This is a genomic window from Nonomuraea sp. NPDC047897, from assembly GCF_043204415.1.
Lineage (GTDB): Bacteria > Actinomycetota > Actinomycetes > Streptosporangiales > Streptosporangiaceae > Nonomuraea.
This window is the reverse complement of sequence record NZ_JBIDCC010000004.1, coordinates 220,883-332,293: the sequence shown is the minus strand read 5'-3', so window position 1 is coordinate 332,293 and position 111,411 is coordinate 220,883. Positions and strand designations below refer to the sequence as shown.

The following is a 111,411-nucleotide window of genomic DNA, read 5'->3' as shown; positions in this document are numbered from 1 at the left end:
CGCCGAGCATCCAGGCGGGCAACTCGATGCCGAGCTGCTGGACGAGGAAGCCGAAGTAGCCCGAGATGCCGATGGCGACGACGGCGACGATGGCGGTGTACTCCAGCAGCAGGTCCCAGCCGATGAACCAGCCCACGATCTCGCCCAGCACGGCGTAGCCGTAGGTGTAGGCGGAGCCGGCCTTCGGGATGAGCCCGGCGAACTCGGCGTAGGAGAACGCCGCGGCGGCGCTGGCCACGCCGGCGATGAGGAACGAGATGAGCACCGCCGGGCCAGCCGTCTCGTTGGCGACCGCCCCGGCGAGGGCGAAGATGCCCGCCCCGATGATGCCGCCGACGCCGATGGCGGTGAGCTGCCACAGGCCCAGCGTGCGGGAGAGCTCTCCCTCGTGTTCGGCGGCGATCCGCTCGACCGGTTTACGGCGGAAGACGCTCCGTGAAGTCACCATGACAGCCTCCTCGGGGGAGCCCTTTCCCGGCCGAGGCCCTCCTATGCCCGGTGTTCGCCCAGGTGAGGGCTATGGTTTGACGTGCAGGGCGAGCTGGATGCGGTCGCGCAGGCCGAGCTTGCGCAGCACGCTGGAGACATGGTTCTTGACCGTGCCCTCGGTGATGAACAGCCGGGCGGCGATCTCCCTGTTGGCGGCGCCGGCGGCGACCATCCTGGCCACCTCGATCTCGCGTGCCGACAGCAGCTCCTGGCCGCGGAAGGCGCCGGTGGCCGGCGGCCTGACGTGCCGCAGCTCGGCCACCAGGCGGGCGGCCACCGGGCTGCCCAGCACGGTCTCCCCCCGCGCCACCCGGTGGATGGCCGAGACGAGGTCCTCGGGCGCGCAGTCCTTCAGCAGGTAGCCGGTGGCGCCGCCGCGCAGGGCGCCGAAGATGTAGTCGTCCTCGTCGAACGTGCTCAGCACGATGGCGGCGACCTGCGGCTGCTCGGCGGCCAGCCGGGTGATCAGCTCCACGCCGTCCATCCCGGGCATCCGCATGTCGACCAGCACCACGTCGGGACGCGCCGCGGCCACCACGCGCAGCGCCTCGTGTCCGCCGGCCGCCTCGCCGGCCACCTCGATGCCGTCTTCCAGCTCCAGCAGCTTGCGCAGCCCCTGCCGCATCAGCGCCTGGTCGTCCACGAGGACCACCCGGACCGCGCCCGTGCGCTCTCCCCGGACCGCGCCCGTGCGCTCTCCCCGGCCCGCGCCCATGCCGCCGCCCGCGCCCATGCCGCCGCCCGCGCCCATGCCGCCGCGCGCGCTCACGCCGCCACCCGCGCTCACGCGCCGGCCCGCGCGAGCGGCAGCTCGGCCCGCAGTTCGAACCCGCCGCCCGCCCGGTTGCCGCCGGCCACGCTGCCGCCGAGCGCCCTGGCCCGCTCCGCCAGCGCGCCGAGGCCGAAACCGCCGCCGGACCGCTCGTCGCGGCCCCTGCCGTCGTCGCTCACCACGAGGACGACACTCGTCCGGCCGAAGACGAGCCGGCCGTGCACCCGCTCGGCCTCGGCGTGCCTGAGCGCGTTGGTGAGCCCTTCCTGCAGCACGCGGTACAGGACCAGTTCGGTGTCGGGGGCGAGCCGGCGTTCGTCGCCCTCCACCTGGAAGGTGACCGCGATGCCGGTGCCGTCGAAGGAGGCGGCCAGCCGTTCGAGGGCCGCGCTGCCGACACGGCCGTCGAGGGCGAGGGGGCGCAGCGCGCGCACCCAGCGGCGGGCGTCGGCGAGCGCCTCGACGGTCAGCTCCTTTGCCTGGCGCACCTCGTCCCAGACGGCCTCGGGACGCCGCTCGCGGAACCGCTCGGCGTTCTCCAGGTTCATCTTGATCAGGGTGAGGTGGTGGCCGACGGAGTCGTGCATCTCGGCGGCCATCCTGGCCCGTTCCTCGGCGACGGCCAGCTCCCTGATCCGTTCCAGCAGTCCCTGCGCCTCCTCGCGCCGGCGGCGCGCCTCCAGCGTGGACGAGGCCATGCCGAGCACGAAGGCGGCGAACACCGCCGTCCACCCGGTCTGGGCGAGTCCGTCGAGCACCGTCCCGCCGAACAGCAGCGGGACGCCCGCCCACATGCCGGTCGCGAGGCAGCACAGGATGATCGTCGCGGCCCGCATGCCGAACAGGAAGGCCAGGTTGGCCACCGCGATGAGGGTCAGCGGCAGGTGCGTGGACCGTGATCCGGTGACGCCCAGCAGGATCGTGGCCACCAGGAACAGCGGCCCCACCCAGCGGTGCGGGCGGGACCGGTCCCAGGGCAGGGCGAACCACAGCAGCGCGACGAGGACGAGGTTGACGCCGAACGCCGCGACCACGTACGGCGGGACGCCGTCGGCCGGCACCCCGGCGACCGGGACGCCGGCCAGGCGCATGGCCAGCGGGCCGGTGACCAGGACGGCCATCACGACCCAGAAGACGACGGTGAAGAGGAACGGCCGGTCCTCGTCGCGAAGCCACTCCACGCGCGGCCGGCCCGAACGCACCATGACTCCGACCCTAGAGCGGACAGGCGCCGGTGTGATCCCCCCACGGTCACCATGACCGTGGTCATGCCCTTCTCGTCCTCGCCCGCGCGCCGCCGGGGGGCGGGGAGATCGAACGGAGGAGCAGCGCCGCATCGCCACTCATTCCCGGGAAGCGGACCCGCGCTGTCAGCGCAAGGGGAGAGCCCGGACGCGGATGCCCGCGGGAGCGAACGCCGCGATCGCGCCCGTCCGAAGGTGCTGTTCGAGAACTTCGAGATTGGCCAAGATGATGGTGACCAGGTCGGGCGGACGAAGCTCTACCAGCTCTCGCACATCCGCAACAGCGAGTTGCATGATCGTGCTGTCGGACGCGCTCGTCGCCTGGAGATCGCGTACATGGACGGCGTCGTTGCCGGCCTTGGTCAGCAGCTCAGCGACGCGAGGCGAGAGGTTCTCATCGACCAGGAAGTTCACGCCGGCTCTCGGAGACGGTAGAAGTGGACATTCGTTGACGCCGCTGCGTACTCAAGCGCCTGTTTGATGTCCTCCCGCTCCAAGTCCGGGTAGTCCACGACAATCTCGTCGAAGGTCCAGCCGCCGGCCACAAGCCGTACCACCGTCTCCACCGTGATGCGCAGACCACGGATGGTGGGCTTCCCTTCGAGCTTGTCGGGGTCCAGGATGATCCGATCAAAGTTCATGCGTCTCCCTCCCTTCCTGATACTGCCAGGTAGAGCGCATGGGAGCGACCTGGATCCGCTGAAACGGAGCGGTGAACGAGTTTTCGACGCAGTGGTTCGTCGATCAACCTTGCTTCGAGGAGGAGCAGGGGCGCATCGCCACGAAGTCGTCGTAGTGGTCGCGGTAGGTCTGCGTGTACGTCAGCGGCGGGCACAGGGCCGCGCGGGCGCGCATCGCGGCGGCCTCCTCCCGGGTGACCTGACCGGCGGCGAGCTGGGCCAGCAGCCTGCCGCGGAAGGCCGCTAGGTATCCGGCGTGGCCGGTGAAGCCGAGCTGCCCGATGGTCCTGACCGCGTCGTAGCTCCCCACGAATCCGGTGACGTAGCGGGCCTCGCCCAGCTCGACGTACGGCGGGCGGGGCGCGGGTCGGCCGTGGGCGTGCACGGCGAGCGCGTTGCCGTTCGCGTCGCGGGCGATCACGCCGCCGGCCGCCTTCAGGTGGTAGGAGGCCGGGGGCGAGTCGCCGTGCCGCACCCAGCGGTCGGCCTGCAGGAAGTGGGCGCGCAGAGCGGGCTCCCAGCTCGCCGGGGTGGTGCGCGTCGCGAACGACGGGATCTCCAGGTGGTCGGGCACGTGCGGGCTGCCGGCGACGGCGTAGAAGCGGTAGCGGCCCGGGGCGACGCCGCGGTCGAGGAGGGTGGCCGAGTCCTCGGCCTCGGAGTTGACGATGACGAGCCGGCCGTCGAAGCGCCCGTCCAGCAGCGCGGGCTGCGGGTCCGCCCCCTCGGTGGTGAACGGCAGCGCCAGGTCGAACACGCCCCGGGCCCGGCCCGTCGTGACGAGGTCCAGCACGGGGACGGAGGAGTCGGAGAAGCCAGTGACGTACGTCCGGCCGGTCTCGCCGAGGACCTTGCGGGCGATCGGGTCGCGGGACAGCGCGCGACCGAACTCGGCGACGATCTCCGGGTCGGTGCGGCCGCCGCCCTCGGCCGTGCCGCCCTGGACGAAGGTGCCGGGGGCCTGGGGGTCGAGGATGCGCAGGTTCTGGCCGGGGCCGAAGTCGGCGGTGCTCCACCCGATCCCGGCGTGGGCGAAGCCGCGGCCGAAGAGCAGCCGCGGCCGCAGGTAGACGTCGCGGGCGCCCAGCCCGATGGCGAAGTGCGGCGGCTCGACCAGGACCGTCCCGTTGCCCTGCTCGGCGTCCAGCGGCGCGGTGATCTGGTACGGCACGCGGAACGCGCCGGTGGAGGTGCGGCCGGCGAACAGCCCGTCGTGGCGCAGGTAGGGCGTCCGGCCGTGCCACCCGGCCCAGGTGACGTTCCGCGGGATCAGCCTGCCCTGGGCGGCCGGGTCCGTCCGGGGGTGGTGGGCCGTGCCGCGGGCGGCGCCCGCCGGCAGGGTGGCCGCGACGACGAGGGCGAGGATGAGCGAGCGGCGCAGCCGGGATCGGTTGAGCATGCGTACGGGCCCCTTCGACCGTGGCCGCCCCGCACGGGCGACCTCATCGCGACGCTAGGCCGCAGGTCGGTGGCGGTCACGGGGGCACGCCCCGGCCCGTCGTCAACACCGGGCCAAGTTCGGGTCAGGTAGGGGCGAGGCTCTCGCGGGCCCTCCCGGGCCGGCCGCGCGCGTGCGTGGACGGCCGGCATCCGGGAGGCGCCGCGGGGTGCGGGCTCAGCCGCAGTTCTTGAACTTGCCGCGCCTGGCCTGGGCGATGACTCCGTTGACGCGCGTGTCGGTGGTGAGGCCCTCGAAGTCGACGCACTGACCCTTGCCGTAGCCGATGGCGGCGGCGTAGTAGCGGTACTTCTTCGCGGTCAGCGTGCCGGGGTCGCGGTAGGCGCCGCCACCCTGGACGTGGAGGATCGCCTGGGTGTAGGTGGGGGTGCCGGCGTAGGCGGTCTTGATGACCACGACGCAGTTCTTCTGCAGGCCGCCGTTCCACATCAGGTAGACGTGGCCGTACGTGGAGCCGCCGTTCTTCAGCGTCCGCCGGTTGTCGGACACGTGGGTCCAGCCGCCGCGCCCGGACTCCTTGGCACAGGCGCCTTCCGGGGTGTAGCCGGCGGCCACGGCGGGGGCGGGGTGGACGAGAATCGTGCCGGCTCCGAGGAGCGCGGCCACGGCGAGGGTCTTCGCGTGCTTGCGCAAGTGCGTTCCATCCTTCTCGGGGGTGGACCAGGCCGGCGGGCCTGACCGGAGGTCATGACAACGTGCGGGCATGGTCGCCAACCGTCGTCATGCTCTCATGGAAGAGATCCACAATTGCCTATTTAAGACGCCGAATTCCCTTATCGGGTTGTGTGGCGCTGATCACTCCGAGCGTGTGGATTCCTCCACAGAGGGCGGTTCCCCGGGCAGACCGAGCGTCCGATGGATCATCGTGTGCATGTGGGCGCGGAAGCGCGCCAGCGCGCGTGGATTCTCCGGCCCCTGGCGCTCGCCCGACTTGTCGTACACGCCGCTCTGCACGAAGCTGTGGATGCACCAGATCATCGAGATGACCGTGAAGTCCAGGTCGGCGTCCCCCACGTTGAGCGGCGCGATGGAGTCGATGACGGACTGCGCGAGCGGCTGGACGTACACCGGTTCCAGCCCCGACACGTCGCTGGCGTCGGAGAGCCAGCGGTGCATCCACAGCGCCGGGAACTCGGGATGCGCGGCGCAGAAGTCGATGTAGCGGTCGAGGAGCCGGTGCAGCGCCACCGCCTTCGCCTCGCCGGGAGCGGCCGTCAGCTCTCCCGCGGCGTCCTCCAACTCGTCGGCGAAGGCGCGGAACGCCCGGTCCATGACCGCCAGGTACAGCTCGCGCTTGCTGCCGACGTGGTAGCTGACCGTGGCGACGTTCAGGCCGACGGCCTCCGCGATCTGGCGCGTGGACGTGCCGTCGTAGCCGAGCGCGGCGAACAGCCTGGTGGCGACCTGGAGGATCATCTCCCGCTGGCCGCTCTCCCCTGATTTCACGCGGCCGACCCTAGGCCCGGGCGTGAGGTCGCTCAATCAGTTGATGGACAGGTTTGCGCCAAGTTCTGGCCAACCGCCCGCGCCGCGCGCCATCCACCGATCGGTGGATTTCCGGTTCAGCCGTCCACCCGCCGGAGTGCGGCCGGTAGGTCGATCCGCCGCGTGGCGCCGCGCCGGATGCTTGATCCATGGCAGTCATCGAAGTCAGCGGCCTGACGAAGAGGTACGCGGGACAGACGGTCCTGGACGGGGTGTCGTTCTCCGTGAAGGAGGGCGAGATCTTCGGCATCCTCGGCCCGAACGGCACCGGCAAGACCACGACCGTGGAGTGCGTGGAGGGCCTGCGGCGGCCCGACGGCGGGTCCGTCCGGGTCCTCGGGCTCGACCCCGCGAAGGACGGCCGCCGGCTGCGCGAGGTGATCGGGGTGCAGCTCCAGCACACGCAGCTCCCCGAGAACATCAAGGTCTGGGAGGCGCTCGACCTGTACGCCTCCTTCTACGCCCGCCCCCGCGACTGGCGTGACCTGCTGGAGCAGTGGGGCCTGGCCGACAAGCGCGACGCCCGCTTCGGCAAGCTGTCGGGCGGCCAGAAGCAGCGGCTGTTCATCGCCCTGGCGCTGGTCGGCGGCCCGAAGGTGGCCTTCCTCGACGAGCTGACGACCGGCCTCGACCCGCAGGCGCGCCGCGCCACCTGGGAGGTCATCAAGCAGGTGCGCGACAGCGGCGTCACCGTCGTCCTGGTCAGCCACTTCATGGACGAGGTGGAGGAGCTGTGCGACCGGGTCGCGGTGTTCGACCGCGGCACCGTCGTCGCCGTCGACACCCCGACCGGCCTGATCGACGGGGTGGACGCCGAGCACCAGATGCGCTTCACGCTCATGGCGGGCGACGCCGACCCGGCCGTCCTGCTGGGCGACCTGCCGGGCGTGTCCGGCGTGTCCCGCAGCGGCGACCAGGTGGTCGTCACCGGCCGGGGCGACTTCGCCACCGCCGTCACCGCCGCTCTGGCCCGCCACCAGCTTCTCGTCGCCGACCTGCGCATCGGCAGGCGGACGCTCGACGACGCCTTCATCGCCCTGACCGGCCGCCCCTTCGGAGACCACGCATGAGCGCCCTCGCCAAACTCACCACCGTCGAACTGAAGCTGCTGGCCCGCGAACCCGGCGCGATGTTCACCATCCTCATCCCGCTGTTCATCCTCGTGGTGTTCGGCAGCTCGATCACCCCCGGCGACACCGTGCTGCTGCCGATGTCGCTGGCCATCGCCGTGGGGCTGGTGGGGCTGTACCAGCTCCCCACCACCCTGGCGACCTACCGGGAGCGGGGCATCCTGCGCCGGCTGTCCACCACCCCGGTGCGGCCGGCGAGCCTGCTGACGGTGCAGCTCGCGTTGCAGCTCGTGCTCGCGCTGACCGCCTGCGGCCTGCTCGTGGCCGTCGCGGGCACCGTCCTGCGCGCCCACGTGCCGTCGGGCGTCCTGGCGCTCACGGTGGCGTTCCTGCTGGGCACGGCCGCGATGTTCGCCATCGGGCTGCTGATCGCGGCCCTGGCGCCGAACGGCCGGGCCGCCAACGGGATCGGCGTGCTGCTGTACTTCCCCATGGCCTACCTCGCCGGGCTCATCCAGCCGCCGCACCAGATGCCCACGGCGTTGCGGAACGTGGGGGAATACACTCCTCTGGGCGCCTTCCGGCGGGTGCTCGCGGAGGTCTGGGCGGGCGGGTTCCCCAGCCCCCTCATGATGGCCGTGCTGGCCGCGTACGCGCTGGTCGTCAGCCTGGCGGCGGCCAAGTTCTTCCGGTGGGAGTAGGGACGTGACGAGGACGGCGGCGGACACGCGGCTCGACCGGTGGGAGCGGCTCCTGGAGCGCCTGCTCGCGGCGGTGCCGTACCTGCTGCTGGTGGTGTCCACGGCGCTGTCCTGGCTGACCGGTGACACCGCGTGGCCGTACCGCCTGACCACGCTCGGCCTGGCGGCCCTCACCGCCGCCTGGATCGGGGTGATGGGCAGGACGCCCGGCGCCCGGCGGCACGTCTACGTCGCCGGGCTGGTGGTCCTGATCGCGGTGCTCAACACGCGGGGGATCTGGTTCGCCTCCTTCTTCGCCTTCACCGGCTACCTGCACTCCTGGTGGTACCTGCCGGGCAGGTGGCGGCTCGCCGGGGTGACCGCGACCGCCGCCGTGTGCATCCCGGGCTACACCGGCCGGCTGCCCGAGCCCACCCTCACGGGCATCCTGACCTACCTGTTCTTCGTCGCCGTGGTCGTCTCGCTCGTCTGCCTGTTCAGCTTCGTCGGCGACGTCACCACCGAGCGGAGCGCCGAGCGCAAGCTCATGGTGGCGCGGCTGGAGGAGACGCTGCGGGAGAACGCGGGCCTGCACACCCAGCTCCTCGTGCAGGCCCGCGAGGCCGGGGTGTTCGACGAGCGCCGGCGCATGGCCCGCGAGATCCACGACACCCTCGCCCAGGGGCTGGCGGGCATCATCGCCCAGCTCCAGGCCGCCACCCACGCCCACGAGGCCGGCGAGGAGCCGGCCGTCTGGCGGCGGCACCTCGACACGGCCACCCGCCTGGCCCGCGACAGCCTGGCCGAGGCGCGCCGGTCGGTGCACGCCATGGAGCCGGGGCCGCTGCAGTCCGCCCCCCTGCCGGACGCGCTGGCGCGGGTCGCCGCCGAGTGGTCGGAGCTGCACGGCGTACGCGCCGACGTCACCGCGACGGGCCCGGTCCGTCCGCTGCACCCGGAGGTGGAGGGGACGCTGCTGCGCACCGCTCAGGAGGCGCTGGCCAACGTGGCCAAGCACGCCCGGGCCGGCCGGGTCGCCGTCACCCTGTCGTACATGGAGGACCTCGTCAGTCTGGACGTGCGCGACGACGGCGCCGGGTTCGACGCGGAGCGGGTCCGCGACGGCGGCGGGTACGGTCTGACCTCGATGCGCCAGCGGGTCAGCCGCCTGGCGGGCACCCTGGAGATCGAGAGCGAGCCCGGCTCCGGCACCGCGATCTCCGCGGCCGTCCCCGCGGTGCCCAGGGAACACGCGGAGGAGAGCTTCCTTGCCTGACACCCCCATCCGGCTGCTGATCGCCGACGACCATCCCATCGTCCGCGACGGCATCCGCGGCATGTTCACCGGCGACCCGCGCTTCGAGGTGGCCGGAGAGGCGGGCGACGGCGCGCAGGCCGTCGACCTCGCCCGCGCCCTCGACCCCGACGTCGTGCTCATGGACCTGCGGATGCCCCGCATGGACGGAGTGACAGCCATCAGGGAGCTGGCGCGGCTCGGTGTCCGGGCCCGGGTGCTGGTCCTCACCACGTACGACACCGACAGCGACGTGCTGCCCGCGATCGAGGCCGGAGCCACCGGCTACCTGCTGAAGGACGCCGCACGCGAGGACCTCACGCGCGGCGTCGAGGCGGCGGCGCGCGGCGAGGCCGTCCTGTCCCCGTCCGTCGCCACCCGCCTCATGGGTCAGGTGCGCGCACCCGCCGACCCGCTGAGCGGCCGGGAGCTGGAGATCCTGCGCCTGGTGGCCCAGGGCACCACCAACCGCGAGGCCGCGGCCCGGCTGTTCATCAGCGAGGCGACGGTCAAGACGCACCTGCTGCACGTCTACGCCAAGCTCGGCGTCAACGACCGGGCCGCCGCGGTCGCCGTGGCCTACCAGCGCGGCCTGCTCACCGGGGGGTGACCGCCCGTCGAGGACGGGCCCGGGCACGTCGGCGGCTCCGCCTTGCGCCCCTGCGGGCGCCGGGTTACGTTGATCCGGTCCAACGCGGGAGCCCGGTGTGACCGGGCTGAGAGGACGGCTACCCATCAGCCGCCGACCGCCAGAACCTGCTCCGGGTAATGCCGGCGAAGGGAGTTGCCGCGTGAGTGGCGCGCGTTTTTCCAAGGTCCACCTCGGCGAGCTGCGGGTGCCCGTGCGGGAGGTGCTGCTGTCCAACGGGGAGCGGATCAGCTTGTACGACACGTCCGGGCCGTACACCGACCCGGCGGCCGCCACCGACGTGACCGAGGGGCTGCCGGCCCGGCGCGAGGAGTGGATCCTCGCCCGGGGGGACGTGGCCGACTACGCGGGCCGGCCGGTGCGGCCGATCGACGACGGCCGCCCGAGCGGGGCCGGCCGGGCCGGACACGCCTGGCGCGGCGCGGCGCGGCGGCCGTTGCGGGCCACGGGGGCGCCCGTGACGCAGCTCGCCTACGCCCGGCGGGGGGAGATCACCCGCGAGATGGAGTTCGTCGCGATCCGGGAGGGCGTGACACCGGAGTTCGTCCGGGACGCGGTGGCCGCCGGCCGGGCGATCATCCCCGCGAACGTCAACCACCCGGAGAGCGAGCCGATGATCATCGGTCGCGACTTCCTCGTGAAGATCAACGCCAACATCGGCAACTCGGCCGTCACCTCCTCGATCGAGGAGGAGGTCGAGAAGATGACCTGGGCCACCCGGTGGGGCGCCGACACGATCATGGACCTGTCCACCGGTCGCGACATCCACACCACCCGCGAATGGATCATCCGCAACTCGCCCGTGCCCGTCGGCACCGTGCCGCTCTACCAGGCGCTGGAGAAGGTCGGCGGGGTGGCCGCCGACCTGTCGTGGGAGGTCTACCGCGACACGCTGATCGAGCAGTGCGAGCAGGGCGTCGACTACATGACCGTGCACGCCGGGGTGCGGCTGGCGTACGTGCCGCTGACCGCCCGCCGCAAGACGGGCATCGTGTCCCGGGGCGGCTCGATCATGGCCGCCTGGTGCCTGGCGCACCACCGCGAGAGCTTCCTGTACGAGCACTTCGCCGACATGTGCGAGATCTTCGCCGCGTACGACGTGGCGTTCTCACTGGGCGACGGCCTGCGGCCCGGCTCCATCGCCGACGCCAACGACGAGGCGCAGTTCGCCGAGCTGCGCACGCTGGGCGAGCTGACCGCGATCGCCCGCGAGCACGGCGTCCAGACGATGGTCGAGGGACCCGGCCACGTGCCCATGCACAAGATCAAGGAGAACGTCGACCTGCAGCGCGAGCTGTGCGACGACGCCCCCTTCTACACGCTCGGCCCGCTGGTGACCGACATCGCCCCCGGATACGACCACATCACCTCCGGCATCGGCGCCGCCATGATCGGCTGGTTCGGCACGGCCATGCTCTGCTACGTCACCCCGAAGGAGCACCTGGGCCTGCCCGACCGGGACGACGTCAAGACCGGCGTCATCACGTACAAGATCGCGGCGCACGCCGCCGACCTGGCCAAGGGCCACCCGCTCGCCCAGCGGTGGGACGACGCGCTGTCCGACGCCCGGTTCGAGTTCCGCTGGGAGGACCAGTTCGACCTGTCGCTCGACCCCGACACCGCCCGCTCCTTCCACGACGAGACGCTGCCCGCGGCCCCGGCGAAGACCGCCCACTTCTGCTCCATGTGCGGGCCCAAGTTCTGCTCCATGAAGATCAGCCACGACGTCCGCCGCTACGCCGACGAGCACGGCCTGTCCGACTCCGAGGCGCTCACGGCCGGCATGGCCGACATGTCGGCACGGTTCCGCGACCAGGGCGGCACGGTCTACCTCCCCCTCACCGACGCCTGAGAGGGACGCCCACCCCAGGCGTTTCGCCAGATCATTTCGCCTCGCTCGCTCGGCATTCGCGAACCGGTCCGGCCGGCACAGCAGCGGCCGGACCGGTTCATTACGCCCGGCGGCGGCGGGCCCGATACGCGCGTACCCCGCAAATACGGTTGCGCAGGTCGTCATGATGGTGACATGACGTGGACAGCACCCGACGTAGAGCGGGGACCTCGGACGGACATGGCCTGCGGCGAACGCGAGATGCTGGATAACTGGTTGAAGCTCCGCCGGGTGTTCCTGCTGCGCAAATGCGCCGGCCTCACCGCCGAGCAACTGAAAACCGCCTCCGTGGAGCCGTCCAACCTGACGCTGCTCGGCCTTCTGCGACACATGACTGAAGTCGAGCGCTGGTGGTTCCGGGAGAAGTTCCTGCACGAAGACTTGCCCGAGCTGCACATCACGGAGGAGTACGAAGACGGCGACTTCGACCTGGTGGCCGACGCCGACGCCGAAGCGGACTACGCCGCCTTCCTCGCGGAGACGGCTGCCTGCGACGCCGCGGTTGCGGATATCGACCTCGACGAGCTGGCCGACGACCCTGGGGCGCCGACCGGCAAGGTCAGCCTCCGCTGGATCTACATCCACCTCCTGGAGGAGTACGCGCAGCACACCGGGCACGCCGACCTGATCCGGGAGCGCATTGATGGGGCCACGGGAGCGTAACGGCCCTCCCGGCATCACCCGTATCCCTGTCCCGTCCTCAGCGACCAAATCCTTTGTCAGCAGGCTCTCAGACGATCCCCCGTGCCTACGCCGTCACCTGACGTAGGCACGGGGGCCGACCCGTCGGCCGCCTCGAAGGGTTGCCCACACGCTGTTCCGCCAAAGCTGATCATTTTCCGGCAGGTCCGGGCGCCTGCGACGGCCGCACACCGGGCGTCAAGGGCGAGTGTCACAGGTCCGTCGCGATGATCTGCTCGATGTTCCGCTCGGCGAGCGCGGTGATGGTGACGAACGGGTTCACGGTGGTGTTGCCCGGGATCAGCGCGCCGTCGATGACGTACAGGCCCGGGTAGCCGGCGAGACGGCCGTGGTTGTCGGTGGCCCTGCCGAGGACCGCGCCGCCGAGCGGGTGATAGGTGAGGTGGTCGCCCCAGACCTTGTACACGCCGAAGAGGTCGGTCCGGTAGATCGTCCCCTCCTTGGCGTTGATCTTGTCGAAGATGGTCCTGGCCATGTCGATGGACGGCTGCTTCCAGGCGGCCTGCCAGGTGAGCTCCACCCGGCCGGCCGCCGCGTTCCAGGTGAACTGGGCGCGGTGCGGATTCTTCGTGATCGACAGGTAGAACGAGGCGAACGTCTCGATCCCCGTGGGCAGCGGCGCGACCTCGGCGAACGCGCCACCGGCCGCCCAGTTGTCGATGCCGCAGCACGGGATGGCCGACTGGAGGCTGCCGGTCGGGTCCCACAGGTGGTTGGCGCGGCCGCACATGACGTTGCCGTTGTCGCCCCAGCCCTTGCCGACCTCGCTGTTCAGGTTCGGCAGCACGCCGGTGGCCTTCAGCCTGACCAGCAGCTTGCTGGTGCCGACGCTGCCCGCCGCGAAGAACACCCGGTCGGCGGTCACGGTCTTGGTCGCCGTGACGCCGCCGGTGTCGTCGAGCTGCTCGACGGTCACCGCGTACCCGCCGCCGGCCGGGGCGACCGAGGTGACCCGGTGCAGCGGCGAGACGGCGACCCGGCCGGTGGCCCGGGCGCGGGCCAGGTACGTCTGCTGCAGCGACTTCTTGCCGTGGTTGTTGCCGTAGAGGATCTCGCCGGCCAGCGCCGACCTTGGGACGGTCCCGGCCGCCTCCTGCTTCATGTAGTCCCAGTCGTACACGTCCGGCACGAAGACGAACGGGAAGCCCGACCGCTGGGCGTGCTTGCGGCCGACGCGGCCGTACTGGTAGCAGGCGGTCGTGTCGAACCAGGCCGGGTCGATGAGGCCGACGCCGAGGCCGACGTTGGCGCGCGGGTAGTAGACGTCGTACATCTCCGCGGCGTTCACCGTCGGCAGGATCGCGGCGAAGTTCTCACGCTTCGGGGTCACCGCCATGCCGCCGTTGACGAGCGAGCCGCCGCCGACGCCGCGCCCCTGGTAGACCGTGATGCCACCGAACTCCTCGGCGTCCAGGATGCCGGTGTAGCGGGGGATGTCACGGTCGATCGGGAAGCCGAGGAAGTAGTTGAGCGGCGCCTTGGTCCTGGTGCGCAGCCAGTACGACCGGTAGTCGGGTTCGCGGGTGTTGCAGAAGATCTTGCCGTCGGAGCCGGGAGTGTCCCAGGCCCTGCCCATCTCGATCATGTGCACGTTGACGCCCGCCTGGGCGAGGCGCAGGGCGGCGACGGACCCCCCGTACCCGGTGCCGATCACCAGGGCCGGCACGTGCGCCCCTGACGCGATCGACGCGGTACGGGCCTGGGCCGCGGGGGCGCGGCCGGCGAGGGCCGCGGCTCCGAGGAGGGAGCCGGTTCCGGCGATGAACCCACGGCGCGAGACTCCATGGGACCCGGCACGGACAGCGAAATTGTCACTCATGCGGCATTCCTCACGTGAGGAAGAGAACTGTCTGACGTTCGCTCGCGCCCTGGGTGAAGATGGTGTCCCGTCCGATCGCCTGCCGAGGCCGTCGCTAGGTCATGGCGAGCCCCCTCCCCCGCCGGCCGGCGTGGCGCCGCTGGGCAGCACGCACACCGTGTCGAGGCCCAGCACGTGGTTGAGCCGGCCGAACGCCAGCCAGGAGCCGATCGACATGCTCAGCTCGACGATCTCCACCTGGCTGTAGTGCGCGGTCATCCGGGCCCAGAACTCCTCGTCCAGCCCGTGGTGGTCGAGCGCGTACCGCTCGGCGTACTCGGCGGCCAGCCGGGTGCGCTCGTCGAAGGCGGCGGTGGTGCGCCACGCGCGCACCGCGTCGGCGAAGCCCTCCTCCACCTTCGTCCCGTCCCGTTCGGTACGCCAGTCGAGGCAGAACGCGCACCCGTTGATCTGCGCGATCCGCAGCCGCGCCGCCTCGAACTCGCGCAGCCCGAGGGTCGTGTGGGCGTACACCGCCAGCGAGAAGTTCGCGGCGGCGGCCCCGATGCCGGGGACCATCTCCCCCCACACGTACGCGATGGGGTCCTTGCCGCCTGGGATGTCGATCCTCACCGTCGCCTCCTTCCAAGCCGGCCGGTCGCGGGGCGGAGCGGGACGTCGAGCGCGTCGTACAGGCCCGGTTCGGCCGCCACCAGCCAGTCGATGGCGTTCACCAGTCGGCCGGCGGCGGTGGCGTTCCCGCCGGCGGAGCGGTTGCCGTCCTCGTCCGTCGCCTCGACCGTCACCTCGATCCGGGGCCGGCCCTCGACGATCACCCGGTGCGCCCCGTCCCCGCTGGGCGGTGCCGGCCAGTCCGGCGCGCACGAGGGGTGGATCCGGGTGACGTGTTCGATCACGATGAGCGGCTCACCGCCCACGACGCCCTGCACCTCGAACCGCACCGCCCCCTGGGTGCCCGCCGCGAACTCGCCCATCGCCGCGGTGCTCACACCGCGCTCCAGCGGGCGCCGGTCCACGCTCTCGCGGATCTCGTCCAGTTCGACGCCGAGGGCCCTGGCGATCAGCCGTACCTGTCCGCCCCACACCATGGCCGGGACCGTGGGCGCCAGCATCGGCGGCTCGTAGTCCATCGGTTGCCCCATGCCGACCAGGTAGCGGACCGAGTCCTCCTGGTCGTAGGTGGTGTAGTCGAAGATCTCCTGGCAGCGGACCGCGTCGATGGTGCCGCCGAGTCCGCTGACGAGTGCCGGCAGCACGTCGTTCCCCCAGCCGGGGTCCACGCCGGAGACGAACAGCGACCCGCCGCCCGCCGCCACGGCCTCCAGCACCTTCCGCCGAGTCTCGGGCGGGGCGTTGCGCTGGTCGTACAGCGCGTACAGCGACGGCGTGACGACCACGGCCCCCGCCCGGATCGCCCGGACGACGTCGGCGAGCGCGTCGTCGGGGCGGATGTCGCCGGACGCGGCGTAGACCACGGCGCGTGGGGCGGTGGCGAGCACGGCGTCCACCTCGTCGGTCGCCGCGACGCCCAGCTCGTGGTCGAGGCCGCCCAGCTCGCCCGCGTCCCGGCCGGCTTTAGCGGGGTCGTGGACCAGCACCCCGGTGAGTTTCAGCGCCGGATGGGCCGCCACGGCGCGGATGGCCGCTCGGCCCACGTTTCCGGTACCCCAGACGATCGTGGCCACCATGGCCGGAGCGTAGCAAGCGCTTGGTCGAGCGTATAGGCCCACTTTCGGACCGGCCACCCGGACGCGGGCTAGCCTGGAGGAGTGAGCACCTACGCGCTGGGACCCGAGTCCGGCCGGCTCCTCGTCAACACGACGCGCACCGGACTCGGCGCGAAAGCCGGCCACGACCTCACCATCGAGGTCACCCGATGGCACGGCGACGCCACCATCGACACCGCCGACCCGTCCCGCTCCCGGGTCACCGTCGAGATCGACGCCGCATCACTCGAAGTCCGGGAGGCGACCGGCGGCGTCAAACCCCTCACCGCCGCCGACCGCAGAGACATCGAGAAAGCCATCCGCGACAAGATCCTGCACACCGGGCGGCACCCCACGATCACCTTCCGGTCGACCCGAGTCGCCGGGACCGCGGAGTCGTTCCAGATCGAAGGCGACCTCACCATTGTCGGCGCCACCCGCCCCGTCACACTGCGCGGCTCGCTGGCCGAGGGCCGCGCCCACGGCTCGGCCACCGTCGTGCAGACCCGGTGGGGAATCCGCCCCTACTCGGCGTTGTTCGGCGCGCTCAAACTCAACGACGAAGTGGACGTCCACGTCGACCTCGGCCTCATGAATGACCGGTGACGTTCCCGGCCAAGCAGGCACGCCATTCCGCGGCTGAACCGGAAAAGGCGACGCCCGATTCTGTCGGTGCCGTGTCCTAGCGTTTCCACGCCGGCATCGAACCGGCGAGAGATGTCCTTTCCCTCGAATTCCGCGAGCCGACCGCCTGCGCGACTCGGCCTGATCGAGCGCGGGTCTCGACCGGACTACCGGCTGTGGCGCCTCAGCGCTCTGCGGATCAGCAGGAACGCCCCCAGGGCGATCAACATGATCCCCAACAGGACCAGGATCGCGCCGAGGGCGATCAGTACCGTCCCTAGAACGACGAGGATCGTCCCGAGGACGAGAAGAAAAATCGCGAGGACGGTCACGGCGGCCTCCTGTCACCCTCCCGCCCGACACCCTTCCCCCCTCCGGCGCGAACACTCCGCCCGGCACCTGGGAAGAACCGGCTTCTCAGCCCGCGGCGGACGACGGCCCGCGGTGCGGCCCGCACAGTCCCTCGTGAGTCGTCATCTGCTCCGCGGACGAGTCCTGACACCGTGGAAGAGCTGCTGCGCGTCCCCGCACAGGTCGCCCAGCCCGAGGCCGGCGCCCAGGTCACCCGTCAGCGCGGTCCTCGCCTCGGCGGCGGCGTGCTCAGCCGCGTGGATCGCCTCAAGCACCGCGTCGCCGAGCGTCACGCCGTCATGCCGCCGCATACTCAGCCGGCCGATGTCGACGGCGAGCAGATTTCCCGCGCCGTCCACGGTCGCCGTGATGCCGCCTTTGTCGGCCCGGCCGACGAACTCCCGCGTCATCAGCTGCTCGGCCGCTGCCGCGGCCTCGGCCTGCTTCGCCGACAACCGCTCCAGCCGCTCCAGTTGCTCGGTGATCCTCGCCAGCCGCTCCGGCTCATCCACGATCGGCCTCCCGCAGCATCGCGTCGAGGTAGCGCCCGAGCGGATTGTCGTCCGGGCCGGGTTGCGGCCGGCCGGCGTTCAGCCTGCCCAGGGAGTCGGCCACTCCCTCCGCGGCGGCCTCGCGGGCCGCTCTGACCGCGTCCAACACGGCCTGGCTCAACTCCGTGTGGTCGAGGTCGCGCATCGCCCGGGGGTCGATGCGCAGGTGGAGGAGCCGCGCCGAGCCCGACACCGTGGCCACCACCCGGCCGGCCCCGTCGGCACCGGTCACCCTGCGCCCCTCCGCCTCGCGCAGCTCGTCGGCGAACGCGTCGGTCAGACATCCGATCTCGCGGAACAGCGGCGCGAACCCCTCCTCCCCCTCGCCCGAGCCCGAAGCGTCAATGAGCGGCACGAGGCTCCCTGGTGACCGGCTTCCACAGGCCGGGGTCGCTGCCCGGCGGCTGCAGGTGCAACTTGTCGCCTCCCACGGCGAAGAGGCTGCGCAGCTCGAAGATCTTGTGGCCGAGGGCTTCCAGCTTGAGGTCGAGTGCTTTGATCTTGCCGATGAACTCCTGCATCAGGCTGGCGAGCAGGGAGAGGAACGCGATGCCAGCCACCCCCAGGGTGAGCTTCACCGCCGGGACCGCGCTGAACGGCAGGAGGGCGGTGAAGGCGGTGCCGGCCGACACCAGCAGTGTGACGAGCTTGACGTCGTAGTCGACGACGTCCCAGGCCAGGCTGGTGAGGGTGTTGCTCATCTCCGTGGCGACGCGGCCGAGCTCGTCGAACATGCCGATCAGCTCGAACCGGAGGTAACGCTGCACCGTCTCCGCCGCGTGCCCCACCCAATAGGGCGTGACCAGGCTGAAGAAGCTGATCCATACGTCCCAGGCACTGAGCTTGAGGCCGCTCAGCATCTCGTTCCACCTGCTCCGGGCGTCGAAGAACCTCCGCGGATCGGACACGTTCCCCAGGGCGGCGACGACCATCGTGGTGCCCGCGACGACCAGCCCGGAGGTGGCCAGTCCCGCATAGATCGGCCGGTTGTGGGCCTTGGCCAGGTTCAGCACTCGCCGGAAGAAGTCCGGATCGACCTTGACCTGGTTGAGCCTTGCCTGCTGAGCCGCGAGCCGCTCCATGCGGTTCTTGGCGGACCCGAGGGTGTGGCGGCTGCTGTGGTGCGGCCCGGACGAATGACGCGAGGAGTTCGGCATGGGCACCCTTTCACCGGTTGATCTGGTCGACGGCTGCTCCGGCGTCGTCCGCGGCGTCGCGATACTTGTTCGCCGCGCCGATGAGCTTGGGCGCGTCGTCAGTGAGCACGCGCTGGAGGGTTGTCGCGGCCGCGGTCCATTCCTCGACGTAGCCGTTGAGCCTGCCGAGGAAGGGGCTGATGATGCGAGGGGTGTCGAACCACCCCCAGTCGTCAACCACAGGCGTCTTGGCCGTGATCCGGTTCACGTTTTCCGCGGCCTCCAGCATCACGCCGGCGAATGCGACGATCTTGTCGGTCCGTGCTCCATAGCCGTCCTTCTCGTCCGGGGCGGGTGAAGCGGGCGGCGGGGCCGGAACATGGTCACCGGGACCCGGCTGAAGAGGACCCGGCGGACGGCCCAGTCTGTCCGTCGGCAGGCACGGACGGATGCGGCACGGCGGATCATGCGGGCAGGCCGACGGACTCCACGGACCGGGCGACGCGGAGTCGCCCGGTGAAGGCCGTCCCTCGGACGAGCCGGGGTATGTCGGGCTCGGGGCGTTGCCATCGGGCACTCGGTACGACCTTCCCTAACGGCTTCGATGCAGAGCCACCGATAACGGCCGAGTCCATAATCTAGTGGACGATCATCATCGGCGTCCACGGGCGTGCGCGAGCGGAGAACGCGAGCAGAGACCACGGTAGGGGGAGCCTTTCCGTTGCCTTGCAGTCGAGGTCGGCGGATACTGCGCCTGTGACGGCGACCGAACACCTGCTGCCACGCCCCCACCTCACCCGTTTCCTGGACCAGATCCTGCGGCACCGCCTCACCGTGGTGACGGCCGGACCGGGCGGCGGGAAGACGTCGGCCGTCCGCGCATGGGCGCGGGCGCGGCCGGATGTGCCGGTGACATGGGTTGCCCAGACCGACGACGCGACTCTGGTCGAAGAGGTCTGCCGGGGCTTGGCGGCGCCTGCGGCATGGACCCGATCGATGGGGCCCGCGGCGGACGACCCGGCCCGTACGGCTGCGCTCGCCGCCGAACTCGGTGCCGCGATACCACGCTCCACGGTTCTCGTGATCGACGAGGCGGAGCGGCTCACCCCGCATACGGCCGGCAGCCGCCTGCTCGAAGGGCTGTGCCGGCACGCGGGAGACAAGCTGCATCTGGTGCTGATCTCGCGTTCGGGGGCGCCCTTCCCGATTCAGCGGCTCTGCGGCCTGGGTCACGTGTTCCGGGTCTCGGCCGAACACCTGGCCTTCACGCCCGAGGAGACCGGATCGCTGGCCCGGCTCGTCCTGGAGGAGGACGCCGACGGGCCGGCGAGGGAGGTCCAGCAGCTCACCGCGGGCTGGCCGGTCGCCGTGCGGTTGGCACTGAGCCGGCTCCGCGGCCTGCCGGCCGAAGCCCGGTCGCGGCACCTCGCGGCGCCCACCGGGCCGCTCTTCGACTATCTGGTCGAAGAGGTGCTCAACGACGGTGATGCCCGAAGGGACGAGTTCCTCCGTACGGCCGCGGCCCTGCCCTGGTTCACCCCGGAGCTGTGCACGGCCATCGGCCTCGACGTCTCCCACCACGAGATCAACGCCCTGGCCGCCCAGCACGTCCTGATCACCGGGTGTGAGAACGGCTATGCCGTGACCACCCTGATCCGGGAATGCGTCGGAGGCGCCGACCGCGAGCGCGCGTCGCGGGCAGCCCGCTGGTACGAGGAACACGGGTTCATCAGGGAGGCCTTGGCCGTCTCCAGCGATCCCGTCCACCTCGTCGCACTGATCGAACGCTGGTGGGACACACTGCTGGCTGACGGCCGGTCCGTGGAGGTGGTGCGGGCCTGCCGCGCGGTTCCGGCGAAGCTGCGTACGCCCACCGTCGACCTGGCCGAAGGCCAGGCGCGGCAGGTTCAGGGCGACTGGGCGGGAGCGCTCGACTGTCTACGCCACGCCACGGCCACAGATCCCGCCGTGGCATGGCGGATCGGCATGATCCACTACCATCGCGGCGACTATCGGGCGGCGCTGGAGGCGTTCGAGCGCGGGGTGCTCGCCGAAGGCGTCTCCCCCCACGAGGCCATGCTGCTCGCCTGGACCGCCAGCGCCCGCTGGCTCGTCGGCGACCTCCCGGACGCGGTGCGGCTGGCAGAACGTGCTCTTTCCATCGCGACGGCCTGCGGTGATGAACGGTCGGCGGCGTGCGCGCACACCGCGCTGGCCATGGCCGCCCACGACGAGGGCGACCGAGCCGCGAGCGAACGACACAGCACGCTCGCGCTCGCCGCCGCGGAGAGCTCGGGTGATCTGCTGCTGGCCGTACGTGTCCTGGCCAACCGGGCTTCGCACCGTACCGAGGAGGCGCGCTACGCCGAGGCGCTGACCGACCTGGAGCTCGCGGTACGGCGGGCGGAGCTGGCAGGCGCGCCGGTCAACGCGGCGATCGCCCTGCACAACCGCGCGGAGGCACTCACCGGACTGGGCCGGCTGGACGAGGCCCTGGCCGACTTCGGAGAGGCGTGCGAGATCCTGGGCCGGGTGGGCAGCGACAAGCTCGGCCATCCCTTGGCCGGGCTCGGCAGGGTCTACCTGGAGCGCGGACACCTGTCGCGGGCCAGGACCAGCTACGAGAACGCGCTCAAGCACGCCGAACAGCTCCAGGACGTCCGGCTGGTCCAGTCCGCCCTGGCCGGGCTGGCTCGCATCCACGTCGCCGACGACCCCGAGCGGGCCGTCCGGCTCGCCGAACGCGCGGTGGCCGCTGGCAGCGGATCCAGCCAGGTCGGGGCGCTGCTGGCCGCCGGCTGGGTCTGGGCGGAAGCCGGCGATCGGGCCAAGGCGGCCACCTACGCGCGGTCCGCCCGGTCGGCCGCCGCGAACCGACGAGATCAGGCAGCCCTGGCCGAGGCGCTGGAACTGTCGGCCATCGCAGCCGCCGGTTCGCCCGAGGACCGCGAGGAGTTGCTCACGGCCGCAGGCGAGGTCTGGACGGAGATCGGCAGCCCCCTGGGCCTGGCCCGCAACCGCTTCGCCCGGGCGGCCTTCAGAAACCCCGAGCGTGACGGCGTCCGCGAGGCGGAGCGTGAGCTGCGCCGCGCGGGGATCCATGGTCCACCCGACTCCGGCGCGGGGCTCCTGCGGGCGGTCGCGCTCCTGGACCCCGGCGCGGTGCGCTTCTGCGTGCTCGGCGAGGTACGGCTGAGCCGCTACGGACGTTCCGTCCCCGCAGCCGAGTGGCCCTCACGCAAGGCTCGGGACCTGTTGACGTGGCTGGTCTGCCAGCGGGGGCGGCCCGTTGCCCGGGAGGCGGCGATGGAGGCCCTCTGGCCGGGCGAAGACCCCGCCCGATGCGCCAACCGGCTCTCGGTCGCCCTGTCGACCGTCCGCTCCGTCCTCGATCCGCAGCGGAAGTTCGGCGCCGGAGAGTTCGTTCGGGGGGATAAGTACACCATCCGGCTTGCCTGCCTTCGCGTGGACGTCGAGGAGTTCCTCGCTGCCGCCACCGAGGCGCTCGCCGCGCAGGACGAGGATCTCCTTGCCTTCGCCGAGGCGCGGTACACCGGCGACGTCTGCGCGGACTCCCCCTACTCGGCATGGCTGGAGCCGTTGCGGGAGGAGGCGCGGGCCGTCCACCAGGCGCTGCTGCGGTCACTGGCGTCCCGTGCACAGCAGGTGTCAGACCACGACAGGGCGGTCCGCCATCTCCTGCGGCTGCTCGAAGGCGACGCCTATGACGAGGAGGCGCACCTGGACCTGGTCCGGACCCTGTCCATGGCTCGCCGTCACGGGGAAGCCCGCAGACGGTACCGCGTGTACGTCGAGGCGATGGGCGAGCTGGGTGTCGAACCGGCCCCCCTGCCCGTGGTCGACAGCCGGTCGACCATGTCGGCTCGCGTCTAGGCCGGCTCGCGTCTAGGCCGTGGCGCCGGCCAGCAGGAACACCCTCGGGAATCCACGCCTCAGATCCTGATCGCCGGGAAACACCAGCCGGGCGGTCTCGACGACGCCCCGCTCCCGGAGCATGCCGGAGATCATGTCCGTCGACCATCGGTAGGCCGGCGCGACGGCGTGGTCGTACGCCTCGGCCGGCTGCGCCGGATCGTCAGTCGCCGAGAAGGAGAGCAGCACGTGCCCGCCGGGCGCGAGCACGCGAGCGAACTCGTCGAACACCTCGGGCACCCGCTCGGGCGGGGTGTGGATGATCGAGTGGTGGCTGAAGACGCCACCGACACCGTCGTCCTCCACGTCCAGCGCGAACATGGAGCCGACCTCGAACCGGATGCCGGGATGCTCCTGACGGGCCTGTTCGATCATCCCCGGCGCCAGGTCGATCCCGAACACGGGGAGTCCCCGTGCGTGGAGGTAGGCCGTGTAGTGTCCCGGCCCACACCCGAGATCAGCGATGGGGCCGGCGCCCGTCGCCTCCACCAGGTCGGCGAAGGTGTCGATGAGGGCCCGGTCCAGCGGCTGGTCCACCAGGTACTCGCGGAAGAGCTCGCTGTACTCGGCCGCCCTGGCGTCGTAGGCGCTGCGCGTCGCTTCGAGGAAACCGGCTTCGGTCATGGTCGATCAACGTACCCGACTCCTGGCCCCACCCATCATCGACGCTTTCGCGACTCCCACCATAATGAAACTCAGCCTCACAATATAGTTTGATTCTTTTGAGTCTCTGTCTCTCATGCGACCAAGGTGCGTCCGATGTAGGGTGGTGGTCATGGCAGCCCCGACCCCGACCGGCGACGGCTCACTGCCGCTGCGCGAGCGCAAGAAGCTGCGCACCCGCCGGGCCCTGGCCGACGTCGCGCTGCGCATGTTCACCGAAAAGGGCTTCGACGCGACCACGGTGGACGAGCTGGTCGACGCGGTGGAGGTCTCGAAGAGCACCTTCTTCCGCACCTTCGCCACCAAGGAGGCGGTGGCGATCGAGGCCGAGGTCGAGCTGTGGTCGGCCTACGTGGCCGCGCTGGAGGCGCACACGCTGTCCGGCCTCGTCCTGGTCGAGCTGCGAGACACCCTGTGCCGCGTCGTCACCGAACTCGGACCCGAGTGGGGGGAGCGCTACGTCGCCACCCGCCGCCTGGTGCTGACCGCGCCGTCTCTGCTGGCCTACACGGCACACCACCGCGCCGGGGTCGTGCAGCGGATCAACGAGCAGTTGACCGCCGAACTCGGGCTGCCGTCCGACGACCTCAGGCTCCAGGCCCTGGCGGAGCTCGCCATCACCGGCTGGAGCATCGCCGCCCGTGCCTGGGTCCACACCGGTGGTGGCAGCCTCCAGCTCCTGCTCACCCGCGTCGAACGCGCCTTCGAGGCCATCACCGCCGGCCTGGACCTGTCAGCCGACGCATGACGGCCGTATCGGCGCCGCGCGACCCCGACCACCCGGCGGCCCGGCGGGGGTCACGATCGAAGTGGACCGGCAGCCGTAGCGAGCCGCCCGTCAGGACAGGTCTTCCTCGGCCAGCACCGCCGTCACCCGGCCGATCCCGGGAAAGTCCGCCATGATGCTGTCGCCCGGCGCGACCGCGATGGCCCTGGTGACGGAGCCGGACAGCACGACCTGACCTGGCTCCAGCGACACCCCCAGCGCACCGATGGCGTTCGCCAGCCAGGCCAGAGCGTTGAACGGTGTCCCGAGAACCGCGGCTCCCGTGCCGGTTTCGGTGACCTTTCCGTTCCTGAGCAGCGCGCAGTTCGCGGATCGCAGGTCGACGTCGGCTGGATCGATCGGCGTGCTTCCGAGGATCGCCGCCCCGGACGACGCGTTGTCAGCGATCGTGTCGACGATCGAGATGTTCCAGTCCTGAATCCGCGAGTCGACGATTTCAAGGGCCGGCAGCAGGTATCGCACCGACCTGCGGGCGTCGTCGACCGTCGCGCCGGGTCCCCGGAGAGGGGCGCCCAGGATGAAGGCGATCTCCGGCTCTATCCGGGGCTGGATGAGCCCGCGGGTGGAGATCGGTCGGTGCTCGGGGCGGAACATGCTTGCGGTCAGATGGCCGTAGTCCGGCTCGTGAACACCCATCTGCCGCTGGATCGCGGCTGACACCAGGCCGATCTTGTGGCCGCGTACCTGGTCTCCGGCCTCGGTCCAGAACCGCACCTGCTCCTGCTGGATCCGGTAGGCGTCGGGGATCGTCGCGCCGGGGTAGGTGGTGCTCAGGGGAGGAATCGGCGTTCCCGACCGGTAGGCGTCGAGCAACGCGGCCGCCGCCTCTCGAACCTCGGAATGCCTCATCACTCACACACTTCGCACTCGGCTCGTAAGCTCCGCCGCCACTTCGATGATCATGTCCTCCTGGCCGCCGATGACGTCGCGTCGGCCCAGTTCCACGAGGAGCTCGCGCACCGGGATGCCGTACCTGTCGGCGGCGCGCTTCGCCGGGTGGAAGAAGGTGGAGTAGAGACCGGCGTAACCGAGCAGGAGCGCGGTCTCGTCGACGACCTGCGGTTCGGTCATCAACGGCGCGATGAGGTGTTCGGCGACCTCGATCAGTGCGAAGAGGTCGACTCCCGGGTGGTGACCGGCACGTTCCAGCGCCGCCGCCAGAGCCTCCGTCTGGGCGTTGCCGGCGCTGGCCCCCAGACCTCGGAGCGAACCGTCGATGTAGGTCGCGCCGTTCTCGACCGCGGCGAGCGCGTTGCCGACAGCCACGCCCAGGTTGTTGTGGGCGTGGAACCCGATGTCGGCGTGGACCGCGTCCCGCAGCGCGGCGACACGGGCTGCGGCGGAACCGGGGACGAGCGCCCCGGCGGAGTCGACCACGTAGATCACCTGCGCGCCGTAGGAGTCCAGTTTGGCTGCCTGCTCGGCAAGTGCGGCGGGTTCGAGCTTGTGGCTCATCATCAGGAAGCTCATCACGCGCATGCCGTGGTCACGGGCGTGGCGGATGGGCTGCTCGGCGCAGTCGGCCTCGGTGCAGTGCGTGGCGACCCGCACCGTGGTGGCACCCGCGTCGCGGACGGCGTCGAGGGCTGCGAGCGTCGAGATCCCCGGCACGTACAACACGGCGATGTCAGCTCTGTCCACCGCGGCGACGGCGGCCTGTACGTACTCGACGTCCGTCGCGGCGGCGAACCCGTACTGGACCGAGGAGGCACCGATGCCGATGCCATGGGCGACCTCGATGACCCGGACACCCGCCCGGTCGAGGCCGCTGGCCACCGCGCCCACCTGTGCCGGTGTGAACTTGTGCGAGACGCTGCTCATGCCGTCGCGCAGGCTCGTGTCGACCAGAGTGATCACCGGGCGGCTCCATGGGTCTTCTCCGCGATCCGTTCGGCGACGGCGACCGCGGCGGCGGTGATGATGTCGAGATTGCCCGCGTACGCGGGCAGGAAATCGCCGGCGCCCTGCACCCGCACCATGACGGTGACCAGGTCGCCGTCGACCTCCATGAATCGCAGTTGGTAACCGGGTACGTAGCGCTGGACTTCGGCGACCATGTCTCGCACGGCGTGCTCGATCCGGTCAGCGTCTCTCCGGCGAACCCTCGCGTACACGGTGTCGCGCATGGCCATGGGCGGCTCGGCCGGATTGATCAGTGAGAAGGCCTTGGCCTCGTCTACTCGGGCGACGGCTCTCAGGGCCTGTGCGGTCTTCTCGCTGAACTCGCTGAGATTCCAGCGGGTGCCCGGACCGGCGCCGGCGCTCGCGATGGTGGCGACGATCTCGCCATACGAGACGTCGGCGACCTGGTCGATCGCGTACAGGAGGGGGATGGTGGCTTGTCCCGCGCAGCTGACCATGTTGAGGTTGGGCGCCTGCAGATGATCGTCGAGGTTGACAGCGGGTACGACCCAGGGGCCGACCGACGCGGGTGTCAGATCGATCGCGGTGATCCCCGCGGCTGCGTAGCGTGGCGCGGCCGCGGCGTGCACCTTCGCCGAGGTCGCCTCGAACACCAGCGGGGGTCGGTCCGATCGGCTGAGCAGCCAGTCGACGCCCTCCGCGGAAACCTCGACGCCGAGGTCCTTCGCCCGCCTCAGACCTTCGCTGTCGGGGTCGATGCCGACCATGAAACGCGGATCGACGAGTTCGGATCGGCGCAACTTGTAGAGCAGATCCGTTCCGATGTTGCCTGAACCGACGATCGCCGCCGGGACTTTCACGGGCATGGGGGCGCGCTCCTTGTGACTGAGAATGTTGCCGTCCCCGCAGACCGACGGCGGGGGATCCAGGGGATTCGCGGGCTCAGCCGCTGACCGGCCGGCGAATCTCGACCAGAAGTTCCAGTTCGACGGGTGAGTTCAGCGGCAGCGCCGACACCCCGACCGCCGAGCGCGCATGCCGTCCAGCTTCGCCGAAGATTTCGCAGAGCAGGGCCGATGCCCCGTCGCCGACCTGGGGGAGGCTGGTGAAGTCGGCTGTCGACGCGACGAACACCAACGCCTTGACCACGCGAGCCACCGCCGCCAGATCGCCGATCTCCGCCTTCAGCGCCGCCAGGGCGTTCAGCGCGCACTGGCGCGCGCAGTCGTACGCGAGTTCCACGCCGACCGTGTCACCGAGCCGGCCGGCCGCGATCAGCCGCCCCTCCCGCAGTGGCACCTGGCCCGAGACGTGGACGTGGTCACCGCTGCGTACGGCGGGCACGTAGGTCGCGACCGGGGGGACGACCTCCGGCAACGTCAGCCCGAGCTCCTTGAGGCGCCGTTCGGGATGGGGCATCGTCCGCTCCGTTCGGCGAGGTCCCGGGCTCATCGGGGGCCGCCGCGCCAATCAGGCATCGCCCGCTCGCCGACGGCGACGTCGTAGGCCGCGCGGGCCAGCAGCCGGGTCGAGTCCAACGTCGGCAGGCAGGAGACCTCAGGTGTGATCAGCAACGGGATCTCGGTGCAGACGAGCGCGACCGCGTCACAGCCCCGGTCGGCCAGCCGTTCGATGACGCGGAGATACTCCTGGCGTGAGGAAGCGCTGATCACTCCGTTCACCAGTTCCTTGAAGATGACCTCGTTGACGAGGTCGCGGTCGTCGGCGTCCGGCAGTTCCGCGGCGATCCCACGGGCGGCAAGCGCCCGCGGGTACAGCGGGCCGTCCATCGTGTACCTGGTGCCCAGCACGCCGACCCGGGTGTGTCCCTCGGCCGCGGCCTGGTCCGCGACGACCTCGGCGATGTGGAGACCCGGCAGCGGGAGGTCCGGCCCCGGCGCCTCAAGAGCCATATGGGCGGTGTTGTCCGGGCAGACGAAGAAGTCGGCGCCGGCCCGGGCCAGCCGCTGCGTGCTGGTGGCCAGAGTGGCCCGGACGGTCGCGTGATCTCCACTCTCCCAGGCGGGCATGCTGTATCCGAAGGCGATGTAGTCCAGGGTGACGTCGGGATGCTCGTTGCGACCGGTCCGTCGGAATCCCTCCTCGCAGAAGGTGAGGAAGCACAGGGCAGCCCCTCCCGTGCTGTGAGCGAGAACTCCAAGGTGTTTCACGACAACTCCGGCATTTCAGAAAAAGCAGGGCGCCTTCATTGTTGCCAAAGTATCCCCGCCTGCCTACTTCGAGGCATCGATGGATATAGCATCCATGCCGTGGAGGCATGGCTGGAGCTGCGGTTGCTGGGGTACATAGTCGCGATCGCCGAAGAGGGATCCATCAGCGGAGCCGCGCGCCGCCTACGGCTGACCCAGCCCACCCTGAGCCGGCAGCTCCGTGAACTGGAACGCCGCTTGGGGTCCGAGCTGTTCGCCCGCGCCGGCAGCGGCCTCGTACCCACCGCAGCCGGCGAGGCGCTGCTCCGACGGGCCGTCCACATGCTGGCCGATGCCGAAGCCGCTCTGAACGACGTACGGCTGGCCGCCGAGGGCAAGACCGGTCGCGTGACGGTCGGGTTCGCCGGGTCGGCCATCAACGGCGCGCTGGGAGACGCCCTCGGCCGACTGCGAGCAGAGCTCCCCGACGTCCACCTCTCCTTGGTGGAGCTGTTCGACGACGCCGAGATGTCGGCCGGCATCATGGACGGAAGCCTCGATGTGGCAGTGCAGCGGCTGCCGGTCCGCGACGCCCGTCTCGCCACCCGAGTCTGGGCGCGCGAACCGTTGACCCTCTTCCTGCCGGCCAGGCACCCCCTCTCCACGACCCGCGAGCCGGCACCGGTCTCCGTACTCGGCGAGATCCCCCTGGTGCTGTGGCCACGCGAATCCGCGCCCCATGCGCACGACGAGATCACCTCGTTGTGCCATCACGCCGGGATCGTGCCGCGCGTCGCCGCACGGGGCCGGACCGTCCAGACGATCCTCGCACTGGTCAGCGCCGGTTTCGGCGCGACCGTGATGGCCGACTCCTATCGAGTGCTGCACCGGGAGGGCGTGGCATCTCGACGGCTTGCGGGTACCTCCACCGCCTTGCACCTGGTCTGGCGCGCCGGGGACACGGACCCGCTCCTCACCCGTTTCATGACCGCCCTGAACACCGCGAAGCCCCGGCCTCGCATTGAGAGAACCGGGACTCACGCACCGGACGACGAGCGTTCATGACCTCTTCGTCCCTCCACCTCGCGGCCTGCACCGGGGCCGTCGCAGCGTAAGACGCGTCGCTGTCAGTGTTTCCTTGGGTAGCTTGGCGGCCAGCCGCCAGGCACCGTTGTGCGAGCTCCTGTTCACCCAGGCCGGGATTAGGCTCACGTGATTCCATCCCTGCGGGTTCAGGACCTCCAGCGCAACGAACCCCTTACGCCAGGCGTGGTCATCGGCCGAACCCTGCCAGCGCTCCGCCACCTCCCGGGCACGCGTCTCGAACCCATCCCGCGACGCGCCATACGACCCGCCGGGCGAGGCCACATGGTCCCCGCCGCAGGAGGACAGGAGAAGCACCAAAGACAGGCAGGCGATCATTCTTCGTATGAGGCCTCCTCCGTCCTATGATCAGCCAACGTCCGACGCCTCCGCCCGGCTTTCCGGGTTCTCGCGATCTCCCCTGGGGACGTACTCGACACAGCCTGCTCATCGGATGGTGGACGGCGGCCGAGGTGAGCGCCACGGGTCGGGACGTTGCTGTCAGCGCTGCTGTCACCGTTCTGCCGGAGCCTGCTCTGCCGGAGCCTGCCGAGGACGTTCCAGGCTGTAGGACCATGTCCCCATGTCCGTAACCAGGTTCGCCGGCGTGGCCGAGGACGAAGATCGTGGTGTCACTCCCAGGACGGGGCTGTACGAGTTCTGGACCGCGGAGGGTGCCCACGTCTACCTCCACGACACCGACTTCAGGGGCCTGACCTATCAGCCCGGCAGGCCGCCGGTGCTGAAGCTGGAGTTCCGGTACGACCCACAGTGGACTCCGCCCGAGCTGGCCGGGACGCCGGTCGTGGACTTCCGGTTCGAGGAGGTCCGCCTCGTCGAGTGGTACGAGAACCGGGAGGGACAAGACTGCGTGTCCACCCACCCGGACGCTCCGCCCGGCCAGGTCGGCTGCTTCGATTGGGACGGCAGCGATCTGTTCACGCTGGATACCTTCACGATGCGTCTGACCTTCCGTGCACCGCGAGCGAAGGTGACGGTGCACGCGAAGTAGAACGAGGAACCCATACAGCAAACCGCCGGACCTCTGCTCTACCGTGTGCGGTCACCGTATCTTTCGATGATCGAGCTGAGAGAGCGTGAGGCTGACGGCATCTCCTGCCCCAGTGGATCCGGTGAGGTGACGCCAGTGTGTACGGATCGTATCCAGTCGTCGTCGACCACAGCCTGGCATATCGCTTCGGCGGTGATGAGCGTGGCGAGACCATAATTGTTCTTCCAGGTCTCCCGACCCGCTGGGCCGGCGGCTATCCATTGCTCGACGCTGGCGAGATCAGGATCTGGATACCAGCTCCATTCCATCATGTCGAATTTGACCACCAGGCCGATTTCCGTGCGATAAGAGACCACGGCTGGGGCGTCATCGATCCATGTAGCGCTCAGGCAGGGGCCGTACTGCGCCAGAATGGGAAGAGCTCCCTCGGTGACAGAATCGACGCGGTAGTCCATGATGACGGTGCCATTGCCGAGGCGCCCGATGAGCATGTCGATGTCGTCTGCGGTGAAGCGTGCCGGTTGAGTGCTCTCGGGTGAGATGTTGTACGCAGCCAGGACGTCGTCAATCTTGGTGGCGGAACACCACGTCAAGTCGACGACCAGCTGGGTTCGCCGGCGAAACCACTCGCTGTAGGTTGAGTCGATCACGGACGTGTCCTCTCAGCTGACACCGCCATGGGCCACGCTCAATGATCTTTGCGCATCCGCGTGCCGTCCGGCGCGGGCCCGCGATCAGCCACTGCTCGGTGAGCCAGGGTGAGGAACGAACCCTGGATCGTCGATCGCCCCCGACCACGGACACAGATCAGCCATGCTGTGGCGATCGTGAGGGCTGCATCTGTGCGGCGGCGCGGCAACGCCCGCTGATGGGTTCGGTTGGTACGGCGCGGCGGGCCGGGGGTGCGGCGCGCCGCCGCCCTGATCCTTATAGGAACTATTCGGCAGTGTGGGCGCTGTGCTGGGCGTTCTTCTGTGCCTCGGCGATGAGTTCGACGAGGTCGGCGACGAGTTTGGGGCTCGCGGCGATGGTGGCTCCGGCGTTCATGGTGTGCGGGCTGCCGTCCAGGTCGACAACTACTGCTCCGGCTTCGCGGGCGATGATGATGCCGGCGGCGGTGTCCCACGGGTTGTTGCTGAACATCACGAGCGCGTCGGTCTTGCCGTCGGCGACCCATGCCAGGTCGATGGCAGCCGATCCGAACATGCGGACGCGTTGCACTCGGGCGGCGAGTTCGTGCGTGAGGGCGAGTCTGGGCCGGTTGCGTTCCTGGGCACCGGTGCCGACGGCGTAGTCGCCGATGGAGACGATGGCGGCGTCCAGATCGCGGATGTGGCTGGCGTTGATCTCGGTGCCGTTGGCTCGGGCGCCTGCGCCCTCGGCGGCGGTGTAGCGGTTGTCGAGGAACGGCAGGTCGATGACTCCCAGCGTGGGGATGTTCTTGTCGATGAGGCCGAGGGAGACTGCGCACAGTGGGATGCCGTGCAGGAAGTTGGCGGTGCCGTCGACCGGGTCGAGTGCCCACATGAGTCCACTGCCGGCGTGGGTGAGGCCTTCCTCCTCGCCGAGGAATGCGATCTCAGGTGTCTCACGGGCGAGGAAGTCGCGGACGGCCTGTTCGACGGCGTAGTCCACTTCGGTGACCATGTCACGGTCGCCTTTGGCGGTGACGACGCCGGGTGCCTTGGTGCGGATGATGTCGGCGGCGATGCTGGCGGCGTGTTCAGCGATGGGCAGGAAGGTCCGGATGTCGATGGTCATACGGGTTTGCTCCGCTCCCAAATCGAGGTGCACACCTGGCCGAATACCCGCTGGCTCTTCAGCGGGAGCCACACGGCCGAGGCCCGGTGCGTCCAACACCGAACCCCGGCCTACGACCCGGCAACCTGACTACAGCAGGAGCCAGGCCATGAGCCCAAACCTTTCCACACCCACGATCGTCGGGGAAGCGAATCCCGCCGACCGAGGCCCGCTGGAGCGCATCCGACGCCCCTTCACCAACCTTTCCGTCACCCCCGACGGGGTACCGCGCCGGTAGCGGAACGGCCCGCAGGCTGGCGCGGGCCGAGCCGGAGACCGGGTCATCCTCGGCTGCGCGGTGGTCGTCCTGCTGGCTGTCGCGGCTGCTGCGGCCTACGTCTCGTACCACCACTTCTACGGCCTGGCCACAAGAAGGGCGGCTCCCGCGGTGGCCGCCCAATCAGCCATGATTCAAATCTCTACAAGCAGCGCAACACGGCGGAACGCTGCATTGATCGGATCAAGGAGTGGTGAGGACTGGCCTTCCGCTTCGACAAGACCCCCCGATAGCTACCTCGCCGGCCTTCATCTACGCGGAGCCATCTTGTGGATCCGAAGCCTTCAACCCATCTGAACATCCGAAGTCCCATGCAGGCCCGAGGTGTGCATCCAACCGATCAGTTCATCGGCCAGGCGTACTCGAACTCGGGCAGCTCGAAACCCTGCTGGAAACGGCATATCCGCTCGTCCGTGCGGCGTGCGCCGTGTCGTTCGTAAAAGGCGATGGCGCGCGTGTTCGCATAGAGTACCTCAAGATAGACCTGCCTGCCGGGGTGCTCGTCCGCCGCCCACGCCAGCCCCCGCCGTAGCAGTTGCGTTCCAATGCCTGAGCCTATGCTCACCGGCCGTACGTGGAGGTTGTCAAGCAGGATCCGCTCATCGGGAGCCGGAAACAGGTAGACAAAGCCAAGCAGCTCTCCATCGTCGTGAGCGACGAACAGCCCTGAACCCTGCGCAGGCGAAGCCAGCCGTTCCCGCCACAGCGTGAGCCGGTCATCGGTCAGAGGCCCGTTCAGGAAGCTGTCGGGCATGATCCCCGCATACGCCGAACGCCAACTGTCTACGTGCAGAGCAACGATAGGGACAACATCGTCAATTTGGCCGTTTCTAATCTTCATGGCGCAGAGCATCCCATAGGGGAACGAGCTGGGAGGCGGGAGGCTCTGATCCAGCGATGACCCACCAAGCTGAACAATCAGCGCTGACAACCTCATGATTCAAACCTCATACAGGTCCTAGCAGCCGCCCCGCCTGCTCGACGCCCTGGAGCCCGTTCAGGGGCGTTCGCATGGGGCCGCTGGAACGTTAGACCGCATGTCAGGAGAAGGCTTCACCGCTAGCAAGGGCGCTAGAGCTCACAGCTGCACTCGCTAGAGATTGGTCCGCCGACGGTAAACCGGCGCGCAGGACGCGGGCGGCCAGCTCCAGCGCGGCACGCGGCGGTCGTCGAGTACCGGAGACGATCTCCATGATCGTGGTGCGGGCAGTGGCGTTGAAGGCGATGGTCTCGGCCGATTGGGACAGCGACGGCGTAGATGGCGACGTTGGCCATGCCGAACATGGTCAGCGGGTGATGGTGTTCGGCTCCGAGTGCGGTGGTCCCCTGGTGGGCGAGGGTCCAGCTGTGCCAGGCGTCGGCGGGGCGGTGCAGCCGAGCCAGGGCGATGGCATCGAACAGGTTGAGTGCCCCCAAGCGGACAGTGCCGCAGGGTTGGTCGGCACGATGTGGCGGAGGTGGCCGGTGGCGTCGTGAGCGATGGCGTGGGCCTCTTCGGCATCGGAGCGGCCGAGCGCGGCCATGGTGGAGGTCCAGGCAGAGACCGCGATCAGGATGGGATCGCCGGTCTCTTCGGCGGCGACCATCGCGCGATCGGCGGCGCGAGCGGCCAGGTCCGGCTCGCCGACGCAATACAGGATGCGCTGGGCCGGGCAGATGATCTTTTGGCAGGCTCCCTGTCCGAGCGCACGCGGAACCGTCCTGTGGACGCTTGCCTGGGCTCCCACCACGGCGGCCACATGACTGATGGCCCATTACCTCGATCTCGTGAAGCAGCCGCAGCCGCTTCATGAACTCGTCCTGCTCACCGTTGGTGACGGAGGCGACGAGCGATGACCGCGACCATGTGACTTGTGCCCGGCCTGCGACCGGCCGGCCCGGCAGCCGAGCAGCTTCAGACCCAGCTCCAGGCAGCGCACCGGATCGCTTCCGAGGTCCGTCACGGCGACGGCGTCGCGCTGGTGCTGATCTCGGCCGGCCTGGGCGTCTGGACGGACGGGGACACCTGGTGGTGGTGGACCGGCCACACGACCGGGCGAGGCCGGTGGATCTACAACCATTCCTCCACAGCGAACGTGGCGACCGCCGCTCGTCGTATCGCTCTCCGTTACGCGGAGTTGCATGGCGGCGAGCAGTCTGTGCTCAAGGAACGGCTCGGTTGAGCACCCCGACATGCGCGGCGGCGCTGGCCGGGCGAAGCTCGACGACTGCCACGGCCAGCCTGTGCCCCCGTCTCAAGCTCGGTGCCTGGGCAGGATCTTCGCTCTGTCCAGGCACCGAAATCCAACCGAGATCTCCCGGTCGTCTGCCCTACGGCCGTACCGCCTGAGGGCCGCACCTGCCACCCTCTTCATGCCAGGTGGCGGAACTCTGCCTCCGGTTCCGGCCACGCCTCCGAGGCCGCCGCGCAGAGACCCCCCGCGCACGCGGTCGGTCACATAAGCCCAGAGCCCACATTCAGCTGATCTTGGAGCGAGTTCTCCCTGGTGGCCCAGCAAGACGGCGTCACCGTGGTCGTCATGGCGTTCGAGATCGCGGGCGGCCGGATCACTCGCATCCAGGCCGTTCGCAACCCGGAGAGGCTTCGGCCCTGGACCACAGCCTACCAGGCTTGATCATCAAAGGCACAAGAACCGTGTGCTAACAGGTAAAAGGGCGCGGTGCCGGGGCGCGTCTGGGGGCCATAGTGCGGAGATGGGGCGCCCTCTCCGACAGGCGGAGAACTGGTCTCGGCCCCTGCCCAGGAGGGTTCAATTGAACATCCCGGCATCACGCACCCGAGCGGCGACCGCGTCGCTCATCGTCGCACTGGTCACCGGCTTCGTGACGACGGCCACCCCGGCGTCGGCGAACGTCCCCGGTCGAGTGGCGGTCAGCGGCACCAGTGAGAGCAACTCCAACGACAAGGGCGCCGAGGTCACCTGCCCCGACGCCAAGCGCGTGATCGGCACCGGAGCCGAAATCATCGGAGACGTGCCCGGAGGCGTGGGCGGTGACGTCATCATCGACGAGGTGATCCCGACCGGCACCACCGTCAGCGCGTACGGCGTCGAAACCCTGTCCGGAACGAGCGCCCCGTGGAGGATCCGCGTGTGGGCCGTGTGCGGGTATCCGCGCGGGATCACCACGATCCGCTTCGTGACCACCACCTCACATCCGAATCCCAAGGAGCTGGAACTCGACTGCCGGGACGGCGAATGGCTGCTCGGCTCCGGGTATCAGTTGGAGGGCGCGCGCGGCAACGTGAGCGTCACGGACTTGGTCCCCTCGCTGCACTCCGTCTCGGTGCACACCAAGGAGAACCACCGAGGCTACGACGGCAACTACTACCTCCGGGCCTTCGCGATCTGCGCCGAGGAACAACCGGCGGGTCTCCAGGTCGTCGAGGATGAAACCGCAGAGAACTCGGACAACAAGGGCACACTCGTGACCTGCCCCGAAGGAAAGCAGGCGCTCAGCGCCGGATTCTCCATCCCCGGCGCCGCCGGTGAGACCGCCCTCATCAACTTCATCCCCACCACCCGCGCGGTTTCAGCCACCGCGAACGAGCTGAGCTCCACCACCAGGAAGTGGAGCGTCATCGCCTACGCGACCTGCGCGACCGAGTGAACATGGGGCACTCTCCCGAGCGGGAGGTGCCCCACGGCTTTGACCAAGTGATGCTGTAGCGCAGCAGCAGATGACAGCGGTAGCGATAGCCGGGCACTATTAGCCCTTTCCGGCTTACTGCTCGGCAACACCGAGCCGCCTGAGCCGCCCATCCCGCAGACGATCCGTCAGCTCCAGGAGGCATCACGCGTTCCTACAGTCGACCCCTAGAAACGACTCAGGGAGTCCCTTGCGATCAAGGAACTCCCTGGTCAAGCTGTGCGCGGCCGAGAGGACTCGAACCCCTAACCTTCTGAGGGTGTGTTCAGTAAACCGTACAGTCCCTCCTGGGAGGCCTTTCGTGGTGAGTCTCGCGGATTCACCACTCGGGGAGCTCCTGTGCGTCGGGATAGAGCATGATGATCTTCTCTAATAGCTCAGGGCTGTCGGTCTGCACATCCCAGTGGCCGCTGTCGAACGCTCGGATCTTCACCTCCGGCGCCGACGGGCTGTCGCCGTGGCCGACAAGCTCTCCGTCGATGAGCTGGCACTCCACGCTGAACAGTTCGATGAGACGGCCCGTGGTCACCAGTGAGTCCGCCGTGGCCTCAGTGATCGCTTCAAGCTCGGGCGAGACGAGCCAGTCGATGGTCAACCGCCAGCGGTGGCCGTCGATCAGGGTACCCAGAGAGGTGAGAACCTCCGCCAGGCCGACATAGCGGCCCCCTCGCCAGGCTTTGAACGAGAGGATGCGGGTCCCGATCACATTCTTCCTCTCCTCCACGACGGATGCCTCTCACGCGGAGCATGCCCAAGGCACTCGATCAGTGGCGGATGGCAGACGCCGTTGCTGTAAATCGCTGCTGCACGGATACGAGAAAGGCCCTCCGGGGTCATCCCGAAGGGCCTTTGATCTGCTGTGCGGCCGGAGGTACTCGAAACCCCAACCTTCTGATCCGTAGTCAGATGCTCTATCCATTGAGCTACGGCCGCTCGCTGCGTAAGCAAGCATAGCGGGTCTTCGGGAGTGACTCGAACCAGAGATGGCGATCAGGACCGTGCCGTGTCCGTCTTGCTGGGCCAGAGGGTGTAGCTCACCGGCCAGATCAAAGCGATCAGAGGGACTTTCAGCAGGCCGGACATGAAAGCGAACAGGGGCTCCGTGCGGGTGGGGTCGTTCACGAGCCAGGCGAGGGCGAAGACGATGGCCCAGGTGAGGGCGTAGGCGAGGGCGATGCGTAGCCAGAAGGCCCATTCGTGGCGGGCCCGTGCCGCGGCGCCGGCGGGGGGCTTGGGGGGTGGTGGGCCACCGGCGAAGCGGTGGCGGAACTTGGCGTCTGCCCAGCGGATGGTGCGGTGGCCGAAGACGATGCTGTAGGCGAGGTAGGCGGCGGCGAGGCCGTGCCGGAGGTCGGCGGTGGCGCCGCCGCGCATGTCGATCACCGCGGCGGCCAGGAGGATCACGTCGAGCAGCGGGACGCCGAGGAGGAGGATCGTGCTCAGCGTGCGGAGGTGCCACAGGTAGCGGGAGGCGAAGCCCAGCGCCAGGAGGGCCCAGAAGCCGATCTCGCAGCCGATCAGGATGGCGACAATCACCTGTTCATCGTCTCCGGGCGGGACGGCCCGGACATCACCGGTGGAAACGATCCTGTGGATACATCGAAGGGTGTATCCACAGGCGGTCGGGTGGAGGAGGGCAGGGCACGCGGGCGATGGTGGGATGGGGGTATGAGACGCGCGGCGCACTGGGCGGGGCTGTCCTTCGCGGTGGGGCTCCTCCTGATCGTGGGAGGGGCCTATACGCGGCGTGGCGTGCCCGAGTGGGTGCTGGTGGTGCCGCTGGCCCTCACCTGCGCGGGGGTTCTGGCGCGGTATCGGGCGCCGCTGGTGTCGCTGGGGCTCGGCGTGGTGGGCATGTCGATGGATCTGGTGGTGGGGCCGTCGTTGCCGACCGTGCTGGTGTTCACGGACAACGTGTACGCGGCGGCGCTGTACGGGCCGGCCAAGTTCTCGCGGTGGTTGCTGGGGGCGGCCAGCGTGCTGGCGGTGGTGGCCGGGGCGGTGGCGGGGTCGCTGGCCAAGGACTGGAAGGTGCTGCCGATCTTCGGCGTTCAGGCGGCGCTGGTGCTGGTGACACCGGTGACGACGGCGATGGTGCTACGGCAGCAACGCGATCAGGCTGCGGCCGAACGGGCGCGGGCGGAGCAGGTGGCGCGCCTGGCGGAGCTCGACCGGGAGGCGGCCATCGCGGCCGAGCGGCGGCGGATGGCGCGCGAGCTGCACGACATGATCGCCAATCACTTCAGTGCCATCGCCATCCAGTCGACTGCGGCGCTCTCCCGTAAGGACCTCGACGGGCGGACGGTCCGGCGGGTCATGGAGTCCGTACGGGAGAACAGCGTGCAGGGGATGGCCGAGATGCGGTCGATGATCGGGCTGCTGCGCCAGGAGGGTGACGAGACCGCTGAAGCCATGCGGCGGCGGCTGGCCGATGCGGAGGGCCTGGTCGAACGGTCCCACGAGGCGGGGCTGGTGACCGCGATGCACGTCGAGGGGGACGTTCGGGAGTTACCGGCCTCGGTCGACCTGGCGGGGTATCGCATCCTGCAGGAGGCGCTGACCAACGCGCTGAAGCATGGGGGTCAGGCGGTGAGCGTCGTCATCGCGTACGAGCCGGAGCGGGTGACGGTGACCGTCGACAATCCGGTCAACGGGCGTCGGGCTTCGCTGGACGGGGCGGGTGCCGGGGTGATCGGGATGCGGGAACGGGCCGCGTTGGTGGGCGGGTCGTTCGAGGCGGGGCCGACGGGGGTCGAGGGGTGGCGGGTGAAGGTCGTGCTGCCCACGGGTGGCAGGGCGGGGTTCCCGGGTGGTGGGAGGGAGTGATCGAGGGTCAGGAGCGGTGATCGAGGGTCGGGAGCGGCGATCGAGGGTCGGGAGCGGCGATTGGGCCGGGCAGGCGTGATCGGGGGTTGGAAGGGGCCTTCGGGCAGGTTGGAGGCAGGGTGATGATTCGGGTGCTGGTCGCTGACGATCACGCGGCGGTGCGGGCGGGGATCGTGTTGATCCTGGACGGGGCCGACGACATCGAGGTGGTCGGCGAGGCCGCCGACGGGGAGCAGGCGGTGACGCTGGCTCGGGAGACGCGGCCGGACGTGGTGCTGATGGATGTTCGGATGCCGCGGCTGGACGGGATCGCCGCGACGCGTGAGCTGGCCGGGGTGGCCGATGTGCTGATTCTGACGACGTTCGACGTGGACGAGTACGTGTTCGGGGCGTTGCGGGCCGGGGCCGCCGGGTTCCTGTTGAAGAACACCGATGCCGACGCGCTGGTGGAGGCGGTGCGGGTCGTCGCCAGAGGGGACGGGTTGATCTCTCCCGCAGTGACGCGGCGGTTGATCTCAGCGTTCGCCGAGCAGCCGTTGCGGCGGGATTCGCCCGGCGCGGGGGCGGCCGGGTTGACTCCGCGCGAGCGGGAGGTGCTGGCCTGTATCGGGCGAGGGCTGTCGAACGCGGAGATCGCCAAGGAGCTCGACATGGCGGAGGCGACTACCAAGACGCACGTGAGCCGGGTGCTGAACAAGCTGGGGCTGAAGAGCCGGGTGCAGGCGGCGATCTACTACTCGGACTACTGCTCGGCGGAGGAGGTGTAGCGCGTGCGTGGCTGAGGGTGGACGTCGTCCGGTGACCGTCGGGTCGTCTCCGGTGTGGGGCTGGAGGTGGCCGGGCGCCGCTGCCGTCTGGACTCGTGCGGCTGGTCGTGGAGGTGTCGGGGCTCGCGGTGGGAGTTCCGGGGTGGACGAATCGGTACATACAAAAGCGGTCCGTAGCCCTACGCTTGCTGGGGATTGGGGGGTTCGGGTGATGAACACACCACCGCCGGAGTCACCGGAAGGTAGGGGCGGGGCCGCGGGACAGGGTTGGGTGCCACCAGTGAACAACGGGGCGCAGGGGCCCGGACCGCAGGGGCCCGGACCGCAGGGGCCCGGACCGCAGGGGCCCGGACCGCAGGGGCCCGGTGGATCGCCGCCTTCGGCAGGAGCCTCGCACCCCGGCGGTGCACCGCCTCCTGTCGGACCGCCGATCGCCGGTGGGCCGCCTCCCCCCTCCGGGCCTCCTTATGACGGTCCGCCGCCGGGCGGGGTGTACGGGGGGTGGCAGCCGCCTCCCCCGCCCCCGACGTCCGGCGGGTCCGTCGGTCTGGTGGTGGCGTTCGCGCTCGTCGGCATCACCGTGTACAGCATCATCAACGCCGTCGGCGCTTTCCTCGTGTTCGTCGCCGCCATGAGCGGCAGCAACGACGGCAGCTTCAGCACCTGGATCGTGGCGGCCGGGGCCGTGCTGCTGGCGCTGGTCGGGCTGGGGGCCGGGGCCGGGTTGCTGTTCGTGCGGCGGCCGTGGGCGACCGGCTCGGGGCTCGGCCTGATGCTGGGCTGGGCGTTGTGGTCCATCGTGACGGCTGGGCTCTGCACGGGCCTCAATCCGGCGCTGTACGGCTGACATGCCGCTGCACGAGATCTTCGTCGGCCTCGGGGTGTTCGTGGCGGCTGTCGTCTTCGCCCGGGAGGCGCGGCGGCGCGGGGCGCTGAACGAGCAGTCGCTGGTCGCGGTCACCGGGGCGCTGGTGGGCGGGGCGATCGGGATGCGGCTGGCCGGCTGGCTGGAGACGCTGGAGCTGTCGCAGCTGTGGCTGTACGGCTCGCGGAGCATCCTGGGCGGCCTGACCGGGGCGTACGTCGGCGTGCTGGTGGCCAAGCGGGTCATCGGCTACCGGGAGCGGACGGGCGATCTGTTCGCGCCGGCGGTGGCGCTGGGGATGGCGGTCGGGCGGATCGGGTGTCTCCTGACGGAGGCGCCGGGCCGGCCGACGGACCTGCCGTGGGGCGTGTACGCGCCCGTGACGACGCCCGAGTGCCCGGGCTGCCTGGCCGGGCAGGCCATGCATCCGTCGTTCGGCTACGAGATCGTGTTCCACCTGGTGGCGTTCGGTGTCTTGGTGTGGGCGCGCGGGCGGCTGACGCGGCCGGGTGAGCTGTTCACGCTCTATCTGGCGGGTTACGCGGTGTTCCGGTTCGTGGTGGAGTTCGTGCGGGCGAACGAGACGGTGTGGCTGGATCTGACGCGGCCGCAGTGGTTCCTGATCCCGGGGATGCTGCTGCTCGGGATCAGGGTCGCGTACGGGTGGCGGCGTGGTTACTACGATGCCCTGGTCGGGCGGAAGGTCGCGGTATGAGTACGGGAATGGGACTGAGGGGGGACCGCGTCCTCAGGTACGTCAACGCGTTCTGCCCGCGCTGCCACGGTCGTGACCTGGACCAGGTGGAGCGGTTGAGCGGCTACCTGGCCGTTCGCGACGGCCGGGTGTGGCTGGAGCGCGGGTGCCGCGAGCACGGGCTGGTCCGTACCCTGTACGACGAGGACCCGGACATCCTCGCGTACCTCGAGGAATGGACCGCTCCCACGAAGCAGCACGTCCCGGACGTTGCCGGCAACTTCGCGCCGGTGCCCGGCGCGTACCTTCGGGGGCTCCCCGAGATGCAGACGCAGCACACCTGCATCCTGCTGGAGGACATCGTCGAGGCGTGCAACCTGCGCTGCCCGACCTGCTTCGCCGGCAGCTCGCCGGATCTGAGCGGCGTGGTGCCGGTCGCCGAGGTGCTCGCGAACGTCGACCAGCGGCTGGCCCGCGAGAACGGCAAGCTGGACGTGCTCATGCTGAGCGGCGGCGAGCCGACCCTGCACCCGGAGCTCCCGCTGCTGCTGCGCGAGCTGGTCCAGCGGCCGGTGACGCGCATCCTCGTCAACACGAACGGCGTGCTCGTCGCCCGCGACGACGACCTGCTCGACCTGCTCACCGAGCACCGCGAGCGGGTCGAGGTCTACCTGCAGTACGACGGCGGCTCGGCGGAGGCGTCCCGGCACCACCGCGGGGGCGACCTGCGGCGGCTCAAGGCGCAGGCCGTACGGCGGCTGTCCGAGCGGGAGATCTTCACCACGCTGGTGATGACGGCGGCGCTCGGCGTCAACGACGGTGAGCTCGGCGACGTCGTACGGCTGGCCCTCGACACGCCGTACGTGGGCGGCGTGTCGCTGCAGCCGCAGTTCGGCTCCGGCCGGAGCGGCGCGCTCGACCCGATGGACCGGCTCACCCACACGGGGGTGCTCCGGCGACTCGGGCCGCAGACCGACGGCCTGGTGACCTGGCGCGACCTGACCGCGCTGCCGTGCTCACACCCGCACTGCTGCTCGGTCGGCTACCTCATCCGGGACGACGCGCGGCAGTGGCGTTCGCTGGTCGCGCTGATGGGCCACGACCGGCTCAAGGCGAACCTCGGCCTGGTCTCCAACCGCATCGCCGACAGCGAGATCCCGCGCGAGCTGCGGCTGGCCGTCCAGGAGTCGCTGCTGGGGCTGCTGTCGGAGCAGTCGTCCCTGTCGCACCCGCAGATCGGCGACCTGTGGCGGGACATCTGCGAGAACTGCGACCTCGGCGTGTCCACCCTGCTCACGCTGGCGTCGTCGGCGTTGCCGGGCCGGCGTCGCAAGCTGCGCCGGATGCTCGGCGAGCGGGTGGTGCGGATCACGGTCAAGCCGTTCATGGACATCTCGACGATGATCGAGGAGCGGCTGACGCAGTGCTGCGTGCACGTGGGGACGCGCGCCGATCAGGACCAGTGCGCGCCGTTCTGCGCGGTGCAGGCCTGGCCACAGCTCGCCGCGCAGCGGTTGTCGGCGGTGGCCTCCCAGCCGCGGGTGCGGGTGCCGCTGGAGGTCCTGTCGTGAGCGCGCCGCTGGAGGTCCTGTCGTGAGCGCGCCGCTGGAGGTCCTGTCGTGAGCGCGCCGCTGGAGGTCCTGTCGTGAGCGCGCCGCGGCAGGCCGGGCCGTACGATCCGCTGCGGTTGTGCGTGTACGCGACCGTGGCGCTGCTGGCCTGGTTGCTGGGGCCGTGGGCGGTGCTGGGGTTCGCGGTGTTGGGGTTCGCGGGCTACTGGAAGGCGCGGCGGGCCGGGCTGTCCCGGAGCAAGTGCCTGCTCCGGGACACCCGGCTGGTGCTCGCCTACCTGGGGTTGCTGGGCGTGGTGGCCCTGGCGGCGATCGTCAGTCCCCTGCTGTGACGGCCGCCAGGTTGAGCACGGTCAGCTCCTTGCCGCCGCCCCGCTCCTTGGTGGTGCACGATCGGGACCCGCTCCTGGTCTTGCACACGTCGACGTGCCTCACGTCCTCGTCCCAGTAGACGATCGTGGTGGGTGAGGAGGAGATGCCCCGGCCGAAGCCGCCTCCTCCGCCGTCGGACGGCATCCTGCTGATGCCGCCCGTCAACCCGGTGACCGGGTCGTAGGTGGCCACGCGCGGGACGTACTCCTTGGCCGGGTTGCCACGCTGGTACGCGATGAGCAGCGCGAAGCGGTCACCGAGGAGCTCGCTCATGCCGTGCAGGCGGACTGCCGCCGGCAGGTCCCTGCGGTCGGATCCGTCGTGCCGCTGGACGATCGTCCGATTGTCGTCGTCGGCGCCGTAGCACCAGACCGGACCGCATGCCAGGAACGTGACTCCCGCGGGCGCCGGCACCGTGACCGTCTGCCCTGTCTCCAGGTTGACCACCCGGTCCTGCGTCTTCCTGCCGCTCTCGCCGCCCGTCGCGTAGCCGGCCGCCAACGGCCAGGACATGAGATGGAGCCCGTCGGCGACGCGTTCCGGGGCGCCGCCGGTCAGCGGCATGCGGTAGACGCCGCCCTGCTCGACGGACCAGACGACCGAGTCGCCGGTGACGCCGATGCGATCCACCTCCGACATGGGGCCCGTCACCTCCCCCACGCGCTTCGCCGTGCCGCCCGCCCTGGGCATGATCCAGAAATCTGCCCATTTGTCGGGGGTGTTGGGCGTCGTGCCGTACCAGGCGATGTGCTGCTCCCCGACCTCGAAGTCCTGGACGAAGTAGCCCTTCACACCCTCGGGGGCGGGCACGTCGCCGAGCACGCGCGCGCTCCTGGCTGCCGAGTCGTACACCTCCAGCCGGCCCGCCTTCTCGAACGACGACTCGGCGCTGACCAGCACCTCGGTAGGACTCAGGCCGGTCACCGGGCGGTACTTCCAGCCGTCGGCGGCCTTGGCCGGCATCGTGACCACCGCCCCGGGCCACACCTCGGCCGCCGGCCGGATCTTCTGCTCCGCCACCGCCTCCTGCACGGTCGGCGTGGCCGGGACGGCGGTGACGGTGACGGCCGGTCGTACCTGTTCGCCCCCGCGGGACAGGACGGCCGCCGTACCACCCGCGACGACCACCACAGCGGCGGCCGCCAGCACCATCTGGATCCGTTGCCGGACGCGGCGTACCCGCCGGCGGGCGGCCACCGCGCTCGCCAGGCCGTCGGAACCGGCATGGCCGGCGGCCGTGCGCAGGGTCCGGATCAGGTCCTCTTCGCTTCTCATCGCGCCTCCTGCAGCACTCTTGCGATCCGGAGCTTGTCCAGGGCACGGGCGGCCTGACTGCGCACGGTTCCGCGGGAGACGCCCAGCACCTCGGCGATCCTGTCGTCGGGGAGGTCCTCGTAGTAGCGCAGCACGAGGACGGCCCGCTGCCGAGGGGGCAACTGCCGCAGCTCGGCCCACAGGTCGGCGTCGTCGTAGCGGTCGAACCTGCCGTTCTCGGGCACCGCGGCCACCAGGTCCTCCCGGTGGCGGCGACGCCAGGCGTTGATGTGCAGCCGGACCATGGTCGTGCGGACGTAGCCCTCGGGGTCGTCCTTCCTGCGGACGCGCGGCCAGGCGTCGCCCAGCCGCGCCAGCGCCTCCTGGACGAGGTCGGCGGCGTCCTCCATGTTGCCGGAGAGCACGTAGCCGTACCGCAGGAGAGCCTCGCCCCTGGCCCGGACGAACTCATCGAAATCAGCCGTGTGGTCCACGAATCCAAGGACCGGCGAGCCGGTGCTTCTGTTGCACGCGGCGGCGAGAATGCCGCTATTGGGCGGGAACGTACAGGCTGAGCGTCTCGGCGACGCAGACGGGCCGCCGCTCGCCCTCGACCTCGACCGTCACCTTGAGGTTGGACAGGTAGCCGGCGGGCGTGCCCTTGACGTCGGTCAGCTCGGCGGAGGCCCGCACGCGCGCGCCCACCGGGACCGGCTTGGGGAAACGGACCTTGTTGAGGCCGAAGTTGACGCCCATCGCGATGCCGTCGACGCGCAGGAGCTCCATCATGAACGACGGCAGCAGCGACAGGCTCAGGTAGCCGTGCGCGATCGTGCCGCCGAAGGGGCCCTCCTTGGCGCGTTCGACGTCCACGTGGATCCACTGGTGGTCGTCGGTGGCGTCGGCGAAGAGGTTGACCTGCTCCTGGGTGATCGTGCGCCACTCGGTGGGGCCGAACGTCTCGCCGACGGCCGCCTTGAGCTCCTGTACGTTCGCGAAGGTCCGCATGAGGCGAAACGCTATTGGGCGGGTGGTACGGCTGCCAAGTTGAGCACCCGCCGCGTGACCACGTCGAGCCCGTCGGCCGGCCGCCCGGCTGTCACCGAGCTCCTGCGGCGCCTACCGCATCAGGTCGCCGCGTTGCGAAGATCTTTACCTGAAAACATCGCATGCGTGTTCGAGTCCGCGCTACAGTTCTCGCTAGCGACTCGAACACGGGTTCGGCCTGGTGAGAGGGGGTGTGTCCGATGACCGTGCTGGCGGACGCCCCTGCCCGGACACGCCGTAGCGCATTCTGCCCGAATCTACGACGGCCGCTATATCCGGCAATAAAGTCCGAGAGCGTGGACCCTGTGCGCAATCCCTACGCCCCCGGAGCCGGACAACGCCCACCGGAGCTGGCCGGGCGCGACCGCGAGCTCCAGCAGTTCGAGGTCGTGCTGGAGCGGGTGGCCCGCGGCCGTCCCGAGCGCAGCATGGTCGTCACCGGCCTGCGCGGCGTCGGCAAGACCGTCCTGCTCAACACCTTCAAGTCCATGGCGATGCAGCGGCTGTGGGGCACGGGCAAGATCGAGGCCCGGCCCGACCAGTCGATCCGCCGTCCCGTCTCCGCCGCCCTGCACATGGCGATCCGCGAGCTGGCCCCGCGCCATCGGGCGCCGGAGCGCATCGAGGAGTTCCTCGCGGTGCTCAAGGCGTTCGCGATGCGCGATCCGGCGGCGGCCAAGGGCACCTCGCACTGGTCGCCCGGCATCGAGGTGCCGGCCGCCCGGGGCCGCGCCGACTCGGGCGACCTGGAGATCGACCTGACCGAGCTGTTCGTCGACGCGGCGAGCGTGGCCACCGACCTGGGGGTGGGCATCGCGCTGTTCATCGACGAGATGCAGGACGTACAGGCCGCCGACGTCTCGGCGCTCTGCGCCGCGTGTCATGAGCTGTCGCAGTCGGGCGGGCCGCTGATCGTGGTCGGGGCCGGGCTGCCGCACCTGCCCAGCGTGCTGTCGGCCAGCAAGAGCTACTCCGAGCGCCTGTTCCGCTACGCGCGCATCGACAAGCTCGACCGGGAGGCGGCCGACCTGGCGCTGATCCTGCCGGCGCGCGAGGAGCGGGTGGAGTTCACGCAGGACGCCCTCGACGCGCTCTACGAGGCGGCCGACGGCTATCCCTACTTCGTCCAGGCCTACGGGAAGGTGGCGTGGGATCTGGCGCCGCGCAGCCCGATCACGGTCGATGACGTCAAGGTGTCGGCGCCGGAGGCCGAGGAGGAGCTGGCGGTGGGCTTCTTCGGCAGCCGCTACGAGCGGGCGACGCCGGCCGAGCGCGACTACATGCACGCCATGGCGCAGATCGGCGACGAGCCGGTCGCCACCTCCGACGTGGCCGAGGCCCTCGGCCGCAAGCCGTCCAGCCTGTCGCCGGCCCGCGACAGCCTGATCAAGAAGGGGCTGATCTACAGCGCCGAGCGCGGCCAGATCGCGTTCACCGTGCCGCATTTCGGGAGGTTCCTCCGTGCCCAACCGATCTAGCCGGCACTCCTAGTCCTCTATTGGGCTGTCTAGTGGGGAAGCTAGATAGCCCAATAGAGTTATATCTCGCTGCCCGTCGAGGGAAATCTACGGCTGTCTAGCGTCAGGCCGAGACCGGCGTATACGACGGCAGAGATCCCGTGTCCTCCGCGCTGACCACGGCGGCCCGCACGACCGGCCGGCGCCCGCTGAGGTAGACGGCGAAGACCACGTCGCCGTCGTCCTTGCTCGCGAAGGCGTAGAAGCGCCAGCACAGCTCCCGCCAGGTGTCGTACGGCTCGGGCGAGGCCAGGAGGTCCTCATGGGTTCGCCACGGCCCGCTGCCCCGCAGCCGGGCCAGCGTGACGCTCTGGTCGGGCGCCCGCCGCTGCTCGCACGGCGCGCGATAGCGCACCCGGTCGACCAGTTCCTCCAGCTCGGGTGACAGCACCAGGAGCAGCGCCACGCCGGCCGCCGTCCACCACGACGGCTGGACGAACGTCATCCAGCCGGGCACGTCGGCCCACACCGTCATCACCGCCATGCCGGTCAGCGCGACGGTCCTGCCGACCGACCGCACGCCGACAGGGGCCGAGCTGACGTCGCCGAAGCAGCCGCACCCGGCGTCCGGCCGCCGCCTGCGCAACTCCAGCAGCACGTACGTGGACAGCGCGAAGAACATGACGGTCGCCCAGCGGAAGACCGGGACGGTGGACAGCAGGAGGCCGGCGGCGAGCACCAGCTCCCCCACCGCGCACGCCACCAGCGCCGGGGCCTGCAGCCGCCCCGGCACCAGCACGGCGGGCCCCAGCCTCGACAGCGCGCCAGGCTCGCCACCCGAACGCACGGTGGCCAGCTTGGCCACCGTGCCGAGCACGAGCAGCACGACGAGAACCGGTAACTGCGAGGCCGGCACGAGCGTCACCCCCATCCGATCTGGGCGTTGAAGCATCCCTTGACCAGGTCGCCGCCGAGCTCGACGTACGACGACGGTGACAGCTCCGCGATCCGGCCGCGCGGCGACGTGCCGCACTCCACGCAACGATCGCAGAACCGTCCGGCCACGCACCCGCACGCGACGACCGGCACGTTCACCGAGCGTTCGGCGCAGACGTTCTTGACCTGGACCAGCGAGCCGACCGCCAGGTACGGCAGGCCCGCGCACGACACCTCCGCGTCGGGGCAGCCGGCGTCGGACCGCTCGACCATGGGGTAGGCCAGGCCGCGCTCGCCGTCGTCGAACGCGTCGGACCAGGTGGCGGTGCCGGACAGGCGCGGCTGCACCCCGCCGTACGCGGGCGGCGGCGCGGGCACGGCGCGCGCGGTGTAGGGGGGCTGGGAGGTGGCCGGCAGCAACGCCAGGCAGACACCGTCGCTCCGGACGCCGATCGCGTCGAAGAGGTAGCCGGGCTCCAGCTTGGGGTGGCGGACCTGGACGCGGCCGGTGGCCCGGTAGGGGATGACGATCGTCCGGTGGCCGCGGTGCGGGCCGCAGGACAGCTCGACCGTCAGGTCCCTGCGCCCTTCGATGGACAGGATCGTGCCGGTGATGCGGGTGGTGTCGGCCCACACGCGCTCGACGACCTTGCCCGCGCGCACGGTCCGCATCATGACCCTGGCGCCGATCGGGACGTCGGCCGGTGCGGTGTCGCCGCCGTGCCACGCGGTGGCCCAGGGGGCGATGACCAGCCGTTCCTCCCTGCCCTCGGGCGTCTCGATGATGACCAGGTGCGGGCTGATGTCGACGACCTCACCCGCGACCGCGCGTAACGGGTCCTCGGCCGACGGCTCGGGGCCGGGGACGCCGGCCTCCCGGCCCAGCACCGCGGCCGCGAGCACACGGCGGCGTTCAACGTTCGGATAGCCCATCCGCCCTCCCTTGTCGCGTCTCCAGCGTCACACGGCCGGCCTGACCGCGCTCGGGCCAGGGCTCATAGGGAGCAAAATACGCATCCCAAGGAAAGGACATGACATCCGGCGTCGTACAAACCGCCACCGACCTGGACGGATCTTTGTCGTCGGCGGGCCGAATCCTTGATTCCGGTTCAGCCCCAACAGGGGGTTCGGCTGCGATTCTGGCGACGATGCAGATCACCACGGAGGAAGAGGAGTTCCGCGAGTACGTCGTGACCCGCGGTCCCGCGCTGCTGCGCGCCGCCCACCAGCTCACCGGACATCCCCTGGACGCCGAGGACCTGCTGCAGAACGCCCTGACCAGGACGTACCTGGCATGGGACCGCATCGCCGACCGCAGGGCGCTCGACGGCTACGTCCGGCGGGCGATGGTGAACATCAACATCTCGCAGTGGCGGCGGCGCAAGCTGGAGGAGTATCCGTCCGACGAACTGCCGGAGGTGCCCTGCGAGCCGTCGGAGACGTACGGCGAGGTGCACGAGCGGCTCGAACGGGCGCTCAGCAGGCTGCCCGAGCGCATGCGGGCGGCGGTCGTGCTGCGCTACTACGAGGACATGACCGAGCCCGAGGTCGCGAGCACGCTCGGGATCAGCGTCGGCACGGTCAAGAGCACGGTGTCGCGGGCCATGGCCAAGCTCAGGTCCGAGCTGGGGATCCCCGCTCCGCCCCAGCCGTAGCGCAGGGCCGTACGACGTCCCTGATCGTGCGCAGGGCCGCGAGGAAGGCTTCGAGCTGATCCTCGGCCAGGAGGCCGGTGAAGCAGCTGTCGATGTCGGCGAGGTGGAGGGGCAGCACGGACTCCAGGCGTTCGCGGCCGGCGTCGGTGAGGGCCGCGTAGGAGGTGCGACGGTCGGTGGCGCAGGCCACGCGGGTGACCAGGCCCTCGCGTTCGAGGCGGTCCACGACGCGCGTCACGCCGCTGGTGGACAGCCCGGTCTGCGCGGCCAGATCGGTCATGCGCAGCCGTTCGCCGGGGGAACGGCCCAGCCGGACGAGCGTCTCGAAGTCGATTTCGGACAACCCGGCGGCGCTGAACACCGGTTGCATCCTGGCCGCCAGTCCCGCGTGGACCTCGGACAACAGGCCCATGGCCGTCAACCGGTGGTCTTCGATCGGTTTCACGTTCACACTCTACCGGACGATAGTTGACGTGAGGAATATTCCTCCTGTAGATGTCTGTTGTAGCAACTATCCGCACAACAAGCATCTAGGGAGCACCTCATGAGCACCCGCACCTGGGAAGGCCTCACCGTCCCCACCGCCGGCACCTACACCATCGACGCGGCCCACAGCCGCATCGGTTTCATGGTCAAGCACATGATGGTGAGCAAGGTCCGCGGGCACTTCTCCGACTACAGCGGCACGATCACGATCGCCGAGAACCCGCTCGAGTCGGCCGCCCAGCTCACGATCAAGACGGCCAGCATCGACACCGGCGTCGCCGACCGCGACGGCCACCTGCGCAGCGACGACTTCCTGGCCGTCGAGAAGTTCCCGGAGATCACCTTCCAGAGCACGCGCGTGACCCGCCAGTCGGACGACGAGTTCACCGTCGCCGGCGACCTCACGATCCGCGACGTCACCAAGGAAGTCGAGCTCACCGTCGAGTACGGCGGCGCCGGCACCAACCCGTGGGGCCAGGCCGTATGGGGCTTCTCCATCCACACCGAACTGGACCGCGAGGAGTTCGGCCTGACCTGGAACCAGACCCTGGAGACCGGCGGCGTGCTGGTGGGCAAGAAGGTCAAGATCGAGATCGAGGGCGAGGCCAACCCCGCCGCCTGACGACTTCGAAAGCCCGTTCTGGAACAGGGCGGGCTTCGTCCACAGGAGGTTGCCCACAGGCGGTGGACAACCTCCATCAGGGCTCGCGGGCGCATCCGCTTTGCCGCCTCGCCAGAAGGCCGGTACGCTGTCCTGAGCCACATGGCTTCCAGGAGGATTCGCCTAGTCAGGTCTATGGCGCCGCACTGCTAATGCGGTTTGGTGGCAACACCATCCGGGGTTCAAATCCCCGATCCTCCGCAGGTAGAAGGCCCTCGCCCCGGTAACGGGGAGAGGGCCTTTGATCTTTTCGGGGCATCGTAGTTGCAGTGCTAGTTGCAACGCCTGCGCTGTGGCCAGAACGCTCGCCGAGCCGCGCAGAGTCGTGGGGCCACGGAAATGCGGTAGCCCAGGATGTCTGAACTGGGCGATGCTGTCCCCGTGTCGTCGTTGCTGACCGCCGTGGAGTATGAACGTACGGCTGCCATGTTGCGAGGCAGGCGTATCCACAGGGTCGTCTACTACCCCTTGATGTGCGGGGATGACGGGCGCGACGTCGAGGAGTGGGACTTCGGGACGTGGCACCAACCCACCATGGGGGTGGAGTTGTTCACCGACGACGGCGCTTGTTTCTCGGCTGTGTGGGGCAGCAGCTTCGACCACTACGGGCTGGAAGTCTTCCCTGAGCCGATGACCGCCCACCTGCGGATGATCGGGGAACCCGGCGGGTCGGCGGAGGTGGACGTGACCGATCACCCGCGCTGGTCGAGCCTGGTCGGCCAGAAACTCACCTGCGTCGATATCGCCTGGTCCCAAGCTCCCGAGGGTTCCATCCGGGTTCCCGACGCGATCAGGTTGTGCTCGCGGGAGAAAGCCGTGTGGATAGCCGCGGGGAGTCCGGCGGAATGGCCGCCGACCGGCGGCTACCACCTGGGCACCGACGACGTCATGGTCGTCTTCACCGTCGAACTCGCGGCCAGGGTCGGCCTTGCCGCAGACGGCTAACCGGCGAGAGCTGCCTGGCACCATCTCGGGTGATCCTTCCGGTCACATCATTGGGGATTCCCCCAGAGAGCCGAGGCGAGCCGCTCCCCCGCGTCGCGCATCAGCGGTGTGGATACGTGGGTGTAGCGCTCGGTGGTCGTTACTCTCGTGTGGCCGAGCACCTGCTGTACGACGCGGATGTTCACACCCTGCTCGATGAGGAGCGTCGCGGCGGTGTGGCGGGCGTCGTGGACGCGGACGTCCCGGACGCCGGCCTGCTTGAGGATGGCCTTCCAGAGCTTCCAATCCTCGGTTCGCTCGATGGGAGTGCCGTGCTTGGTAGCGAACACCAAGTCGTGGTGCTGCCAGTGCTCCCCCGCTTTCTCGCGCTCGGAGTCCTGGATCTCGCGGTGTGCCTTGAGTTGGGCGAGGAGTTCGGGCGGGCACTGGAGCGTGAGCTTGCTCTTGCCCTTGCGCTGACGGAAGACCAGGCCACCGCCGGTTCGCTTGGAGCACTTGTCCGCATGGCCTGTGCAGTCCTTCAGGCAGGGCCGTTTGTAGCAGACGTGGCCGGACTGGACGCAGTTCGGTTTGCAAGTCGGTCGGTGGCCGTGGATCTTGCACTTCTTGTGGCATGGCCGGCGGTGCCACTTCTCGCCGCAGGCGTGCGGGTCGTCGCAGCCGTGCCGCCACTCTTGGCGTTGCACCTGGAACCAGGCGCGGATCTCGCCGGTGTCCATGTCGATGTACGACCAACGGAGCCCGAGTGCCTCGCCCTGGCGGATGCCGAGCGCGAGTGCGACCGACCAGCGGGCGCCGTTCCTCTTGGTTCTGGCCACGTCGAGGATGCGGCGAGCCTCCTGCCGCGTCAGTGGCTCGATCTCGGTTTCCGCGGCCGTGGGTGCTTCGACGAGCGTGGCCACGTTCCGTGCGACCTTGTCTCGTCGGACCGCCACCTTCAGGGCCCGGGAGAGGATCCGATGCACCTTGAGGACCGTGCTTGTGGACAGGCCCTTGTCGAGCATGGTCGTGTACGCCGTGTCGAGGTGCTCGGGGGCGAGCCGGTTCAGCCGGTGCCGGCCGAGGAGCGGGATGATCCAGTGGCGGGTCTTGGAGCGGTAGTCCGCCAGCGTGCGCGGAGCCATCTTGCCCGAGGCAACGAGTCGTTCACAGATCACGTCGAGGTACTCGGTCATCCACTCGGCGACTGTAGGGACACGGCCCGGCTTGGTGACCTGACCTGTCTCGCGGTTGCCCTCCAGCTCAGCGACCTTGCGGGTTACCTCGGCCTCCGTCTTGGCCATCCGGTGACGACGGTCAGGCGATCCATCGGGCTTGATGCCGATGGTGACCCAGCCGTGCCAGTAGCCGTCAGTGCCGAGGTAGATGGACGAGCGCCCGTTCGGCTTCTTCGCCATCACGCCGCGTCCTCCTCACGCACGAGACCTGCCTTCAGCTCCAGGGAGCGAGCGAACTCGATCAGCGCCCAACGAGGAACCAGGCGGTACCCGTCATCCTTGATGGACTTGAGCTCACCGCTCTTGATCAGTCGAAAGACAGCCGTCCGACTCATCCCGAGCATCACGGCCGCGTCCTTCGGTCGGTAGAACAGAGGCTCCATCTACGCTGCCTCCTCTCGCATTGCCGATGGATCTAGGCCGTCTGCTTGGACTTGGAGTCGGGCCATGTGGGTTCGCCATCGTTGGCGTTCGGCGACCGAGCGGAGAAGGCGCATGGCGAGCGGTGGCACGTTGGCGTCGCCGGCCGGGACGGGCTTCCAGACGTAGCGGTGGGGGTCGGTCGGTTCGCCGGGTTGGCCGAGGGCTTCCAGGACCCAGGTGCGGCGGTCTTGGCGGTGTTCGGCGAGGGTCTTGTTGGACCACTTGCGGGAGACCAGGACTCGGCGTCCGGCGTAGCCGAGGTGGTCGGGCTTGTGGGCCTTGCTCCGGCACGCTCCCGGCGTCATCCCCGGCTTGGCGTCCTTGGGTTGTACGCCGTAGCGCAGCCAGTTCGGGCACCTCGGAGAGCAGGGTTCGAACCGCAGGGCCTCGACCATCCGGGCGGCGTGCTCCCGCTGGGCCGGGTTGTCGGTGTCGAGGCTGTCGCCGAGGCTCTTGGTGAGGTACTTGGACAGGTAGCGGATGCACTGGTCGGCGTCCGGGGTGCCGGCGAGTACCCCTTTGACGTCGATCTGGTCGCCGAAGCGGATCACATGCAGCGGCTTGGCGTCTTCGTCGGCGTCGAGCTGGTCGAGCGCTTCGTCCCAGGTGGGCAGGACCTCGCCGGTGTGGGGGTCGAGGTAGCCGGCCTCGTCCTGCCAGACGGGCAGGTGGTCACCGTCGAAACGCACCTCGTCGGCCGGTGGCCACCACACCTGGTGGTAGGTCGCGGCGGCGATCTGCCTGACCTCCGCCCTGGGCAGGGTGCCGCGGATGGCCATGTGCAGGTGCGGCGCGAGCCGCTTCTGTGGCTCCACGGTGGCGAAGTACTGCACGTCATAGCCCGAGACCCGGCGCAGGTTCTGCACGAACCGGTCCACGAGCTTGGAGAAGTGCAGCGCGTCCCGAGCCGCCCGCGCGTAGTCGTAGCTCTCCGGATCGACCGGCACGCCGTCGCGCACCTTGCCGTAGGAGGGCAGGGTGAGCGTGACAAAGAGGGAGGGCCGGTAGACCTTGCCGTCCGAGCTGGTGAACGTCCGCCCGAGCGTGGTCGGCGCCATCCGGCGCTTGGGCAGGTTCGGCGCGTCCTGCCGTCGCCTGGTCGAGCGGCTGCGCTTGGGGACACTGCGGCCGAGGACGTTGCCGCGCATGCCCGCCTCGTTGATCTCGGCGTCAACGCCCTCGATGGCGGCGTCCCAGTCGGAGGTGTCCTCGCCGAGGGCGGCGGCTTGGTCGCGGCAGGCTTGGAGGTCGGCGCGGAACTCGACCAGCCACCGCTGTTCGTCGGTCGGATCGTCCGGGGTGATGGCCGGCTCCTGGTCGAGGTGCCAGCCCTCGCGGCACTGTGCTCGCCGGAGCTGCCGGTTGCGCTTGGCGCACGACGGGCACTTGGCCTCCAGCGTGGCCCCGCACGGGACGTCAACGATCTCCCAGCGGCCGGTGTGGATGTCGAGCCGCTTGAGCGGGACCGGCCGGATGCACACGCCGTACTGCTTGGCGACCTCCACGGCCACCTCACGAGCCAGCGGCATGGCCTGCCGGACGGCGCGAGGCAGGTCAGTCATGGATCATCCCCTCGTCCTCGGTCAGGTCGGCGCAGAGCCGGAACAGGCCGTTGTACGGGTGCTTGAGCGTCCGGGGGTGGAGCAGGGCGAAGGCACGCAGCCGGGGAAGGCCGCGACGGGTGAGCAGGACCATGAGCGGCCGGCCCGAGACGAGTTCGAGTTCTTCGGCCGTTCCGTGGAAGCAGACCTTCATCAGGCAGCGTCCTTTCCGGCGGCAAAGGTGGCGGCCATGTCGCGGATGTCGGTGTCGGAGACGTAGGCGGCGCGGACCCGGATCGGGTCGGGCGAGGTCTCCAGCCGGACGTAGCCGACGCCGGCACCGCGCTCGGGGACGGGTGAGATGTGGTCGGCCAGGGCTCCTCGGTCGCGGGCGCCGTCGCCGAGGACCATGTCCACCTGTTCGGACTCGTCCAGCCGGAGCGCGATCTTGTCGGGGAACAGGTTGCGGATGTTCATGACCTCCTTGCGCGGGTCCTGGAGGGCGGCCATGACGCCGATGCCGACCGCGCGTCCTTGGGTGGTGAGCGTGGCCAGTGCGGCGGAGATGCGCTGCTTGAGCTGCCGGTCTGCCTGGTAGGCGGTCAGGAACGCCACCTCGTCAACCACGACCAGGACGAACGGGTCCTCTACCGTCGGCGTATGGGACCGCTGGAGGCCAGCAAAGCGGGCCGCCCGGGTCTGCATCACGTTGACGGCCTGGTCGAGCAGGTCGGCGCACTGCTCCGGCGTGGCCGCGTACCGGTCGCCGAACAACGCGCGCCCGTACGACAGCTCCATCAGCTTGGGATCCAGCGCCCAGATCTCCACCAGGCCCGCCCGCACGGCCGGGAGGAGGGCGCGGATCGTGGACCAGATGATCGAGCCCTTGCCGGCCCCGGTGGCGCCCGCCACCAGGACGTGAGTGCCATGCACCTTGAGCAGCCACGGCCGCCCGTCCTCCTGCTTGCCCACCTCGACAGGCCCCACGGTCGGCGCGTCTGGCAGTGGCAGAGCCGCCAAGGGGACGCCCAGTGGGTCGGTGCGCGGAAAGGTGAGTTGCAGACGACCGCCCCGCGTGACCGCCACCCGGCAGGAGGCCGCGCCGAAGCCCTGGGCCAGGTGGTCGAGGCGGTCGGCCCAGTCCTTGACCGACTGGCCCTTGAGCATGCGCACGGTCACCAGGTCGGCCCACGCCGTACAGGTGACCTTGCCGAGGCGTGGCAGGTAGTCGCGCCCCCACAGGTGCCGTCCGAGCCCGGACACGATCACGACGGCTTGCCAGTGCCGCTGGTAGATCCAGACGAGTCGCCACCAGGCAAGTAGTCGCAGGCCGATCATGCGGGTGAAGCTCGCTCGGTCGGTGACGGCCCACGCCAGGAGTCCGGTCGGGACAGGCGCGAGGAGCATGAGCGAGGTTTGCCAGTCGTACGCCAGCGTGAGCGCGCCGGGCGTGAACGTGATGAGGAGGGCGACAGGGTGCCGCCACACCAGCCGGACGCATCCGACGAGGACGCGCCAGGCGAAGATGATCAGGGTCAGGATGGCGGGAGTCTGGACGACGGCCGGGCGGAAGACGATGGCCGTGTCGGGCGTGGTGGTGACGAGGTTGCGCGCCTCGTCACCAGGCAGCCGCTTGAACATAAGCTTGGAACCTCTCGTGATGTGGAAGTCGTGGGAGAACCGAGGGGCCGCCGGAAGTTGCCGCTTCCAGCGGCCCCGCCTTACGTGTCAGGCCGCCGTCTGGTCGGTGGCCTTGCCGGTGGCCGGCTGCTGGTTGTGCAGGCGCTCGCAGTCGGCCAGGTAGCGAGCGGCGGCGGCGTAGATGTCACGCGCGAGGGTCAGGTCGGCGTCGGTGACCGGCCCGCCGCCCGTGGTGGAGATGGAGACGTTCGCCTCCGGGGTGCTGAACGCCAGGTACGGGCGGCGCTCGTCGATCACGCGGGCGCGGACGTGCACCTCGTTGGTGTGGAAGGAGACCATGAGGCGCGACCGGTGGTCGGCGTGCGGCATCGACAGCGTGACGTAGGTGTACGGTTCGAGCCTCACGCCGCCGCCTCCTTGCCGGCCGGGGCCTGCTTGGCGCGCGGCGGGCGCATCCCCGTCGCCCGGAGCGAGTAGGCCAGGCGCCCGGTCTGGCCGACGTACGGCGTGACGGTCATCCCGACGAACTCGACGGGAGTGATCGGCAGGCCGGGCACGGCCGGCGGCAGTGGCGGTTCGGTCGAGGACAGGATCTTGACCGCGACCGTCTTCTGGGACGCCTTCACGGTCGGGTCGGCGTCCATGACGGGGACCTGCCAGACCGGCTCGCCGGTCGTCTTGTCCTTGGCGTAGACGGTTCGGCCGTTGGTGGAGGCGTCGAAGTCCTTGACCTGTTCGACCTGTCCCACCAGGTAGCAGCCGTGCGGGAAGACCTGGTCGAAGCTGATCGGGATGGGTCCCTGGATTGCCATGTGGTTCCTCTCAGTAGCGGCGGAGAGCTCTTCGTTCGCTCGTCCACTTGTCCGCATGAGTTGAGAGTAGGCTCTGACCACTCGTCCGCACAAGTGGTTGAGCCGGAGTGGCGCGGTAAGAGTTACCTGACCTTGTAGACATCCTCAAGTTCGTGCAGGCTGCCCGGCAGCGCCAGGGCCATGGCCAGCAGCACGGAACCAGCAGGGTCGTGCACGGTCGCCGTCACTGCGAGCACCGGGTTGGAGGAGCCCAACAACTCCGCTTCGTCCTTGGTGGGCTTACGAGCCGACAGCCGTTCCGTGATGCGGTCGAACCGCACATGCTTGACCGCCTGGAGATGCCGCCGGATCCCGCCGCGCAGCGGTTCGTCCTTCTCCAGGTCGGTGCCCACGGCGATCTCCAGCGGGATCCACACCGTCTCCACGGCCGAGACGACGTCCGCATGCCGCGCCACCCGCTTACGCATGATCACCGGCGTCCGCTCGGCGATGCCGAGCAGCTTCGCGACATGCCGAGGCGCCGCAACGCGCGCCACCTCAACGAGACTGTCTGCCGTCTCACCTTGCTCAGCGGCGGTCAAGCCGGGCCGCACCGTCTCGGAGTCACTGTCCGGCCGGCCTTTCACGAACGACCCGCGCCCGTGCTCCCGCTCGATCCATCCCTGCATGGCCAGCGTCTGAAGCGCGCGTACCACGGTGGTACGCCCAACCCCGAGCTCGCGCACGAGCTGCGTCTCGGACGGCAGCATGTCGCCGGGCGCGTACTCGCCCGACTCGATACGCTCCTGAATAGCCCTCATGACCTGGGCATATTTCGGCGGGGCGAAGTCCATGCTCATGTTGGCCGTCCGTTCACTCTTGCGCTTGTCCGCATAAGCACAGTACCGGCTGAGCCAAGACTTGTCAGGCCAGGATTATGAGTCCATCCGGCGCGCCAGCAGGCGAGCGCACTCCTGGCAGGAACTCGACAACGTGGGCACGAACGGCATATGCCAGTCAAAGATCAGCACGAGCCGGATCTCCTCGCCGCACATCGCCTTTGACGCCCCGAGCACGACCGCATGTTGCACGCGCGGGTATTGACGCCGCACATTCCCCACGCCGCAGACCACCCGAAGCCGGACCATTATTCGGCCTCGTCCACGAGATCGGAGATCATCGGCGATAGCGGGTGCGCCTTTCGAAGATCCGCATAGTGCATAGAGATACGGCGAGCGGCTCGTACCGGATCAATCGCCGGATGCCACGCATAGATCACGCGGCGACGCTCCGCGTTCCAGCCGGTTCGCCACCAGAAGCACTGGCCGTCGCACCACACCACGAGGCCGACCCAAACCGACACGAGCGCCAGGCCGTGTCCGTGGTGGATATCGGCCGTGACGCCGTTCCGCTCCAGAGCCTGCCGAAGCAGTTCGGCGGAATGACGCGGATCGATCGTGATCAGAGCCGGGGCGCTCATTCGGCCACCCGCTCGAACCGCACCGAGCCGGCCGGGTCGAGGTACGCCCGGAAGACCTCGCGACGCGACGCCTCGTCCGCCACCGCCCCGAGACCGTAGACGCTGAGGGTGATCCGCCCACGGACCGGCGCCCCCGCCGGCATGCCCCGCATCGCCTTACGCAGCTCGTCCATAGCCGTGGCCTGGAACGGACTCGACCCGCACGCCGCCAGCTCGTCAGCGGCGCCGGCCCCGACGCGCACCTCCCAATCGAACACCTCGCCCGCCGGAGGAGCCAGCTCGGCGCTGTCGCAGTGATCGCACTCAGCCTGAGCGGAGGAGACCACGCCCAGCATGGACGCCGCCACATTCCCGCGCCGAGTGACGATCTTCCATCCCCGTCCATCGCACTCTGTGCACCTGACTGGAGTTGTCATGCGCCAGAGCATGAACGGCCAGACCGTTTATACATATCCCACGGTGATATGCAGCGGTGGCATATAGAGTGCGCGGCACAGCAATGCACCACCTCGGAGCCGACTTCCGGAGGTTTCGCATGCGCCCGAGCGCTTTCGACCCGATCGAGATACCAGACGTCATCTGGGATCGCGACGAAAGCCGGGAAATCCTGAAGAAACGCGACGTCGCCGGACTATTCCGACTCGCGGTCAAATACGCCGGAGCCAGCCAGAATCGCATCGCAACGGCAACCGGCCTCTCGCAACCACGCGTCAACAAGATCCTCAACGGCGCCGCCGGCCCCATTCAAGAACTGGCCGTCTTCGAACGCATCGCCATCGGCCTCGACCTGCCCGACCACGCCCGCATGCTGCTCGGCCTCGCCCCACTCGACACCGCGTCCCCCACGGGCGATGTGGACGACGAGCATCAGGAGCAGACCGACGAACTCACCGCTCGACTGGACGCCGCCGCAGCCATAGACGACACCATGGTCATGATCCTGCGGACCGACACCAACAACCTGCGCCTCCAGGACCGCCGACTCGGCAGCGTCGCCATCGCCGACAAGATGCGCGCCCAGATGGCCCAGATCGAACGAGCCCACCGCCACGCCGTACGGCCACGCATCCGCGCACAGCTCGCCCACCTACTTGCCGAAACAGCATCACTCGCCGGCTGGCAGGCCATCAACACCGTCGCCCTCAACGACGCATGGAACCACTACGAACGCGCCAAGGCCGCCGCCCGCGAAGCCGACGACCCTGCCGTCCTCGCCTACGTCGCCGGCGAACAGGCGTATGTCCTCATGGACCTGGGCCGCCCCGCCGAAGCCGCGGAACTCCTCCAGTACATCCACACCACCCACCGCGACCGCGTCCCCGCTCGTCTCAGGACATGGCTTGCCTCTGCCGAAGCAGAAGCCGCAGCCGTACTCGGCGACGAGGCCGCCTGCCGTCGAGCACTCGACCAGGCCGCCGCCGTGTTGCCGGAAGGCGACGCCGACCCGGACATGCCCTACCTGTCCATCAACGTCCACCACTTCGCCCGCTGGCGCGGAAGCTGCCTCCTCCGCTTCGGCGACCCCAGCACCGTCGAAGACCTCCGCTCCGCACTTGCCGGAATGGACGGCACCTACAACCGCGCCGAAGCAGGCGTCCGCTGCGACCTCGGACACGCCCTCCTCGCGGCCGGCGAACCGGACGCCGCCCAACCCCACATCCACCGCGCCAAGCAGCTCGCCACCATGACCGGCTCACGCCGCCAACGGCGCCGCATTGAGGAACTGTCGAGAGCGGTCAACCGCGCCCTTGGCCGTTGAGCCGCTGCTGAGCCTGAAGCAACCCGATCAACGTGCCCGACGTCCAGATGTCACCACGGGCAATCATGCCGGGGATCTCCCCCATGGGAACCCACTCGATCCGGTCGGCCTCCACCTCGCCCTCCGGCTTGCCGACCAGCTCGGCCCCGCGGCAAAGGAACAGGAGGTGCTCGGAGTCGACCATGCCGGCCATCGGCTGATAGCTCACCAGGTGCTCGATCTGCTTGGGCCGGTACCCGGTCTCCTCTTCGACCTCGCGGACTGCCGTAGTCATGGGATCCTCGCCGGCCTCGATCAGGCCACCGGGCAGCTCCCAGCCCCAGCGATCGAACACGAAGCGATGCCGCCACATCAGTAGCACCCGATCCTGCTCGTCCACGACGACGGCGATGGCGGCCCGGTCCAGGTGCACCACATGATGCTCGAACCGCTCCCCGCCAGGGATCTCCACATCGGCCATACCCAACCGGACCCACCGGTTGTCGTAGATCAGCCGTTCCCCGTGCACCACCCAGCGCGTCAGCTCAGCGTCATCAGCCACACCGCGAAGCTACCGGCCTACATCCCGGCCGTACAGCCACTTCCCAGTGACAGCGGAGATCGTTGCCGAATAGTCCTTATGAAGATCAAGCGGCGGCGCGGCCCTGCGCTCGGCCGCACGCTGCGCGTGCGGCCTGGGGGCCGTTCTCGCGCACGGCCGTGCTCGGGCCGCATCTCATTGATCACAGAAAGCTATGGCTGCCAAGGCGCACGTCCGGGACGAGCGATTTTGTCGGGGCTGAAGAGAGCAGCGGTCCACCACAAGCTCGCGACGTTACACACCAGCTGAATATTCGGCTCGTTCTCCGAAACGAGGCGGAGTGCAGCGAGCCGAGCATCTCTAGGGCGTCTGCCCTGACCGCCAACGCCGTGAACAAGATGCCTCAACTCCTGGACGTGCCGGGCAGCTTCCTCCAACGTTTGACCCGGGAACCCAGATACTAACTGCGCCTCGTAGTTACCAATAATTCCAGCGGCCCAGGATCTGTGCGCTGGTATATCGAGTTCCGGCAAAACGTGATCACGTATACGGGCGGGTGACAGTAGTTCCCAGAGCGGAACTCCTCCCTGAGTACCTCCTTCCCAAATTCCTTGTAAGGTGCCAAGCGCACGGAAGGCCGACCAGATAGCCTCAGGCTTTCCCCATTCAGAGCCCATACTATTGATGGCATCGATACCGAACCGCATATTCGCCCACGCAATGGTTTGCTCGTCGCAGTCCAGCAATCCATTAGTTAGAAATTCGGTCGGGTCCGTGAACTTAGACAAGAGGCGATTAGCGCCAGACACCGAACGCTCCAGTATGGCGGCGGCGTGCCCTGGAGGGAATGTTTTGATGCCGGTCTTGTAAATCCCTTTGCCACGGCCCGAAAGAGAGGGACGTCCCATGCCAACGGGCCACCCGCCCATAGACGGCGTTCGCACATATCCGCTCCCGTGCGGCAATACAGCCACTTCAGAACCAATCCGAGTCATCAGGACAGCGGCCAATGGTTGAAATCTTGCCGTCAGCGGGGCGCACAGCAAGGAACCTTGAGCTGCCTCTAGGAGGCCAGTTACCAACATGTTGTCGCGACGAGCACTGCCTAGAGGCATCTGCGCGGCTGGTATCTCGTTGATGAGATGACCTATGATGCGCCAAACAAATTGGCGCAACATGAATGCCCTGGTTGCCCCCAGGCGGTAAAAACGAAACTTTGGCTGCGCCTCACATAGATCACGAACCGCTTTAGCAGGATTCCCCTCCTGAAGAAAGGCTATTTGCAGGGACATCCAATAATCAATATTTTGTATATTGAATCCGGGAACCTTTGCTGCCTCCTCGATCGCATATTGGAGGCCTGGGCCAGGAAAGGTATCTTTCTTGAGTTTGCGATCGATATCCGCCCTAAGGGCGCCAGCAGAGTTTTGCAGGGGAGTTGCGTAGACAAGGGGTCCTGGATCGCGTGAACATGTCAGCACATGGCTGCCACGAATTCGAAACTGGAAGCCCGCATCTGCTAGCAGACTTCTCATCTCGGCTTGCAGACGGCCTTGTACGGCACGCCATGCCGAAGGGGTGACTTGCGGAGGTAGGGGCGCCCACTTGCTCACGTCCATAGTGTTGCATACCGTTGACCCTGAGTGCCGGAGTTATCCTCCGGAGGGGCATCCGGTGACTGCAGGATGATCGTAGATACCGAACCATCCTCAGTCAATGGCGAGGGCGATAGCCAGTCCTGAGCTTCGTGTCTCACTCGTGACGGGTCGTGGGTTGCACGGCCCTTCAGCGATTGTCGTGCGGATTTTGCGACCCTGAAGGAACTCCACTAATGCTCGGGCAGGCGACGTGTTGCTCGTATAAAGCTATCGAGTACGTTGCTGTCCAAAGCGTTTGCTAGAACTCTGGCAGCGTTTTCCAGCTGAGAAAAGTGCATAGGATCCCAAGCGGAAAGCCGCCTTGTGGCCCTATCGAGGGTTGAGACAACATCCGGATCGAGAGCGTGTCGCCCTTGAGTATAGACCTCGGTGAGCTCGTCGATAAGGCTGCGAAGGGCCATTGCAGCTCCTTGATCCGATTTTTCGAGCCGCGTGAGTGCTGCTATAAGTTTTTCGTCGCGGGCCTTCATTCCGTCTGCAACTATTTTCCTCAAGCCGCTAGGAGTCACTTCTCGAAGGCGCTTTAGTGCTTCGCTGGGGCTTGCCTCGCGCTGCGCCTTCCATCTATGAAGTTTCTCAACCGAGTAGTCTTGTGGTCGCTCTTTATCTATCCGAAGGTGGTGTGGTTCACAGAGCATGATTAGGTTACGGATGTCTCTGCGCTGATCGTCGGTCATATCCGAGTCATACCTCGGGCCATTCGGATATGCGGCCCTAATATGGCTTATAAAACCGATCACGTAGTACTTTCCATCCATTTCGCGCAGAATGGGTTCGGGGCACCCAGGGTAGTAGCACAAGCCACCGCTAAGGTGGGCTAGCGCAGATTTGGTTCCTTGGGTGTAGTCACGAGGACCCGGCATGTGCTCCTCCTATATCGGCTGACGAAAGCGTAAGCGCGACAGCCGGCGGAGTCCTCGTCCAGGTAATAGGAACCTGACTGGTATGCCACATCATTCAGTCGCCGAGGCTGGTTCACATATCGGCCAAACAGGCTTGAATCATCCAAACACACCCAATCTCTGTGCCTGGCCCCTGCAGGCCGGCCCCGGCAGTCTTGCCCCTTGGAACGGGGTCCTCACCAAGGATGCCTCCGGCGGGGGCCTCAGGCTCCGAGACGATCTCGACAAGCCCAACGCAGTCAGTGGCTGAGGCGGGCCGGCTCTTCCCGTCGCCGTCGCCCCAGGACAAGCCGAGCAGACCAAGGGCTGGAGGCGAAGGTCGTTCTTCCAGCGGGGAGCTCCACCTTCACCTCCAGCCCTTGGCCCGCTCCCCTGACGGGTGGGACGACGGCGACGGGAAGATCCGGCGGGAGGGGTGCGTGCGTCCGCACGGCGAACAACCCGTGATCATCGTGCCAGATGCCACGGGAACACAGGGGGAATCGCGGGCACACACGGGCGATCAACGAGAGAGTCCCCTCACCGCGTTCCGCTGGTGAAGGGCTTCTTTCTGCTGGTGTGGCACCGTTCGTTTGCCCCTATAAGCAGCTAAGACGGAGACGGAGACCGATTGCGCCCCTGGTGGAAATCCCAGGGTGTCTACGGAACCGCCTAGCGGTGTAATGACGAATGCGGAAGATCGCTCCCAGAATCAGGGAGCTAATCACCCAATTCTCTACTGATCGTCATAGCGGTGAGTCACCATGAACGTCGTACCGTCGAGCGCCTCCCCGAGGGGAGTTACCGCCCAATCAGCCAGTTGCTGGGCTCGCCCCTGGCTAAGATTCAGCACTTCTATGAGTTCGGAGGCGGTAGGTGGGGTTGCTCGAACACAGCGAAGGACTGGCTCTCCGGTTGCGGAACTGTCCTCGTCCTCTGGGTCATCAGGCATCCATTGCGCGATCTCCAACTGCCACGCGTCATCATTATCGCTGGGCATAGGAGCCAGGATGCTGAGGAAGTAACGGTCTGGTTCGTCTCCTGGCTCATACTCAATGAACAGTGAGCTGTCGATGATCAGGTTCGCCTCCCCGTTGTTGCATCGAGCACAGGCGTCGTAGAGAAGTCGTAGATCATCGACTGCCTGTCCAAGGCGCTTGAGGGAAGCGCCGTGTTCGAGGCGGTCCAAGCGGGAGCGTTCGCCTTCCAGGCAGTAGGGATCGCCAAAGTAGACGTTCCCGCGCTGGCTATCGAAAGTGACGAACGGATTGTCGAACTCGCACATGCGCGCGTCTTCCGTCTCCTCGGGGTCGAGGTCCTCTGAAGCCCTGATCAGCGCGTACCCCTCCGTTTCGATCTCGGCTTTAACTGCCGTCCGTACGGGTGCGGGCACCGAAGACATCGCAGCGTCAAGATCGATCAGCGCCTGGTGAAGCAGCAGCTTCACGTACTCGTACCAGAGGCTGTGGGCGCCCTTCAGTAAATTCTCTCGCGCGCCCTGGTCGACGAGCGCGGCAAGGTGGTCGGCAGGGTAGCGCGCCACACGCGCTCCGCGCTCGTCCCACACAGCGATAGGGACGGTGGCATAGGCGGAGATCCTGTTGAGTGCACTCACCAGAGGTATAGCAAGCGCAGTGTTCTCCACGCTCGTCACCGTCACCGACTGGATGCCGGCCGGCGCACGATAGGTGGCCAGGATCTGCACCTTTCCGCGATTCGCGTGCTGAGAGTAGATAGTCATAGGGATGCGTCCTTTCAGCCGAAAGGACGCATCGGGTCCGATCGACTCGAGGAGAAGAGGATGCGGCGCCTGGTCGCGCATGACAAACCAGCACCATCAAGGATGTCGGCGGTGGCTCAGACCCAATTCCGCGCTCCATGCCTGCCCTAAAGATACGCCGCCTTGACTGCCAGGACAACCTGGCTGAGTAACCTGGCCCCACGACGACGAAGCCGTGACATCCGCGAGGCTCAGTGCTAGCACCGTGGTTTGGATCGTGCATAGCGACAGTGGCGCCTTTCATCACCCGGCAGCCAAATCCGTCTGTGGCTGGGCATCGGCCTGCGGCCGGCCCCGGATGCCAGCGGTCACCAGCCGCATGAGCGGCATGGCTCAGCACGTTGTACCCATGTGGGGAGGCGTGGCGCCTACCGAAGATCGTCCCAGTATCGCCGTGCCCGTCGCGTGCCCGATGAGGCGGGAAAGGAGGAGAGACAGCTTGCTCTTGGGCCAAGCAGCCTCACCCAAAAAGCTCATAATGAGACATGCAATGATTGTGTACGTCCGATCGGGAGCCTAACTACAGGAGATCATGATCCGGATGGCCAGAGGGGGCACAGCTTAACTATGGAGCTCCAGGACTCTCCACTCCTGAAGGCCGCCCATCTTTGTCTCGCCGGCGCCTCCGGTGAAGAGGCCGCCATCAGCGCAACTCGTGTCATGGAGTACGTGAAAGGCGGCGACTGGGAGACGGCTCTTCTCCTACTGGAGGATCTCGGAGATGCGCATCCACAGTCGCCCGAGTTCTGGGAGCTCCTGGCTGACGCCGCCCGCCTGCTGTGGCTCAAGGAGGATGCCCACTGGTATGCGTGGCGGGGCAGCGAGGCCCGCGTCGGCGCCTTCCGGGCTGGACTTCACCTTCTGCCAGCCGAGGACGGAGGCCGTTCGATGCCACTACTCCCTCGCGGAAGGCTTGAATTTCTCTGGGACATCGGCCATCGCACGTCTGAAGGCGCCCTCTCTGTTAGCTTTGCCTTCCTCTGGATCGAAAGGCGTGATCCCTTGCAGACGGGTGGAAGCGCTCCGGTGAGACTGCTTCCTCTGACCCCCGAGCACTGGAGGCATCTACAGCCCGGCGATTCGATCACGATGCATGAGGCACGGCCACCCGTCGGCACTGCACTGATCACCGAGGTCATTCCGCCGGTGGCGCCTTCCACCTAGTTGCAGTTCTAGTTGCAATCCAGCATCGTCCCGTGCCGTTCCAGGCAGGCCAGCCGTGCTTATTGGTCCACGTCGAACTGAGCGGGACGGGCGACATCCGAGCTGCTAATGCGGTTTGGTGGCAACACCATCCGGGGTTCAAATCCCCGATCCTCCGCCAGGCTGGAAGGCCCTTCCCCGTAGTAGGGGGAAGGGCCTTTTTGATGTCCGAGGACTGCGAGTTGCAGTTCGGGTTGCAGTTGCGTGCCAGACGGAGCCCCAGAGCGCCGAGTCCAGGCGGTCGCTGGCGTCCCCATCCGAAGGGTGGCGACGTGCGTGTACCGCTAGGTGGTGGTCACGCGCGTGTGGCCGAGGATCTCCTGGACGATCGACTGCGGATCCCTCGTCGACCTGGTCGACAGCGTCGCGGACCTGGACCACGTACTGCGCCGGCGATACCGCCGCGGACACCATCAATGGCAGTGCCTCCGGCTCCGGGATGACCGCGCGGGACGGAGGACCGTAGGTGGTTGAGGTGGAAGCCTGATCATCCCTCCCACCATCCACCCGGGACAGTTCCGCTGCCTCCCGGGGCGCTCACAGGAGCCGGTGATTATTGGCGTAGACGGCGGCCTGGGTCCGGTCGCGCAGGCCCAGCCGGCCGAGGATCCGCGAGATGTGGTTCTTCACCGTGCCCTCGCTGAGGTACATGCGCGCCGCGATCTCCCTGTTGGTCGATCCGGCCGCGATGAGCCTCAGTACCTCGATCTCGCGGGGCGTCAGGACCGACGCCGGTGACGGCCCGGCGTCGCGGCCGGGTTCCGGCTCGGACCGCAGGGCGGCGGCCAGGCGCAGGGTGACCGAGGAGTCGAGCTGGGCGACGCCGGCGGACGCCAGCCGCACGGCCTCGGCGAGCCGGGCGGCGGGGAGGTTCTTCAGCAGGTAGCCGGCCGCGCCAGATCGCAGCGCCTCGACGACGTACTCGTCGTTGTCGAAGGTCGTCAGCATCACCACACGGCAGGCGGGGGCCCGGCGGCGCAGGACCGACACCGCCTCGACGCCGCTCATCCGCGGCATGCGGACGTCCATGAGGACCACGTCCGGCTCCAGCGAGAGCGCGGCCTCCACGGCCTCCTGGCCGTCCGCGGCCGTGCCTACGACGATGATGCCGGGCTGGATGCCGAGCAGCGAGGCGATGCCCTCGCGGACCAGTTCCTGGTCGTCGACGACCAGCACCCGCACGTGCTGCTCGCCGGGTCCGACCGGGCCGGTGGGATCCGCGGGGGAGAGCGTCATCGTCCCACCGCCGACCGGCGCGGCACGGTCACGGTGACGGTGGTGCCGCGCCCCGCCTCGCTCGTGACGACGACGGCTCCGCCGGCGAGACGCACTCGCTCCCGCATTCCGCGCAGGCCGACCCCCCCGTTCCTCCCAGGGGCCGGGGGAAGGCCCGTGCCGTCGTCCGTCACAACGAGCCGTGCCTCCACGTCCCCGCAGCTCGCCGAGACCGTGACCCGGCCGGCGGCGGCATGCCTGAGCGCGTTGGTCAGCGCCTCCTGCGCGACACGGTACAGCGCCCTCAGTACTGCGGCGTCGTAGCCCGACTCGTCGCCGGCCGTCTCCAGGGTCACGCGCGGGCGAGCGCCGTCCAGGCGCCGTACGAGCTCGGCGAGCGCCTCCCACAGGCGGAACGGGCCCGCCTCCCCACGCAGCGCGCGCACCGAGTGACGGACCTCCTCCAGGGCCCGCGCGGCCGACGTCCGCGCGTCGGCCAGCGCGCGCTCGGCGGTGGGCCTGTCGCGGTCGAGGAACGCCTCCGCCTTCTCCATCTGCACCGCGGCGGCGGTGAGGTGATGCCCCAGACTGTCGTGGATCTCGCGCGCCACCCGGTTGCGCTCCTCGGCCGCCGTGAGCTCGGCGACGCGCTCGGCGTACCTGCTGAGCCGCGTGTGGGACTCCTCCACCTCGCCCAGCGCGTGCTCCAGCCGCGTACGCGACTCCTGCTCGCCGACGGCCACGGCGGCCATGGAGACGGCGAGGACCAGGCCCAGGACGAACATGAGCAGGTCGGAGACGTAGGCCGCGTTCACGTGCCAGCCGGGGGCCGCGATCGAGAACCACGCGACCAGCAGGCCCAGGCATACGGCGGCCAGCGCGACCGCGACCCGGCGGCCGAAGGCGAAGTACGCGGTGAACGGGAGCAGGACGAACAGCACCCGGGACAGGCCGGCCGGGTCGGCGGCCGTGACCACGAGGAACAGGGCCAGCCGGACTCCCGCCAGGGCGGCGGCGGGGCCCTTGGGCGTCCACAGGCGGTAGCGCCGCCGCTCCAGCACGTCCAGGCCGGACAGCGCCGCCAGGCCGGCGACGAAGACGGCCACTCCGGAGGGTGGTGGAGGGACGGCGCCGACGGCGTGGTAGTACAGCCCGCCCGCCAGCACCGCGGCGTAGAGCAACGGCGCGACCCAGGGCACCGGACGCCCGGACGCGCGTGACGGGGGACCGCCGGCCGGGACGAGCGCGGTCGGTGACGGAGCCATCCCAAACCCTCCCTACCGGTGCGGCGGCGCGCCGCCTCCTGGCCGCACGTTCGCCACGGCCGTGCTGCCATCGTCGGGGACCGGCTCGCGCGACCTTGACGAGGGGAACCGGAGCCGCTCCCGCACGGCGGCGGGTCCCCGTCCGTCCGGCAGGAGCGTCCGCCGTCAGGCTACGCCCCGCTTCCCCCCGGGGGCGATCGTCGCGGGCCGGTTCTGGCCGGACGGCACATGCCGACCGGCACGGTCCGCTCCGGATCCGGCGGCTTCGCCTGGTGTACGCGTCGTGACCTCCGGACGCAAGCCGGGACGACCGGCATCTGCACCCGCCCGGCCCTGGGCTCCTACGGTCGTCACGTCTGCTGCCGACGGCAAGGAGCCGCTACCGATGATGTCCATCCGGCTGTCGCGCTTCGGCGCGATCTGCGCGATCCTGTTGGGCCTGTCGATCGGGGTCCCGGGACTGGTCGAGGCGTTCACCGGCGAGACCGCCGTGACAAGCTTCGTCCTCGGAATCGGCACCGCGCTGGGAACACCGGCGGTGACGGTCCTCTACCTTCACCACGCTGCGGCCGGCGGGCGCTTCGGGCTCGTCGCGTACGCGGTGAACGTCATCGGGCTCAGCCTGTTCGCCGGTGTCGCGTTCACCCTGAACCTCGTGCTGTTCTACCTGGAGCCCGCGATCGTGCAGCGGGTGCTCCAGGGGCCGACCAGGGTGGCGTTCCTCGCCGCGACCGCGGTGTTCGTGGCCGGCACGGTGTTGTTCGCCGTCTCGATGGCGCGCTCGCGGATCTTTCCCCGGCTCGCCGTGTACGGGTACGGTGTGGCGCTGCCGCTGCTGGCGCTGCTCGCCTCGCTGCCCGACACCCCACTCACCAGCGCCGTCCACGTGGTGGCGGGCGCGTCGCTGATCTGGCTCGCGCTGCCGGTCGCGGAAATGCGATGGCCCCAGGACGCCTGAACGGGGCGATTACAGGCGATCGGCTGCTCTACTGCTGGCGCTCCATGTGACTGCCCAGCGGCGGGTGCAAGACGGGCCGGAGGCACGTCGGATCCCCTACGCTGCAGCCGTGGCTTCCCGCGAATCTCCGCTTCACGAGGCTGCCCGGCTCTGTCTGCCAGGTATCCATCCTGAGGAGAGCACCGTCAGCGATGCCCAGGTTCTGGAGTGCCTGGGAGACGAGGATTGGGAGACGGACTTCGTCCTTCTCGAGGAACTCGGCGATGCTCGCCCGCAGCCGCCCGAGTTCTGGGGCCTTCTGGCCCGCGCCGCGCGGCTGGTCTGGCTCCGTGAGGATGCCGACTGGTACGAGTGGCGACATAGCCAAGCGGTGAGGTCATGACCCAACCCGGGTGCGATCTTCGACCGCCGGGTTTACGCTCCGGAGCGTCCGCCTACACCGAATCGTGGCCCGGTCGAGGGTGGGCCGCCCAGGGGTCTGCTGTTGCCGCAACACGCCAGCAACACGAGGAGCCGCGATGGATCACGGCACGTCAGCGCGCATGTTCGGTCTCGTGCTCGCCCACCTGCGCCACGCTGCGGGACTGAGTCAGCGGGAGCTGGGCAAACGAGCCCACTACGACTACACCCGCATCTCACGCTGCGAGAACGGCGAGGTCCTGCCGCCGCTCGAACAGGCCGAAGCGCTCGGCCGGGCACTGGGCGTCGGCGGTCTGCTCGCCGAGTTACGCCGTACCGCCACCACCGGCCAGGCCCTGCCGGTGGTGGCGAAAGTCCCTGGCAGCGATGACGGCGAAGCGGTCATGCTGGACATGCTCACCACCGACGGAAGGAGCGTCCGCGTGATCCTCTCCAGGCGCCAGTTCGCGCAGTTGCTGGCTGGCGGAGCGCTCAGCTCGATCCTGCCCGGCATCGGCGATGCCGATCACTACGAGCGCGTCACCCAGGCGATCGGCCAGCCCGGCCGGGTCGACGACCAGGTGCTCGGCTACTTCCGCCGCGTCCTGGCCGAGCACTACACCGCCGACAAGATGCTCGGCCCTCGCGGACTGCTGCGCCCGGTGCTCGCGCAGGTTCAGGTCCTCGACGAGCTGCGCCGCGGCTCCACGGCAGCCTACGCCGACCCGCTGCTCCAGGTCTTGTCCCAGTACGCCGAGATGGCCGGCTGGCTGCACCAGGACCTCGGCCAACTGGATTCGGCGATGGCGTGGACGCGGCGCGCTGCGGAGTGGGCGCAGTGCGCCGGCGACGCGCAGATGGCTGCCTACATGCTGGTGCGCCAGTCCAACATCGCCATGCTCGCCGACGACTACACGGGCGTCGTCCAGCTGGCCGCCGCCGCCCGCCGCAACCCGGCCGGGCTGGAGTCGAAGCTCACCGCGCTGGCCGCCCAGCAGCAGGCGCGCGGCCTGGCCATGCTCGGCGAGCACGACGAATGCTTCGCCCTCCTCGACGAGGCAGCCGAGACGCTGCGCGGCCACCCGCACGTCACCCACCCAGCTGTGCCCGTCTACCTGCACCACTACGACCTCGACATGCTGCGGGAGCAGTCCGCCGTCTGCTACCGGGCCGCGGGCCGCCCGGGCGCGGCGGCGGCCATCTTGGAAGACCAGATCGGCAAGCTGCCTACCGGCGTGGCACGGGATCGCGGCCACCTGACGGCCAAGCTCGCCGTCGCGGTGGCCCAAGCAGAACAGGACCCGGCCCGCGCCGCGCATCTCGGCCACGAGGCGCTCACCGTGGCCTCGCAAACCGGGTCTGCACGGATCCGGCGGGAACTGAGCTGCCTGGACGCAGAGCTGCGGCAGCGGTGGCCGGGCCACGCCGACGCGGTTGCCTTCCACGACGCTCTCACCGCTGTCTGACCGCTGTCCAGCCGTCCGGTGGCGCGGGCTCTGCGCCGACAGACGATGGTGGAGCTGGCCGGCCCGCACGGCGGCGTCGTCACCGTCGAGATCGACGAGGACCTGGCCGAGCGTGCGACCGCGGGTGGCCAGGAGGGCGACCTGTCCGTGGAGGAGGTTGAGCGACATCCACTTTCAATCCGCCGCTTCGAGGTGTGGTCACCTTCCCTCTGCCAGCCGCTGCCGGGCCTGCTCCCACGGCCGCATCTCGCCGTCTTCGTCGGCGTCTTCCTCGTACCAGCCCGTTCCCGACAGCCAGGTCTCCAGCCAATCAGTCAGACGCTCCGCGTCGACGTACCACGCGCGATGCCAGTCGCCGCTGACCCCGTTCGGCTCGAAGAGCAGTACGGTGCCCTCGGGCCTGCGGCAGTCCACTGCGGCGTACATGCCGCACCCCCAGTCCAGGATGGGCAGCACGTCCGCCGGCCAGTGCGCGTCACCGCCGGACTCCGAGCCGTTCCGCTCCTCCTGGTAGTCGCTCATGGCGGTACGTCCTTCACCCCGCAGCGGCAGGAGCTGGTGGTCGGGCCCGAAACCGCCGTTGGCCACCTCGCGGTAGAGCCGCACGAGCACGGGAGGAAGCCGGAAGCCCAAGATGCGCTCCACCTGCGCCACCTCCTCCGCCGTCGCGGGGGGAGGCAGGTGCTCCATGGTCACGCTCGCCTTGGCGGACACCCGTCGAAGGAGATCGTCGATGTCTGTCACGGCGATGATCCTGCCATCTGCTCACGACAGAAAGGCGATATCGCTGCGGCCGTTCCTGGCTGCAGTTCTAGTTGCAATCCAGTGCCGTCTTATAAGGCCCTCGCCCCGGTCACGGGGAGAGGGCCTTCGATCTTTTCGTAGCCCTTTTCACGTCACACGACCGGGATTTGATACCACGCACTTCCAGGGCCGCGATAAGGTCCCTCCTCCCACCACCGCGCAGGAGGCCGTCCATGCCCGAGAAGACCGTGCGCGACAAAGTCGTCTGCTACATCGTCCGAGACGGATACCTCCTCGTCTCCGGCACCTGGACTACAGCTACGAGGAAGTCGGCATTCAGGTGCCCGCGGGCACCGTCCAGGCTGGAGAAGACCCCGCCTGCGCAGCCGTCCGAGAAGCGCGCGAGGAAACCGGGCTCAGCGCATTGACCGTCATTCGCAAGCTCGGCGTCGCCGACTACGACATCACCCCCTACCGGCCGGAGGTCCAACGTCGGCACTTCTTCCGTCTTGAGCTCCATCAAGCGACGCCCGAACGATGGACAAGCCAAGAGAATCACCACGGAAACGCTGAGCCCATCCGATTCGAGTGTTTCTGGATACCCCTCGCCCACGGCCACGTCCTGCAATCCGGTCAAGGTGCGCTCCTCGCACGCCTCCTCGACGGATAGTCACCTCCGGCCGGATCGCGCCCGCTGCCCGGGGTGATCGGCCGGGAGGTGAGCCGGTCCTTGCCTGGGGAGAGTGCGTGTGCCATACGCGGAGCACCGGTGATCGCGCCAGATCCGTGCGGCGTGGTCGCCTCAAGCGCCCGTCATGTCAGTCGCATGCCCTAGCGTGTCCACCTGCCCAAAAGACGGCCATATCGCCATGAATCTCGGACAGGAGCGCTTACGTGGGTGTCTGCTATGAGTACTACCGCGCCGCGGACCGTGCTGCGGCGACCGTCCAACCTGAGCATTCCCGCGAGATCGCCGATGCCACGCGCGGAGTTCCGGAGTTCGATGTGGTGGTGACCAAATGGATCGACCCCGAAGTGGCCCTGGGACAGCTCGTCGCGTTCGCCGGCCAAGTCGACTATTCCCTGGGGCTGGTCGAGACGGTGGTGCTCTATCCACCTCCAGAGGGTGCGCCACGAAGTGACGAAGAGTGGGATGCCCTGCCCGAAGACTCCCCATACCTGGAAGGGCCCTGCATCATGGAACTGCCGGTGAAGGCTCGTGACATGCTCGCCGGTGTGGACGACGCCCGCCTGCCGATGCTGGCGGAGCGGTGGGCCGCCATCGAGGAGTTCTCCCGCTTCACCTTTGATGACGACGGGTACATGCTGTCACTCACTCAGGAGTTTGTCGGTCTGGCACGTCGGGCGAGAGAAGACGATCAGCTGCTCTACTGCTGGTGCTCCCTGTGACTGCCCGGCGGCAAGTCGGCCGCCCGAGGTCCGGGGAGACGGCGTTCGCCCGGACCGAAGCGTTCATGGGCCGTCGGTACTCGCGCCGGTCCTCGTCGTGGCCGCGTGCTGCGCCTCGTGCCCGTCGGTCTACGGAATTCCGGCAAGCAGGCGGATCGACCCACCGCAGGCGAGCACGGCGACGGTGAGCAGCAGGAACTGCAGGGCCAGCCGCTTGCCGAACCGGCCCCACCGGCCAACGGCACACGCGGCAACTGCCACCGCCGCGATCAGGGGAACCAGCGTCGACACCGCCCACAGGACGAGCCACGCCACCTCCTGCCGGCCGCGAACGCTGTCGTCGACTCCGACCTGCGCACCGGCGACGAAGCCGAGAAACGCGGCGACCAGCAGCCCGAGCGCGCCCACCGCCCCCACCACAACCAGCGCGACGCGCTGACGAGGGAGCATCAGGAGGACCAGCAGAAGATGGCGTCGTCCATGGACAGACAGTGTGGCCCCGCTGCACCGAGATCGACAATCCGCGGGCGGGTGAAGGCGTTCGTCGCGCTGTGCGCCGTCTACGTCGTGACGGCGGCGCCCGCATTCCTGCCGGGCGGGTGGCGGGTGATCGTGCAGCCGGCTGCGCACGATCGGGTGGAGGTCTACTACCAGCCCGCGTCCGCCGATCTGCTCAGGTCGTCCGAGGGCATCGGGCCGTTCCTCCGCGCGTGGGAAGCCGCGCAGCGGCGAGCCGAAACCCATCCGCATGATCTCGCGCCGCCTTACGTCCTGCACAAGCCTTACCGGCTCGTCGCCCCTTACGTCACCGCCCGAGGGCGCGCGCTGGCGGCTTCGCCGATCTCCGGAACGCACTGGTCGGGCCGGCGACACGTCTCGTACCGGATCGTGCCCCGGGTACGGCCCGCGGAGAACAGCCACGCCGAGCTGAAGGCGCTGATGGAGGAGGAGCCGGGCCCCATCGCCGAACCGGCGGTATCGGCCATGGGCATCCGCCCGGAGCTCAACCGGGTCGTCCTCCGGGCCGACACCTTCGACCAGGAGTTGCGCCGCAGGCTGGCCACGAGATACGGCAGGCTCGTCACTCTCGAATGGGACCCCGCCGGCTACACCATCCGTACGATCGACTTGAGACGGCGATGATCATCTGTTGGTGATCGCGGCCTCTTCTGTTCCCCCGCGCAGGGGAGACGGCTCGCTCCTGGAGGGGAGCCGGTCCGGTCCGGGACTCAGCATGATCGTGTCCATGGACACCGCCGCGTCTCCCGTCGCTCCTGCCGTGCCCGCGCCTCGCTGGGCGCGGTGGGTGGCGCACCTCATCACGCTCGCCGTCCTGCCCTCCTGTCTGTGGCGGCTCGGCATGGCCATGGGGTTCCCTCTCGGCTACACCACGGAGGGTTTCGCCGTCATCCGGCCGCCGGGGGTGTGGGGGCCGCTCTGGCTGGTGCTGCTCAGCGTGGCCACCGAGGGGGCCGCGCTGCTCTCGTTCGTACTGGTGGGGAGGTGGGGTGAGGTCGTCCCTCGGTGGATCCCGCTCGTCGGCGGCAGCCGCGTGCCCCGGTTCGCCGTCCTGGTGCCCGCCTGGGTGGGGGTCGTGGTGCTCGCGGGGCTCTGGACCCCGTTCGTCTTCTGGTGGCGGTTTCCCGATCCCGGCATGACGGAAGCCGGGCACATGATGGTCGGCTTTCTCTACCTGCCCCTGGTCGTCTGGGCCCCGCTCCTCGCCGCCCTGGTGTTGTCGTACCAGCGCCGCACTGCGCGGGGTGGGGCGCGGGTCTGACGGCGCGGGTGTCGCGGGTCGCGCTTCCGGACCATGCCGGCCATCGGTACGGCCACGATCTGTTACCCGCGCTGGTGGGGCCGGGGACCTACGGCGAGCCGGGAGGGCGGGGCCTGTCGGTCATGTCACGAAGGCCAGGTGCGGGAGCTGGCGCCGGACGACGTCGATGTCCGGCCTGAACTGCGACGGGGTGAACGGGGATCCGGGGGCGGTGACCAGGGCGACGAACTGCGGCTCGTCCAGGTCGAGCAGGCCGTCGCGGCTGCCGCCCAGGGTTCGGAGATACCACGGGAGGACCTGTTCGCGCAGCCAGGTCGAGCGGCAGACCCGCTCGTTGTTGATGGGGAAGATGGTGGGCCGGGTGAAGGTCTCCTTGACGGTGCGTGCGACGTCGTAGACGGCGGTGTGGCCGTGTTCGGTCCTGCGCGGCTCGTGCCGGGCGAGGAACCTGTCGACCAGTTGGTGGAACAGGCCGTTGAAGCCGTACTGGAACGCCTGGACGTCCGGGTCCGGTGACCGGTGGAAGTGCTCGGCCAGCGCCCGGCACTCGCGTGACCACGGCTCGGCCTGCAGCGAGAAGCCCAGCACGGCGTCGACGGGCGGCGGGACGAGGCGGGGGTGGACGTTGAGCCCGGTCACGGCCATGAGGAGGTCTTCGACGATCCCCGTCAGCGCGTCGGCGAGGAGGACCACCTCGCCCTCCGGCGTGAGGCCGTGCGGGTCCTTGCGGTGCAGGCGTTCGAGGTCGACGATGTCGCGCGACGCCACGTCCAGGCCCTTGAAGTAGGCGGAGACGTTTGCCGCCTGGTCGAAGTTGCCTCGTTCGCTGTTGTGCGCGAACGGCCATCGGTTGAGGTCGTGGATCCAGGCCAGCCGGCCGGCCCGGTCGGGGTCGACGCCGTAGGAGTCCTTGGCCAGCAGCGCGGTCACCGACGCCACCCGCTGCACGTGCCACAGCCGGGCGAACACCGCGGCGCGCGGGTCGCATTCCGCGCCGTAGGTGGTGGCGAAACCGGTGATGTGCCGCAATCTGGATATTCGCCGGTGCAGGCCGCCGTGCAGGTCGAGGGGAATCTCGGTCCCGTCAAGGTCGGTTTTCATCGCGTTTTACTTCCCTTCACCAGGGACCGGGCCAGGCCTTCTGGGGAATGACCGAGCGAAAGGACACTGAATGATAGCCGTTGGCGGCGTGCAGGATCGTGTTGTAATCGAACTCGGACACGTCGGCGTCTACATGAAACCTTCCCGTTTCTCCGTCATACGCAACCAGCCCGGGGTCGAGTTCAAGGAATTCGCACAGCCGGGAGTGCCAGGGGGAAGGGTCGGGGGTCGTGCCCGGGCGGCCGCATCTGCCGCGTTGCCGGGCGGGGCACGAACACGGCAGGCATCGGCTCTGGCGCATGCCGGAACGCCAGGTGCCCAGATATTCCCTGACTTTTCGGTTGAGCGCTATCGCACATGAACTATGTCGATATAGCGGATATTGCAGGCCTCTGGCGATCGTGGCGACCTGCCGCCACGCGGCGCGGTCGAAGGACTCCCCCAGCCCGTCGGCTTCCTCGCTGCGGGAGGGGACGAGGGCGGCCAGCCGGGGATCGTCCGCCGGCACGCCCGGGCCGTTCTTGAGCCCGACGACGACGGAACAGCTCATGCCCGACTCCTTCAGGCGGCTCACGACCAGCTCCTTGTCCTGGAGGGTGACCGCGAGCTCGCGCACGAACGGGCGCCAGAAGTGCACCGCCGCCTGCTTCCCCGCGGCCGTGACGGCGCCGGCGTTGCGCAGCGTCGTCTCGAAGTCCGCCACGCGACCGGACTCCAGCGCCATGCCCGCGTCCCTGGCGAACGACTGGCTGAAGAACCAGATGATGGGCCAGTCGAAGGAGTCGAGAATCCGGACGAGTTCTTCCGGCACGCCGCCCTTGGTGATGAGCACAATGGGGCGGATATTCGGCAGGACGTCGATGACGTGCTCGACATAAACCGCCAACGCCATTCTGTTGCGAGGGGTCATGAGCATGTCGGTGTAGTTTCTGATGCACAGCGGGGTCCCGTCCGTACGGGGCTCGACGAGGACGGCCCGCCGGCCGAAAAGATAATCCCGCAGCGTCTTCGCCGCCTGTTTGGGCGACGCCCTTTCCTGCGGCCGGGTTCCGCGCAGGCCCAGGGTGCCCAGATAGCAGTACGCGCAACTGGCCGGGCAGCCGATGACGGGGTCGAGGCTGATCCAGGTGTCGTGCTCCGCCACCAGGGCGACCTGTCTAGGCGTCGTCATCCCTGCTCCGGTTCCACAGTTTGAGGAAATGCTGCCGGAGGGCTGTCATGTCCGGGTCGCGGGCAACCTGGCTTTCGAGGTCGTCGGAATTCCGCCAGTAGAAGTCGAAGGTCTCTTCAAGAAGCGTGCGCGCGTGCAGCCCGCCGGTGTCGAATTGCAGCTCGAACGAGTCGAAGAGCACCTGCTGGCGGCGGACCCGCCTGGCCCGGAAGTACGGCTCGAAGAACAGCGCGCCCTCCGCGAGCAGGATGGTGGCGATCAGGCCGAACCTGGCCAGCCGGAGCTCGATGAGCGACCCGAACTGCTCGCGCAGCATCCGGTAGCCCTCCAGGCTGTCGTCGCACTTGCGCTGGAGGTCGCCGTAAATGCTGTACGCGTTGCCGGGCCGCGCTTCGTAGCTTTCGGACATGCCGTAGTACTCGGGCAGAGCCGGGTTGCAGACGACGACCTGGAGGCTGCTGCCCGCCGCCAGGACCTCGTGCACCTCGGGGTTGAACGTGCCCCGCGGCGACAGGTAGGACTGACCGGTCTCGGCCAGGAGGCGTACCGTCGAGGTCCTGGCCGCCGTCTCGCGCAGCGCCGCCTTCTTGGCGTCGTTGCGCTTCCTGTTGACCGCCCGCTCGGAGCCCCTGGTCGGCACGTACGCCGCCCGGCAGTGCAGCGCCGCCGCCAGGATCTGGGGCGCGGTCGAGATCCAGGCGGAGCCGAGGTCCGCCCCGGACAGGTTCCGGCGCAGGGCGCAGATGGTGTAGACGAGCGAGGCGGGATCGACGCCGACGTCGCCCACGGTCGCGCTGGCGATCCAGCGGGTGCGCTTCAGGCATTCGGCGAGCAGGAACCAGCGGTACATCATCAGCGCGCCCGGCCGGGTCATCGCCGGAAGCGCCTGGTAGACGGCCTGCCGCCAGAGCTTGACGCACCGTATCTGCCGGTGGTCGGCGAGGCGACTGGCGCCGAACTCGAGCTCGTCGCGCAGAAGGTGCCCGACGGCGTCGGCGAGCCGGCCGCGGTCCAGGTTGCCGTTGTCCTCGCCCGCCGGCGTGGTCCGGAACAGCAGGTCGATCTCGAACCGGGCGAGGTCCTCGAAGACGTGTCCGGGCCGGCCGTTGCCGAAGTCGATCAGGTCGATCTGGGCGTGCACGGAGTCGATGAGGATGTTGGCGAACCTGGCGTCGCCGTGCAGGGTGCGCCGGTCGGGGACCGGCGCCACGCGGATCGACTCCGTCGTGCTCTCCCACCAGAGCCGGAAGTCCACCAGCTCGGGCAGATCAGGGCAGAACGCGGCGGCGGTGTTGAGCGTCGCCAGGATGCCCTGGTCCCACGCCAGCCGTGGCAACGCCTCCACCAGAGGCTGGGACGCCGGTCCGGGGAGTCCGGCGCGTTCCTCCGTGAGGATTTTGGCCACCTTGCGCAGGCATTCTCTGATGGTCATCTCCGACGGCGCCTGGTCGCGGTTCGCACTCCATACGTAATTCTGCAGAAACCCCTCGAAATCGCTGTAATGCTCGATCTCCTCGAAGGTCCGGCCGCCCACATAGCGGTAGGCGATGGCGGACCAGAGCGCGGTCATGTCGTCGAGTTCGATGTCGATCGGGCCGTGGATCTCGCTCAGTCCGTGTGCCTGGAGAGCCGGATCCACGGCGGCGAACTCGCGACGGTAGGCGTGTTCGGCCCGGATCTCCTCGGCGGGGCCGGCTTTGAGGACGATCGGGTCGAGCCTGTCGAACCAGACCAGCGCCACCAGCGAGCCGCTGTATCCGCCGGTGAGCAGCCGGATCACGGGGCGGCCGGCGAGATCGTCCGGAACGTGCTCAAGGAGAACGGCGGTGAGCCGCCTGATGTCGCTGTTGGAGACCCGGGAGTGACGGCCGATGATCCTCAACGTTCCCCCCAGCGTAAAAGGCCCTTCAGGCGTGTCCGTAATGGAGGAATTGCTCGGCGCCCCGCGGCGATGTTACGTCGGATTCATTAAGCACGCCAGCCACATTGTCGAATATGCCGCACTGCGGCTATACGGCCCGTTTCTCCTGGATATCGACGCGCCGATGTCCGAAAATGATGGGTCACGCGCTTTTATGAGGCGGAGCGCTGCGGCTTTTACGGTGCTGCCATATGATTTGCCATGGCTTGCGGGGGTTGGGGGCGTTCCTGGCGCGGGCGGTTCGCTGAACTGTCCGGGTTCGTGGCTCTAGGCTGTGCGCTGTGACTTCCGGACGTATCGTCATCGACGACCGTTTCGAGCTGATGGAGCGGTTGGGCAGCGGCGGCATGGGCACGGTGTGGCGTGCCTACGACCTGGCCCTGCACCGCGAGGTGGCCCTGAAGGAGGTCCGTCCGTCCAACTCCCCGGACGACGATCCCGGCAGGGCGCGGATGATGCGCGAACGCGTGCTGCGCGAGGCGCGCGCCCTCGCCAGGCTGGATCACCCGAACGTGGTGACGATCCACCACATCGTGGACACTCCCGCGATGGCGCACCCGTGGATCGTCATGGAGCTGGTGCGCGGCCAGTCGCTGCAGGACCGGCTCGCCCAGGGGCCGCTGGCGCCGGGCGAGGCGGCGCTGCTGGGGCGCGGCATCCTCGCCGCCCTGCGCACCGCACACGGGGCGGGCATCCTGCACCGTGACGTGAAGCCGGCGAACGTCCTGCTGCGCGCCGACGGCAGCCCCGTCCTCACCGACTTCGGGATCGCCGCCATGCAGGACGCTCCCGGACTCACCTCCAACGGCGACGTGGTCGGCTCCCCCGAGTACATCGCGCCGGAACGGCTGCGCGGCCAGGAAGGCAACCCCGCCTCCGACCTTTGGTCGCTGGGCATGCTGCTGTACGTGGCGGTGGAGGCCCGGCACCCCATGCGCCGCGACACCCCCATCGCCACGCTCGCGGCCGTGCTGAACGGCCAGATCCCGCCGCCCGTGCGGTCGGGGCCGTTGACGCCCGTCCTGCACGCCCTGCTGCGGCCCGACCCGGCCGCGCGCCCATCCGCCGCCGACCTGGACCGGATGCTGGCACAGGCCGCCGAACAGGCGTCCGTGCCGCCCGCCCGGCCGCCGGGGCAACCCATGCGGCCGCAGGGACCGTTCCACGGGCCGGGCCAGTACGGGGTGCCCGGCTCACCGACGCAGCCGCCGTTCCCGAGACCCGACAAGCACCCGGGCCACCACCCTGGCCACCACCCGACCGGCCCGACGGCCCTGTCCCGGCGCGGCCGCGGGGCCCGCGCGCTGACGATCGCCGCAGTGGTGGCGGTGGCGGGCGTCGTCACCACGGCGCTCGTGGTGGTCCCCCAGTTACTGGAGCGCACCCCCACGGACACCCACCGCCCGAGCGTCAACGCGGATCCCGGCACGACGACTCCTCGCACGACTCCCGGCACGGCCTCGCCCGAGCCGAGCGCCGAGGAGACCACGGACGAGCCCGCCCCCGAGAACCTGCTCACCCCCGCCGGCATGCGCCACGTCGTCGCGGCGCTGAAGAAGGCGTCGGGCGGCGACCGGTTCTTCGAGATGACGGTGTATCCCGAGCACGCCTCGGCCGAGATCCCCGTCAAGGGCAAGCCGAAGCTGTACGACCGCTACTCCTACCGGAACGGCCAGGTCACCCGCGACACGGGAAGCACCGTGAGCTTCGGCGACAAGGCGGCCGCCTTCGACGTGTTCGACTGGTCCGTGCTGCCGAAGGTGCAGCGGGCGGCGGAGCAGCGGCTCAACATCGACAAGCCGACCTCGCGTTACGTGATCGTGCAGAGCGCCTGGACGTTCGCCGACGACCGGCCGACCATCCTCTACTACCTCAGCGACGAGTACGGCGGCGCGTACCTCGCCGCCGACCGCGGGGGCAAGGTGGTCAGCGTGTACGCGCGGGAGGACTGACCCCCCTAGGCTCTTCAAGATCGTTGGACTGAGGGGAGCCTTGATGAGACGGTGGGCGATCCGGGGGCTGGTGGTGCTCCTGGTGGTGGCGCTCGGCGCCGCCGGCCTGTACAAGCTGGTCAACGCGCGGACGTTCCAGCTCGCGGGGGAGCTGACCGCGCGGGTGAAGACCGGCGAGAAGGTCGTCGCCCTGACCTTCGACGACGGGCCGGACGAGCACGCCGGCGAGCTCGTCGACCTGCTCGCGGCCGAGCGCGTGCGGGCGACGTTCTTCGTCGTCGGGTCGCAACTGGCGGCCCACCCCGGGACGGCGGAGGCCCTGGTGGCGGCGGGCCACCAGTTGGGCAACCACACCTTCACGCACCGCAGGATGGTGTTCGTCTCCCCCGGCACGGTCGCCGCCGAGATCGAGCGGACCGACGCGCTCATCCGCCGGGCGGGGCAGCGGGGTGACATCCCGTTCCGGCCGCCGACCGGCAAGAAGCTCCTCTCGCTGCCCCTCTACCTCTCCGAGCACCGGCGGCACACCGTGATGTGGGACGTCGAGCCGGACTCCGGCCGCTCCCCGGCACCCGCCGAGATCGCCGCCATGGTGCGCGAGCAGGTCCGGCCCGGGTCCATCGTCCTGCTGCACCCCTGGTACTCCAGCGGACGCGACACCCGCGCGTCGCTCAGGGCCACCATCGCGGGGCTGCGCGCCGACGGCTACCGCTTCGTCACGGTCGCCGAACTCCTGGCGCTGCGGGATCAGCCCACCAGCAAGGTGGCGATCGCCGGGCCGAAGGCGGCGCCGAGCAGGTAGGCGAGGTTGAACAGGCCCATCGCCGCCGGCCGTGCGTCGTCCGGCACCGCGGCCCCGGCGCGCGTCGCGAACGCCCCCTGTCCCGAGGAGGCGGCGACCGAGGTGAACGCCTGGGCGACGAGCAGCACCGCCGGGACGGCGCTCAGGCCGGCCAGCGCGACCCCGGCCCCGCCCAGCGCCGGGAACCCGACGACCAGGAACCGGAACGGCGCCCGCGCGGTCGCCGCGATCACCAGGTAGGAGGTCAGCCCCCCGAACAGCATCGGCCAGGTGATGGCCAGGCCCACCTGCCCGCTGCTCCAGCCCGCGTCCCCGACGAGCAGCGGCGGCAGCGCGTACATCATCCCGAAGTTGGCCACCGCCAGCAGGAACGCCGTCCCCGCCGAGGCGAGGAACACGGGGGCCCGCACCACCGCGGCCGGCACGAACCCGTCCAGCCTGGCCCGCAGCCACAGCCCGAACGCCACCCCGGCGACCACGGCGGCGACGACCGCCACCTGCCAGGCGTGCGGCACGAAGACCAGCGCGGTGACCAGCGCCGTCAGCAGCACCGCGCCCGGCAGGTCGAACCGGGCGCCCGACAGCGCCGTGACCGGCCGCCGGCGCAGCACGGCCGGCAGCGCGAGCAGGCTCAGCGCCGGCAGCGCCAGCGCGCCCCGCCAGCCCAGCAGGCCCGCGACGAGGTCACCGACCAGCGGCGCGGTGGAGCCGACCGTGGCCAACGAGGCGGTGACGAGCCCCATCGCCCGGGCCGAGCCCGTCAGGCTCATCGCGATCGTGGTGAACCCGGCGGTGCCGACCCCCTGCAGGGCGCTGCCTGCCACCAGCGCCGGCAGCGTCGGCGCGGCCACCGTGAGGACCGCGCCGAGCAGCACCAGCGTGGCTGAGACGGCCAGCGCCGTACGGGCGCCGCGGCGGCTCTGCAGGCCGGCCATCAGCGGGGTGCCGACCGCGATGGCCCAGCCGAACGCCGTGACGATCCACGTCGCCGTGGCCGTCGGCAGCCCGAGGTCGCGGGCGACGGCGGGCAGGACCAGCGCCGGCCCGGCGATGCCGAACGACAGCGGCCCGGCCAGCAGCGCGAGCCACGCGGCCGGCACCCCGCCGCCGGACGCAGCCGCCTCGCGGGCGTGGGCCCGCCCCTGCTCCGGGGGGACGGCGCGGGTTCCGCCGGCCATCAGAGGTCACCCGCCGTCAGCGTGGGGTAGTCGGTGTAGCCGCGGTGGTCGCCGCCGTAGAAGGTGGCGGGGTCGGCCTGCGTGTACGGGCCGCCGGCGGCGATCCGGGCGGGCAGGTCGGGGTTGGCCAGCCACAGCCGCGCGAACGCCACGGCGTCGGCGAGGCCGGAACGCAGCGCCTCGACCCCGTCCTCGGGGGTCGCGGGACCGTCGCCGCTCCACGGGTGCGGGTTGAGGATCAGCGTGCCCGGCCATTCGGCGCGCAGCAGCTTGGTGATGTCGCGCGTGTCGTTCTCCGAGACGTGCAGGTACGCCAGGCCCAGCGGGGCGAGCGCGCGGGCCAGCTCGGTGTAGAGGATCTCGCTGTCGCTCTCGGCCATGCCGTTGTAGGTGATGCCGGGCGACAGGCGCATCCCGGTGCGGGCCGGGCCTATCGCGTCGGCGACCGCCTGGGCCACCTCGACGGCGAACCTGATGCGCCGCTCCACGGAGCCGCCGTAGGCGTCGGTGCGCCGGTTGGTGTTGTCCGACAGGAACTGGTGGATCAGGTAGCCGCTCGCGCCGTGCAGCTCGACGCCGTCGAACCCGGCGTCCATCGCGAGCCGTGCCGCCTGCGCGAAGTCCTCGACGGCGCGGGCGATGTCCACCATCGTCATCTCGCGCGGGGTGGGGTGGTCCAGCATGCCGTCGGCGGTGTAGAGCTGCTCCCCGGAGGGGATCGGCGACGGCGCGATCGGCAGCTCGCCACCCGGGTAGAGCACGGGGTGGCCGATCCGGCCGGAGTGCATGAGCTGGACGAAGATCCGCCCGCCGCGGCGGTGCACCTCGTCGGTGACCCGCCGCCAGGCCGCCGCCTGCTCCCGGGTGTGCAGGCCGGGGGTGTCGATGTAGCCCTGCCCGAGCGCGCAGGGCTGGGTGCCCTCCACGATGATCAGTCCGGCCGCGGCGCGCTGGCCGTAGTACTCGGCGGTCAGCTCGCCGGCCAGACCGCCCCGGCACCGGCTGCGGGTCATCGGCGCCATGACGAGACGGTTGGGCAGATCCAGGTCACCCACGGTCACGGGCTCGAACAGCTCTCTCACGTCGGTCTCCTCGCTTGCAGGGTTGTCTGCGCTGGTCCGACGGTATGAAGGAGGAATTACGCAGCGAATCGGTATGGTTTCCGTACTTACGTACGGGCGTTGCGGCATAGGTAGTTACGGAGCGGGGGCGCTGGTGCTGTACGGCAGGGCGGGTGAGCAGACGGCGATCCGGGACCTGGTCGATGCTGCGCGCGCCGGCCGCAGCGGCGGCCTGGTCCTGCGCGGCGAGCCCGGCATCGGCAAGTCGGCGCTGCTGGCGTGGGCCGCCGGGCACGCGCAGGACGCCGGCCTGCGGACGTTGCGGGTCACCGGCATCGAGGCGGAGGCCGACCTGGCGTTCGGCGGGCTGGTGCAGCTCATCTGGCCGGTGCAGGAGCGGCTCGACGCGCTGCCCGGCCCGCAGGCCGACACGCTGCGCGCGGTGCTCGGCTCCGGGGAGCGGGCCGGACGCGACCGGTTCCTGTCGGGGCTGGCGGTGCTGACGCTGCTGGCGGAGGTGGCCGACGACGGCCCGCTGCTCTGCCTGGTGGACGACGCGCAGTGGCTGGACCAGGCGAGCGCCGACGCGTTGCTGTTCGCCGCGCGGCGGCTGACCGCCGAGGGGGTGGCGATGCTGTTCGCCACGCGGGAGGAGGGCTTCGCCGCGGCCGGGCTGCCGGAGCTGCGGCCTTCGCGGCTGTCGCCGGAGGACGCGGCGCTGCTGCTGGAGCAGCGGGGACTCGCCCCCGCCTCGCCGGAACAGGTGATCGAGCGGTCGGCGGGCAACCCGCTGGCGCTGATCGAGTTCGCCGCGGCGCAGCGCCGCTACCACTCCACAGCGGGGCCCATGCCGGTGCCGGACCAGGTGCTCGCCTCCTTCCGGACACGGATCGGGCAGTTGCCCGAGAGGACCCGGCTGATGATGGTGACGGTCGCCGCCGAGGGGCGCGGCCACCTGACGACGCTGCTGGGCGCCGCCACCGCGCTGGGAGTGGGGCTGGACGACCTGGAGGAGGCCGAGAAGGCCGGGCTGGTCGAGGTGGGCGGGAACGTCGTCGCGTTCCGGCACCCGCTGGTCGGCACCGCCGCCTACCAGGCGGCGCCGCTGGCGCGGCGGGTCGCCGTGCACCAGGCGCTGGCCGATGCGGCCACCGACGACACCTGCCGGGCCCGGCATCTCGCCGCCGCGACCACATCGGTCGACGAGGGCATCGCCGCGGAGATCGTCCGGGCCGCCGAACGGGACCGGGCCCGTGCCGCGTACGCGGCCGCCGCCGGGCTGTACGAGCAGGCCGCGAACGTCACGCCCGACGTGCGCGTCCGGGCGTACCGGCTGGGCGAGGCGGCGTCGCTCGCGCTGTCGGCGGGGCTGGCGGCGCAGGCGGCCGAGCTGGCCGGACGGGCCGAGCAACTGGTGGACGACCCGGAGTCGGCGGCCCGGCTTGCACCGGTGCGGGCCGCGGTGGAGTTCGAGCTGGGCGAGCGGCGGGTCGCGGCCCGGCTGCTGGTCGACCGGTCGGCGGACGCGGAGCCGGACGCGGCGGCGGCGATGCTGCGCACCAGCGCCGGGTACGCGTGGTTCAGCGGTGACCGGGAGGCGATCCGGGACGCGGCCGAGCGGCTGCGGGCGCTGGGACGGCCCGACCCGATGGTGCTGGGGATGGCGTACCTGGTGGCCGAGGACTACGCGCGGGGGCTGCCGTTGCTGGCGGAGTTCGTGGCGGGCGCGCGCCGGGCGGCGCCCGACCTGCTGACCGGCTCGACGGAGCACGACGAGGACGCGGCCCTGGCGTGGGGCGCCTACTGCGCGATGATCCTCGGCGCCGACGCCGACGCCGCGGAGCTGGCCGAGGCGCAGGTGGCGCACGGCCGCAGGCACGGCCTCGTCGGCGCGCTGCCGCAGGCGCTGCAGGACCTGGCCGGGGTGCAGGTGCAGGCGGGGCTGCACCGGGACGCCGAGGCGTCCGTGGCGGAGGCGCTGCGCATCATCCGTGACACCGGGCTGGATCAGCGGATGGCGCGGCTCAACTCGGTGCTGGCCCGGGTCGCCGCCATCGAGGGCGACGAGGAGCGCTGCGCGCGGCTGGCGGCCGACGAGCCGGACACCAGCGGCATGGCAGGACTGGCGGCGCTCAGCCTGCTCGACCTGGGGCTGGGCCGTTACGAGCCGGCGCTGGAGCGCCTGGAGGCGGCGGGCCGGGGGCCGGTGCGGTACGCAACGGGGCTGCTGGCGGCCGCCGCCGACCAGGTGGAGGCGGCGGTGCGGCTGGGCCGGCCGGACCGGGCCGAGGAGCCGCTGCGCAGGTTGGAGGCGTGGGTGCGGGCGGGCGGGCAGCCGTGGGCGCGGGCGCTCGCCGCGCGCGGCCGGGCGCTGCTGACCGACGACGAGGACGACTACCTGCGCGCTCTGCGGGCGCACGAGGACGCCGGCCGGCCGTTCGAGCGGGCCCGCACCGAGCTGCTGTACGGCGAGTGGCTGCGCCGCGCCCGGCGCCGCAGCGACGCGCGGGTGCCGCTGCGCTCGGCGCTGAAGACCTTCGACCGGCTGCGTGCGGCGCCCTGGCTGGACCGTGCCCGGACCGAGCTGAAGGCGACCGGGGAGTCGCTCGTCCCGGCCGAGCCGACGGCCGCCAACCCGCTGGACCGGCTCACCAGCCAGGAGCTGCAGGTCGTCCGGCTGGCGGCCGGCGGCGACACCAGCCGGGAGATCGCCGCGCAGTTGTTCCTCAGCCCGCGCACCGTCGAACACCACCTCTACCGGGCCTTCCGCAAGCTCGGCATCCGGTCCCGCCGCGACCTGCCGCGCCTCGACCTCGACCTCGCCTGACACGACCGCGCCTGACGCACGCTCGCCTGCCAGGACCCCGCCTGACGCGACCCCCGCCTGACGCACGCTCGCCTGGCGGGGCCCGCGTGCCCGGTCAGGCGGGGTCGCGGGCCTCGATCGCGTGCAGGACGGCCACCATGTCGGACCCGCCGTGACCGAGCGCGACGGTCTCGCCGAACAGGGCGTGGCAGACGTCCAGCAGGGGCGACGCCACCTGTGACGCCCGGGCCGCCTCGGCGATCAGGCGGTTGTTCTTCAGCACGTCGAGGGCCGCGGCCTGGACGGAGAAGTCGCGGTCGAGCAGCTTGGGCGCCTTCATCCGGGAGACGCCGCTGGCCATCGGGCCGGCGTCGAGGACGTCGAGGAACAGCCGCCGGTCCAGCCCGTGCCGGTCGGCGAGGTGGAAGGCCTCGGTCAGGCCGGTGACCAGGGTGATGAGGAACAGGTTGACCGAGAGCTTCATGAGGATCGCGTTCGGCACCGGCCCGCAGGCGAACATCTCGTGGCACATCGGCCCGAGCAGCGGCCGTACCTCCGCCACGGCGGCGGCGTCCCCGGCCAGCATCGCCACCAGCCGGCCGGCCTCGGCGGGGGCGCGGGACCCCGACACGGGGGCCTCGACGAACCGGCCGCCGACCGCCCGGACGTCGGCGTCGAGCCCGCGCGAGTAGCCGGGCGACGTCGTGCCCATGTGCACGACGGTGCGCCCCGCGACGTTCGCGGCGAACTCGGGGGTGCCGCGGCCGAGGACGGAGTCGACCGCCGCGTCGTCGGCCAGCATGACGATCACGACTCCGGTCCGCCGGAAGACCTCTGCGGGGTCGGCCGCCACGGTGGCGCCGGCCGCGCGCAGGGGTTCGCAGCGCTCGGCGGTGCGGTTCCACACGACGAGCGGCGTCCCGGCCCGGGCCAGGTTGAGCGCCATGGGCTGCCCCATGACGCCGAGGCCGACGAAACCCACATCCATGGCCACCTCCAGTTCCTGCTATGACAGTTGTCATGATAGATCGGAACTATGACGAGCGTCATGATGGCCGTACCGGAACGGGCGGGCGGAGGGTGAGATGACGAGCTCCGACCGGGGACCCCGGGAACGGATGGTCTTCAGCGCCGCCCAGCTCATCCGGCGTGACGGGGTCGCGGCGACCGGCGTGCGGGACGTGGTGGCGCACGCGCAGGCGCCACGAGGGTCCGTCCAGCACTACTTCCCCGGCGGCAAGGAGCAGCTCGTCAACGAGGCCGTGGAGTGGGCCGGCCGCTACGCGGCCCGGCGCGTCGGCCGCTTCCTGGCCGCCATGGCCGAGCCGTCGCCGAGCCGGCTGTTCGCCGCCATGGCGGGCCAGTGGATCGACGAGTTCGACCGGACCGGCTTCGCGGCGGGAGGCTGCCCGGTCGCCGCGGCGACGGTGGACCGCGCCCACTCCAGCCCCTCGACCCGGGCCGCCACCGCGGCCGCCTTCGCCCGGTGGACCGGCCCGGTCGCCGCGGCGCTGGCGGGCATGGGGGTGCCGGCCGACCGGACCGGGTCGCTGGCCACACTCATGATCAGCTCACTGGAGGGCGCCATCCTGATCGCCCGCGCCGAACGTGACGTCCGCGCCCTGACGACCGTGGTCCGGGAACTCGGCCCCTTCCTGGACGCCTGCGTCACCCACCCGTAGCCGCCGCGGCCCGGTCACCGCAGCCCGGCCACGGCAGCCCCTCGGCCGGCTCCCGCTCGTCACCCGTGCCCGCCGGGCCGGTAGTGACCGGCCGGCTGCCGGGTGACGACGTTGATGCGGTTGGCGGCGTTGATGAAGGCGATCAGGCACACCAGGGCGACGAGCTGGTCCTCGTCGTAGTGCTCGGCGGCTGCCGCCCAGGCCTCGTCCGTGACGCCACCGGCGGCATCCGCGATGCGGGTGCCCTGCTCCGCGAGCTCCAGGGCGGCACGCTCCGCGTCGGTGAACACCGTGGCCTCCCGCCAGGCCGCGACCAGGTTGACGCGGACGGCGCTCTCCCCGGCGTGCGCGGCGTCCTTGGCGTGCATGTCGACGCAGAACCCGCAGCCGTTGATCTGGCTGGCGCGCAGCGTCACCAGGTGCTGCGTCGCGACCGGCAGCGTCGACTCCGTGACCGCCTTGCCCGCCGCGGCGAGGTACTTGAAGATCTTGCCTGCGAACGGGTTGCCGAACAGGTCCACACGAGCATCCATCGCGCACTCCTTGTTGTCGTGGCTGGTCGACCATGAGATGCCGGCGACCCGATCCTCGTGACAGCACCGCCTGTATGACCTGCGTCACAGTCGCGCCTCCCGGCTCCCCGCACGGCCGTCCTCGTGCCGTCCTCGTGGTGTCGTGGTGTCACAGAACGGCGGGGTCCGGCGTCTTGTGGGTGACACTCAGTCGGGAGCCGGCAGGCAGGAGTCATCCATGGCGGACGTTGCGAACCACGGTGCGAACCACGGTGCGAGTGACGGTGCGGGCGAGCGGGAGAGCGGCCACTTGGACCTCGCCACCGAGGCGTTCGTCGCGCACCGCAACCTGCTCTTCACCGTGGCCTACGAGATGCTCGGCTCGGCCGCCGACGCCGAGGACGTCCTGCAGGAGACCTGGCTGCGGTGGGCGGGCGTCGACCTCGACACGGTGCTGGACCAGCGCGCGTACCTGATCACCATCACCACTCGGCAGGCGCTCACGCGGCTGCGCACGCTCGGCCGGCGCAAGGAGTCCTACGTCGGGCCGTGGCTGCCCGAGCCGCTGCTGACCACGCCGGACGTGGCCGAGGACGTCGAACTGGCCGAGAGCGTCTCGATGGCGATGCTGCTGGTGCTGGAGACGCTGCAGCCGACCGAGCGGGCCGTGTTCGTGCTGCGCGAGGTGTTCGCCCTGGCCTACGACGAGATCGCCGAAGCCGTCGGCAAGAGCCCGGCCACGGTCCGCCAGATCGCCCACCGGGCGCGGGCCCACGTCACCGCGCGGCGCCCGCGCGGGATCGTCTCCCCGGACGAGACCCGAGGGGCGTTCGAGGCGTTCCAACGGGCGGTCGAAACGGGCGACCTGCAGAGCCTGATCGACATCCTCGCCCCCGGTGTCGTCGTCCTGACTGACGGGGGCGGGATCAAGCAGGCCCTGCTGCGGCCCGTCGTAGGGGCCGACAGGGTGGCTCGCGTGTTCGCCGCCGGCCTCCACACGGCCGGTGCCGCCATGTCGTTCGAGCGGGTGCAGGTCAACGGCGGTCCGGCGCTGCTCGTCCGACTCGACGGGGAGATCGACGGCGTCATGGCGGTGCGGATCGAGGACGGCCTGGTCGCCGGGCTCTACTACGTACGCAACCCCGAGAAGCTGACGCGGGTGGCACAGGAGACCACCATGAGCCGCTGAGTCCCATGCAGGCGGGGCCTCCGGCGCGCGCTGAGCCGCTACTCGTAGTGATACCTGGCCTGCATAATGACGAGCTCGCCCCTGTCGACCAGATACACCAGGCGGTGCTCGTCGGTGATGCGGCGTGACCATACGCCCGCCAGTGCGTACTTGAGCGGCTCCGGCTTGCCGATGCCCTCGTAGGGATCGCGCAGGGCGTCCTCGATGAGCCGGTTGATGCGCTTGAGGAGCTGACGATCGACTGTCGGCCAGTGGACGTAGTCCGCCCAGCCCTGGCTGGTGAAGGCGACCTTCACTCGTCATCCAGCAGTTCGTGACGCTCGTGACGCCCGTCGACCGCCTCCCGGTGGGACTCGATCAACCGGCGCGCGTTGGCAGGCGAGCGAAGCAAGTAGGCCGTCTCCTGGAGGGCTTCGTACTCCTCGGCGGCCACCAGATAGGCGCTGCCGCTCCTGGAGACGATCTCCACTGCGGTGCGGTCGTTGTTGACCTCTTCGATGAGCGGGAACAGACGACGGCGCGCCTCGCTCGCGGTGATGGACACAACCCCACCTCCAGAGTGGTACAGCTTCACGGTACCACTCGAAGGGCCGTTCAGCATTCGATGACGTTGACGGCGAGGCCGCCGCGTGAGGTCTCCTTGTACTTGTCGAGCATGTCGCGGCCGGTGTCGCGCATGGTCTTGATGGCCTTGTCCAGGGACACGAAGTGGCGGCCGTCGCCGCGCAGCGCGATGCGGGCCGCGGTGATCGCCTTGATGGAGGCCACCGCGTTGCGCTCGATGCACGGGATCTGCACCAGCCCGCCGACCGGGTCGCAGGTCAACCCCAGATTGTGCTCGATGCCGATCTCCGCGGCGTTCTCCACCTGCTCCGCGGTGCCGCCCAGCACCTCGGTCAACCCGGCCGCGGCCATCGAACACGCCGAACCGACCTCACCCTGACAACCCACCTCGGCCCCGGAGATCGACGCGTTCTCCTTGAACAGCACCCCGACCGCCGCCGCCGTCAGCATGAAGCGGATCACGCCCTCGTCATCGGCCCCCGGCACGAACCGCGCGTAGTACGTCAGCACCGCCGGGATGATCCCCGCCGCGCCGTTCGTCGGGGCGGTGACGATCCGCCCCCCGGCCGCGTTCTCCTCGTTGACCGCCAGGGCGAACAGCGACACCCAGTCCATCGCCTGCAAAGGGTCCGTGCCGGAGGTCTCGCTCTGCAACCGGCGATGCAACTGGTTGGCCCGCCGCCGCACCTTCAGCCCACCCGGCAGCACACCCTCCTTGGCGATGCCCCGCCGCACGCACTCGGACATCACCCGCCACAGGGTGAGGATCCCGGCGCGGATCTCGGCCTCGCTACGGCCGAACGCCTTCTCGTTCTCCAGCATCAGGCCGGAGATCGACAAGCCCGTGGCCGAACACTGCTTGAGCAGCTCCTCGGCCGTCGTGAACGGATACGGCAACACCGTGTCGTCAGGCTTGATGCGGTCGGCCCCGGTGGCGTTCTCGTCCACCACGAAGCCGCCGCCGACGGAGTAGTACACCTTCTCCCGCACCACCGTGCCGTCGCCGGAACGGGCGGTGAAGCGCATGCCGTTGGGGTGACCGGGCAGCGAGATCTTCCGCTCGAAGACCAGGTCCTGCCCGACGACGAACGGGATCTCCCGCAGCCCGAACAACAGCAGCGTGCCGGAGGCGCGCATCCCGGCCAGCCGCTCCTCGACGCCGTCCACGTCCACGAGTTCGGGCTTGTCGCCCGACAGGCCCAGCAGGACGGCCTTGTCGCTGCCGTGCCCCTTGCCGGTCAACCCCAGCGACCCGTACAGGATCGCCTCCACCCGCGCCACCCGCTCCAGCAGGCCGTCCTCGTGCAGGCCACGCGCGAACCGGTGCGCCGCGGCCATCGGCCCGCCCGTGTGCGAGCTGGACGGCCCAATCCCGATCTTGAAAAGGTCGAAGACGCCGATGCTCATCGCAGGTGTTCCACCGCCGCGTCGAGCAGCCACTCCGCCAGGTACGCCGCGAACGACGACCTGACCAGCACGTGGAAACCGTCCGGCCGCGGCAGCAGGACCACCTGGGCGCGCGCCAGCGTCGTCTGCGCGCACCGGCCGGGCCCGAACACGCTCGGGTGCAGGTCGAGCGCGCAGCCGTGGGCCAGCAGGTCACCCGCGCGCGGCCCGCCCACCAGCAGGGTCGTGCGCTGGGCCGACACGTCCACGACCGAGCCGGGCCGGTCGCCGAGGGCCTTGGCCAGCAGCTCGTGCCGGTGACCCGGCGGAGCGATCACCAGCCACTCGTCCGGGCCGAGCCAGGCCACGGTGACGTCCCCGGCGGTCACGGCGGTGCACGGCTCGACGGGAAGCGGCGCCCCCAGCACGTCGCCCAGGTCGCGGGCGGCCGGGCCGGCCGGGTCCACCCGGAGGTTCACCTGGGTGCGGAACGGCAGCTCCGCCAGCCGCAGCGGCCCGCCCTCCGACGCGGCGGCGAACCGGCCGGCGAAGGCGGCGGCCGGGCTCCTGCGTTCAGCCATCACGGCGCGCTCCTTCCGGGTCGTACAGGACGTGCGAGGTGACGGTGACCGGCGCGAGCGTGCCGCCGACCGGCGCGTACAGCCGCTCGCCGATCCGGCCGTGGCCGCCCTTGACCAGGGCCAGCGCGAACGTGCGGCCCAGGGCGGCGCTGCGGTAGCTGGAGGTGACGTGGCCGAGCGTCGGCACGGGAGGCTCCGGCAGGACGTCCGCGGCCACCAGGTGGACGCCCTCGGGCAGCAGCAGGCCGGGGTCGTCGGGCAGCAGGCCGACGAGCTGTTTGCGGTCCGGCCGCGAGGTGTCGGCCCGCGCGTGGGAGCGCTTGCCGACGAAGTCGGGCTTCTTCTTCGACACCACCCACGCCATGCCGAGGTCCTGCGGGGTGACCGTGCCGTCGGTGTCCTGGCCGACGATCGGGTAGCCCTTCTCGGCGCGCAGCACGTGCATGGTCTCGGTGCCGTACGGGGTGACGGCGCCGGTGTCCATGATCGCCGTCCACAGGCGCAGGCCGTCCCACGACGTGACGTTGATCTCGTACGCCAGCTCGCCGGAGAAGCTGATCCGGCACACCCGCGCCGGGATCCCGGCCACCTCGGCCTCCCGCCACGTCATGAACGGGAAGTCGTCGGCCCGCACGGCCAGGCCGGGGGCGAGCCCGGCGAGCACGTCGCGCGAGCGGGGGCCGACCAGGGCGACCGTGGCCCACTGCTCGGTGACCGAGGTGCAGTGCACCCGCAGCGACGGCCACTCGGTCTGCAGCCACTCCTCCATCCAGTCGAGCACGGCGGCGGCGTTACCGGTCGTGGTGGTGACGAGGAAGTGGTCGTCGGCCAGCCGGACGACGGTGCCGTCGTCGAACACCATCCCGTCGGGGCGGCACATCACGCCGTAGCGGATCGTGCCGACCTTGAGCGTGCTCATCAGGTTGGTGTAGAGCCGGTCGAGGAACTCGCCCGCGTCGGCCCCGATGACGTCGATCTTGCCGAGGGTGGAGGCGTCCATCGCGGCCACGCCCTCGCGGGCCGCACGGCACTCGCGCAGCACGGCGGTCTCCATGTCCTCGCCCGGGCGCGGGTAGTACCAGGGGCGCTTCCACTGGCCGACGTTCTCGAACAGCGCGCCGGCCGCGACGTGCCACTCGTGCAGCGCCGTGACCCGGACCGGGTCGTGCAGCGCGCCGCGGTCGCGGCCGGCCAGCGCGGCGAAGCCGACCGGCAGGTACGGCGCGCGGAACGTGGTGACGCCCAGCTCGGCCACCGGCACGCCCAGCGCCTCGGCGACGACCGCGGAGGCGAGCAGGCCGGAGGTCTTGCCCTGGTCGTGGGCCGTGCCCGCGGTGGTGTAGCGCTTGACGTGCTCGACGGAGCGCAGGCCGGCGGTGACGGCCCGGTGCAGGTCGGCCACGGTCACGTCGCGTTGCAGGTCCACGAAGTGAGCCGTGTGATCGGCCGCGGGCACCACCCAGTACGGCTCCCCCGTGGGCTCCGGCTCTGGCGCCGCCTCGGGCACCCGGGCCGCCCCGGAGGTGGCTCGGGTGCCGGCGCCGGTGCCGTCCGCCAGACAGCCGGCCAGGGTGAACACGCCCCTGGCCGCGCCCGCCACCTCGACGGCCTGCCGGCAGGCGTCCGGGACGAGCGTGCCGAGCGCGTCGTCGTGGCGCAGCGTCCCGCCCGCCTGGCTGAACAGGTGCAGGACGGGGTTCCAGCCGCCCGACACGAGCAGCAGGTCGGCGTCGAACGAGCGCCCGCCCGCGCCCGCTGCCGGCACGTCGTCGCGGGCGGCGACCGCCACCGAGGAGACCTCGCCGTCGCCGTTCGCGCCCGTCACCACGTGGCCGGCCAGCAGCGCGATGCCGCGCTCGCGGGCCCGTTCGGCCCAGTCCGCGCCGGGCGCGGGCCGCACGTCCACGATGGCGGCCACGTCCACGCCCGCCTCCGCGAGGTCGAGGGCGGCGGCGTAGGCGGAGTCGTGCGCGGTGAACACCACGGTGCGCCGGCCGGGCAGCACGCCGTACCGGTGGGCGTAGGCGCGGGCGGAGCCGGCCAGCATGACGCCGGGCAGGTCGTTGCCCGCGAACGCGATCGGCCGCTCGTGCGCGCCGGTGGCGAGCACCACGCGCCGCGCCCGGATGCGCCACACGCGCTCGCGGGACACGTGCGCGGGCGCCGCCGCGCCGAGGTGGTTGGTGCGCCGCTCGACGGCGATCAGGTAGTTGTCGTCGTAGCAGCCGAAGACGGTGGTGCGCGGCAGCACGGTGACGTCGGGCAGCTCCGCCAGCTCGGCGACGGTGGCGGCGGCCCACGCGGCGCCGGGCAGGCCGGCCACGCTCTCTCCGGTGCCGAGCAGGCTGCCGCCCGGCTCGGGCCGCTCGTCGGCGAGGATCACGCGCGCCCCGCCGGCCGCCGCCGCGCGGGCGGCGGCCAGCCCGGCCGGTCCCGCGCCGACCACGAGCACGTCGCAGTGGGCGTGGACGGCGTCGTAGCGGGCCGGGTCCGGTTCGGCGGCCAGCCGGCCCCGGCCGGCGACGCTGGTGGCGGCGAGCCCGTCGTACAGCTCGACGGTGGTGGCGAGCAGCATCGGCTCGGGGAACGGCGCCTCGATCTGGACGACCGCGCTGGGCTCCTCGCTCCCGGCGGAGAACACGCCGCGCGGGCGGCCGAGCTTCACGCTGGTGGCGACCCGGTGGACGCCGGCCGCGAGCAGGGCGGAGGCGAGGGTGTCGCCGGGGTGGCCGGTGTACTCCTGCCCGTCGAAGGTGAAGCGCAGGGTCCGCGACCGGTCGATCCGGCCGCCGCTCGCGCGCCTCACGAGGTCACCGGCCGGGGCTCGCCCACCCGGTAGACGGCGTGGATCTCGTTGGTCGCGGTGTCGCGCACGGCGTTGAACCAGCGGCGGCAGCCCGCGGAGTGGCTCCAGCGCTCGGCGAAGGCGTCTTTGGGGTTGTCGCGGAAGAACAGGTAGCGGGCCCACTCCTCGTCGGAGAGCGCGGCCGGGTCGTCGGGGTAGGCGACGTGGGCCTGCCCGCCGTAGTGGAACTCGGCCTCCTCGCGTGGGCCGCACCAGGGGCATGGGATCAGCAGCATGTGACGTCCTCAGTGCGCGACCGCGGCGGCGCCGTGCTCGTCGACGAGCGCCCCGGTGACGAATCGGTCAAGGGAGAAGGGGGCGTTGAGCGGGTGCGGCGCGTCGTTCGCCACCGTGTGGGCGAAGCACCAGCCCACGCCGGGCGTGGCCTTGAAGCCGCCGGTGCCCCACCCGCAGTTGAGGTAGAGGCCGTCCACGGGGCTCAGCCCGACGATGGGCGAAGCGTCCGGTGAGACGTCCACGACGCCGCCCCAGGTGCGCAGCACGTGCGCGCGGGCGAAGATCGGGAACAGCTCCAGCGCCGCCGCCATCTGCCGCTCGATGATGTGGAACGCGCCCCGCTGCCGGTAGGAGTTGGCCGCGTCGATGCCCGCCCCCATCACGAGTTCGCCCTTGTGGGCCTGGCTGACGTACACGTGGACGGCGTTGGACATGACGACCGTCGGGTGGACGGGTTCCAGCAGCTCGGAGACGAGCGCCTGCAGCGGGTGGCTCTGCAGCGGCAGGTCGATGCCGGCGGTCGCGGCGACGACGGACGTGTGGCCGGCGGCGCACAGCGCCACCCGGCCCGCCGCGATCGTGCCGCGCGTCGTCTCGACGCCGGTGACCCGGCCGCCGCTCACCCGCAGCCCGGTGACCTCGCAGTTCTCGACGAACTCGACGCCGAGCGCCGCCGCGGCCCGGGCGTAGCCCCAGGCGACGTGGTCGTGCTTGGCGATGCCCGCGCGCGGCTGGAAGGTGGCGCCGAGCACCGGGTAGCGGACGTCGGGCGAGACGTCCACGATCGGGCAGACCTCCTGGACCTGCCGGGGGTCCAGCCACTCGGCGTCCACGCCGTTGAGCCGGTTGGCCTCGACGCGGCGGACGCCGTCGCGGACGTCCTGGAGGCTGTGGGCGAGGTTGAGCACGCCGCGCTGGCTGAACAGCAGCGGGTAGTCCAGCTCCGCCTCCAGCCCCTCCCAGAGTTTGAGCGCGTGTTCGTAGATGCCGGCGCTCTCGTCCCACAGATAGTTGGAGCGGATGATGGTGGTGTTGCGCGCCATGTTGCCGCCGGCCAGCCAGCCGCGCTCCAGGACGGCGACGTTCGTGATGCCGTGGTTCCTGGCCAGGTAGTAGGCGGTGGCCAGGCCGTGGCCGCCGCCGCCGACGATGACCACGTCGTAGGAGCGTTTCGGCTCGGCGGCGGTCCACAGCCGGTCGGGGTGCTCGGGCAGGTCCGCGCCGGGCGGGCGGGGCGTCATCGGAGCCCGCCGTACAGGGGGTGCTTGCCGGCGAGGGCCTCGACCCGGCCGCGCAGGAACGTCAGGTCGGCCCCGGCGGTGAGGGCGGCGGCGATGACGTCGGCGACCTCGCGGAAGTCACCGGCGGCGAAGCCGCGCGTGGCCAGCGCGGGCGTGCCGATGCGCAGCCCGGAGGTGACCATCGGCGGGCGCGGGTCGAAGGGCACGGCGTTGCGGTTGACCGTGATGCCGGCGGTGTGCAGCCGGTCCTCGGCCTGCTTGCCGTCCAGCTCGGACTCGCGCAGGTCCACCAGGACGAGGTGCACGTCGGTGCCGCCGGTGAGCACCCTGACGCCGGCGGCGACGGCGTCGGCGGCGAGCAGCCGGTCGGCGAGGATGCGCGCGCCCTCCAGCGTGCGCCGCTGCCGGTCGCGGAACGCCTCCCCGGCCGCCACCTTGAACGCCACGGCCTTGGCGGCGATGACGTGCTCCAGCGGCCCGCCCTGCTGGCCGGGGAACACCGCCGAGTTGATCTTCTTGGCGAGGTCGGCTGTGGACAGCACGACGCCGCCGCGCGGCCCGCCGAGGGTCTTGTGCGTGGTGGTGGTGACCACATGGGCGTGCGGCACGGGCGAGGGGTGCAGGCCCGCCGCGACGAGCCCGGCGAAGTGCGCCATGTCCACCATGAGGTAGGCGCCCACCTCGTCGGCGATCCGGCGGAAGGCGGCGAAGTCGAGCTGCCGGGGGTACGCGGACCAGCCGGCGATGATCAGCTTGGGCCGGTGCTCGCGGGCCAGCCGCTCGACCTCGTCCATGTCCACCAGGTGGTCGCTCGCGCGGACGTGGTAGGAGACGACGTCGTAGAGGCGTCCGGAGAAGTTGATGCGCATGCCGTGGGTGAGGTGGCCGCCGTGGGCCAGGTCGAGCCCGAGGATCGTGTCGCCCGGCTCCAGCAGGGCGGCCATGGCGGCGGCGTTGGCCTGGGCGCCCGAGTGCGGCTGCACGTTGGCGGCCTCGGCGCCGAACAGCGCCCTGACCCGGTCGACGGCGAGCTGCTCGACCACGTCGACGTGCTCGCAGCCGCCGTAGTAGCGCCGGCCGGGGTAGCCTTCGGCGTACTTGTTGGTCAGGACGGAGCCCTGGGCGGCCATGACGGCCAGCGGGGCGAAGTTCTCGGAGGCGATCATCTCCAGTGTGGAGCGCTGCCTGGCCAGCTCCGCGCCGATCGCCGCGTGCACCTCGGGGTCCAGCGCTTCGAGCGGGGTGTCGATCATGTGCGTCCTTTCCTAACCGCGCAGCCGGGTCATCGCCGGGTCGAACAGGGGCTCCTCGGCCACCACGGCCTCGACCCGCCGGTCGAAGTAGCCGAGGTGGAGCCTTCGGCCCGGGGTGGCGAGCGAGGCGGGCAGCCACGCGTAGGCGATGGCCCGGCCGATCGTGTGGCCGTAGGCGGCGCTGGTGACGTAGCCGACGGGCCGGTCGCCGTCGTACACGGGCTCCCTGCCCATGACGACCTCGTCGGTGAGCAGGCAGGCGAGCCTGCGGGTGACCGACTCCTTGCGGGCGAGCAGCGCCTCGCGGCCGATGAAGTCGCCCTTGTCGAGCTTGACGGCGAAGCCCAGCCCGGCCTCGTAGGGGTCGTGCTCGAAGGTCATGTCGGTGCCGAAGGAGCGGTAGCCCTTCTCCAGGCGCAGGCTGGTGAAGGCGCCCCGGCCGGCGGCGATGACGCCGTGGTCGCGGCCCGCCTCCCAGAGCGTGTCCCACAGTTTCAGGCCGAGGTCGGCGGTGGTGTAGATCTCCCAGCCCAGCTCGCCGACGTAGGAGAGGCGGAGCATGGTGACGGGCACGTTGCCGATGTGGGTGCGGGTGCCGCGGAAGTAGCGCAGCGCCCTGAGGTCGGCGCGGGTGAGCGGCTGGACGAGGTCGCGCGCCTTCGGGCCCCACACGCCGACGCAGCAGGTGCCGGGGGTGAGGTCGCGGACGAACACGTCGGCGGGCCGGTGCCGCTCGAACCAGTCGAGGTCGAGGTTGCCGTTCGCGCCGACCTGGAACTCCTGGGGGCCAAGCCGGGCCACGGTGACGTCGCTGCGGATGCCGCCGTCCACGTCGAGCAGCAGGCAGTACGTCACGGAGCCGACGGCCTTGTCCACGTCGCCGGTGGTGAGCCGTTGCAGGAAGGCGACGGCTCCCGGGCCGCCGACCTCCAGCCGCTTGAGCGCGGTCATGTCGTACAGGGCGACGTTCTCGCGGGTGGCCTGGGCCTCGGCGGCGACGATCGGCGACCAGTGGCGGGCCGCCCAGTCGCCCGGCGTGGGGATGTCGCGGCCGGCCACCAGGGGGGCGTTGGCCTCGTACCACTGCGGGCGTTCCCAGCCGGACGCTTCCAGGAACGTCGCGCCGAGCTCCCGCTGCCGGACGTGGAAGGGGCTGGTGCGCAGCGGGCGCGGCTCCTCCATCGGCTGGAGCGGGTGGATGATGTCGTAGACCTCGACGTAGTTCTGGCAGCCGCGGGCCCGCACGTAGTCGGGGGCGATCTGGTGCGGCTCGAACCGGTTGACGTCGCACTCGTGCAGGTCGAAGGAGCCGCAGTGGCCGTCCACGAGCCATTCGGCCATGGCCCGGCCGACTCCGGCGGAGTGGGTGACCCAGACGGCCTCGGCGACCCAGAAGCCGGCGACGTCGCGCGACTCGCCCAGCAGCGGCAGGTGGTCGGTGGTGAAGGAGAACAGCCCGTTGATGCCCTCCTCGACCTTGGCCGAGCGGGTGGACGGCAGCAGCCGTCGCGTCTCGGTCCAGGCGTCGGCGAAGTCGTCGGGGGTGAAGGTGAGCACCGAGGGCATCACCTCGGCCTCGTCCACGGACAGGATGTCGTCGGCGCTGACGGGCATGGGGCGGTGGCCGTAGTAGCCGATGCCGAGGGTGTCGAAGCGCTCGCGGTAGTAGAGGTCGGCGTCCTGGTGGCGCAGGATCGGCCGGGACGCCTCGACGGTCTGCCCGGCCAGGTCGGGCACCTGGCCGGTCCAGGCGAGCTGGTGGGCGAGCGGGACGAGCGGCAGTTCCATGCCGACCATGCGGGCGACCTTGGGCCCCCAGATGCCGGCGCAGCAGACGACGATGTCGGCGGGGAGCTCGCCGTGGTCGGTGACGACCGTCTTGACCCGGCCGCCCTCGGTGGTGATGTCGAGCACCTCGTGCCTGGGCAGCACCCGGACGCCGCGGGAGCGGGCGCGGGCGAGCTGGGCGTCCACGGCCTTGACTGCCTTGGCCAGGCCGTCGGTGGGGATGTGCAGGCCGCCGAGCACCGTGCCGGGGTCGAGCAGCGAGTGGCGGGCGACGCTCTCCTCCGGCGAGAGCAGGTGGGTCTCGATCCCCCAGGAGGCCGCCCAGCCGTGGCGGCGATGCAGCTCGGCGAGCCGTTCGGGGGTGGTGGCCACTTCGAGCCCGCCCACCTGGTGGAAGCTGTCCAGTTCGACGAACTTCTCGACGGTGTAGCGGGCCATCTCTGTCATCGTCTTGGAGCCGTTGATCTGGAAGACCAGACCGGGGGCGTGGGAGGAGGAGCCGCCGGTGGCGGGTACGTCTCCCTGGTCGACGACGGTGACGTCGGTCCAGCCGCGGGCGGACAGCTCGTCGGCGAGAGCCGCGCCGACCACTCCGGCGCCGATGATGACGACGCTAGGGCCCGTCATAGCCACCTCCGTTGTTGCGAAATATGCAACCAAACGCGCTTTTCGCAACAAGCGTCGCTTGCTCCGTTCCGGGTGTCAAGGGGGTGTTCTGCCGGATTCCATACGGTTTGCACGGCTCACCGGGAACGGTCCAACAACACGCGCGCGCCCGGCCCGGTCGCAGCTCACGTCGACCGGGCCGGGCGCGGCGCATCCTCATCCGGCGGGCAGCCAGCCCTTCACCTTGTCCGGGTTGTCGGCCACCCACTTCGCGGCCGCCTCCTCCGGCTTCATCTTGTCCTCGGCGATGTACTTGGCCACCAGGTTCTGGTCCTCGTTCGTCCACGTGAAGTTCTTGACCAGCGTGTACGCGGGGCTGCCCGAGTCGGCGAACTTCTTGCTGACGATCTTGTCCAGCTCGTACGGCGGGTAGTCGCAGGCCACCTTCTCCGCGTCGGCGTCGCAGCCCTCGGTCCAGGCCGGCAGGTTCACCTTGACCAGCCGCAGCTCCGACAGGAACCACTGCGGCTCGTAGAAGTAGCCGAGCACCGGTTTCTGCAGCTTCTCCGACTGGCGGAAGGCCGAGATGAGCGCCGTCTCACTGCCGGCGTAGACGACCTTGTAGTCCAGCTTCAGGTTCTTGACCAGGGCCCCGTCGTTGGTGACGAACGACGGGTCGCCGTCGAGGAGCTGCCCCTTGCCGCCGGACTCGGACGTCTTGAACAGGGAGGCGTACTTGTTGAGGTTCTTCCAGTCGGTGATGTCCGGGTACTTCTGCGCCAGCCACGGGGCCACGTACCAGCCGATGACGCCCTTGTTGCCGGTCGGCCCGGCGTTCACCGCGACCTTCTGCTCGTCGATGTACTTCTTCTTCAGGTCGTCGTGGGCCCAGTTCTCCACGATCGCGTCGACCTCGCCGGTGGCGAACCCCTGCCAGGCCACCTCCTCCTTCAGGTCCTTCTTGACCACCTTGCAGCCGAGCTGCTTCTCGGCCACGTGCGCGATGACGGCGGCGTTGGCCTCGTAACCCACCCACGGGTTGATCGCGAGGTTGACGGTGCCGCAACCCCCCGGCCCGCTCGCCGCGCTGCTCGCGCCGGACTGCACCTCGCCCACCTTCGCCCCGCCGCACGCGGTGAGCAGGAGGCCGGCGCCCGTCGCGAGCGCGGCCGCCCGGACCTTTCCGCTCCTGGTAACTGCCACCTGGTCCTCCTGGTTCTCACCGGCCGCCGGCCGGTGTCCGTCATCTGTCATGGGACCCGCCCTGGGATCCGCCCTGGGACCCGCCGTGGAGCGCACCGTGCGCGGCGGCGTCGGCCCGCTCGGTGGCGGCCCTCATGACGCGGTCGAGCACGATGCCGAGCACGACGATGGCCAGCCCGGCGGCCAGCCCCTTGCCGCGCAGCTGGTGCTGGGAGAAGCCGGCCACGACGTCGTAGCCGAGGGCCCCCGCGCCGACCAGGCCGCCGACGACCACCATGGACAGCACATAGATGAGCCCCTGGCTGGCCGCCAGCGTCAGGGCGCTGCGCGCCATCGGGAGCTGCACCTTGGAGATGAGCTGCCAGGTGCTCGCGCCGGCCGAGGTGGCCGCCTCGACGGTGGTGGCCGAGACCCGCCTGATGCCCTCGGCGACCAGCTTGATCGCGATCGGCGCGGCGAACACCACGGCCGCGATGATCGCGGTGAACCGCGTCGGCCCGAACAGGCCGAGGATGGGCACCAGGTAGACGAAGGCCGGCATGGTCTGCCCCGCGTCCAGCACCGGCCGCAGCAGCGTGTCGGCCCGGTCGCTGCGGCCCATCCACACCCCGACGATCACGCCGAGCACCATGACGAGGATCGTCGCGACGAGCGTGGAGGCGAGCGTGACCATGCTGTCCTGCCACAGCCCGAGCAGCACCAGCGCCAGCAGCCCGGCCGTGGTGACCAGCGCCGCCCGCACGCTGCCGACGAGCAGCGCGACCGCCACGGCCACGGCGGCGACCAGCCACCAGGGCGAGCCGGTCAGCAGCGCCTCGAACGGGTTGAGCAGCCCGTTGGTGAGCCCGTTCTTGACCGCGTCGGTGTAGGTGACCAGGCTGTCCTGCACCCACAGGCTCGCGGCGTCGGCCGCGCCGCGCACGGCGAAGCCCAGGTTGGCCTGGGCGGGGAACTCCGCCGCCCACACGTAGGTGTACGACAGGTAGCCGAGCACGGCGGCCACGCCGAGGACGCCCGCGACCTCCAGACGGCGGCCGCGCACGGTGCGCCGCCGGCCGGCCCGGCGCTCCGCCTCGACGCGGCGGCTGGCCGCCGAGGTCGCCCGGTCGAGCACCACGGCCATGACGACGATGGCCAGCCCGGCGTTGAACGCGGTGCCGACGTCGAGCGTCTGCAGCGCCTTCAGCACGGTCTTGCCCAGGCCGGGCGCGTCGATGAGCGCCGCGATGGTGGCCATGGACAGGGCGGCCATGATGGTCTGGTTGACGCCGACGATGATCGTCTGCTTGGCCATCGGCAGCCGGACATGCCGCAGCGCCTGCACCCGGGTGACGCCGAGCGAGGCGCTCGCCTCCAGCGTCTCGGCCGAGACCTGCCTGATGCCGTGCGCGGTGATCCGGATGGCCGGCGGGATCGCGTAGATCATGGTGGCGACCGTCGCGCTGGCCGGGCCGATGAGGAAGAACAGGGTGAGCGGCGCCAGGTAGACGAACGTCGGCATCGTCTGCATGAAGTCCAGCACCGGGGTGACCAGCCGGTGGAAGCGGTCGCTCAGCCCGGCCCACACGCCGAGCGGGATGCCGACGGCCAGCGACAGCGTCACCGCGGTCAGCGTCAGCGCCAAGGTGTCCATGCTCTCCTGCCACAGGCCGAGCACGCCGAACGACAGGAACCCGGCGGCGGTCAGCAGCGCCACCTTCCGGTTGCCGTACAGGAAGGCGACGGCGGTGGCCAGGCCCACCACGCCGAGCCAGCCGAGCACGGGGACCGGCCGGCCGAACGACGGCTGGCTGATCAGAGCCTGGACGAACGTCACGGCCTCGTCGAGGAAGAGCCGGATGTAGTTGACGAAGTACAGGAAGAACGGGTTGCTGTCGCGGCCGGCGTCCACGGCGTCCATGCCGTCGCCGAGCGAGGTGTGCAGCGAGGTCAGCTCCGCCCCGCCGAGTTGCAGCGTGTCGCGGCCGCGCAGCAGCACCCAGCCCAGCACCCACGCCGCGAGCACCGCGAGGACCAAGGGGGCGCGGGCCGGCAGCCGGGCGGCGACCCGCGCGGCGACCACGTTCACGGCCGCCATCAGTGCTGCCCCCCGGCGATGACCTCCAGGATCTCCGCGCTGGTCACCACGCCGAGCAGGCTGTCGCCGTCGGTGACCCGCACCGGCCGGTCGGCGCAGAGCACGGCGTGCACGGCGTCGCGGATCACCACGTCGGGGCCCAGCTCCGGGCCGTCGAGCGGCTCGCCGGCCTGCGGCGGGCGCATGATCCAGCGCAGCGTCAGCACGTGCGAGCGGGGGATGTCGCTGACGAAGTCCCTGACGTAGTCGTCGGCCGGCGCGCCCACCACCTGGTCGGGCGTGCCCACCTGGACCAGCTCGCCGTCACGCATGATGAGGATCCGGTCGCCCAGCTTCAGCGCCTCGGACAGGTCGTGCGTGATGAAGATCATCGTCTTGCCGACCTCGTGGTGCAGGCGGATGACCTCGTTCTGCATCTCGCGCCGGATCAGCGGGTCCAGCGCGGAGAACGGCTCGTCGAACAGCAGCACCTCGGGGTCGGCCGCGAGCGCCCGGGCCAGGCCGACCCGCTGCTGCATGCCGCCGGAGAGCTGGTCGGGATAGGAGTTCTCGAAGCCGGTGAGCCCGACCAGGCCCACCACCTCTCGGGCCCTGGCGTAGCGCTCCCGCTTGGTCACCCCGCGGATCTCCAGGCCGAAGGCGACGTTCTCGAGCACGCAGCGGTGCGGCAGCAGGCCGAAGTGCTGGAAGACCATCGCCATGCGGTGCCTGCGCAGCTCGCGCAGCCTGCGGTCGTCGGCCTTGCGGACGTCCTCGCCGTCCAGCAGCACCTCGCCGGCCGTGGGCTCGATCAGCCGGGTCAGGCAGCGGACCAGCGTCGACTTGCCCGAGCCGGACAGGCCCATGACGACGAACACCTCGCCCCTGCGCACCTCGAAGGAGACGTCGCGGACGGCCGCGACGCAGCCCGTCCGCTCCTTGAGCTCCCGGCGGCTGAGGGTGCTGCCGACGACGCCGTCGGCCTTGGGGCCGAACACCTTCCACAGGTCGCGGACGGCGAGGACGGGCGTGGTGTCGGTGTCGGGTGCACTACGTTCGGCCACTGACGGCACAGTCATGACCACCTCTTGGTCGTCGGCGCGGTCGTCGGAGCGTCAGTTCGCTGGGAACCACCGCTGGGGACGCGGGCGGGTGTTCTGCCACACGTGCTTGATCTCTCGGTACTCGTCCAGCCCGGCCGGCCCCAGCTCGCGGCCGATGCCCGACTGCTTGAAACCGCCCCATTCGGCCTGCGGCACGTAGGGGTGGTAGTCGTTGATCCACACCGTGCCGGCCCGCAGCCGGCCCGCCACGCGCTGCGCCCGGCCGGCGTCCTGGGTCCAGACGGCGCCCGCGAGGCCGTACTCGGTGTCGTTGGCGAGGCGGACGGCCTCGTCCTCGCCGGAGAAGCGTTCCACGGTGAGAACGGGGCCGAACGACTCCTCACGTACTACCCGCATGCCCTGCTTGCACGCGTCCAGCACGGTCGGCGGGTAGAAGAAGCCCTGGTCGAAGCCGGGGCCGGTGAGCCGCTCGCCGCCGCAGCGCAGCACCGCGCCCTCCGCCAGGCCCGCCGCCACGTACTCCTCGACCTTGGCCAGGTGCGCGGCGGAGATGAGCGGCCCGGTGTGCGCCTCGGGGTCGAACGGGCCGCCGGGGCGGATCAGCTCGGCCCGCCGTACCAGCTCGGCCACGAACGCGTCGGCCAGCGGGTCCTCCACGAGCAGCCGCGCGCCGGCCGAGCACACCTGGCCGGAGTGCAGGAACACGGCGGTGAGCGCGAAGTCCACGGCGGTCTCGAAGTCGGCGTCGGCGAAGACGATGTTGGGGTTCTTGCCGCCGAGCTCCAGCGCCACCCGCTTGACCGTGGCCGACGCCGCCGCCATGATCCGCCGGCCGGTCTCCAGGCCGCCGGTGAACGAGACGAGGTCCACGTCGGGGTGCTCGGCGAGCGGCGCGCCGGCGCTCGCCCCCGCTCCCAGCACCAGGTTGGCGACGCCGGCGGGCAGGCCGGCCTCCTCCAGGGCCCGCATGAGCAGGATCGCGGTGCTGGGGGTCAGCTCGCTCGGCTTGAGCACGAACGTGTCGCCGGCCGCGAGCGCCGGGGCCACCTTCCACGTTGCCTGGAGGAGCGGGTAGTTCCACGGGGTGATGAGGCCGCACACGCCGATCGGCTCGTGGACGATCCGGCTGATGGCGTCGTCGCGGCCGGTGTCGACGACGCGGCCCGCGTCGGTGCCGGCAACGCCGGCGAAGTGGCGCAGGCAGGCCACACAGTCGTCGACGTCGTACTCGCTCTCCACGAGCCGCTTGCCGGTGTCGCCGGACTCGGCGCGGGCGAAGCCGTCGCGGTCGCGCTCCAGCAGGTCGGCCACCCGGTGGAGCAGCGCGCCGCGCTCCCGCGCCGGGGTGGCCGGCCAGGGGCCGTGGTCGAACGCGTGCCGGGCGGCCCGGATGGCGGCGACGGTGTCGGTCGCGGTGGCTTCTGCGACCGTGGTCACGACGCTGCCGTCGGCGGGCGAGTGAATGCGGCGCTGCCCACCGTCGGCCGGCTTGGTCCACGTGCCGCCGATGTAGAGATCGGTCATCGGCACACCTCTGATCGTTGCGTATCGCGCAAGACAATGCTTAGTGAGGAACAGGATTGACCGCTTAACTCCACCACGTCAAGAGGTGGCGCACATCACACCCCAAATCGGTGCGAAGTGCGGCCGTCACGCCAGGCGACCGCCCCCTTGACGGGACCGGCCCTCCACGGCCACGCTGTTGCGCATACATCACCACTTTGCGCTATACGCAACACTAGGAGGTGTGATGTCTCCTCGGCCCGATCCCGGACGCGAGTTCGTCCTCACGGTCGCCTGTTCCGACAAGCCGGGCATCGTGTACGCCGTGACCAGCTTCCTGGTGCAGCACGGCGGCAACATGCTGCAGAGCAAGCAGTTCAACGACCGCAGAGGCGGCGGCTTCTTCATGCGCGTGCACTTCGCCGCCCAGCACGGGCTGGAGGAGCTGCGCGCCGGCTTCACCTACGTCGCCGAGTCGTTCCAGATGACCTGGCGGCTCAACGACGCCGCGACGCCCACCCGGGCGCTCATCATGGTGTCGAAGTTCGGTCACTGCCTGAACGACCTGCTGTTCCGCCGCCAGGGCGGCGCGCTCAACATCGAGATCCCGGCGATCGTCTCCAACCACCCCGACCTGGAGCCGCTGGCCGCCTCCTACGGGGTGCCCTACCACCACGTGCCGGTCACCCCCGACACCAAGGCGCAGGCCGAGGCCAGGGTGCTGGAGCTGGTCGCCGAGTACGACGTGGACCTCGTGGTGCTCGCCCGCTACATGCAGGTGCTGTCGGACGACCTGTGCAAGCGGCTCGAAGGGCGGGCCATCAACATCCACCACTCCTTCCTGCCGGGGTTCAAGGGCGCCAAGCCGTACCACCAGGCGCACGAGCGCGGCGTCAAGCTGATCGGCGCGACCGCGCACTACGTGACGGCCGACCTCGACGAGGGGCCGATCATCGAGCAGGACGTCGTCCGGGTGGACCACGAACTCGACCCCGACGACCTGATCACGGCCGGCCGGGACGTCGAGGCGCAGGTGCTGGCCCGCGCCGTGAAGTGGCACAGCGAGCAGCGGGTGCTGCTGAACGGCGACCGGACCGTCGTCTTCCGCTGAACAGCGGAGCGGGAGACACCGCGAGCGGGAGGCGGTGGGGGCGCGGCGGCCCCCACCGCCTCCTTTCACGCGCAGTGCCGGTAGAACGCGGTCGTGTCGGGCGCGAGCGGCGTGTTGCCGAGGATGAGGTCGGCCGCCTTCTCCGCCAGCATCATGACCGGCGCGTAGATGTTGCCGTTGGTGACGTACGGCATGACCGAGGCGTCCACCACGCGCAGCCCGTCCACGCCGTGCACGCGCATCGTGTCGGGGTCCACCACGGACATCTCGTCGACGCCCATCCGGGCCGTGCACGACGGGTGCAGCGCCGTCTCCCCGTCCCTGGCCACCCAGTCGAGGATCTGCTCGTCGGTCTCTACGGCCGGTCCGGGCGACACCTCGCCGGTGCTGTACGCGCCCAGCGCCGGCTGGCCGAGGATGTGCCGGGCCACCCGGACGGCCTCGACCCACTCGCGCCGGTCCTGCTCGGTGGACAGGTAGTTGAAGCGCAGCGCGGGGTGCTCGCGCGGGTCAGTGCTCCTGATCTTGACCGAGCCGCGGGCGTCGGAGTACATCGGCCCGACGTGCACCTGGTAGCCGTGCCCGCCCGCCGGGGCGGAGCCGTCGTAGCGGACGGCGATGGGCAGGAAGTGGAACATCAGGTTCGGGTAGTCGACGTCCTCGTTGCTCCGCACGAAGCCGCCGGCCTCGAAGTGGTTGGTCGCGCCGGGTCCCCGGCGGGCGAACAGCCACTGCGCGCCGATCCACGGGTGGCGCCACTTGCTTAGGTTGGGCTGCATGGAGACGGGCTGCGAGCAGCCGTGCTGGATGTAGACCTCCAGGTGGTCCTGGAGGTTCTCGCCGACGCCCGGCAGGTCATGGACGACGCGGACGCCGAGGGCGCCCAGCTCCGCGGCGTTGCCGACGCCGGAGAGCTGCAGGAGCTGCGGCGAGTTGATGGCGCCGCCGCACAGGATGACCTCCTTGGCCCGCACGGTGCCGCCGTCGTACTCCACTCCGACGGCCCGCGTGCCCTCGAACAGCACGCGCGAGACGAGCGCCCGCGTCCTGACCGTGAGGTTGGGCCGCCTGCGCACGGGGTGCAGGTAGGCGCGGGCGGCGCTGAGCCGGCGGCCCCGCCGGATGTTGCGGTCGAACCTGGCGAAGCCCTCCTGCCGGTAGCCGTTGACGTCGTCGGTGAGCGGGTAGCCGGCCTCCTGGACGGCCTCGAAGAACGCCGCGAACAGCGGGGTCGTCGCGGGGCCGCGCTCCAGGGCCAGCGGCCCGTCGTGGCCCCGGAAGGGGGTCCCGGGGTCGGCCAGGCAGTTCTCCATCCGTTTGAAGTAGGGCAGGCAGTGCGCGTAGTCCCAGCTCTTCATGCCGGGGTCGGCTGCCCAGCGTTCGTAGTCGAGCGGGTTGCCGCGCTGGAAGATCATGCCGTTGATGCTGCTGGAGCCGCCGAGCACCTTGCCACGGGCGTGGTAGACGCGCCGCCCGCGCATGTGCGGCTCCGGCTCGGACTCGTAGCCCCAGTCGTAGAAACGGTTGCCGATGGGAAACGGGAGCGCGGCCGGCATGTGGATGAACACGTCCCACGGATAGTCGGGACGGCCGGCCTCCAGGACCAGCACCTGCGTGTCGGGGTCCGCGGAGAGCCGGTTGGCCAGGGCGCAGCCCGCCGAGCCACCTCCGACGATGACGAAGTCGTACTGCTGTGACGTCATTGTGCCTCGTCTCATCGCACGTTTCACCGAATCGTAGCGCTATACGCACTGCGTTTCACTAGTCGCAACAGGAGATCTTTTCGGCATCTGTGCGCACAAGGTTGCCTCAAGCACTTACAGTTTCGCTATGAGCAACGATTCGGGCAGTGGAGGCGTGCAGTCCGTCGACAGGGCCATCAGCGTGCTGGAGATCCTGTCGCGGCGCGGCGAAGCCGGCGTCAGCGAGGTCGCCGCCGAGATCGACGTGCACAAGTCGACCGCCTTCCGGCTGCTCGGCGCCCTGGAGGCGCGCGGCCTGGTGGAGCAGGCCGAGGACCGCGGCAAGTACCGGCTCGGGTTCGGCATCATCCGGCTCGCCGGAGGCGTCAGCACCCAGATGGACGTCATCGGCCGCGCCCGGCCGGTCTGCCAGCGGCTCGCCGAGGACATCGGCGAGACCGTCAACATCGCCGTGCTCCGCTCCGCCCACGCGGTCAACCTCGACCAGGTACGCGGACCCTCGGCCGTCACCGCGTACAACTGGGTCGGCCAGATCACCCCGCTGCACGCCACCTCCAGCGGCAAGGCGCTGGTCGCCCACCTGGACGAGAGCGAGCGCCGACGGCTGCTGGACCAGGACGAGCTGGAGAGCTTCACCCCCAAGACGATCACCGACCTCGACGCGCTGGAGCTGCAGTTCGCCGAGACCCGCCGCACGGGCTACGCCTACTGCCTGGAGGAGCTGGAGGAAGGGCTGAACGCGATGGCCGCGCCCATCCGCTCCTACCACGGCGAGGTCGTCGCCGCCGTCAGCGCCTCCGGCCCCGCCTACCGCTTCAGCGCCGAACGCATGCACGACCTGGCCCCCCGGCTCGTGCAGGGCGCCGAGGAGATCAGCCGCCGGCTGGGGTACGCGGACCAGGCCTGACCAGCCGGATCACCACGCTCTTCGACGTCGGGGTGTTGGACGTCTCGGCCACCGAGTCGAGCGGCACCAGCACGTTCGTCTCCGGGAAGTAGGCCGCGCAGCAGCCCCGGGCCGTGGGATAGGCGATCACCCGGAAGCCCTCGGCCATCCGCTCCCCGTCCGGCCACTCGCTGACCAGGTCCACCACGTCGCCGTCGGCCAGGCCTCGCTCGGCCAGGTCGTCCGGGTGCACGAACACCACCCTGCGCCCCGCCTTCACCCCCCGGTAGCGGTCGTCGAGGCCGTACACGGTGGTGTTGTACTGGTCGTGGCTGCGGACCGTCTGCAGCAGGAGCCTGCCCGGCGGGACCTCCAGCACCTCCAACTCGTTGACGGTGAAGTTGGCGCGGCCGGTCGCGGTCGGGAAACGGCGCTCGTCACGCGGCGCGTTCGGCAGCGCGAACCCGCCCGGCGCCCGCGCGTTGAAATCCTCGAAGCCGGGGATCACCCGCGCGATCCGGTCC

At 70.1% G+C, this 111,411-nt stretch carries 113 protein-coding genes, 2 tRNA genes, 1 pseudogene and 1 riboswitch (2 of these 117 only partly in view); of the genes and pseudogenes, 41 read left to right on the top strand and 75 right to left on the bottom strand.

The annotated features are described in order from the left end of the window. The 8 genes from ACGF0J_RS11565 to ACGF0J_RS11530 form a co-directional block, all read right to left on the bottom strand. Positions 1-448 carry the beginning of an amino acid permease gene (locus tag ACGF0J_RS11565; protein ID WP_393144557.1) on the bottom strand. It extends 962 nt beyond the left edge of the window, so 448 of the gene's 1,410 nt are visible here — the first part of the coding sequence; the start codon lies at positions 446-448; the stop codon falls past the left edge of the window. A 69-nt stretch (positions 449-517) separates the two neighbouring features. Next, positions 518-1,204: a response regulator gene (locus tag ACGF0J_RS11560; RefSeq protein ID WP_393144977.1), complete on the bottom strand. Its 687-nt coding sequence runs from the start codon at positions 1,202-1,204 to the stop codon at positions 518-520. 68 nt (positions 1,205-1,272) lie between these two features. Next, complete coding sequence (locus tag ACGF0J_RS11555; RefSeq protein WP_393144555.1) at positions 1,273-2,466, bottom strand: sensor histidine kinase; 1,194 nt, start codon at positions 2,464-2,466, stop codon at positions 1,273-1,275. Positions 2,467-2,631: 165 nt separating this feature from the next. After that, a complete protein-coding gene (locus ACGF0J_RS11550; RefSeq protein WP_393144553.1) occupies positions 2,632-2,919 on the bottom strand; it encodes a DUF5615 family PIN-like protein in 288 nt (95 codons plus the stop codon). Continuing rightward, the gene (locus tag ACGF0J_RS11545; protein ID WP_393144551.1) at positions 2,916-3,146 is read right to left on the bottom strand and encodes a DUF433 domain-containing protein; all 231 of its coding nucleotides are present in this window, start codon (positions 3,144-3,146) and stop codon (positions 2,916-2,918) included. The genes ACGF0J_RS11550 and ACGF0J_RS11545 overlap by 4 nt, the downstream gene beginning before the upstream one ends. A gap of 103 nt (positions 3,147-3,249) precedes the next feature. After that, the gene (locus tag ACGF0J_RS11540; RefSeq protein ID WP_393144549.1) at positions 3,250-4,584 is read right to left on the bottom strand and encodes an alpha/beta hydrolase domain-containing protein; all 1,335 of its coding nucleotides are present in this window, start codon (positions 4,582-4,584) and stop codon (positions 3,250-3,252) included. A gap of 216 nt (positions 4,585-4,800) precedes the next feature. Continuing rightward, positions 4,801-5,277 (bottom strand): hypothetical protein, encoded by a 477-nt coding sequence (locus ACGF0J_RS11535; RefSeq protein WP_393144547.1) that lies wholly within the window; start codon positions 5,275-5,277, stop codon positions 4,801-4,803. Between the two features lie 162 nt (positions 5,278-5,439). Beyond that, on the bottom strand, positions 5,440-6,090 hold the full coding sequence (locus tag ACGF0J_RS11530) for a TetR/AcrR family transcriptional regulator (protein ID WP_393144545.1): 651 nt from the start codon (positions 6,088-6,090) through the stop codon (positions 5,440-5,442). A 188-nt stretch (positions 6,091-6,278) separates the two neighbouring features. Here ACGF0J_RS11530 and ACGF0J_RS11525 point away from each other — a divergent pair, with 188 nt between their 5' ends. The 6 genes from ACGF0J_RS11525 to ACGF0J_RS11500 all read left to right on the top strand — a co-directional run bounded on the left by ACGF0J_RS11525 (position 6,279) and on the right by ACGF0J_RS11500 (position 12,376). Continuing rightward, on the top strand, positions 6,279-7,199 hold the full coding sequence (locus ACGF0J_RS11525; RefSeq protein ID WP_393144543.1) for an ABC transporter ATP-binding protein: 921 nt from the start codon (positions 6,279-6,281) through the stop codon (positions 7,197-7,199). After that, positions 7,196-7,900, top strand: a complete 705-nt coding sequence (locus ACGF0J_RS11520; RefSeq protein ID WP_393144541.1) for an ABC transporter permease — start codon at positions 7,196-7,198, stop codon at positions 7,898-7,900. Before ACGF0J_RS11525 ends, ACGF0J_RS11520 begins: the two co-directional genes overlap by 4 nt. Positions 7,901-7,904: 4 nt before the next feature. Further along, positions 7,905-9,155 carry a sensor histidine kinase gene (locus ACGF0J_RS11515; protein ID WP_393144539.1) on the top strand — a complete coding sequence of 417 codons (1,251 nt, stop codon included), beginning with the start codon at positions 7,905-7,907 and terminating at the stop codon, positions 9,153-9,155. After that, positions 9,148-9,783 (top strand): response regulator, encoded by a 636-nt coding sequence (locus ACGF0J_RS11510; RefSeq protein ID WP_393144537.1) that lies wholly within the window; start codon positions 9,148-9,150, stop codon positions 9,781-9,783. The genes ACGF0J_RS11515 and ACGF0J_RS11510 overlap by 8 nt, the downstream gene beginning before the upstream one ends. A gap of 74 nt (positions 9,784-9,857) precedes the next feature. Beyond that, positions 9,858-9,973, top strand: a riboswitch (TPP riboswitch). After that, positions 9,965-11,674, top strand: a complete 1,710-nt coding sequence (gene thiC / locus ACGF0J_RS11505) for a phosphomethylpyrimidine synthase ThiC (RefSeq protein ID WP_393144535.1) — start codon at positions 9,965-9,967, stop codon at positions 11,672-11,674. Its footprint overlaps the riboswitch before it by 9 nt. Before the next feature lie 174 nt (positions 11,675-11,848). Continuing rightward, positions 11,849-12,376 carry a DinB family protein gene (locus tag ACGF0J_RS11500; protein ID WP_393144533.1) on the top strand — a complete coding sequence of 176 codons (528 nt, stop codon included), beginning with the start codon at positions 11,849-11,851 and terminating at the stop codon, positions 12,374-12,376. A gap of 229 nt (positions 12,377-12,605) precedes the next feature. Here ACGF0J_RS11500 and ACGF0J_RS11495 read toward each other — a convergent pair whose 3' ends face one another. The 3 genes from ACGF0J_RS11495 to ACGF0J_RS11485 all read right to left on the bottom strand — a co-directional run bounded on the left by ACGF0J_RS11495 (position 12,606) and on the right by ACGF0J_RS11485 (position 15,922). Further along, positions 12,606-14,234 carry a GMC oxidoreductase gene (locus ACGF0J_RS11495; protein ID WP_393144531.1) on the bottom strand — a complete coding sequence of 543 codons (1,629 nt, stop codon included), beginning with the start codon at positions 14,232-14,234 and terminating at the stop codon, positions 12,606-12,608. Between the two features lie 99 nt (positions 14,235-14,333). Further along, complete coding sequence (locus ACGF0J_RS11490; RefSeq protein WP_393144529.1) at positions 14,334-14,846, bottom strand: carboxymuconolactone decarboxylase family protein; 513 nt, start codon at positions 14,844-14,846, stop codon at positions 14,334-14,336. Next, a complete protein-coding gene (locus tag ACGF0J_RS11485; RefSeq protein ID WP_393144527.1) occupies positions 14,843-15,922 on the bottom strand; it encodes a dihydrodipicolinate reductase in 1,080 nt (359 codons plus the stop codon). Before ACGF0J_RS11485 ends, ACGF0J_RS11490 begins: the two co-directional genes overlap by 4 nt. An 81-nt stretch (positions 15,923-16,003) precedes the next feature. Between ACGF0J_RS11485 and ACGF0J_RS11480 the strand changes: the two genes are divergently transcribed. Then, on the top strand, positions 16,004-16,546 hold the full coding sequence (locus tag ACGF0J_RS11480; protein ID WP_393144525.1) for a YceI family protein: 543 nt from the start codon (positions 16,004-16,006) through the stop codon (positions 16,544-16,546). A 185-nt stretch (positions 16,547-16,731) separates the two neighbouring features. Here ACGF0J_RS11480 and ACGF0J_RS11475 read toward each other — a convergent pair whose 3' ends face one another. The 5 genes from ACGF0J_RS11475 to ACGF0J_RS11455 all read right to left on the bottom strand — a co-directional run bounded on the left by ACGF0J_RS11475 (position 16,732) and on the right by ACGF0J_RS11455 (position 18,894). After that, the gene (locus tag ACGF0J_RS11475; RefSeq protein ID WP_393144523.1) at positions 16,732-16,896 is read right to left on the bottom strand and encodes a hypothetical protein; all 165 of its coding nucleotides are present in this window, start codon (positions 16,894-16,896) and stop codon (positions 16,732-16,734) included. A 141-nt stretch (positions 16,897-17,037) separates the two neighbouring features. Continuing rightward, a complete protein-coding gene (locus ACGF0J_RS11470; protein ID WP_393144521.1) occupies positions 17,038-17,427 on the bottom strand; it encodes a YbaB/EbfC family nucleoid-associated protein in 390 nt (129 codons plus the stop codon). Next, a complete protein-coding gene (locus tag ACGF0J_RS11465) occupies positions 17,420-17,821 on the bottom strand; it encodes a YbaB/EbfC family nucleoid-associated protein (protein ID WP_393144519.1) in 402 nt (133 codons plus the stop codon). Before ACGF0J_RS11465 ends, ACGF0J_RS11470 begins: the two co-directional genes overlap by 8 nt. Then, positions 17,808-18,623, bottom strand: a complete 816-nt coding sequence (locus tag ACGF0J_RS11460; protein ID WP_393144517.1) for a hypothetical protein — start codon at positions 18,621-18,623, stop codon at positions 17,808-17,810. Before ACGF0J_RS11460 ends, ACGF0J_RS11465 begins: the two co-directional genes overlap by 14 nt. Before the next feature lie 10 nt (positions 18,624-18,633). Then, positions 18,634-18,894, bottom strand: coding sequence for a hypothetical protein (locus ACGF0J_RS11455; RefSeq protein WP_393144515.1), 261 nt, complete (start codon positions 18,892-18,894; stop codon positions 18,634-18,636). A 464-nt stretch (positions 18,895-19,358) separates the two neighbouring features. Between ACGF0J_RS11455 and ACGF0J_RS11450 the strand changes: the two genes are divergently transcribed. Then, positions 19,359-22,496 carry a tetratricopeptide repeat protein gene (locus tag ACGF0J_RS11450; protein ID WP_393144513.1) on the top strand — a complete coding sequence of 1,046 codons (3,138 nt, stop codon included), beginning with the start codon at positions 19,359-19,361 and terminating at the stop codon, positions 22,494-22,496. Between the two features lie 12 nt (positions 22,497-22,508). Here the strand turns inward: ACGF0J_RS11450 and ACGF0J_RS11445 are convergent, their stop codons facing one another. Next, positions 22,509-23,159, bottom strand: coding sequence for a class I SAM-dependent methyltransferase (locus tag ACGF0J_RS11445; protein ID WP_393144511.1), 651 nt, complete (start codon positions 23,157-23,159; stop codon positions 22,509-22,511). Positions 23,160-23,310: 151 nt separating this feature from the next. On the opposite strand from ACGF0J_RS11445, the gene ACGF0J_RS11440 reads away from it, so the two are divergent. After that, positions 23,311-23,946, top strand: a complete 636-nt coding sequence (locus tag ACGF0J_RS11440; RefSeq protein ID WP_393144509.1) for a TetR family transcriptional regulator — start codon at positions 23,311-23,313, stop codon at positions 23,944-23,946. Positions 23,947-24,036: 90 nt separating this feature from the next. Here ACGF0J_RS11440 and ACGF0J_RS11435 read toward each other — a convergent pair whose 3' ends face one another. The 5 genes from ACGF0J_RS11435 to ACGF0J_RS11415 all read right to left on the bottom strand — a co-directional run bounded on the left by ACGF0J_RS11435 (position 24,037) and on the right by ACGF0J_RS11415 (position 28,019). After that, positions 24,037-24,798, bottom strand: coding sequence for a 2-keto-4-pentenoate hydratase (locus tag ACGF0J_RS11435; protein WP_393144507.1), 762 nt, complete (start codon positions 24,796-24,798; stop codon positions 24,037-24,039). Between the two features lie 39 nt (positions 24,799-24,837). Further along, positions 24,838-25,842, bottom strand: coding sequence for a 4-hydroxy-2-oxovalerate aldolase (dmpG, locus tag ACGF0J_RS11430; protein ID WP_393144505.1), 1,005 nt, complete (start codon positions 25,840-25,842; stop codon positions 24,838-24,840). Then, positions 25,839-26,714 (bottom strand): acetaldehyde dehydrogenase (acetylating), encoded by an 876-nt coding sequence (locus ACGF0J_RS11425; RefSeq protein ID WP_393144503.1) that lies wholly within the window; start codon positions 26,712-26,714, stop codon positions 25,839-25,841. Before ACGF0J_RS11425 ends, dmpG begins: the two co-directional genes overlap by 4 nt. Positions 26,715-26,790: 76 nt before the next feature. Continuing rightward, entirely contained in the window at positions 26,791-27,267 is a 477-nt protein-coding gene (locus ACGF0J_RS11420) for a RidA family protein (protein ID WP_393144501.1), read from the bottom strand. A 29-nt stretch (positions 27,268-27,296) separates the two neighbouring features. Next, positions 27,297-28,019 (bottom strand): aspartate/glutamate racemase family protein, encoded by a 723-nt coding sequence (locus ACGF0J_RS11415; RefSeq protein ID WP_393144499.1) that lies wholly within the window; start codon positions 28,017-28,019, stop codon positions 27,297-27,299. Between the two features lie 99 nt (positions 28,020-28,118). Here ACGF0J_RS11415 and ACGF0J_RS11410 point away from each other — a divergent pair, with 99 nt between their 5' ends. Both ACGF0J_RS11410 and ACGF0J_RS11405 read left to right on the top strand, forming a co-directional pair. Beyond that, a complete protein-coding gene (locus ACGF0J_RS11410; RefSeq protein WP_393144497.1) occupies positions 28,119-29,063 on the top strand; it encodes a LysR family transcriptional regulator in 945 nt (314 codons plus the stop codon). A 601-nt stretch (positions 29,064-29,664) separates the two neighbouring features. Continuing rightward, positions 29,665-30,093 carry a hypothetical protein gene (locus ACGF0J_RS11405; protein ID WP_393144495.1) on the top strand — a complete coding sequence of 143 codons (429 nt, stop codon included), beginning with the start codon at positions 29,665-29,667 and terminating at the stop codon, positions 30,091-30,093. A gap of 38 nt (positions 30,094-30,131) precedes the next feature. On the opposite strand, the gene ACGF0J_RS11400 is transcribed toward ACGF0J_RS11405, so the two are convergent. Together ACGF0J_RS11400 and ACGF0J_RS11395 are read right to left on the bottom strand one after the other, a co-directional pair. Next, a complete protein-coding gene (locus tag ACGF0J_RS11400) occupies positions 30,132-30,743 on the bottom strand; it encodes a hypothetical protein (protein WP_393144493.1) in 612 nt (203 codons plus the stop codon). A 286-nt stretch (positions 30,744-31,029) separates the two neighbouring features. Beyond that, positions 31,030-31,854, bottom strand: coding sequence for an inositol monophosphatase family protein (locus ACGF0J_RS11395; protein WP_393144491.1), 825 nt, complete (start codon positions 31,852-31,854; stop codon positions 31,030-31,032). Positions 31,855-32,262: 408 nt separating this feature from the next. On the opposite strand from ACGF0J_RS11395, the pseudogene ACGF0J_RS11390 reads away from it, so the two are divergent. Beyond that, positions 32,263-32,467: pseudogene (locus tag ACGF0J_RS11390) on the top strand (IS5/IS1182 family transposase); the annotation flags it as partial. Positions 32,468-32,510: 43 nt separating this feature from the next. Here ACGF0J_RS11390 and ACGF0J_RS11385 read toward each other — a convergent pair. Both ACGF0J_RS11385 and ACGF0J_RS11380 read right to left on the bottom strand, forming a co-directional pair. Next, on the bottom strand, positions 32,511-32,924 hold the full coding sequence (locus ACGF0J_RS11385; RefSeq protein ID WP_393144489.1) for a GNAT family N-acetyltransferase: 414 nt from the start codon (positions 32,922-32,924) through the stop codon (positions 32,511-32,513). A gap of 532 nt (positions 32,925-33,456) precedes the next feature. Beyond that, on the bottom strand, positions 33,457-33,909 hold the full coding sequence (locus ACGF0J_RS11380; RefSeq protein WP_393144487.1) for a hypothetical protein: 453 nt from the start codon (positions 33,907-33,909) through the stop codon (positions 33,457-33,459). A gap of 114 nt (positions 33,910-34,023) precedes the next feature. On the opposite strand from ACGF0J_RS11380, the gene ACGF0J_RS11375 reads away from it, so the two are divergent. Next, positions 34,024-34,332, top strand: a complete 309-nt coding sequence (locus ACGF0J_RS11375; RefSeq protein WP_393144485.1) for a hypothetical protein — start codon at positions 34,024-34,026, stop codon at positions 34,330-34,332. Between the two features lie 592 nt (positions 34,333-34,924). After that, positions 34,925-35,779, top strand: a complete 855-nt coding sequence (locus tag ACGF0J_RS11370; RefSeq protein WP_393144483.1) for a hypothetical protein — start codon at positions 34,925-34,927, stop codon at positions 35,777-35,779. Between the two features lie 358 nt (positions 35,780-36,137). On the opposite strand, the gene ACGF0J_RS11365 is transcribed toward ACGF0J_RS11370, so the two are convergent. The 3 genes from ACGF0J_RS11365 to ACGF0J_RS11355 all read right to left on the bottom strand — a co-directional run bounded on the left by ACGF0J_RS11365 (position 36,138) and on the right by ACGF0J_RS11355 (position 37,354). Then, complete coding sequence (locus tag ACGF0J_RS11365; protein WP_393144481.1) at positions 36,138-36,542, bottom strand: hypothetical protein; 405 nt, start codon at positions 36,540-36,542, stop codon at positions 36,138-36,140. Positions 36,543-36,678: 136 nt separating this feature from the next. Then, positions 36,679-36,751, bottom strand: a tRNA-Arg gene (locus tag ACGF0J_RS11360). Between the two features lie 57 nt (positions 36,752-36,808). Next, complete coding sequence (locus ACGF0J_RS11355; protein ID WP_393144479.1) at positions 36,809-37,354, bottom strand: hypothetical protein; 546 nt, start codon at positions 37,352-37,354, stop codon at positions 36,809-36,811. Positions 37,355-37,486: 132 nt separating this feature from the next. Between ACGF0J_RS11355 and ACGF0J_RS11350 the strand changes: the two genes are divergently transcribed. From ACGF0J_RS11350 to ACGF0J_RS11325, 6 genes are all read left to right on the top strand, one after another. After that, positions 37,487-38,644, top strand: coding sequence for a sensor histidine kinase (locus ACGF0J_RS11350; protein WP_393144477.1), 1,158 nt, complete (start codon positions 37,487-37,489; stop codon positions 38,642-38,644). 122 nt (positions 38,645-38,766) lie between these two features. Beyond that, on the top strand, positions 38,767-39,411 hold the full coding sequence (locus ACGF0J_RS11345; RefSeq protein ID WP_393144975.1) for a response regulator: 645 nt from the start codon (positions 38,767-38,769) through the stop codon (positions 39,409-39,411). A 550-nt stretch (positions 39,412-39,961) separates the two neighbouring features. Continuing rightward, on the top strand, positions 39,962-40,258 hold the full coding sequence (locus tag ACGF0J_RS11340; protein ID WP_393144475.1) for a hypothetical protein: 297 nt from the start codon (positions 39,962-39,964) through the stop codon (positions 40,256-40,258). Position 40,259: 1 nt separating this feature from the next. Continuing rightward, positions 40,260-40,991, top strand: coding sequence for a prolipoprotein diacylglyceryl transferase (locus ACGF0J_RS11335; protein WP_393144473.1), 732 nt, complete (start codon positions 40,260-40,262; stop codon positions 40,989-40,991). Between the two features lie 8 nt (positions 40,992-40,999). Next, the gene (locus ACGF0J_RS11330; protein WP_393144471.1) at positions 41,000-42,541 is read left to right on the top strand and encodes a radical SAM protein; all 1,542 of its coding nucleotides are present in this window, start codon (positions 41,000-41,002) and stop codon (positions 42,539-42,541) included. Between the two features lie 74 nt (positions 42,542-42,615). Beyond that, positions 42,616-42,873, top strand: a complete 258-nt coding sequence (locus tag ACGF0J_RS11325) for a hypothetical protein (RefSeq protein ID WP_393144469.1) — start codon at positions 42,616-42,618, stop codon at positions 42,871-42,873. Here the strand turns inward: ACGF0J_RS11325 and ACGF0J_RS11320 are convergent. Genes ACGF0J_RS11320 through ACGF0J_RS11310 form a run of 3 tightly spaced genes read right to left on the bottom strand, consistent with a single transcriptional unit; the run spans position 42,857 to position 45,175 of the window. Then, the gene (locus ACGF0J_RS11320) at positions 42,857-44,188 is read right to left on the bottom strand and encodes a hypothetical protein (RefSeq protein WP_393144467.1); all 1,332 of its coding nucleotides are present in this window, start codon (positions 44,186-44,188) and stop codon (positions 42,857-42,859) included. The genes ACGF0J_RS11325 and ACGF0J_RS11320 overlap by 17 nt on opposite strands. Further along, positions 44,185-44,661 (bottom strand): SigE family RNA polymerase sigma factor, encoded by a 477-nt coding sequence (locus ACGF0J_RS11315; protein ID WP_357902203.1) that lies wholly within the window; start codon positions 44,659-44,661, stop codon positions 44,185-44,187. The genes ACGF0J_RS11320 and ACGF0J_RS11315 overlap by 4 nt, the downstream gene beginning before the upstream one ends. Positions 44,662-44,716: 55 nt before the next feature. After that, positions 44,717-45,175 carry a MaoC family dehydratase gene (locus ACGF0J_RS11310; protein ID WP_393144465.1) on the bottom strand — a complete coding sequence of 153 codons (459 nt, stop codon included), beginning with the start codon at positions 45,173-45,175 and terminating at the stop codon, positions 44,717-44,719. 335 nt (positions 45,176-45,510) lie between these two features. On the opposite strand from ACGF0J_RS11310, the gene ACGF0J_RS11305 reads away from it, so the two are divergent. Further along, positions 45,511-46,692, top strand: coding sequence for an AAA family ATPase (locus ACGF0J_RS11305; protein WP_393144463.1), 1,182 nt, complete (start codon positions 45,511-45,513; stop codon positions 46,690-46,692). A gap of 103 nt (positions 46,693-46,795) precedes the next feature. Here the strand turns inward: ACGF0J_RS11305 and ACGF0J_RS11300 are convergent, their stop codons facing one another. After that, complete coding sequence (locus ACGF0J_RS11300; protein WP_393144461.1) at positions 46,796-47,602, bottom strand: MauE/DoxX family redox-associated membrane protein; 807 nt, start codon at positions 47,600-47,602, stop codon at positions 46,796-46,798. After that, positions 47,593-48,540: a hypothetical protein gene (locus ACGF0J_RS11295; RefSeq protein WP_393144459.1), complete on the bottom strand. Its 948-nt coding sequence runs from the start codon at positions 48,538-48,540 to the stop codon at positions 47,593-47,595. The genes ACGF0J_RS11300 and ACGF0J_RS11295 overlap by 10 nt, the downstream gene beginning before the upstream one ends. 215 nt (positions 48,541-48,755) lie before the next feature. Here ACGF0J_RS11295 and ACGF0J_RS11290 point away from each other — a divergent pair, with 215 nt between their 5' ends. After that, the gene (locus ACGF0J_RS11290) at positions 48,756-49,262 is read left to right on the top strand and encodes a SigE family RNA polymerase sigma factor (protein ID WP_393144457.1); all 507 of its coding nucleotides are present in this window, start codon (positions 48,756-48,758) and stop codon (positions 49,260-49,262) included. Here ACGF0J_RS11290 and ACGF0J_RS11285 read toward each other — a convergent pair. Beyond that, positions 49,222-49,707 carry a MarR family winged helix-turn-helix transcriptional regulator gene (locus ACGF0J_RS11285; RefSeq protein ID WP_393144455.1) on the bottom strand — a complete coding sequence of 162 codons (486 nt, stop codon included), beginning with the start codon at positions 49,705-49,707 and terminating at the stop codon, positions 49,222-49,224. The two genes, ACGF0J_RS11290 and ACGF0J_RS11285, sit on opposite strands and share 41 nt — an antisense overlap. 99 nt (positions 49,708-49,806) lie before the next feature. On the opposite strand from ACGF0J_RS11285, the gene ACGF0J_RS11280 reads away from it, so the two are divergent. The 3 genes from ACGF0J_RS11280 (at position 49,807) to ACGF0J_RS11270 (ending at position 51,354) form a co-directional block, all read left to right on the top strand. After that, positions 49,807-50,370 (top strand): YceI family protein, encoded by a 564-nt coding sequence (locus tag ACGF0J_RS11280; RefSeq protein WP_393144453.1) that lies wholly within the window; start codon positions 49,807-49,809, stop codon positions 50,368-50,370. Positions 50,371-50,521: 151 nt separating this feature from the next. Beyond that, positions 50,522-50,610 (top strand) — tRNA-Ser (locus tag ACGF0J_RS11275). A gap of 270 nt (positions 50,611-50,880) precedes the next feature. Further along, on the top strand, positions 50,881-51,354 hold the full coding sequence (locus ACGF0J_RS11270; protein ID WP_393144451.1) for a hypothetical protein: 474 nt from the start codon (positions 50,881-50,883) through the stop codon (positions 51,352-51,354). Between the two features lie 47 nt (positions 51,355-51,401). Here ACGF0J_RS11270 and ACGF0J_RS11265 read toward each other — a convergent pair whose 3' ends face one another. The 10 genes from ACGF0J_RS11265 to ACGF0J_RS11220 all read right to left on the bottom strand — a co-directional run bounded on the left by ACGF0J_RS11265 (position 51,402) and on the right by ACGF0J_RS11220 (position 58,782). Beyond that, a complete protein-coding gene (locus tag ACGF0J_RS11265; RefSeq protein ID WP_393144973.1) occupies positions 51,402-52,751 on the bottom strand; it encodes a tyrosine-type recombinase/integrase in 1,350 nt (449 codons plus the stop codon). After that, the gene (locus tag ACGF0J_RS11260; protein ID WP_393144449.1) at positions 52,751-52,954 is read right to left on the bottom strand and encodes a helix-turn-helix domain-containing protein; all 204 of its coding nucleotides are present in this window, start codon (positions 52,952-52,954) and stop codon (positions 52,751-52,753) included. Before ACGF0J_RS11260 ends, ACGF0J_RS11265 begins: the two co-directional genes overlap by 1 nt. Further along, positions 52,955-54,556 (bottom strand): replication initiator, encoded by a 1,602-nt coding sequence (locus tag ACGF0J_RS11255; protein ID WP_393144447.1) that lies wholly within the window; start codon positions 54,554-54,556, stop codon positions 52,955-52,957. It lies immediately after the preceding gene. Then, positions 54,549-54,749, bottom strand: coding sequence for a hypothetical protein (locus tag ACGF0J_RS11250; RefSeq protein ID WP_393144445.1), 201 nt, complete (start codon positions 54,747-54,749; stop codon positions 54,549-54,551). Before ACGF0J_RS11250 ends, ACGF0J_RS11255 begins: the two co-directional genes overlap by 8 nt. Further along, entirely contained in the window at positions 54,749-56,176 is a 1,428-nt protein-coding gene (locus tag ACGF0J_RS11245) for an FtsK/SpoIIIE domain-containing protein (RefSeq protein WP_393144443.1), read from the bottom strand. Before ACGF0J_RS11245 ends, ACGF0J_RS11250 begins: the two co-directional genes overlap by 1 nt. 87 nt (positions 56,177-56,263) lie before the next feature. Then, positions 56,264-56,581 carry a hypothetical protein gene (locus ACGF0J_RS11240; protein ID WP_393144441.1) on the bottom strand — a complete coding sequence of 106 codons (318 nt, stop codon included), beginning with the start codon at positions 56,579-56,581 and terminating at the stop codon, positions 56,264-56,266. After that, positions 56,578-56,988, bottom strand: a complete 411-nt coding sequence (locus tag ACGF0J_RS11235) for a plasmid replication, integration and excision activator (RefSeq protein WP_393144439.1) — start codon at positions 56,986-56,988, stop codon at positions 56,578-56,580. Before ACGF0J_RS11235 ends, ACGF0J_RS11240 begins: the two co-directional genes overlap by 4 nt. 122 nt (positions 56,989-57,110) lie before the next feature. Next, positions 57,111-57,827, bottom strand: coding sequence for a GntR family transcriptional regulator (locus ACGF0J_RS11230; protein WP_393144437.1), 717 nt, complete (start codon positions 57,825-57,827; stop codon positions 57,111-57,113). A 287-nt stretch (positions 57,828-58,114) separates the two neighbouring features. Beyond that, positions 58,115-58,447 (bottom strand): hypothetical protein, encoded by a 333-nt coding sequence (locus ACGF0J_RS11225; RefSeq protein ID WP_393144435.1) that lies wholly within the window; start codon positions 58,445-58,447, stop codon positions 58,115-58,117. Further along, positions 58,444-58,782: a hypothetical protein gene (locus tag ACGF0J_RS11220; protein WP_393144433.1), complete on the bottom strand. Its 339-nt coding sequence runs from the start codon at positions 58,780-58,782 to the stop codon at positions 58,444-58,446. The genes ACGF0J_RS11225 and ACGF0J_RS11220 overlap by 4 nt, the downstream gene beginning before the upstream one ends. A gap of 200 nt (positions 58,783-58,982) precedes the next feature. On the opposite strand from ACGF0J_RS11220, the gene ACGF0J_RS11215 reads away from it, so the two are divergent. Next, a complete protein-coding gene (locus tag ACGF0J_RS11215; protein ID WP_393144431.1) occupies positions 58,983-60,206 on the top strand; it encodes an XRE family transcriptional regulator in 1,224 nt (407 codons plus the stop codon). Here ACGF0J_RS11215 and ACGF0J_RS11210 read toward each other — a convergent pair. The 4 genes from ACGF0J_RS11210 to ACGF0J_RS11195 form a co-directional block, all read right to left on the bottom strand. Next, positions 60,184-60,714 (bottom strand): NUDIX hydrolase, encoded by a 531-nt coding sequence (locus tag ACGF0J_RS11210; RefSeq protein WP_393144971.1) that lies wholly within the window; start codon positions 60,712-60,714, stop codon positions 60,184-60,186. The genes ACGF0J_RS11215 and ACGF0J_RS11210 overlap by 23 nt on opposite strands. 224 nt (positions 60,715-60,938) lie before the next feature. Beyond that, positions 60,939-62,339 carry a hypothetical protein gene (locus tag ACGF0J_RS11205; protein ID WP_393144429.1) on the bottom strand — a complete coding sequence of 467 codons (1,401 nt, stop codon included), beginning with the start codon at positions 62,337-62,339 and terminating at the stop codon, positions 60,939-60,941. 215 nt (positions 62,340-62,554) lie between these two features. Continuing rightward, positions 62,555-63,142, bottom strand: a complete 588-nt coding sequence (locus tag ACGF0J_RS11200; RefSeq protein WP_393144427.1) for a hypothetical protein — start codon at positions 63,140-63,142, stop codon at positions 62,555-62,557. 859 nt (positions 63,143-64,001) lie between these two features. Beyond that, on the bottom strand, positions 64,002-65,087 hold the full coding sequence (locus ACGF0J_RS11195; RefSeq protein ID WP_393144425.1) for a hypothetical protein: 1,086 nt from the start codon (positions 65,085-65,087) through the stop codon (positions 64,002-64,004). A 525-nt stretch (positions 65,088-65,612) separates the two neighbouring features. Here ACGF0J_RS11195 and ACGF0J_RS11190 point away from each other — a divergent pair. Next, positions 65,613-66,209, top strand: coding sequence for a hypothetical protein (locus ACGF0J_RS11190; protein ID WP_393144423.1), 597 nt, complete (start codon positions 65,613-65,615; stop codon positions 66,207-66,209). Positions 66,210-66,785: 576 nt separating this feature from the next. Here the strand turns inward: ACGF0J_RS11190 and ACGF0J_RS11185 are convergent. Both ACGF0J_RS11185 and ACGF0J_RS11180 read right to left on the bottom strand, forming a co-directional pair. After that, complete coding sequence (locus tag ACGF0J_RS11185) at positions 66,786-67,484, bottom strand: response regulator (RefSeq protein ID WP_393144421.1); 699 nt, start codon at positions 67,482-67,484, stop codon at positions 66,786-66,788. Then, the gene (locus ACGF0J_RS11180; protein WP_393144419.1) at positions 67,481-68,728 is read right to left on the bottom strand and encodes a sensor histidine kinase; all 1,248 of its coding nucleotides are present in this window, start codon (positions 68,726-68,728) and stop codon (positions 67,481-67,483) included. The genes ACGF0J_RS11185 and ACGF0J_RS11180 overlap by 4 nt, the downstream gene beginning before the upstream one ends. A gap of 385 nt (positions 68,729-69,113) precedes the next feature. Between ACGF0J_RS11180 and ACGF0J_RS11175 the strand changes: the two genes are divergently transcribed. From ACGF0J_RS11175 to ACGF0J_RS11165, 3 genes are all read left to right on the top strand, one after another. Further along, positions 69,114-69,686 (top strand): hypothetical protein, encoded by a 573-nt coding sequence (locus ACGF0J_RS11175; RefSeq protein WP_393144417.1) that lies wholly within the window; start codon positions 69,114-69,116, stop codon positions 69,684-69,686. Between the two features lie 109 nt (positions 69,687-69,795). Next, positions 69,796-70,068: a hypothetical protein gene (locus ACGF0J_RS11170; RefSeq protein WP_393144415.1), complete on the top strand. Its 273-nt coding sequence runs from the start codon at positions 69,796-69,798 to the stop codon at positions 70,066-70,068. A 136-nt stretch (positions 70,069-70,204) separates the two neighbouring features. Continuing rightward, positions 70,205-71,551 (top strand): helix-turn-helix domain-containing protein, encoded by a 1,347-nt coding sequence (locus ACGF0J_RS11165; protein ID WP_393144413.1) that lies wholly within the window; start codon positions 70,205-70,207, stop codon positions 71,549-71,551. 198 nt (positions 71,552-71,749) lie between these two features. On the opposite strand, the gene ACGF0J_RS11160 is transcribed toward ACGF0J_RS11165, so the two are convergent. Beyond that, positions 71,750-72,295 (bottom strand): SMI1/KNR4 family protein, encoded by a 546-nt coding sequence (locus tag ACGF0J_RS11160; protein ID WP_393144411.1) that lies wholly within the window; start codon positions 72,293-72,295, stop codon positions 71,750-71,752. Between ACGF0J_RS11160 and ACGF0J_RS11155 the strand changes: the two genes are divergently transcribed. After that, entirely contained in the window at positions 72,186-72,965 is a 780-nt protein-coding gene (locus ACGF0J_RS11155; RefSeq protein WP_393144409.1) for an NUDIX domain-containing protein, read from the top strand. The genes ACGF0J_RS11160 and ACGF0J_RS11155 overlap by 110 nt on opposite strands. 224 nt (positions 72,966-73,189) lie before the next feature. After that, entirely contained in the window at positions 73,190-73,705 is a 516-nt protein-coding gene (locus tag ACGF0J_RS11150; protein WP_393144407.1) for a hypothetical protein, read from the top strand. 129 nt (positions 73,706-73,834) lie between these two features. On the opposite strand, the gene ACGF0J_RS11145 is transcribed toward ACGF0J_RS11150, so the two are convergent. Further along, entirely contained in the window at positions 73,835-74,155 is a 321-nt protein-coding gene (locus tag ACGF0J_RS11145; protein ID WP_393144405.1) for a hypothetical protein, read from the bottom strand. 81 nt (positions 74,156-74,236) lie between these two features. On the opposite strand from ACGF0J_RS11145, the gene ACGF0J_RS11140 reads away from it, so the two are divergent. Next, positions 74,237-74,848 carry a hypothetical protein gene (locus tag ACGF0J_RS11140; protein WP_393144403.1) on the top strand — a complete coding sequence of 204 codons (612 nt, stop codon included), beginning with the start codon at positions 74,237-74,239 and terminating at the stop codon, positions 74,846-74,848. Positions 74,849-74,951: 103 nt separating this feature from the next. After that, the gene (locus ACGF0J_RS11135; RefSeq protein ID WP_393144401.1) at positions 74,952-75,485 is read left to right on the top strand and encodes a hypothetical protein; all 534 of its coding nucleotides are present in this window, start codon (positions 74,952-74,954) and stop codon (positions 75,483-75,485) included. A 120-nt stretch (positions 75,486-75,605) separates the two neighbouring features. Here the strand turns inward: ACGF0J_RS11135 and ACGF0J_RS11130 are convergent, their stop codons facing one another. Genes ACGF0J_RS11130 through ACGF0J_RS11120 form a run of 3 tightly spaced genes read right to left on the bottom strand, consistent with a single transcriptional unit; the run spans position 75,606 to position 79,639 of the window. Beyond that, positions 75,606-76,586, bottom strand: coding sequence for a hypothetical protein (locus ACGF0J_RS11130; protein ID WP_393144399.1), 981 nt, complete (start codon positions 76,584-76,586; stop codon positions 75,606-75,608). Between the two features lie 16 nt (positions 76,587-76,602). Then, positions 76,603-77,730 carry a hypothetical protein gene (locus ACGF0J_RS11125; protein ID WP_393144397.1) on the bottom strand — a complete coding sequence of 376 codons (1,128 nt, stop codon included), beginning with the start codon at positions 77,728-77,730 and terminating at the stop codon, positions 76,603-76,605. A gap of 13 nt (positions 77,731-77,743) precedes the next feature. After that, positions 77,744-79,639, bottom strand: coding sequence for a phosphotransferase family protein (locus ACGF0J_RS11120; protein ID WP_393144395.1), 1,896 nt, complete (start codon positions 79,637-79,639; stop codon positions 77,744-77,746). Between the two features lie 320 nt (positions 79,640-79,959). Here ACGF0J_RS11120 and ACGF0J_RS11115 point away from each other — a divergent pair, with 320 nt between their 5' ends. Together ACGF0J_RS11115 and ACGF0J_RS11110 are read left to right on the top strand one after the other, a co-directional pair. Further along, positions 79,960-81,630, top strand: coding sequence for a protein kinase (locus ACGF0J_RS11115; RefSeq protein ID WP_393144393.1), 1,671 nt, complete (start codon positions 79,960-79,962; stop codon positions 81,628-81,630). 43 nt (positions 81,631-81,673) lie between these two features. Continuing rightward, complete coding sequence (locus ACGF0J_RS11110; protein WP_393144391.1) at positions 81,674-82,432, top strand: polysaccharide deacetylase family protein; 759 nt, start codon at positions 81,674-81,676, stop codon at positions 82,430-82,432. On the opposite strand, the gene ACGF0J_RS11105 is transcribed toward ACGF0J_RS11110, so the two are convergent. Then, positions 82,378-83,610: an MFS transporter gene (locus tag ACGF0J_RS11105; protein ID WP_393144389.1), complete on the bottom strand. Its 1,233-nt coding sequence runs from the start codon at positions 83,608-83,610 to the stop codon at positions 82,378-82,380. The genes ACGF0J_RS11110 and ACGF0J_RS11105 overlap by 55 nt on opposite strands. Next, complete coding sequence (locus ACGF0J_RS11100) at positions 83,610-84,692, bottom strand: alkene reductase (protein WP_393144387.1); 1,083 nt, start codon at positions 84,690-84,692, stop codon at positions 83,610-83,612. The genes ACGF0J_RS11105 and ACGF0J_RS11100 overlap by 1 nt, the downstream gene beginning before the upstream one ends. Positions 84,693-84,765: 73 nt before the next feature. On the opposite strand from ACGF0J_RS11100, the gene ACGF0J_RS11095 reads away from it, so the two are divergent. Continuing rightward, a complete protein-coding gene (locus ACGF0J_RS11095; protein WP_393144385.1) occupies positions 84,766-87,498 on the top strand; it encodes an ATP-binding protein in 2,733 nt (910 codons plus the stop codon). Between the two features lie 94 nt (positions 87,499-87,592). Here ACGF0J_RS11095 and ACGF0J_RS11090 read toward each other — a convergent pair whose 3' ends face one another. Continuing rightward, positions 87,593-88,465 carry an NAD(P)-dependent oxidoreductase gene (locus tag ACGF0J_RS11090; protein WP_393144383.1) on the bottom strand — a complete coding sequence of 291 codons (873 nt, stop codon included), beginning with the start codon at positions 88,463-88,465 and terminating at the stop codon, positions 87,593-87,595. A 97-nt stretch (positions 88,466-88,562) separates the two neighbouring features. Here ACGF0J_RS11090 and ACGF0J_RS11085 point away from each other — a divergent pair, with 97 nt between their 5' ends. Beyond that, positions 88,563-89,159, top strand: coding sequence for a TetR/AcrR family transcriptional regulator (locus ACGF0J_RS11085; RefSeq protein ID WP_393144381.1), 597 nt, complete (start codon positions 88,563-88,565; stop codon positions 89,157-89,159). A gap of 59 nt (positions 89,160-89,218) precedes the next feature. Here the strand turns inward: ACGF0J_RS11085 and ACGF0J_RS11080 are convergent, their stop codons facing one another. Beyond that, positions 89,219-89,692, bottom strand: coding sequence for a carboxymuconolactone decarboxylase family protein (locus tag ACGF0J_RS11080; RefSeq protein WP_393144379.1), 474 nt, complete (start codon positions 89,690-89,692; stop codon positions 89,219-89,221). A gap of 217 nt (positions 89,693-89,909) precedes the next feature. Between ACGF0J_RS11080 and ACGF0J_RS11075 the strand changes: the two genes are divergently transcribed. Then, positions 89,910-90,860 (top strand): RNA polymerase sigma-70 factor, encoded by a 951-nt coding sequence (locus tag ACGF0J_RS11075; RefSeq protein ID WP_393144377.1) that lies wholly within the window; start codon positions 89,910-89,912, stop codon positions 90,858-90,860. Positions 90,861-90,898: 38 nt separating this feature from the next. On the opposite strand, the gene ACGF0J_RS11070 is transcribed toward ACGF0J_RS11075, so the two are convergent. From ACGF0J_RS11070 to ACGF0J_RS11010, 13 genes are all read right to left on the bottom strand, one after another. After that, complete coding sequence (locus ACGF0J_RS11070; RefSeq protein WP_393144375.1) at positions 90,899-91,156, bottom strand: Txe/YoeB family addiction module toxin; 258 nt, start codon at positions 91,154-91,156, stop codon at positions 90,899-90,901. After that, on the bottom strand, positions 91,153-91,404 hold the full coding sequence (locus tag ACGF0J_RS11065; protein WP_393144373.1) for a type II toxin-antitoxin system Phd/YefM family antitoxin: 252 nt from the start codon (positions 91,402-91,404) through the stop codon (positions 91,153-91,155). Before ACGF0J_RS11065 ends, ACGF0J_RS11070 begins: the two co-directional genes overlap by 4 nt. A 50-nt stretch (positions 91,405-91,454) precedes the next feature. Beyond that, positions 91,455-92,831, bottom strand: coding sequence for an L-serine ammonia-lyase (locus tag ACGF0J_RS11060; protein WP_393144371.1), 1,377 nt, complete (start codon positions 92,829-92,831; stop codon positions 91,455-91,457). Next, on the bottom strand, positions 92,828-93,391 hold the full coding sequence (locus tag ACGF0J_RS11055; protein WP_393144369.1) for a sarcosine oxidase subunit gamma: 564 nt from the start codon (positions 93,389-93,391) through the stop codon (positions 92,828-92,830). The genes ACGF0J_RS11060 and ACGF0J_RS11055 overlap by 4 nt, the downstream gene beginning before the upstream one ends. Then, positions 93,384-96,197 (bottom strand): 2Fe-2S iron-sulfur cluster-binding protein, encoded by a 2,814-nt coding sequence (locus tag ACGF0J_RS11050; protein ID WP_393144367.1) that lies wholly within the window; start codon positions 96,195-96,197, stop codon positions 93,384-93,386. Before ACGF0J_RS11050 ends, ACGF0J_RS11055 begins: the two co-directional genes overlap by 8 nt. Next, positions 96,194-96,472, bottom strand: a complete 279-nt coding sequence (locus tag ACGF0J_RS11045) for a sarcosine oxidase subunit delta (RefSeq protein ID WP_393144365.1) — start codon at positions 96,470-96,472, stop codon at positions 96,194-96,196. Before ACGF0J_RS11045 ends, ACGF0J_RS11050 begins: the two co-directional genes overlap by 4 nt. A 9-nt stretch (positions 96,473-96,481) precedes the next feature. Further along, a complete protein-coding gene (locus tag ACGF0J_RS11040; RefSeq protein ID WP_393144363.1) occupies positions 96,482-97,714 on the bottom strand; it encodes a sarcosine oxidase subunit beta family protein in 1,233 nt (410 codons plus the stop codon). Next, positions 97,711-98,967: a serine hydroxymethyltransferase gene (glyA, locus tag ACGF0J_RS11035; RefSeq protein ID WP_393144361.1), complete on the bottom strand. Its 1,257-nt coding sequence runs from the start codon at positions 98,965-98,967 to the stop codon at positions 97,711-97,713. The genes ACGF0J_RS11040 and glyA overlap by 4 nt, the downstream gene beginning before the upstream one ends. A gap of 12 nt (positions 98,968-98,979) precedes the next feature. Beyond that, positions 98,980-101,382 (bottom strand): FAD-dependent oxidoreductase, encoded by a 2,403-nt coding sequence (locus tag ACGF0J_RS11030; protein WP_393144359.1) that lies wholly within the window; start codon positions 101,380-101,382, stop codon positions 98,980-98,982. Between the two features lie 195 nt (positions 101,383-101,577). Beyond that, on the bottom strand, positions 101,578-102,615 hold the full coding sequence (locus ACGF0J_RS11025; RefSeq protein ID WP_393144357.1) for an ABC transporter substrate-binding protein: 1,038 nt from the start codon (positions 102,613-102,615) through the stop codon (positions 101,578-101,580). Next, entirely contained in the window at positions 102,605-104,641 is a 2,037-nt protein-coding gene (locus tag ACGF0J_RS11020; RefSeq protein ID WP_393144355.1) for an ABC transporter permease, read from the bottom strand. Before ACGF0J_RS11020 ends, ACGF0J_RS11025 begins: the two co-directional genes overlap by 11 nt. Next, a complete protein-coding gene (locus tag ACGF0J_RS11015; RefSeq protein WP_393144353.1) occupies positions 104,641-105,699 on the bottom strand; it encodes a glycine betaine/L-proline ABC transporter ATP-binding protein in 1,059 nt (352 codons plus the stop codon). The genes ACGF0J_RS11020 and ACGF0J_RS11015 overlap by 1 nt, the downstream gene beginning before the upstream one ends. Before the next feature lie 36 nt (positions 105,700-105,735). Continuing rightward, on the bottom strand, positions 105,736-107,208 hold the full coding sequence (locus ACGF0J_RS11010) for an aldehyde dehydrogenase family protein (protein ID WP_393144351.1): 1,473 nt from the start codon (positions 107,206-107,208) through the stop codon (positions 105,736-105,738). A 226-nt stretch (positions 107,209-107,434) separates the two neighbouring features. Between ACGF0J_RS11010 and purU the strand changes: the two genes are divergently transcribed. Beyond that, complete coding sequence (gene purU, locus ACGF0J_RS11005; protein WP_393144349.1) at positions 107,435-108,298, top strand: formyltetrahydrofolate deformylase; 864 nt, start codon at positions 107,435-107,437, stop codon at positions 108,296-108,298. 65 nt (positions 108,299-108,363) lie between these two features. Here purU and betA read toward each other — a convergent pair whose 3' ends face one another. Beyond that, the gene (betA, locus tag ACGF0J_RS11000; RefSeq protein ID WP_393144347.1) at positions 108,364-110,001 is read right to left on the bottom strand and encodes a choline dehydrogenase; all 1,638 of its coding nucleotides are present in this window, start codon (positions 109,999-110,001) and stop codon (positions 108,364-108,366) included. Positions 110,002-110,128: 127 nt separating this feature from the next. Here betA and ACGF0J_RS10995 point away from each other — a divergent pair, with 127 nt between their 5' ends. Then, complete coding sequence (locus tag ACGF0J_RS10995; protein ID WP_393144345.1) at positions 110,129-110,908, top strand: IclR family transcriptional regulator; 780 nt, start codon at positions 110,129-110,131, stop codon at positions 110,906-110,908. Here ACGF0J_RS10995 and ACGF0J_RS10990 read toward each other — a convergent pair. Beyond that, positions 110,874-111,411, bottom strand: partial view of an FdhF/YdeP family oxidoreductase gene (locus ACGF0J_RS10990; protein ID WP_393144343.1) — the final stretch only. 1,718 nt of this gene lie beyond the right edge of the window; only the last 538 of its 2,256 coding nucleotides appear in the window; the start codon falls outside the window, past its right edge; the stop codon is at positions 110,874-110,876. The two genes, ACGF0J_RS10995 and ACGF0J_RS10990, sit on opposite strands and share 35 nt — an antisense overlap.

Coding starts and splice junctions, on each gene's coding strand:
- ACGF0J_RS11560 (WP_393144977.1), bottom strand. CDS start 1,204: ATGGGCGCGGGCCGGGGAGAGCGCACGGGCGCGGTCCGGGGAGAGCGC.
- ACGF0J_RS11555 (WP_393144555.1), bottom strand. CDS start 2,466: ATGGTGCGTTCGGGCCGGCCGCGCGTGGAGTGGCTTCGCGACGAGGAC.
- ACGF0J_RS11545 (WP_393144551.1), bottom strand. CDS start 3,146: ATGAACTTTGATCGGATCATCCTGGACCCCGACAAGCTCGAAGGGAAG.
- ACGF0J_RS11540 (WP_393144549.1), bottom strand. CDS start 4,584: ATGCTCAACCGATCCCGGCTGCGCCGCTCGCTCATCCTCGCCCTCGTC.
- ACGF0J_RS11525 (WP_393144543.1), top strand. CDS start 6,279: ATGGCAGTCATCGAAGTCAGCGGCCTGACGAAGAGGTACGCGGGACAG.
- ACGF0J_RS11520 (WP_393144541.1), top strand. CDS start 7,196: ATGAGCGCCCTCGCCAAACTCACCACCGTCGAACTGAAGCTGCTGGCC.
- ACGF0J_RS11500 (WP_393144533.1), top strand. CDS start 11,849: ATGACGTGGACAGCACCCGACGTAGAGCGGGGACCTCGGACGGACATG.
- ACGF0J_RS11495 (WP_393144531.1), bottom strand. CDS start 14,234: ATGAGTGACAATTTCGCTGTCCGTGCCGGGTCCCATGGAGTCTCGCGC.
- ACGF0J_RS11485 (WP_393144527.1), bottom strand. CDS start 15,922: ATGGTGGCCACGATCGTCTGGGGTACCGGAAACGTGGGCCGAGCGGCC.
- ACGF0J_RS11460 (WP_393144517.1), bottom strand. CDS start 18,623: ATGCCGAACTCCTCGCGTCATTCGTCCGGGCCGCACCACAGCAGCCGC.
- ACGF0J_RS11445 (WP_393144511.1), bottom strand. CDS start 23,159: ATGACCGAAGCCGGTTTCCTCGAAGCGACGCGCAGCGCCTACGACGCC.
- ACGF0J_RS11440 (WP_393144509.1), top strand. CDS start 23,311: ATGGCAGCCCCGACCCCGACCGGCGACGGCTCACTGCCGCTGCGCGAG.
- ACGF0J_RS11425 (WP_393144503.1), bottom strand. CDS start 26,714: ATGCCCGTGAAAGTCCCGGCGGCGATCGTCGGTTCAGGCAACATCGGA.
- ACGF0J_RS11420 (WP_393144501.1), bottom strand. CDS start 27,267: ATGCCCCATCCCGAACGGCGCCTCAAGGAGCTCGGGCTGACGTTGCCG.
- ACGF0J_RS11405 (WP_393144495.1), top strand. CDS start 29,665: ATGTCCGTAACCAGGTTCGCCGGCGTGGCCGAGGACGAAGATCGTGGT.
- ACGF0J_RS11395 (WP_393144491.1), bottom strand. CDS start 31,854: ATGACCATCGACATCCGGACCTTCCTGCCCATCGCTGAACACGCCGCC.
- ACGF0J_RS11385 (WP_393144489.1), bottom strand. CDS start 32,924: ATGCCCGACAGCTTCCTGAACGGGCCTCTGACCGATGACCGGCTCACG.
- ACGF0J_RS11350 (WP_393144477.1), top strand. CDS start 37,487: ATGAGACGCGCGGCGCACTGGGCGGGGCTGTCCTTCGCGGTGGGGCTC.
- ACGF0J_RS11345 (WP_393144975.1), top strand. CDS start 38,767: ATGATTCGGGTGCTGGTCGCTGACGATCACGCGGCGGTGCGGGCGGGG.
- ACGF0J_RS11335 (WP_393144473.1), top strand. CDS start 40,260: ATGCCGCTGCACGAGATCTTCGTCGGCCTCGGGGTGTTCGTGGCGGCT.
- ACGF0J_RS11330 (WP_393144471.1), top strand. CDS start 41,000: ATGGGACTGAGGGGGGACCGCGTCCTCAGGTACGTCAACGCGTTCTGC.
- ACGF0J_RS11320 (WP_393144467.1), bottom strand. CDS start 44,188: ATGAGAAGCGAAGAGGACCTGATCCGGACCCTGCGCACGGCCGCCGGC.
- ACGF0J_RS11310 (WP_393144465.1), bottom strand. CDS start 45,175: ATGCGGACCTTCGCGAACGTACAGGAGCTCAAGGCGGCCGTCGGCGAG.
- ACGF0J_RS11300 (WP_393144461.1), bottom strand. CDS start 47,602: ATGGGGGTGACGCTCGTGCCGGCCTCGCAGTTACCGGTTCTCGTCGTG.
- ACGF0J_RS11295 (WP_393144459.1), bottom strand. CDS start 48,540: ATGGGCTATCCGAACGTTGAACGCCGCCGTGTGCTCGCGGCCGCGGTG.
- ACGF0J_RS11290 (WP_393144457.1), top strand. CDS start 48,756: ATGCAGATCACCACGGAGGAAGAGGAGTTCCGCGAGTACGTCGTGACC.
- ACGF0J_RS11280 (WP_393144453.1), top strand. CDS start 49,807: ATGAGCACCCGCACCTGGGAAGGCCTCACCGTCCCCACCGCCGGCACC.
- ACGF0J_RS11270 (WP_393144451.1), top strand. CDS start 50,881: ATGTGCGGGGATGACGGGCGCGACGTCGAGGAGTGGGACTTCGGGACG.
- ACGF0J_RS11265 (WP_393144973.1), bottom strand. CDS start 52,751: ATGGCGAAGAAGCCGAACGGGCGCTCGTCCATCTACCTCGGCACTGAC.
- ACGF0J_RS11260 (WP_393144449.1), bottom strand. CDS start 52,954: ATGGAGCCTCTGTTCTACCGACCGAAGGACGCGGCCGTGATGCTCGGG.
- ACGF0J_RS11255 (WP_393144447.1), bottom strand. CDS start 54,556: ATGACTGACCTGCCTCGCGCCGTCCGGCAGGCCATGCCGCTGGCTCGT.
- ACGF0J_RS11250 (WP_393144445.1), bottom strand. CDS start 54,749: ATGAAGGTCTGCTTCCACGGAACGGCCGAAGAACTCGAACTCGTCTCG.
- ACGF0J_RS11245 (WP_393144443.1), bottom strand. CDS start 56,176: ATGTTCAAGCGGCTGCCTGGTGACGAGGCGCGCAACCTCGTCACCACC.
- ACGF0J_RS11235 (WP_393144439.1), bottom strand. CDS start 56,988: ATGGCAATCCAGGGACCCATCCCGATCAGCTTCGACCAGGTCTTCCCG.
- ACGF0J_RS11230 (WP_393144437.1), bottom strand. CDS start 57,827: ATGAGCATGGACTTCGCCCCGCCGAAATATGCCCAGGTCATGAGGGCT.
- ACGF0J_RS11225 (WP_393144435.1), bottom strand. CDS start 58,447: ATGAGCGCCCCGGCTCTGATCACGATCGATCCGCGTCATTCCGCCGAA.
- ACGF0J_RS11220 (WP_393144433.1), bottom strand. CDS start 58,782: ATGCTGGGCGTGGTCTCCTCCGCTCAGGCTGAGTGCGATCACTGCGAC.
- ACGF0J_RS11215 (WP_393144431.1), top strand. CDS start 58,983: ATGCGCCCGAGCGCTTTCGACCCGATCGAGATACCAGACGTCATCTGG.
- ACGF0J_RS11200 (WP_393144427.1), bottom strand. CDS start 63,142: ATGGATGGAAAGTACTACGTGATCGGTTTTATAAGCCATATTAGGGCC.
- ACGF0J_RS11195 (WP_393144425.1), bottom strand. CDS start 65,087: ATGCGCGACCAGGCGCCGCATCCTCTTCTCCTCGAGTCGATCGGACCC.
- ACGF0J_RS11190 (WP_393144423.1), top strand. CDS start 65,613: ATGGAGCTCCAGGACTCTCCACTCCTGAAGGCCGCCCATCTTTGTCTC.
- ACGF0J_RS11185 (WP_393144421.1), bottom strand. CDS start 67,484: ATGACGCTCTCCCCCGCGGATCCCACCGGCCCGGTCGGACCCGGCGAG.
- ACGF0J_RS11180 (WP_393144419.1), bottom strand. CDS start 68,728: ATGGCTCCGTCACCGACCGCGCTCGTCCCGGCCGGCGGTCCCCCGTCA.
- ACGF0J_RS11175 (WP_393144417.1), top strand. CDS start 69,114: ATGATGTCCATCCGGCTGTCGCGCTTCGGCGCGATCTGCGCGATCCTG.
- ACGF0J_RS11165 (WP_393144413.1), top strand. CDS start 70,205: ATGGATCACGGCACGTCAGCGCGCATGTTCGGTCTCGTGCTCGCCCAC.
- ACGF0J_RS11155 (WP_393144409.1), top strand. CDS start 72,186: ATGCGCTCCACCTGCGCCACCTCCTCCGCCGTCGCGGGGGGAGGCAGG.
- ACGF0J_RS11145 (WP_393144405.1), bottom strand. CDS start 74,155: ATGCTCCCTCGTCAGCGCGTCGCGCTGGTTGTGGTGGGGGCGGTGGGC.
- ACGF0J_RS11135 (WP_393144401.1), top strand. CDS start 74,952: ATGGACACCGCCGCGTCTCCCGTCGCTCCTGCCGTGCCCGCGCCTCGC.
- ACGF0J_RS11130 (WP_393144399.1), bottom strand. CDS start 76,586: ATGAAAACCGACCTTGACGGGACCGAGATTCCCCTCGACCTGCACGGC.
- ACGF0J_RS11110 (WP_393144391.1), top strand. CDS start 81,674: ATGAGACGGTGGGCGATCCGGGGGCTGGTGGTGCTCCTGGTGGTGGCG.
- ACGF0J_RS11105 (WP_393144389.1), bottom strand. CDS start 83,610: ATGGCCGGCGGAACCCGCGCCGTCCCCCCGGAGCAGGGGCGGGCCCAC.
- ACGF0J_RS11095 (WP_393144385.1), top strand. CDS start 84,766: ATGGTTTCCGTACTTACGTACGGGCGTTGCGGCATAGGTAGTTACGGA.
- ACGF0J_RS11090 (WP_393144383.1), bottom strand. CDS start 88,465: ATGGATGTGGGTTTCGTCGGCCTCGGCGTCATGGGGCAGCCCATGGCG.
- ACGF0J_RS11085 (WP_393144381.1), top strand. CDS start 88,563: ATGACGAGCTCCGACCGGGGACCCCGGGAACGGATGGTCTTCAGCGCC.
- ACGF0J_RS11080 (WP_393144379.1), bottom strand. CDS start 89,692: ATGGATGCTCGTGTGGACCTGTTCGGCAACCCGTTCGCAGGCAAGATC.
- ACGF0J_RS11075 (WP_393144377.1), top strand. CDS start 89,910: ATGGCGGACGTTGCGAACCACGGTGCGAACCACGGTGCGAGTGACGGT.
- ACGF0J_RS11060 (WP_393144371.1), bottom strand. CDS start 92,831: ATGAGCATCGGCGTCTTCGACCTTTTCAAGATCGGGATTGGGCCGTCC.
- ACGF0J_RS11055 (WP_393144369.1), bottom strand. CDS start 93,391: ATGGCTGAACGCAGGAGCCCGGCCGCCGCCTTCGCCGGCCGGTTCGCC.
- ACGF0J_RS11045 (WP_393144365.1), bottom strand. CDS start 96,472: ATGCTGCTGATCCCATGCCCCTGGTGCGGCCCACGCGAGGAGGCCGAG.
- ACGF0J_RS11040 (WP_393144363.1), bottom strand. CDS start 97,714: ATGACGCCCCGCCCGCCCGGCGCGGACCTGCCCGAGCACCCCGACCGG.
- glyA (WP_393144361.1), bottom strand. CDS start 98,967: ATGATCGACACCCCGCTCGAAGCGCTGGACCCCGAGGTGCACGCGGCG.
- ACGF0J_RS11030 (WP_393144359.1), bottom strand. CDS start 101,382: ATGACGGGCCCTAGCGTCGTCATCATCGGCGCCGGAGTGGTCGGCGCG.
- ACGF0J_RS11025 (WP_393144357.1), bottom strand. CDS start 102,615: ATGACAGATGACGGACACCGGCCGGCGGCCGGTGAGAACCAGGAGGAC.
- ACGF0J_RS11020 (WP_393144355.1), bottom strand. CDS start 104,641: ATGGCGGCCGTGAACGTGGTCGCCGCGCGGGTCGCCGCCCGGCTGCCG.
- ACGF0J_RS11015 (WP_393144353.1), bottom strand. CDS start 105,699: ATGACTGTGCCGTCAGTGGCCGAACGTAGTGCACCCGACACCGACACC.
- ACGF0J_RS11010 (WP_393144351.1), bottom strand. CDS start 107,208: ATGACCGATCTCTACATCGGCGGCACGTGGACCAAGCCGGCCGACGGT.
- purU (WP_393144349.1), top strand. CDS start 107,435: ATGTCTCCTCGGCCCGATCCCGGACGCGAGTTCGTCCTCACGGTCGCC.
- betA (WP_393144347.1), bottom strand. CDS start 110,001: ATGACGTCACAGCAGTACGACTTCGTCATCGTCGGAGGTGGCTCGGCG.
- ACGF0J_RS10995 (WP_393144345.1), top strand. CDS start 110,129: ATGAGCAACGATTCGGGCAGTGGAGGCGTGCAGTCCGTCGACAGGGCC.